The 81,517-nt window shown below is 64.0% G+C and carries 89 protein-coding genes (1 of these 89 only partly in view); 61 read left to right on the top strand and 28 right to left on the bottom strand.

The genetic code is table 11. From position 1 onward, the window contains the following. Positions 1 to 124: 124 nt before the first annotated feature. The 12 genes from rpsJ (at position 125) to RT614_RS19585 (ending at position 6,355) form a co-directional block, all read left to right on the top strand. Positions 125 to 436: a 30S ribosomal protein S10 gene (rpsJ, locus tag RT614_RS19640; RefSeq protein ID WP_003806903.1), complete on the top strand. Its 312-nt coding sequence runs from the start codon at positions 125 to 127 to the stop codon at positions 434 to 436. A gap of 406 nt (positions 437 to 842) precedes the next feature. Then, positions 843 to 1,532 carry a 50S ribosomal protein L3 gene (gene rplC, locus RT614_RS19635; RefSeq protein WP_008168945.1) on the top strand — a complete coding sequence of 230 codons (690 nt, stop codon included), beginning with the start codon at positions 843 to 845 and terminating at the stop codon, positions 1,530 to 1,532. A gap of 4 nt (positions 1,533 to 1,536) precedes the next feature. Continuing rightward, positions 1,537 to 2,157: a 50S ribosomal protein L4 gene (gene rplD / locus RT614_RS19630; RefSeq protein ID WP_008168948.1), complete on the top strand. Its 621-nt coding sequence runs from the start codon at positions 1,537 to 1,539 to the stop codon at positions 2,155 to 2,157. Beyond that, on the top strand, positions 2,154 to 2,450 hold the full coding sequence (gene rplW / locus RT614_RS19625) for a 50S ribosomal protein L23 (RefSeq protein ID WP_006216557.1): 297 nt from the start codon (positions 2,154 to 2,156) through the stop codon (positions 2,448 to 2,450). Before rplD ends, rplW begins: the two co-directional genes overlap by 4 nt. Continuing rightward, on the top strand, positions 2,451 to 3,278 hold the full coding sequence (gene rplB / locus RT614_RS19620) for a 50S ribosomal protein L2 (protein WP_313623778.1): 828 nt from the start codon (positions 2,451 to 2,453) through the stop codon (positions 3,276 to 3,278). A gap of 12 nt (positions 3,279 to 3,290) precedes the next feature. Further along, complete coding sequence (gene rpsS / locus RT614_RS19615) at positions 3,291 to 3,566, top strand: 30S ribosomal protein S19 (RefSeq protein ID WP_006216555.1); 276 nt, start codon at positions 3,291 to 3,293, stop codon at positions 3,564 to 3,566. Between the two features lie 3 nt (positions 3,567 to 3,569). Beyond that, on the top strand, positions 3,570 to 3,899 hold the full coding sequence (gene rplV / locus RT614_RS19610) for a 50S ribosomal protein L22 (protein ID WP_006227021.1): 330 nt from the start codon (positions 3,570 to 3,572) through the stop codon (positions 3,897 to 3,899). Between the two features lie 9 nt (positions 3,900 to 3,908). Next, the gene (rpsC, locus tag RT614_RS19605; RefSeq protein ID WP_056571007.1) at positions 3,909 to 4,700 is read left to right on the top strand and encodes a 30S ribosomal protein S3; all 792 of its coding nucleotides are present in this window, start codon (positions 3,909 to 3,911) and stop codon (positions 4,698 to 4,700) included. Positions 4,701 to 4,702: 2 nt separating this feature from the next. Further along, entirely contained in the window at positions 4,703 to 5,119 is a 417-nt protein-coding gene (gene rplP, locus RT614_RS19600) for a 50S ribosomal protein L16 (RefSeq protein ID WP_006389610.1), read from the top strand. A gap of 11 nt (positions 5,120 to 5,130) precedes the next feature. Continuing rightward, a complete protein-coding gene (rpmC, locus tag RT614_RS19595; protein ID WP_003806912.1) occupies positions 5,131 to 5,322 on the top strand; it encodes a 50S ribosomal protein L29 in 192 nt (63 codons plus the stop codon). A 2-nt stretch (positions 5,323 to 5,324) separates the two neighbouring features. Continuing rightward, positions 5,325 to 5,606 (top strand): 30S ribosomal protein S17, encoded by a 282-nt coding sequence (gene rpsQ, locus RT614_RS19590; RefSeq protein ID WP_006216549.1) that lies wholly within the window; start codon positions 5,325 to 5,327, stop codon positions 5,604 to 5,606. 86 nt (positions 5,607 to 5,692) lie between these two features. Then, positions 5,693 to 6,355 (top strand): hypothetical protein, encoded by a 663-nt coding sequence (locus RT614_RS19585; RefSeq protein WP_313623777.1) that lies wholly within the window; start codon positions 5,693 to 5,695, stop codon positions 6,353 to 6,355. A 69-nt stretch (positions 6,356 to 6,424) separates the two neighbouring features. Here RT614_RS19585 and RT614_RS19580 read toward each other — a convergent pair whose 3' ends face one another. Genes RT614_RS19580 through RT614_RS19555 form a run of 6 tightly spaced genes read right to left on the bottom strand, consistent with a single transcriptional unit; the run spans position 6,425 to position 12,125 of the window. Then, positions 6,425 to 7,492, bottom strand: a complete 1,068-nt coding sequence (locus RT614_RS19580) for a branched-chain amino acid ABC transporter permease (RefSeq protein WP_313623776.1) — start codon at positions 7,490 to 7,492, stop codon at positions 6,425 to 6,427. Between the two features lie 11 nt (positions 7,493 to 7,503). Further along, positions 7,504 to 8,514 carry a branched-chain amino acid ABC transporter permease gene (locus tag RT614_RS19575; protein ID WP_313623775.1) on the bottom strand — a complete coding sequence of 337 codons (1,011 nt, stop codon included), beginning with the start codon at positions 8,512 to 8,514 and terminating at the stop codon, positions 7,504 to 7,506. Then, positions 8,511 to 9,263: an ABC transporter ATP-binding protein gene (locus RT614_RS19570; RefSeq protein WP_313623774.1), complete on the bottom strand. Its 753-nt coding sequence runs from the start codon at positions 9,261 to 9,263 to the stop codon at positions 8,511 to 8,513. The genes RT614_RS19575 and RT614_RS19570 overlap by 4 nt, the downstream gene beginning before the upstream one ends. Continuing rightward, positions 9,260 to 10,030, bottom strand: coding sequence for an ABC transporter ATP-binding protein (locus tag RT614_RS19565; RefSeq protein WP_313623773.1), 771 nt, complete (start codon positions 10,028 to 10,030; stop codon positions 9,260 to 9,262). Before RT614_RS19565 ends, RT614_RS19570 begins: the two co-directional genes overlap by 4 nt. Positions 10,031 to 10,043: 13 nt before the next feature. Continuing rightward, on the bottom strand, positions 10,044 to 11,216 hold the full coding sequence (locus tag RT614_RS19560) for a substrate-binding domain-containing protein (protein WP_313623772.1): 1,173 nt from the start codon (positions 11,214 to 11,216) through the stop codon (positions 10,044 to 10,046). Positions 11,217 to 11,231: 15 nt separating this feature from the next. Continuing rightward, the gene (locus RT614_RS19555; RefSeq protein ID WP_313623770.1) at positions 11,232 to 12,125 is read right to left on the bottom strand and encodes an alpha/beta hydrolase; all 894 of its coding nucleotides are present in this window, start codon (positions 12,123 to 12,125) and stop codon (positions 11,232 to 11,234) included. Positions 12,126 to 12,285: 160 nt separating this feature from the next. Here RT614_RS19555 and RT614_RS19550 point away from each other — a divergent pair, with 160 nt between their 5' ends. Continuing rightward, complete coding sequence (locus tag RT614_RS19550; protein WP_313623769.1) at positions 12,286 to 13,260, top strand: helix-turn-helix domain-containing protein; 975 nt, start codon at positions 12,286 to 12,288, stop codon at positions 13,258 to 13,260. A 93-nt stretch (positions 13,261 to 13,353) separates the two neighbouring features. Here the strand turns inward: RT614_RS19550 and RT614_RS19545 are convergent, their stop codons facing one another. Both RT614_RS19545 and RT614_RS19540 read right to left on the bottom strand, forming a co-directional pair. Beyond that, the gene (locus RT614_RS19545; RefSeq protein WP_313623768.1) at positions 13,354 to 15,522 is read right to left on the bottom strand and encodes a metallophosphoesterase; all 2,169 of its coding nucleotides are present in this window, start codon (positions 15,520 to 15,522) and stop codon (positions 13,354 to 13,356) included. 183 nt (positions 15,523 to 15,705) lie between these two features. Further along, a complete protein-coding gene (locus RT614_RS19540; protein WP_313623767.1) occupies positions 15,706 to 17,133 on the bottom strand; it encodes an NAD-dependent succinate-semialdehyde dehydrogenase in 1,428 nt (475 codons plus the stop codon). 185 nt (positions 17,134 to 17,318) lie between these two features. Here RT614_RS19540 and RT614_RS19535 point away from each other — a divergent pair, with 185 nt between their 5' ends. The 19 genes from RT614_RS19535 (at position 17,319) to rplQ (ending at position 27,458) form a co-directional block, all read left to right on the top strand. Continuing rightward, on the top strand, positions 17,319 to 18,071 hold the full coding sequence (locus RT614_RS19535; protein ID WP_313623766.1) for an aspartyl/asparaginyl beta-hydroxylase domain-containing protein: 753 nt from the start codon (positions 17,319 to 17,321) through the stop codon (positions 18,069 to 18,071). 341 nt (positions 18,072 to 18,412) lie between these two features. Beyond that, positions 18,413 to 18,781 carry a 50S ribosomal protein L14 gene (gene rplN, locus RT614_RS19530; RefSeq protein WP_006216531.1) on the top strand — a complete coding sequence of 123 codons (369 nt, stop codon included), beginning with the start codon at positions 18,413 to 18,415 and terminating at the stop codon, positions 18,779 to 18,781. An 11-nt stretch (positions 18,782 to 18,792) separates the two neighbouring features. Then, complete coding sequence (gene rplX, locus RT614_RS19525) at positions 18,793 to 19,113, top strand: 50S ribosomal protein L24 (RefSeq protein ID WP_313623765.1); 321 nt, start codon at positions 18,793 to 18,795, stop codon at positions 19,111 to 19,113. Positions 19,114 to 19,125: 12 nt separating this feature from the next. Continuing rightward, positions 19,126 to 19,665, top strand: a complete 540-nt coding sequence (gene rplE, locus RT614_RS19520; RefSeq protein WP_008168978.1) for a 50S ribosomal protein L5 — start codon at positions 19,126 to 19,128, stop codon at positions 19,663 to 19,665. 12 nt (positions 19,666 to 19,677) lie between these two features. Further along, positions 19,678 to 19,983, top strand: coding sequence for a 30S ribosomal protein S14 (rpsN, locus tag RT614_RS19515; RefSeq protein WP_006227037.1), 306 nt, complete (start codon positions 19,678 to 19,680; stop codon positions 19,981 to 19,983). A gap of 10 nt (positions 19,984 to 19,993) precedes the next feature. Beyond that, complete coding sequence (gene rpsH / locus RT614_RS19510) at positions 19,994 to 20,389, top strand: 30S ribosomal protein S8 (RefSeq protein WP_008168981.1); 396 nt, start codon at positions 19,994 to 19,996, stop codon at positions 20,387 to 20,389. A gap of 12 nt (positions 20,390 to 20,401) precedes the next feature. Further along, positions 20,402 to 20,935 (top strand): 50S ribosomal protein L6, encoded by a 534-nt coding sequence (gene rplF / locus RT614_RS19505; protein WP_313623764.1) that lies wholly within the window; start codon positions 20,402 to 20,404, stop codon positions 20,933 to 20,935. 21 nt (positions 20,936 to 20,956) lie between these two features. After that, positions 20,957 to 21,322, top strand: coding sequence for a 50S ribosomal protein L18 (rplR, locus tag RT614_RS19500; protein WP_008168985.1), 366 nt, complete (start codon positions 20,957 to 20,959; stop codon positions 21,320 to 21,322). Between the two features lie 15 nt (positions 21,323 to 21,337). Further along, positions 21,338 to 21,859: a 30S ribosomal protein S5 gene (gene rpsE / locus RT614_RS19495; protein WP_008168987.1), complete on the top strand. Its 522-nt coding sequence runs from the start codon at positions 21,338 to 21,340 to the stop codon at positions 21,857 to 21,859. A 3-nt stretch (positions 21,860 to 21,862) separates the two neighbouring features. Next, positions 21,863 to 22,048, top strand: coding sequence for a 50S ribosomal protein L30 (rpmD, locus tag RT614_RS19490; protein ID WP_006216520.1), 186 nt, complete (start codon positions 21,863 to 21,865; stop codon positions 22,046 to 22,048). A 9-nt stretch (positions 22,049 to 22,057) separates the two neighbouring features. Further along, on the top strand, positions 22,058 to 22,498 hold the full coding sequence (gene rplO / locus RT614_RS19485) for a 50S ribosomal protein L15 (protein ID WP_175124781.1): 441 nt from the start codon (positions 22,058 to 22,060) through the stop codon (positions 22,496 to 22,498). Positions 22,499 to 22,511: 13 nt separating this feature from the next. Beyond that, entirely contained in the window at positions 22,512 to 23,837 is a 1,326-nt protein-coding gene (secY, locus tag RT614_RS19480) for a preprotein translocase subunit SecY (protein ID WP_043519460.1), read from the top strand. An 8-nt stretch (positions 23,838 to 23,845) separates the two neighbouring features. Next, a complete protein-coding gene (infA, locus tag RT614_RS19475; RefSeq protein WP_003806927.1) occupies positions 23,846 to 24,064 on the top strand; it encodes a translation initiation factor IF-1 in 219 nt (72 codons plus the stop codon). A 34-nt stretch (positions 24,065 to 24,098) separates the two neighbouring features. Next, the gene (gene rpmJ, locus RT614_RS19470) at positions 24,099 to 24,212 is read left to right on the top strand and encodes a 50S ribosomal protein L36 (protein WP_003806928.1); all 114 of its coding nucleotides are present in this window, start codon (positions 24,099 to 24,101) and stop codon (positions 24,210 to 24,212) included. Positions 24,213 to 24,255: 43 nt separating this feature from the next. After that, entirely contained in the window at positions 24,256 to 24,621 is a 366-nt protein-coding gene (gene rpsM, locus RT614_RS19465) for a 30S ribosomal protein S13 (RefSeq protein WP_008168996.1), read from the top strand. 15 nt (positions 24,622 to 24,636) lie between these two features. Continuing rightward, positions 24,637 to 25,038: a 30S ribosomal protein S11 gene (gene rpsK / locus RT614_RS19460; RefSeq protein WP_006216516.1), complete on the top strand. Its 402-nt coding sequence runs from the start codon at positions 24,637 to 24,639 to the stop codon at positions 25,036 to 25,038. 11 nt (positions 25,039 to 25,049) lie between these two features. Next, positions 25,050 to 25,673, top strand: coding sequence for a 30S ribosomal protein S4 (gene rpsD / locus RT614_RS19455; RefSeq protein WP_313623763.1), 624 nt, complete (start codon positions 25,050 to 25,052; stop codon positions 25,671 to 25,673). 218 nt (positions 25,674 to 25,891) lie between these two features. Next, entirely contained in the window at positions 25,892 to 26,878 is a 987-nt protein-coding gene (locus RT614_RS19450; protein ID WP_008169002.1) for a DNA-directed RNA polymerase subunit alpha, read from the top strand. 187 nt (positions 26,879 to 27,065) lie between these two features. Further along, on the top strand, positions 27,066 to 27,458 hold the full coding sequence (gene rplQ, locus RT614_RS19445; RefSeq protein WP_006389635.1) for a 50S ribosomal protein L17: 393 nt from the start codon (positions 27,066 to 27,068) through the stop codon (positions 27,456 to 27,458). 224 nt (positions 27,459 to 27,682) lie between these two features. On the opposite strand, the gene RT614_RS19440 is transcribed toward rplQ, so the two are convergent. Beyond that, on the bottom strand, positions 27,683 to 28,123 hold the full coding sequence (locus RT614_RS19440) for an HIT family protein (RefSeq protein WP_313623762.1): 441 nt from the start codon (positions 28,121 to 28,123) through the stop codon (positions 27,683 to 27,685). 117 nt (positions 28,124 to 28,240) lie between these two features. On the opposite strand from RT614_RS19440, the gene cutA reads away from it, so the two are divergent. The 3 genes from cutA (at position 28,241) to RT614_RS19425 (ending at position 31,590) form a co-directional block, all read left to right on the top strand. Then, positions 28,241 to 28,588: a divalent-cation tolerance protein CutA gene (cutA, locus tag RT614_RS19435; RefSeq protein WP_171667052.1), complete on the top strand. Its 348-nt coding sequence runs from the start codon at positions 28,241 to 28,243 to the stop codon at positions 28,586 to 28,588. Positions 28,589 to 28,677: 89 nt separating this feature from the next. Then, entirely contained in the window at positions 28,678 to 30,504 is a 1,827-nt protein-coding gene (gene dsbD / locus RT614_RS19430) for a protein-disulfide reductase DsbD (protein ID WP_313623796.1), read from the top strand. A 204-nt stretch (positions 30,505 to 30,708) separates the two neighbouring features. Beyond that, positions 30,709 to 31,590 carry a DMT family transporter gene (locus RT614_RS19425; protein ID WP_313623795.1) on the top strand — a complete coding sequence of 294 codons (882 nt, stop codon included), beginning with the start codon at positions 30,709 to 30,711 and terminating at the stop codon, positions 31,588 to 31,590. Positions 31,591 to 31,672: 82 nt separating this feature from the next. Here the strand turns inward: RT614_RS19425 and hemB are convergent, their stop codons facing one another. Together hemB and yihA are read right to left on the bottom strand one after the other, a co-directional pair. Continuing rightward, the gene (hemB, locus tag RT614_RS19420) at positions 31,673 to 32,689 is read right to left on the bottom strand and encodes a porphobilinogen synthase (RefSeq protein WP_313623761.1); all 1,017 of its coding nucleotides are present in this window, start codon (positions 32,687 to 32,689) and stop codon (positions 31,673 to 31,675) included. After that, positions 32,686 to 33,309: a ribosome biogenesis GTP-binding protein YihA/YsxC gene (gene yihA, locus RT614_RS19415; protein WP_313623760.1), complete on the bottom strand. Its 624-nt coding sequence runs from the start codon at positions 33,307 to 33,309 to the stop codon at positions 32,686 to 32,688. The genes hemB and yihA overlap by 4 nt, the downstream gene beginning before the upstream one ends. A 247-nt stretch (positions 33,310 to 33,556) precedes the next feature. Between yihA and RT614_RS19410 the strand changes: the two genes are divergently transcribed. The 3 genes from RT614_RS19410 to ccsB all read left to right on the top strand — a co-directional run bounded on the left by RT614_RS19410 (position 33,557) and on the right by ccsB (position 37,811). Beyond that, on the top strand, positions 33,557 to 34,258 hold the full coding sequence (locus tag RT614_RS19410; RefSeq protein ID WP_313623794.1) for a c-type cytochrome: 702 nt from the start codon (positions 33,557 to 33,559) through the stop codon (positions 34,256 to 34,258). Positions 34,259 to 34,377: 119 nt separating this feature from the next. After that, positions 34,378 to 36,456, top strand: a complete 2,079-nt coding sequence (locus RT614_RS19405; RefSeq protein ID WP_313623759.1) for a cytochrome c biogenesis protein ResB — start codon at positions 34,378 to 34,380, stop codon at positions 36,454 to 36,456. A gap of 8 nt (positions 36,457 to 36,464) precedes the next feature. Continuing rightward, the gene (gene ccsB / locus RT614_RS19400; RefSeq protein WP_313623758.1) at positions 36,465 to 37,811 is read left to right on the top strand and encodes a c-type cytochrome biogenesis protein CcsB; all 1,347 of its coding nucleotides are present in this window, start codon (positions 36,465 to 36,467) and stop codon (positions 37,809 to 37,811) included. A 74-nt stretch (positions 37,812 to 37,885) separates the two neighbouring features. Here ccsB and lysA read toward each other — a convergent pair whose 3' ends face one another. Further along, positions 37,886 to 39,178, bottom strand: coding sequence for a diaminopimelate decarboxylase (lysA, locus tag RT614_RS19395; protein WP_313623757.1), 1,293 nt, complete (start codon positions 39,176 to 39,178; stop codon positions 37,886 to 37,888). Next, on the bottom strand, positions 39,175 to 39,339 hold the full coding sequence (gene lptM, locus RT614_RS19390; protein WP_313623793.1) for an LPS translocon maturation chaperone LptM: 165 nt from the start codon (positions 39,337 to 39,339) through the stop codon (positions 39,175 to 39,177). The genes lysA and lptM overlap by 4 nt, the downstream gene beginning before the upstream one ends. 55 nt (positions 39,340 to 39,394) lie before the next feature. Here lptM and cyaY point away from each other — a divergent pair, with 55 nt between their 5' ends. After that, complete coding sequence (gene cyaY, locus RT614_RS19385; protein ID WP_313623756.1) at positions 39,395 to 39,724, top strand: iron donor protein CyaY; 330 nt, start codon at positions 39,395 to 39,397, stop codon at positions 39,722 to 39,724. Positions 39,725 to 39,761: 37 nt separating this feature from the next. On the opposite strand, the gene RT614_RS19380 is transcribed toward cyaY, so the two are convergent. Beyond that, positions 39,762 to 42,209, bottom strand: coding sequence for a PBP1A family penicillin-binding protein (locus RT614_RS19380; RefSeq protein WP_313623755.1), 2,448 nt, complete (start codon positions 42,207 to 42,209; stop codon positions 39,762 to 39,764). A gap of 114 nt (positions 42,210 to 42,323) precedes the next feature. Between RT614_RS19380 and RT614_RS19375 the strand changes: the two genes are divergently transcribed. Genes RT614_RS19375 through RT614_RS19365 form a run of 3 tightly spaced genes read left to right on the top strand, consistent with a single transcriptional unit; the run spans position 42,324 to position 45,193 of the window. After that, a complete protein-coding gene (locus RT614_RS19375; RefSeq protein ID WP_409558493.1) occupies positions 42,324 to 42,965 on the top strand; it encodes a shikimate kinase in 642 nt (213 codons plus the stop codon). Further along, a complete protein-coding gene (aroB, locus tag RT614_RS19370; protein ID WP_313623754.1) occupies positions 42,962 to 44,038 on the top strand; it encodes a 3-dehydroquinate synthase in 1,077 nt (358 codons plus the stop codon). The genes RT614_RS19375 and aroB overlap by 4 nt, the downstream gene beginning before the upstream one ends. Positions 44,039 to 44,062: 24 nt before the next feature. Further along, a complete protein-coding gene (locus RT614_RS19365; RefSeq protein WP_313623753.1) occupies positions 44,063 to 45,193 on the top strand; it encodes a deoxyguanosinetriphosphate triphosphohydrolase in 1,131 nt (376 codons plus the stop codon). 13 nt (positions 45,194 to 45,206) lie between these two features. Here the strand turns inward: RT614_RS19365 and RT614_RS19360 are convergent, their stop codons facing one another. Together RT614_RS19360 and uvrA are read right to left on the bottom strand one after the other, a co-directional pair. Then, positions 45,207 to 45,869: a glutathione S-transferase family protein gene (locus tag RT614_RS19360; protein ID WP_313623752.1), complete on the bottom strand. Its 663-nt coding sequence runs from the start codon at positions 45,867 to 45,869 to the stop codon at positions 45,207 to 45,209. Positions 45,870 to 45,903: 34 nt separating this feature from the next. After that, a complete protein-coding gene (gene uvrA, locus RT614_RS19355) occupies positions 45,904 to 48,759 on the bottom strand; it encodes an excinuclease ABC subunit UvrA (protein WP_313623751.1) in 2,856 nt (951 codons plus the stop codon). 247 nt (positions 48,760 to 49,006) lie between these two features. Here uvrA and RT614_RS19350 point away from each other — a divergent pair, with 247 nt between their 5' ends. Continuing rightward, positions 49,007 to 50,191, top strand: a complete 1,185-nt coding sequence (locus RT614_RS19350) for an MFS transporter (protein WP_313623750.1) — start codon at positions 49,007 to 49,009, stop codon at positions 50,189 to 50,191. A gap of 293 nt (positions 50,192 to 50,484) precedes the next feature. Then, positions 50,485 to 51,009 carry a single-stranded DNA-binding protein gene (gene ssb / locus RT614_RS19345; RefSeq protein ID WP_313623749.1) on the top strand — a complete coding sequence of 175 codons (525 nt, stop codon included), beginning with the start codon at positions 50,485 to 50,487 and terminating at the stop codon, positions 51,007 to 51,009. A gap of 139 nt (positions 51,010 to 51,148) precedes the next feature. On the opposite strand, the gene RT614_RS19340 is transcribed toward ssb, so the two are convergent. Next, complete coding sequence (locus RT614_RS19340) at positions 51,149 to 52,078, bottom strand: LysR substrate-binding domain-containing protein (protein WP_313623748.1); 930 nt, start codon at positions 52,076 to 52,078, stop codon at positions 51,149 to 51,151. Between the two features lie 96 nt (positions 52,079 to 52,174). Between RT614_RS19340 and RT614_RS19335 the strand changes: the two genes are divergently transcribed. The 4 genes from RT614_RS19335 to RT614_RS19320 all read left to right on the top strand — a co-directional run bounded on the left by RT614_RS19335 (position 52,175) and on the right by RT614_RS19320 (position 55,078). Next, positions 52,175 to 53,341, top strand: a complete 1,167-nt coding sequence (locus tag RT614_RS19335) for a mandelate racemase/muconate lactonizing enzyme family protein (protein WP_313623747.1) — start codon at positions 52,175 to 52,177, stop codon at positions 53,339 to 53,341. A 277-nt stretch (positions 53,342 to 53,618) separates the two neighbouring features. After that, the gene (locus RT614_RS19330) at positions 53,619 to 53,924 is read left to right on the top strand and encodes a DUF4148 domain-containing protein (RefSeq protein WP_313623746.1); all 306 of its coding nucleotides are present in this window, start codon (positions 53,619 to 53,621) and stop codon (positions 53,922 to 53,924) included. Between the two features lie 98 nt (positions 53,925 to 54,022). Beyond that, the gene (locus RT614_RS19325; protein ID WP_313623745.1) at positions 54,023 to 54,328 is read left to right on the top strand and encodes a DUF4148 domain-containing protein; all 306 of its coding nucleotides are present in this window, start codon (positions 54,023 to 54,025) and stop codon (positions 54,326 to 54,328) included. 153 nt (positions 54,329 to 54,481) lie between these two features. Then, a complete protein-coding gene (locus RT614_RS19320; RefSeq protein WP_313623744.1) occupies positions 54,482 to 55,078 on the top strand; it encodes a TetR/AcrR family transcriptional regulator in 597 nt (198 codons plus the stop codon). Positions 55,079 to 55,162: 84 nt separating this feature from the next. On the opposite strand, the gene RT614_RS19315 is transcribed toward RT614_RS19320, so the two are convergent. The 3 genes from RT614_RS19315 to RT614_RS19305 form a co-directional block, all read right to left on the bottom strand. Then, entirely contained in the window at positions 55,163 to 56,017 is an 855-nt protein-coding gene (locus RT614_RS19315) for a cysteine hydrolase (protein WP_313623743.1), read from the bottom strand. 294 nt (positions 56,018 to 56,311) lie between these two features. Beyond that, the gene (locus RT614_RS19310) at positions 56,312 to 56,929 is read right to left on the bottom strand and encodes a TetR/AcrR family transcriptional regulator (RefSeq protein WP_313623742.1); all 618 of its coding nucleotides are present in this window, start codon (positions 56,927 to 56,929) and stop codon (positions 56,312 to 56,314) included. Between the two features lie 161 nt (positions 56,930 to 57,090). Beyond that, positions 57,091 to 59,265 carry a malate synthase G gene (locus RT614_RS19305; protein WP_313623741.1) on the bottom strand — a complete coding sequence of 725 codons (2,175 nt, stop codon included), beginning with the start codon at positions 59,263 to 59,265 and terminating at the stop codon, positions 57,091 to 57,093. Between the two features lie 237 nt (positions 59,266 to 59,502). Here RT614_RS19305 and glcC point away from each other — a divergent pair, with 237 nt between their 5' ends. After that, positions 59,503 to 60,267, top strand: a complete 765-nt coding sequence (gene glcC / locus RT614_RS19300) for a transcriptional regulator GlcC (RefSeq protein ID WP_313623740.1) — start codon at positions 59,503 to 59,505, stop codon at positions 60,265 to 60,267. A 24-nt stretch (positions 60,268 to 60,291) separates the two neighbouring features. On the opposite strand, the gene RT614_RS19295 is transcribed toward glcC, so the two are convergent. From RT614_RS19295 to RT614_RS19275, 5 genes are all read right to left on the bottom strand, one after another. After that, positions 60,292 to 61,410 (bottom strand): saccharopine dehydrogenase family protein, encoded by a 1,119-nt coding sequence (locus RT614_RS19295; RefSeq protein ID WP_313623739.1) that lies wholly within the window; start codon positions 61,408 to 61,410, stop codon positions 60,292 to 60,294. Positions 61,411 to 61,610: 200 nt separating this feature from the next. Continuing rightward, entirely contained in the window at positions 61,611 to 62,006 is a 396-nt protein-coding gene (locus tag RT614_RS19290) for a DUF4148 domain-containing protein (RefSeq protein ID WP_313623738.1), read from the bottom strand. 349 nt (positions 62,007 to 62,355) lie between these two features. Then, positions 62,356 to 62,760, bottom strand: coding sequence for a DUF1090 domain-containing protein (locus tag RT614_RS19285; RefSeq protein ID WP_313623737.1), 405 nt, complete (start codon positions 62,758 to 62,760; stop codon positions 62,356 to 62,358). Positions 62,761 to 62,971: 211 nt separating this feature from the next. Beyond that, the gene (gene ubiA / locus RT614_RS19280) at positions 62,972 to 63,898 is read right to left on the bottom strand and encodes a 4-hydroxybenzoate octaprenyltransferase (RefSeq protein ID WP_313623736.1); all 927 of its coding nucleotides are present in this window, start codon (positions 63,896 to 63,898) and stop codon (positions 62,972 to 62,974) included. Positions 63,899 to 64,107: 209 nt separating this feature from the next. Then, on the bottom strand, positions 64,108 to 65,304 hold the full coding sequence (locus RT614_RS19275) for a PLP-dependent aminotransferase family protein (protein WP_313623735.1): 1,197 nt from the start codon (positions 65,302 to 65,304) through the stop codon (positions 64,108 to 64,110). A gap of 146 nt (positions 65,305 to 65,450) precedes the next feature. On the opposite strand from RT614_RS19275, the gene RT614_RS19270 reads away from it, so the two are divergent. The 12 genes from RT614_RS19270 to clsB all read left to right on the top strand — a co-directional run bounded on the left by RT614_RS19270 (position 65,451) and on the right by clsB (position 78,617). Further along, complete coding sequence (locus tag RT614_RS19270) at positions 65,451 to 65,936, top strand: GAF domain-containing protein (RefSeq protein ID WP_313623734.1); 486 nt, start codon at positions 65,451 to 65,453, stop codon at positions 65,934 to 65,936. A gap of 325 nt (positions 65,937 to 66,261) precedes the next feature. Beyond that, a complete protein-coding gene (gene dapA, locus RT614_RS19265) occupies positions 66,262 to 67,176 on the top strand; it encodes a 4-hydroxy-tetrahydrodipicolinate synthase (protein ID WP_313623733.1) in 915 nt (304 codons plus the stop codon). A gap of 101 nt (positions 67,177 to 67,277) precedes the next feature. Next, positions 67,278 to 68,063, top strand: coding sequence for a sterol desaturase family protein (locus tag RT614_RS19260; protein WP_313623732.1), 786 nt, complete (start codon positions 67,278 to 67,280; stop codon positions 68,061 to 68,063). Then, positions 68,063 to 68,971, top strand: coding sequence for a fatty acid desaturase (locus tag RT614_RS19255; protein ID WP_313623731.1), 909 nt, complete (start codon positions 68,063 to 68,065; stop codon positions 68,969 to 68,971). The genes RT614_RS19260 and RT614_RS19255 overlap by 1 nt, the downstream gene beginning before the upstream one ends. A 34-nt stretch (positions 68,972 to 69,005) precedes the next feature. Continuing rightward, positions 69,006 to 70,940: an iron-containing redox enzyme family protein gene (locus tag RT614_RS19250; protein ID WP_313623730.1), complete on the top strand. Its 1,935-nt coding sequence runs from the start codon at positions 69,006 to 69,008 to the stop codon at positions 70,938 to 70,940. Next, positions 70,937 to 71,833: a DUF6999 family protein gene (locus RT614_RS19245; protein ID WP_313623729.1), complete on the top strand. Its 897-nt coding sequence runs from the start codon at positions 70,937 to 70,939 to the stop codon at positions 71,831 to 71,833. Before RT614_RS19250 ends, RT614_RS19245 begins: the two co-directional genes overlap by 4 nt. 129 nt (positions 71,834 to 71,962) lie before the next feature. Further along, on the top strand, positions 71,963 to 73,246 hold the full coding sequence (locus tag RT614_RS19240) for a putative Na+/H+ antiporter (RefSeq protein WP_313623728.1): 1,284 nt from the start codon (positions 71,963 to 71,965) through the stop codon (positions 73,244 to 73,246). Between the two features lie 204 nt (positions 73,247 to 73,450). Continuing rightward, complete coding sequence (locus RT614_RS19235) at positions 73,451 to 73,771, top strand: FmdB family zinc ribbon protein (RefSeq protein WP_313623727.1); 321 nt, start codon at positions 73,451 to 73,453, stop codon at positions 73,769 to 73,771. Between the two features lie 18 nt (positions 73,772 to 73,789). Further along, positions 73,790 to 74,455 carry a DUF502 domain-containing protein gene (locus RT614_RS19230; RefSeq protein WP_409558496.1) on the top strand — a complete coding sequence of 222 codons (666 nt, stop codon included), beginning with the start codon at positions 73,790 to 73,792 and terminating at the stop codon, positions 74,453 to 74,455. 40 nt (positions 74,456 to 74,495) lie between these two features. Further along, positions 74,496 to 76,280: an aspartate--tRNA ligase gene (gene aspS, locus RT614_RS19225; protein ID WP_313623725.1), complete on the top strand. Its 1,785-nt coding sequence runs from the start codon at positions 74,496 to 74,498 to the stop codon at positions 76,278 to 76,280. 262 nt (positions 76,281 to 76,542) lie between these two features. Further along, positions 76,543 to 77,409: an endonuclease/exonuclease/phosphatase family protein gene (locus RT614_RS19220; protein ID WP_313623724.1), complete on the top strand. Its 867-nt coding sequence runs from the start codon at positions 76,543 to 76,545 to the stop codon at positions 77,407 to 77,409. Then, positions 77,406 to 78,617 (top strand): cardiolipin synthase ClsB, encoded by a 1,212-nt coding sequence (clsB, locus tag RT614_RS19215; protein WP_313623723.1) that lies wholly within the window; start codon positions 77,406 to 77,408, stop codon positions 78,615 to 78,617. Before RT614_RS19220 ends, clsB begins: the two co-directional genes overlap by 4 nt. 9 nt (positions 78,618 to 78,626) lie before the next feature. Here the strand turns inward: clsB and RT614_RS19210 are convergent, their stop codons facing one another. The 3 genes from RT614_RS19210 to RT614_RS19200 all read right to left on the bottom strand — a co-directional run. Beyond that, positions 78,627 to 79,496, bottom strand: coding sequence for a DMT family transporter (locus RT614_RS19210; protein WP_313623722.1), 870 nt, complete (start codon positions 79,494 to 79,496; stop codon positions 78,627 to 78,629). A gap of 20 nt (positions 79,497 to 79,516) precedes the next feature. After that, positions 79,517 to 80,869: an MFS transporter gene (locus tag RT614_RS19205; protein WP_313623791.1), complete on the bottom strand. Its 1,353-nt coding sequence runs from the start codon at positions 80,867 to 80,869 to the stop codon at positions 79,517 to 79,519. Between the two features lie 99 nt (positions 80,870 to 80,968). Next, positions 80,969 to 81,517: the 3' portion of a carbon monoxide dehydrogenase subunit G gene (locus tag RT614_RS19200; protein ID WP_313623721.1), read on the bottom strand. 21 nt of this gene lie beyond the right edge of the window; only the last 549 of its 570 coding nucleotides appear in the window; its start codon lies off the right edge, out of view — the gene reads right to left on this strand; the stop codon is at positions 80,969 to 80,971.

Raw genomic sequence — 81,517 nt, 5'->3', positions numbered from 1 at the left:
CCGTGAAGGCGGTCGTACCGTCGGCGCCGGCGTCGTCGCCAAGATCCTGAAGTAATTCGGATCTGTAGCACCCAACCAGCGAGGGCGTGATCCCGCCCTCGCATCTCGTTCTTTAGGAAACGCCATGAAAAACCAAAAGATCCGCATCCGCTTGAAAGCCTTCGATTACAAGCTGATCGATCAATCGGCCGCTGAAATCGTCGACACCGCCAAGCGCACTGGCGCCGTTGTCCGCGGCCCGGTGCCGCTGCCCACGCGTATCCGTCGCTATGACGTTCTGCGTTCGCCGCACGTCAACAAGACGTCGCGTGACCAGTTCGAAATCCGTACCCATCAGCGCCTGATGGACATCGTTGATCCCACCGACAAGACCGTTGACGCCCTGATGCGTCTGGACCTGCCGGCCGGCGTCGACGTCGAAATCGCGCTGCAGTAATAAGCGCATCGAACCTGCTACCTTCGCCGGCAGGTTCGCCAAAGAATGGCCGCACTCCCCCGGGACTGCGGCCATTTTGTTTATGGCGTGACTTCGACGTGAGCATGCGCTCACTTTCGATCCACGGTCCGCCTGGTGACGTCGGGTTTTCAAACGCCCGGAAAGTGTCGCAAGAATGCCCCTGACGGCACGGCCCAAATCGGCTAAGTGCTTGTGCCCACAAGAAAAAACATGCTAATATGCGAAGCTTGCCATTTTGTGGCAAGTCTAACTATGGGCAAGGCCCGGAACATTCCCGAAGTTTGGGCATATCCGCCAAGTCCAGGTTGAACATAGTCGTAGGGCAAAGGCCGTTACCTTTTGCCTGATTAGCCCCGACCAATCGCAGTCGGGAATGGAGAAAACGATGTCGAATTCGACACCCACGCCCGCCGCTCACCGGCTGGGGCTGGTGGGTCGCAAGGTCGGCATGACCCGCATTTTTACCGAGGAAGGTGAATCCATCCCGGTGACCGTGCTGGACGTGTCCAACAACCGCGTGACCCAAGTTAAGTCGCTGGAAACCGACGGCTACGCCGCTATCCAGGTGGCTTATGGCACTCGTCGTGCCTCGCGTGTGGCTCAGCCGCAAACGGGCCACTACGCCAAAGCCGGCGCTGAAGCCGGTAGCATCCTCAAAGAATTCCGCCTTGATCCCGCTCGCGCCGCTGAATTTGCGGCCGGTTCCGTGATCGCCGTGGAATCCGTGTTCGAAGCCGGCCAACAGGTCGACGTCACGGGCACGACCATTGGTAAAGGCTTCGCCGGTACCATCAAGCGTCACAACTTCGGTTCGCAGCGCGCGTCGCACGGTAACTCCCGTTCGCACCGCGTTCCCGGCTCGATTGGTCAGGCACAAGATCCGGGTCGTATTTTCCCGGGTAAGCGCATGGCTGGTCACCTGGGTGACGTCACCCGCACCGTTCAAAACCTCGACGTCGTTCGCGTTGACGTTGAGCGCGGCCTGCTGCTGGTCAAGGGCGCTGTCCCCGGCCACGCTGGCGCCGACATCGTTGTGCGCCCGGCCATCAAGGCCCCGGCCAAGAAGGGAGCGTAAGTAAATGGATCTCAAGCTCCTGAACGACCAAGGCCAGGCCGCTGCTACGTTCAGCGCCCCGGACACGATCTTCGGCCGTGACTTCAACGAAGCGCTGATTCACCAGATCGTCGTGGCTTTCCAAGCCAACGCGCGCTCCGGCAATCGTGCTCAGAAGGACCGTACGGAAGTCAAGCACTCCACCAAGAAGCCCTGGCGCCAAAAGGGTACCGGCCGCGCTCGCGCCGGTATGACTTCGTCGCCGCTGTGGCGTGGGGGTGGTCGGACTTTCCCGAACTCGCCCGAAGAGAACTTCAGCCAGAAGGTCAACAAGAAGATGTACCGCGCCGGGATCCGCTCGATCCTGTCGCAACTGGCTCGTGAAGACCGCATCGCCGTCGTCGAATCGTTTGATCTGGAATCGCCCAAGACCAAGGCTGCAGCTGCCAAGCTGAAGAGCCTGGGCCTGGATTCGGTCCTGATCATCACCGACAGCGTTGATGAAAATGTTTACCTCGCCACCCGCAACCTGCCGCACGTTGCCGTTGTCGAGCCCCGTTATGCCGATCCGTTGTCGCTGGTCCACTACAAGAAAGTGCTGATCACCAAGCCGGCCATCGCTCAACTCGAGGAGATGCTGGGATGAACGCTGAACGCTTGATGCAAGTCATTCTGGCTCCGATCGTGACCGAAAAGGCCACGTTCGTCGCTGAGAAGAATCAGCAAGTCGCTTTCCGTGTCGTGGCTGACGCTACCAAGCCGGAAATCAAGGCTGCCGTCGAACTGCTCTTCAAGGTGCAGGTCGAGTCCGTGCAGGTCCTCAACCGTAAGGGCAAAGTCAAGCGCTTTGGCCGATTCGTTGGCCGTCGCCGTAATGAGCGCAAGGCTTACGTGTCGCTCAAGGACGGCCAGGAAATCGACTTTGCGGAGGTGAAGTAAATGGCCCTCGTAAAAGTTAAGCCGACTTCGGCTGGCCGCCGTGGCATGGTGAAGGTTGTCAGCCCGAACCTGCACAAGGGTGAGCCCTACGCGCCGCTGCTCGAAAAGAAGACCCGTGGTTCTGGCCGTAACAACAACGGTCACATCACGATCCGCCACCGTGGCGGTGGTCACAAGCAGCACTACCGCGTCGTCGACTTCCGTCGCGACAAGGATGGCATCCCGGCAAAGGTCGAGCGTCTGGAATATGACCCCAACCGTACGGCGCACATCGCTCTGCTGTGCTACGCCGACGGCGAACGTCGTTACATCATCGCTCCCCGTGGCCTGGAAGTCGGTTCGACCCTGCTGTCGGGCACCGATGCTCCGATCCGCGCCGGCAACACGCTGCCGATCCGCAACATCCCGGTGGGTACGACGATTCACTGCGTCGAAATGCTGCCCGGCAAGGGTGCCCAGATGGTCCGCTCGGCCGGCGCTTCCGCCGTCCTGCTGGCTCGCGAAGGCATCTACGCTCAGGTGCGTCTGCGCTCGGGTGAAGTCCGCCGTGTGCACATCGAATGCCGTGCCACCATCGGTGAAGTCGGTAACGAAGAACACAGCCTGCGCCAAATCGGCAAGGCCGGTGCAATGCGTTGGCGCGGTGTCCGCCCGACGGTTCGTGGCGTCGCCATGAACCCGGTGGATCACCCGCACGGTGGCGGTGAAGGCCGTACCGGTGAAGCACGCGAGCCGGTCAGCCCGTGGGGCACTCCGTCGAAGGGTTTCAAGACCCGTCGCAACAAGCGGACGAACAATATGATCGTCCAACGGCGCAAGCGCAAGTAAGAGGCGAACACTATGTCACGTTCGATCAAGAAAGGCCCGTTTGTCGATGCTCACCTGATCAAAAAGGTGGACACGGCCGTTGCGGGCAAAGACAAGAAGCCGATCAAGACCTGGTCGCGTCGTTCCACGATCCTGCCCGAGTTCATCGGTCTGACGATCGCTGTGCACAACGGCAAGCAGCATGTTCCCGTTTATATCAACGAGAACATGGTCGGTCACAAGCTGGGCGAGTTCGCGCTGACCCGTACGTTCAAGGGTCACGCCGCGGACAAGAAGGCGAAGAGGTAAGCGATGGAAACTACTGCCATTATCCGTGGGGTTCACATCTCCGCACAGAAGACCCGTTTGGTTGCGGACCTGATCCGCGGCCAGAAGGTCGGCCGTGCGCTCGAGATCCTCACCTTCTCGCCGAAGAAGGCTGCCGTCATCCTGAAGAAGGCTGTCGAGTCCGCCATCGCCAACGCCGAGCATAACGACGGCGCCGATATCGACGAACTGAAAGTCACCACGATTTTTGTGGACAAGGCTCAGTCGATGAAGCGCTTCTCCGCTCGCGCCAAGGGCCGCGGCAACCGTATCGAGAAGCAGACCTGCCACATCACGGTCAAGGTCGGAGCTTAAGGAGTCACGATGGGTCAGAAAATTCACCCCACTGGGTTCCGTCTCGCGGTCACCCGTAATTGGTCCTCGCGTTGGTTCGCCGACGACAAGGCCTTCGGCACGATGCTGGCCGAAGACATTCGCGTTCGCGAGTACCTGAAGAAGAAGCTCAAGAGCGCCTCCGTTGGTCGCGTGATCATCGAGCGTCCCGCCAAGAATGCGCGCATCACCGTTTACTCGGCTCGTCCGGGCGTGGTGATCGGCAAGCGCGGCGAAGACATCGAAAGCCTGAAGGCTGATCTGCAGCGCCTGATGGGCGTGCCGGTGCACGTCAACATCGAAGAAATCCGCAAGCCGGAAACCGATGCTCAACTGATCGCCGACTCGATCTCGCAACAGCTCGAGAAGCGCATCATGTTCCGTCGCGCCATGAAGCGCGCGATGCAGAACGCCATGCGTCTGGGTGCCCAAGGCATCAAGATCATGAGCTCGGGCCGTCTGAACGGTATCGAAATTGCTCGCACCGAGTGGTATCGCGAAGGCCGTGTGCCGCTGCACACCCTCAAGGCCAACATCGACTACGGCACCTCCGAAGCCCACACCACGTATGGCGTGATCGGCATCAAGGTCTGGGTCTACAAGGGCGACATGCTGGCCAACGGCGAATTGCCGCCGGAAACCGCAGCCCCGCGTGAAGAAGAACGTCGTCCGCGCCGCGCTCCGCGTGGTGATCGTCCGGATGGTGCTCGCACCGGTCGTCCGGGTGGTCGTGGCCGCGCTCCCCGCAAGGCGGATGCTGCTCCGGCGCCTGAAGGAGAATAACCATGCTGCAACCCTCTCGCAGAAAGTATCGCAAAGAGCAGAAGGGCCGCAACACCGGTCTGGCGACTCGTGGCACCCACGTGTCGTTCGGCGAGTTCGGCCTGAAGGCCACGGGCCGTGGCCGTCTGACCGCACGTCAGATCGAAGCTGCTCGTCGCGCCATCAATCGTCACATCAAGCGTGGCGGTCGTATCTGGATTCGCATTTTCCCGGATAAGCCCATCTCGCAGAAGCCTGCCGAAGTCCGTATGGGTAACGGTAAGGGCAACCCGGAGTACTGGGTTGCTGAAATTCAGCCCGGCAAGGTGCTCTACGAAATGGAAGGGGTTAGCGAAGAGCTCGCGCGTGAAGCTTTCCGCCTGGCCGCTGCCAAGCTGCCGATTTCGACCACGTTCGTCGCGCGTCATATCGGTGCTTAAGGAGTACTAACATGAAAGCTAGCGAACTCCGTTCGAAAGATGCCGCCGAGCTCGGCAAAGAGCTCGAAAGCCTGCTGAAGGCACAATTCGGTCTGCGCATGCAGAAGGCCACGCAGCAACTGGCCAACACCAGCCAGCTGCGCAACGTGCGTCGCGACATCGCTCGCGTTCGCACCTTGCTGACCGAGAAGGCAGGGAAATAAAGATGAGCGAAACTCAAAACACCCAAGTGGCCAAGCGCCAGCGTACGCTGGTTGGCAAGGTCGTCAGCAACAAGATGGACAAGACTGTCGTGGTTCTGGTTGAACGCCGCGTCAAGCACCCCATCTTCGGCAAGATCATCATGCGCTCCGCGAAGTACAAGGCGCACGACGAATCGAACCAGTACAACGAAGGCGATACGGTTGAAATCGCTGAAGGCCGTCCCATCTCGCGCTCGAAGTCGTGGCGCGTGGTGCGTCTGGTTGAAGCCGCACGTATCATCTAAGTGAAAGCAGCACATCGGAACGGTTCTCCGTTCTGATATAAAACGGCAAGGGTTGAATCCCTTGCCGTTTTTTTTTGAGTCGAATCTTGGAATTCCTGAAGAGCATGCACCGCGTCACCAAAATGGCCCATGTTGCCGCGCTGGCGGCCGGCTGTGCCGCGATGGCCAGTGGGGCTGCGTTGGCACAAAGCGGGCTTTCTCCTGCGCCACCCTCCACGACGAACGCGACGAACGCAGTGAACGCGAGGAACGCGGCAAACGCAACAAGCGCGGAGACCGCGGCGCCACTCGGCGGGGGCAAGGCGTCAACCCCCTCGGCCGCGCGGCCCCCGCAGGTGCAACCGGCATCTGATCCGGCGGCAATAGGCCGTGCCGTGCTGAACGCCGGCCCGGATCCGCGGGTGCAGCTGGACGGTCTGTCGCGCGATCACGCAGCCATCTTCGGCACCGATAACGAAGACGAGCAAGCGCTTCTGGACCAGGAGCGTGCGTTGCAGGCGCAACGAGACCAGCTCAAGGTCCTGGAGCGTGTGCTGAATGCAGGGCCGCCAGCGGCGGATCCCAACCCGCCCGCCATGATTCCGTTGAACCCGGGCGCGCCCATGAATATGCCGCGCCTGGCGCCCACTCCCTCGGGATCCGAGCTGGATCGCGCAGGCAGCGCATCACGACGCAGCGTTGACGACATGCAGCGGCGGGTCAACGCGCTTAGACGCGATGCGGATACGTTGAGACAAAGCGGCCGCTAGCAAAGGAAGCGGCCCTGGACATGGAAGCCCGGCAACGGGATGCCTGATCCCGTCCGGAAGCTTGAAGTCTTATGCTCGCCTGGCAAACTCGCGCAGGCGGCCGGCAATGCCGGTGGGAAAGTAGTACACCGACAGCACGAACAGAATCCCCAGCCACAACAGCCAGCGGTCCGGTTCGAACAGCAGCCCCCACGGCGCCACGCCCGACACGACTTCGTGCACCGCATGCAGCCCGTCCTGCAGATAGCTTTGCGCGAACACGAACAGGCTGGCGCCCACGACGGCGCCATACATCGTGCCCATGCCGCCGATCACCACCATCAACAGGATGTTTAGCATGATCTCGAACGACAGGGTGGTGTCGGGCCCGTTGTAGCGCAGCCATAACGCGTACAGCGCGCCGGCCAGCGTCGCGAAGGCGGCCGCAAGCAGGTTCGACAGGCTGCGGTACAGCACGGTGCGATAGCCGATCGCTTCGGCGCGGAACGGATTCTCGCGAATCGCCTGCAGCACTCGCCCGAACGGCGAGTTCACGATGCGCAGCAGGATCAGGAACAGCACTACGCTGATCGCTGCAATCAGGTAGTACGTAATGATCCGGCCGTCGACCGTGACACCGAAGATGGGCTCGGAGAAGGGCCGGAACGCTGGCCGCAGCATCTGAGGCACTTTGAAATTCAAGCCGTCTTCGCCGCCCGTCAAATCCGACAGCTGCGACACCAGCGTCTGGAAGGCGGCCGCCACCGCCAGTGTGATCATCGCGTAGAAGATGGCGCGCACGCGCAGGCTGGCCAGGCCGATCAGCAGGGCGAACGCCAGGGAAACCACGAGCCCGCCGGCGACCCCGGCGAACACCGCAGTCCAACCCGGCTCCATTCGCACGCTGGCGATCGCCACGCCGTAAGCGCCTATCCCGAAGAACATCGTGTGGGCGAAGCTTACGATGCCGGTGTATCCCAACAGCAGGTCATAGCTGGCGACCAGGATCACGAAGACCAGGATCTTTGCGGCCACGGCCAACGATTTCGGACCTGGAAAAACAAAGGGCGCCGCAGCCAGCGCGGCCACGATCAGGACAAGCAGCACGGACAGCATCGCACTGCGGGGAGGGTCGCCGGAAAGGAGGCGGAACGTCATGTCGGCGGCTCCTAGCGGTTCGTGACCGGATATACGCCCTGCGGGCGCCACAGCAAAATGGCCACCATCAGCGCGATGTTGGAGAAGAGGGCGGCCTTGGGCATCAGGAAGCCCGTGTAGTTCGCCATCAACCCGACCAGCAGGGCGCCGATGAGGCAACCCACTGTGGAACCCAGGCCACCGATCATGATGACGATGAAGATCAGCACGTTCACCTGCGCGCCAAGCTGCGGCACGATCGACTGCTGATACATCCCCCACAACACGCCGCCCAGTCCCGCCAGCATCGACCCGGCGACGAACACGCCGACAAACAGATGGCGAATCCGGTATCCCAGGCTTTCGACCATCTCGCGATCTTCCACCCCGGCGCGAATCAGCAAGCCCAGCTTTGTCCGGTTCAACACCCACAGCATGCCGCCCAGCACCACCAGGCCCACCACCAGGGCCACGACGCGGTACTTTTCGATCGCGGCATCGCCCAACAGGAACGCGCCGCGCAGCGACTCCGGCAGCGCCAGCGTGATTGTCTGCGGACCCCACATCATCTTGATGATCTCTTCGCCGATGATCATGCCGCCCATCGTGATGAGGATCTGCTTCAGATGCTGGCCATAGACAGGCCGAACGATTACGCGCTCGAACGCCAGGCCCACCGCGCCCGCGACCAGCATGCCAACGATCATGGCGGGCAGCACCGCGACAAGGTTGGTCAGGAAACTGCCGGATTGCGTCCAGTCCGCCATGGCGCCAAGGACGGTTGCCGCCATGTACGCGCCAATTGCAATGAACAATCCGTGCCCGAAGTTCAGCACATCCATCAGACCGAAGACGAGCGTCATTCCCGATGCGACGATGAAGATGATCATGCCCATCGCCAGGCCGGCGAAGGTCAACGTGACCCAGGTGGAGAACGACCCGACCATCGGAATAGCAATGGCGGCCAGCGCCACGACAAGCAGTGCGGGCATGAGGTCGGCGCGCGCCCGCGGCAGCGGAGCGTCCAGGTCTAGCGTGCTCATTGGTGACTTCCCAGTGACAGGCCCAGCAGCCGCGTCTGAAGCGCTTCGTCCTCGGCCAGTGATGCCATGGCGCCGGCGTGGACGACCGTGCCGTTGTCCATGACCGCCGCGTGATCGCCGACGCGGCGGGCGAAGTTGAAATTCTGCTCGACCAGCAGGATGGTCGTGCCGGATTGCTTGAGTTCGATGAAGGCGTCGATCATGTTCTGAATGATGGCCGGCGCCAGGCCCTTGCTGGGTTCGTCCACCAGCAGAAGGCGGCGCGGCTCGATGATCGCGCGCGCCATCGCCAGCATCTGCTTCTGTCCGCCCGACAGCTTGCCCGCAGGATGCAGCCAGAACTTCTTGAGCGCTGGGAAGAAGCCGAAGATCCATTCCAGCCTCGCGGTGTCGAGATGACTTGCGTTTTTGGCGCTCCGCGCGGCGAGAAGGATGTTCTCCTTCACGGAAAGGTCGCCGAAGATCCCCATGTTCTCGGGAACGTAGGCCATGCCCATGCGCGCCATGTCAGGGGGCGACGTGCGCGCGCCAGGGCCGCCGATCGGTGCGCCGTTAAAGTTCACCTGGCCCTGCGTGGCGCGCCACAGTCCCATGATCGTGCGCAGCGTGGTGGTCTTGCCGGCGCCATTCCGGCCAAGCAACATGGTGACGGCCGCGGGCGGCACGCAGAGGCTCACGCCGTGCAGGATGTGATACGCGCCGATATGCGTATGCACGTCCTTCAGCTCCAGAAGCGGGGGCGTCGTCATGCAGCCTTCTCCGAAGGACTCACGCCCAGATAGGCCTGCTGGACGATGGGGGATGCGATCACGGTGGCAGGGTCTCCGTCCGCCATCAATTGACCGTTGTGCAGCACGACGATACGGTCTGCGAGCTCCCGCACCACATCCATCTTGTGCTCGACCAGCAGTATCGTTTTAGAGGCATCGCGCTTGAGTTCGCGGATCAGGTCCAGGACGACGGGAACATCGTCCACGCTCATGCCGGCGGTGGGTTCGTCGAACATGAACACCTTCGGTTCCAGTCCGATAAGCATGGCGATTTCCAGCTTGCGCTGGTCTCCATGCGGCAGGTCCGCGGCCGCCTGATCGCGGCGAGCCGACAGCCGGGTGCGCTCGAGCAGGGCGTCGGCACGCTCCATGAGTCCGCGATCATCGTTCCACGTGCGCCAGAAGCAGATCTGCCGCCAGCTCATCCCGTGCTGGCGCGACTGCAGGGCAAGCCGCACGTTTTCATGCACGCTCAGGCGCGGGAACAGCTGCGTCAGCTGAAACGCGCGCCCCAGACCCGCATGCATGCGGGCCGGCGCGGCGAGCGAGGTCAGGTCCTTCCCGTTCAGGCGCACCGTGCCGGCGCTGGCGCGCAGTTGACCGGAGATGAGATTGAAGTAGGTCGTCTTGCCAGCGCCGTTCGGGCCGACGATGGCCGTCAGGCTGCCAGGCGCGTAGGCGCAACTGACATCGTTGACGGCCACGTGTCCGCCGAAACGGACCGTGAGCGATTGGGTTTCCAGCATTTGCGGCGCCGGATCAACGCTTGTTCTGGATCGGAACGGCCATCTGGTCAGGCGTGATTTCCTTGACCAGGTCCTGCACCGCCCATGGCACGGAGGGATCGTTCTTGATGCGGAAGTGGTACATCGACTGCATCGCCTGATGGTCCTCGGGACGGAAAGTCATCTTGCCCTTCGGCGTGTCGAAGCTCATGCCCTCCATGGCCTTGATCAGCTTGTCGGTGTCGGAATCTCCGCCCGTCTTGTTCAAGGCGGCGACGATCGCAATGCCCGACGCCATGCCGCCCGCGGTGAAAAAGTCCGGCGGCTGGCCGAAGCGCTTCTGGTGCTCAGCGACGAGCCAGTCGTTGACGGGATTCTTCGGGATGCCGTAGTAGTAATACGTGGCGCCTTCCATGCCGGCCAGCGACTTCAGCGGCGTCATGGCGGAGAGCGTGTTGCCGCCCGTGGCGATCTCGATGCCGTATCGCTTCGGATCCAGGTCGGCGATCTTGAACGGATTTCCCGCGCCGGCCCAGAGGATGAAAATGATCTTGCGGCCAGGCTTGTCCTTCAGCGCGTCAAACAGGCGCTGCGCGCCGGCGGTGAAGTCCGTGGCGTTCGCGGGAAGGTATTCCTCGTGCACGATCTTGGCGTTCTTCAGCGCGCCCTTGAACGCCTTGACGCCGTCGCGACCAAAGGCGTAGTCCTGCGCCAGCATGGCGATCGATGTGCCGGCCTGATCGAACGCGACGGCGTTCGCGATGGCGTCCTGCGAGGAATTGCGGCCCGTGCGGAAAATGTACTTGTTCCACTTGTCGCCCGTGATGGAATCCGCAACGGCGGGTTCCACCAGCAGGATCTTCTCGTATTCCTCCGCGATTGGCAGCATGGCTAGCGCCACGCCCGACGACGTGGGGCCGACGGCGATGTCCGCGTTGTCGTCGGCATAGGCGGACGCCAATTGGGCCCGAGCGACGTCGGGCTTGCCCTGGTTGTCCTTTTCGATGACGCGGATCTTGCGCCCGGCCACCGTCATGGTGCCCTGGGTTGCGTATTCCAGGCCCAGCATCAGCCCGTTCTGGGTCTGTTTGGCATAGGCCTCGAGCGGCCCGGTCTTGTCGTACACGTGCGCCACGACGAAGTCCTTCGCGGCCATCGCCGAACTCATGCACAGGCTGGCCATTGCGGCGAGCAGAATGCGTTTCATGAAAGTCTCCAGGTGTCAGGGGGTGCTTCGGGCCATGCTGTCCGGCCGGGCTAGGAAAAGACGGATTGCCTCGATCTGGCTGGGAACATTCAGGGCAGGGGCGTGGCCGCAATCGGGGAAATCTATGCGTTCGGCGCGAGGCCCGCGTTCCGTCATGGCGTGAGCGACTTCGGGCAAGAGCAGATCCGACTCCGCGCCGCGCAAAAGCAGTACCGGCATGCGCAGCGAGTCGTACCCGGTCCATCGGTCGTAGTCGCCGGGGTGATGGGTGAACTGGCTAACGATGGCCGGGTCGTAATGGGTGGTGACCCGGCCGTCCGGCAAGCGGCGCATGGAGGTTTCGGCCATGCGGCGCCATTGCTCGTCGCTCTGCCAGCCATAGGGTTTGTAGGCCACGCGCAGCCAGGCCTCCAGTTCCGTCACCGTGTTGAAGGCCGGAGGATTGCCCGCATAGGCCAGGATGCGCTCAATGGCGGGTTTGGGCAGTTCGGGCCCGATGTCATTGACGACGAGATGCGAGATGCGGTCGCGCAGCGTGGTCGCGGCAGCGTGCATGCCGGTTGCGCCGCCCATGGACGTGCCTACCCACCGCACGCGCTGCAGCGAAAGCCCATCAAGCAGGGTGCGCGCCAGCGTGGCGTAGAAGTCCAGCCGGTATTCGGCGACCGGGTCGGGGCTCCATTGGGACAGGCCCCGTCCGACGGTATCGGGACAGATGATGCGGTAGTCGCCGGCCAACGCCAGCGCCAGGTCGTCGAAGTCGCGGCCGGTCCGGGCCAGGCCATGCCACATGATGACGGGGGGCGCGTCGGCAGCGCCCCATTCGGTGTAGTGCAGTTCGCGTCCTGCGCAACGCAGATAGCGCGATGCCGGCGCGTGGCGCGCGGCCGTCTGGCTGGACTGTGCCATGGGGTCTCCTCCCGGGTTGTCCAGGTTGTGTGCTTATCGGGCTGAATATAGACTTGCGGCAGGCGCGCCCACAATGCGCCGCCTGCCCCAGAGCAGGGTGAGTCAAGAATATGTAGACGCAAGATCAATTTGCGCACCCCGTGCACCAGGAGACCGTGCCATGCCCGATACGGAATTCGCCATTTCGGCCAGCGCCGGCGCCGACCGGCGCGATCAATGGCGCGCGGCCCTGTCGGATGCCTTCGGGCCGTTCGAGGTGCATGGCGGAAAGCCTGGCAGTTTCTCGGGACACGTGCGCTATGCGCGCCGCGCCACCCTTCAATTCAACGACTTGCACTATCAGGGCCAGCGGCTTGAACGCACCGCGGGCAACGTGTCCAGGCTGGACCAGGAGTTCTACACGTTCGGCCTGCCTCTGGCGGGCCCGCTGGCGGTGCGCCAGCAGGGGCGCGAATTTCAGGTCGAACCGGGTTGCGTGTACCTGATGAACCAGAGCCTGCCGTACCAGGCCACGGCACAAGGCGCGTCGGGGTATCGCAGCCTGAGCGTATCGTTTCCGCGCAGCGCGTTGTCGCAACGGGATTCCCGCATCGGCGCCTTCTACAAGCTGCGCACCGACGACGGGTCGCCGCGCGGCGCGCTGCTGGCCGGATACATGGACCATCTCTTCAAGGGAATGGATGCCTGGTCCGACGCCGAGGCGGCAGAACTGGGCGAGCGGCTCATCGACCTCATCGTCCTGTTCCTGGTGCAACCGGGACAGGGGCAGGTTTCGGAAGCCGACAGCAGTGTCACGGTGGCGCATCGGGCGCGCGTCCTTGCGTACATCCGCCAGCATCTCGCCGATCCTGATTTGTCACCGACGCACGTGGCGCTGGGTTGCGGGGTTTCGGTGGCCTATCTGCACCGCATCCTGCGCGCGGGCGGCTTGTCCGTGGAGTCGTTCATATTCGAGCAGCGCCTGGACAAGTGCCGCGACCTGCTGCTGGATTCGCGGCATCGTCACCGCAGCATCGCGGAGCTTGCATACCAGGTCGGGTTCTCGCATCCATCGCATTTCAGCCGCCTGTTCAAGCAGCGGTTTGGCGTGACGCCGCGGGATTTGCGCTCAGGCAGCCGGACGGCGCCGGCCTGAACCTGCTGCCCCGCACGGCACAACAACGCCACCAATAAAAAACGGCCCGCCTTGTCAGCGGGCCGTCGGTCTTTCAGGACGAACGAATCCGGCCTAGAACGGCGAAGGCTGGTTCGACAGGTTGACGATGCTGTTGGTCGTCAGGTCCAGGCGGATGTGCTCCGAGGGGGCGCCGTTCGCCAGCTTCAGCATGATCGCCATCAGCGGCTTGAAGCGGGCCTTGAACAGGTCGGCGGGCGTGTTGGCGTTGCTGACGCTGTTGCCGCTCATCTGCAGCGCGGCGTTGGTCTGGCTCAACGCCTGGGCCAGCAGCTTGTACTGGCTGGCGCGCTGGGCGGGGATGTCGGCAAACGCCAGGTCGCCCGCGTTTGCCAGGCGCACGAAATCGCCCGCCATTTCCAGCGCCGTCCACTGTGCGAAATCCGACAGCTGCATGCCATTGGCCTGGGCCAGCGCCTGCGCGCGGGTCTGGGCCTCGGCTGCATCCGCGGCATAGGCGGCGTTTGCGGCGCCGCTGCCGCCGCCGTCCGTCAGGCACGCGAAGAACGCGGGCGTCAGATTGTTCTGATTGCCGGTGTTGGCCAGTTCCTTGAGCGTCACGGTCGTGCGCAATTGCGACAGCGCAAGGAGATCGGCGCCTGTCAGCGGGCTCTTGACCAGCTCGCGCATCTCACAACGCCAATCGTCGTTCAAGAGACGCAGGCGCACCAGCTCGCTCATGTAGCGATAGGTGAAATCGCCGTAGTCCTTGGCGTCCAGGATGGACACGTCCCAACGCGGGGGCACGTCGTAGGCGTTTTCGGCTCGGTAGAGATCAAACAGTTCATCAAAGCGCGGCACCTTGTCGAGCCGGACCGTCTGAACTTCGATCTCGTCCGCGCTTTGCAGCGTCATGAGCTTGTACGCGGGCACGTAGGCGGCCATGGACGGCGCCTGGATATTGAACAACGCATGATCCCCGCCGTAGTTGCGCAGCGCCATGTCGTTGAAATGCATATGGCCGCCCACATGGATCTTCAATCCGGTTTCGGCCAGCGCGCGCGTGGTGTTCTCCGCGGGACGGCGGATCATCTGCATCTTGTTGGCGCCCAGCAGCGCCTCGATGTCATCGGACGCCCCGTTGAAGAACTCGGACATCGGGAAGTGGCTGAAGGCGACGACCTGTTTGCCTTGCGCCTCGCCGCGGGCCACCACGTCGGCCAGCCATTTGATGACGTGGCTCTTGTGCGTCAGCATCTTGTTGTAGCCCTGGTCGCCCGAGCCGGTGAAGTCGTTCGCGCCCGGGCCGGTCGGCACGTACACGTTGGCGTCCAGGCCCACCAGCCACAGGCCCTTGACGGGTTCGACCACGTAGGAGGTGTCGGGCACCATCTTGCACAGGGTGTAGTTCTGCGGCTTGTTCGGGCCGCCCGTGCCTTCGGCGCAGATCTCGTACTGGCGGTTCGTCCAGTTGGCCTGGGCCAGCGCCGTGGCGTGGTCATAGTCCTCGTACTTGTAGGTGCTGTACGGGGTCTCGTAGTACAGGTTCTGCGGCTGCGGCATGAAGCCGTGCTGCTCCAGGACGCTGGTGATGCCCGCGTAGCCCATGTGCAGCACTTCTTCCGTGCAATACGTGTTGCCCACCCGCGCCCAATCGCCGCTGTAGGCCGTGCTGCAGGCGGCGTTGCCGCCGCGGCTGTAGATCGGCTGGGAAAAACCGATTGCGCCGGTCACCGGGTCCAGCCCCAGGTAGTCGCTCTTGCCTGCTGCCTGGTTGAACGGGCGGTTGGGATCGTGGTTGCCCGGCGCCGCGAAGAACTGGATGCCGTGCTTCTTGGAGTACTCGTCCATGATCTTGACGAGGCCCCGCATGTGCACGGGTTGGCCGTCGTCCGAGAAGTCACCCGGCAGCGCGATGTATTTCACGCCGCGCTTGGCCGCGTCGTCCAAGGCGGCCAAAAAGGCGAAGTAGTTTTCGTTGAAGAGGCGCGTGGACGTCAGCTGCGCGTACATCGTCCGGATGGTGGCGTTGTCGCCGTGCTTGGGATTCGGGATTCCGGGGAACGATCCATCCTGGAAATCGGCGTAGACATCGTGGAAGTGGATGTCGGGCATGAACGCGACTTGCACGGGGGCGTCGGGCTGCGCCACCGGCGTTTCGGCCGGGGGCGGCGCTTCGGCCACCGGGGGCGTATCGTCGTCCTTGTCGCCGCCGCAAGCGGCGAGCAGGGCGGTCAGCAGCAACGAGCCGGCGGCTCGGGCGTAGCGGGATGGGCGCTTCATCGGGCTGGAAATTCCTGGAACGTTTTGGTGTGGCAGTCCGCCCGGCGTGGGTCAGCTGCCTGTAAGCGGGCCCAATGCTCACTGACGCGGATGACAGGCTTATGAATTGCATTCAGGCCGTTGTCGGCGGGCGGCAATAAAAAGCCCCGCGTTTGCGGGGCTTGTGTGCGGAGCGGACGCCGGTCAGACGTGCGTGATGAACTTCGTGACCAGGTAGCCTTCGAACGTTTCCGTGCCGCCTTCGCTGCCGATGCCGCTGTCCTTGATGCCGCCGAACGGTGTCTCGGCCAGGGCGCTGCCGAAATGGTTGATGTTGACCATGCCGGCTTCCAGGCCGTTGGAGACCTTGGTGGCGGTCTTGAGCGAGTTCGTGAACACGTACGAAGACAAGCCGAAGGGCAGGCTGTTGGCGCGACGCAGCACTTCGTCGGTGTCGGTGAAGCGCACGACCGGTGCAACCGGACCGAACGGCTCTTCCGTCATCAGCATGGAATTGTCGGGCAGGTCCGTGACGACGGTGGGCGCAAAGAAGAAACCCTTGCGGTCCAGCGGGCCGCCGCCCACCACCACCTTGGCGCCGTGCTTCTTGGCGTCGTCGATAAAGGCGCTCATGGCCGGCACGCGGCGCTCATGCGCCAGCGGTCCCATTTCCGTGCCGGCTTCCAGGCCGTCGCCAACCTTGATGTTCTTCAGCACTTCCGAGAAGCGCGCCAGGAACTGCTCGTAAGCGCCGTCCTGGACGTAAAAGCGGGTGGGAGACACGCAGACCTGGCCCGCGTTGCGAACCTTGAACTTGGCCAGCATTTCAGCCGCGCGATCGATGTCCGCATCGTCGAAGACCAGCACGGGCGAGTGGCCGCCCAGTTCCATGGTGACACGCTTCATGTGTGCGCCGGCCAGCGCAGCCAGCTGCTTGCCCACCGGCACGGAACCCGTGAACGACACCTTGCGCACGATGGGCGAGCGGATCAGGTAGTCGGAGATCTTGGCGGGTTCGCCCCAGACGATATTCAGGCAGCCCTTGGGCAGCCCGGCGTCATGGAACATGCGTGCAATCGCCATGACCGCGCTGGGCGAATCCTCGGGGCCCTTGAGCACGACCGTGCAGCCGGCGCCGATGGCGGCGGCGATCTTGCGAATGGCTTGGTTGTACGGGAAGTTCCAGGGGGTGAAGGCAGCGCACACGCCGATGGGCTCGCGCACGACGATCTGGCGGACGTCCGGGTTGCGCGGCTGGATCACGCGGCCGTAGATGCGGCGGCATTCCTCGGCGTGCCAGTCGGCATGTTCGGCGCAGGACGTGACCTCGCCCACGGCTTCGGCCAGCGGCTTGCCCTGGTCCAGCGTCATGTTGCGGCCAATTTCCTTGGCGCGTTCGCGCGACAGCGTGGCGACCTTGCGCAGGATGGCCGAACGGTCCATGGGGGAAGACTTCTTCCACGACTCGAAGGCGCGTTGGGCAGCCGCCAGGGCGCGATCCAGATCCGCTTCGGTGGCGTGGGGCAGCTGGCCGAGCACTTCGAGGGTGGCCGGGTTGATGACGTCCTGGGTGCGCCTGCCCTCGCCGGCGACGAATTCGCCGTCGATATACAGCGCCAACTGTTCATACATGCCTGTCGTTCCTTGCGAAATAGGAGTGGGTAGCGATCGCTGTCGCCCACGGCAGTCTAAACCAGCTTCACCCCTGCCGAGAGGACCACTCCCAGGCGCTGGCTTGGGGCCAATGGAGGCCACGCTTGCGCGAGCGCCTGGGCATGGACAAAATGAGGAATCTTCGGCTGACCTGAGTATTCATCGTGCAACCCGTCGAAGCCCGTCCGGTCACCAAGCCCAGTGTTTATTCCCTGGTCTTCTTCCGCTTCATTGACTGGCTTCGCCAGCGCATCGCGTCGGCCTCGCTGGTCGGGGACAAGCCGATTTTCGACAACAGCCAGTTCCCCTGGATCGCCGCGCTGGAGGCCCGGGCCCCCGAAATCCGGGCCGAGGTGACGAAACTCCTGGCCGACCGCCAACATCTGCCGGCATTCCACGAGATCTCCCCCGATGTCGGCATGATCACGTCCGACGATCAATGGAAGACCTTTGTTTTCATGGGCTACGGCTTGCGCTCCGAGCGCAACCTGGCGCGTTGCCCGGCCACCGCACGGGCCCTTCAGGACATTCCGGGCCTGCGCACGGCGTTCTACTCGATTCTCGAACCCGGCAAGCGCATACCGCTGCACACGGGCCCGTACAACGGGGTGCTGCGGCTGCACCTGGGGCTGGTGGTGCCCGATCCCCCGGAACGGTGCTGGATCGAAGTCGGCGGCCAGCGCTACGCGTGGCGGGAAGGCCACGCCGTGGTTTTCGACGACCTCTATCCCCACCAGGTGCACAACGACACCGACGGGCTGCGGGCCGTGTTGTTCGTGGACTTCGAACGTCCTTGCCGCGCTCCTGTAAAATGGCTCAATCGCCTGGTGCTCATGGCCGCTCCTTTCACGGACGAAATCCGTCGCGGCAAGGCCAATCACGACGCCTGGGAGAAGGGCTATTACCGCCAAAAGTAGGCTCCGATAGCCCGCAAACCGCCCCTTTTTTAGAGGGGGCGTGGTCTTTTGTGCGCGAACCCAACAAAGTGCTTGCGCTCAAAATTTAACCACGTTAGAATTATCAGCTTTCCCAGATTGTCGATTCACTTAGCCGAAGGTTAAGCGAACGCGTCGGGGGGAATACCCGCAGGATTTCAACCCAGGGTCGTTGCGTTGCCAACCAGTTGCTGGTCCAGTTGTCGTGGACTTGCCGACAAAAAAGCAGGGCGGCTGACCTGACGGGACCAAAACTGGCAGGAATTGCAGTGTTCCCTTGTTGGGAAAACCGTATTTCCAGTTAAGTTGGAACAGGAAAAATCATGATCCAAATGCAGACCACGCTGGACGTGGCCGATAACACTGGTGCGCGTCATGTCATGTGCATTAAGGTGCTCGGTGGCTCCAAGCGCCGTTATGCCGGTATCGGCGACATCATCAAGGTGAGCGTCAAAGATGCGGCTCCGCGCGGACGCGTCAAGAAAGGCGAAATTTACAATGCCGTGGTGGTTCGTACCGCCAAGGGCGTGCGCCGTAAAGACGGTTCGCTGATTCGTTTCGGTGGCAATGCCGCCGTGTTGCTCAACGCCAAGCTGGAGCCCATCGGCACCCGCATCTTCGGACCCGTTACGCGTGAACTGCGTACCGAGAAGTTCATGAAGATCGTGTCGTTGGCCCCGGAAGTGCTGTAAGGAGCCCTACGATGAACAACATTCGTAAAGGCGACGAAGTCATCGTCCTGACCGGCCGCGACAAGAAGCGTCGCGGTACCGTGCTGGCCCGCGTTGACGCCGACCACGTTCTGGTCGAAGGCGTCAATGTTGCCAAGAAGCACGTGAAAGCCAACCCGATGGCGAACAACCCGGGCGGGATTGTCGAAAAGACCATGCCGATCCACATCTCGAATGTGGCGCTCTTCAACCCCGCAACCGGTCGTGGCGACCGCGTGGGCGTCAAGGAAGTCGAAGGTCGCAAGGTCCGCGTGTTCCGTTCCAATGGTGCCGTTGTCGGCGCCAAGGCGTAAGGGGCGATAGACATGTCTCGTTTGCAAGATTTCTACAAGAGCAAGGTCGCTGGCGACCTGCAAGCCAAGTTTGGCTACAAGAGCGCAATGGAAGTGCCGCGCATCACCAAGATCACCCTGAACATGGGTGTCTCGGAAGCGGTCTCCGACAAGAAGGTCATTGAGCACGCTGTGTCGGATCTGACCAAGATCGCCGGCCAGAAGCCTGTCGTGACGAAGACCAAGAAGGCTATCGCCGGTTTCAAGATCCGCGAAAACTACCCGATTGGTTGCATGGTCACGCTGCGTGGTCAACGCATGTACGAATTCCTGGATCGCCTGGTGGCGGTTGCGCTGCCTCGCGTGCGCGACTTCCGCGGTATCTCGGGTCGTGCGTTCGACGGCCGTGGCAACTACAACATCGGGGTGAAAGAGCAAATCATTTTCCCCGAAATCGAGTACGACAAGATCGACGCGCTGCGTGGGCTGAACATCAGCATCACCACCTCCGCGAAGACCGACGAAGAAGCCAAGGCGCTGTTGACGGCCTTCAGCTTCCCGTTCCGTAACTAAGGGGCTGATGACGTGGCTAAACTTTCCCTCATCAATCGCGACATCAAGCGCGCCAAGCTGGCTGACAAGTTCGCTGCCAAGCGCGCTGAGTTGAAGTCGATCATTGACGACCAGTCGAAGACCGACGAAGAACGTTACCAAGCTCGGCTCAAGCTGCAACAGCTGCCGCGCAATGCCAACCCGACGCGTCAACGCAACCGTTGCGTGGTCACCGGTCGTCCTCGCGGCGTGTTCCGCAAGTTCGGTCTGACGCGCCACAAACTGCGTGAAATGGCGATGAAGGGCGAAATCCCCGGCATCACCAAGGCCAGCTGGTAGGAGAAACAATATGAGCATGAGCGATCCCATCGCCGATATGCTGACCCGCATTCGCAATGCGCAGCAAGTGGACAAAGTTACGGTGAGCATGCCCTCCTCGAAGCTGAAGGCGGCCATTGCCGCTGTGCTGAAGGACGAAGGCTACATCGACAGCTTTGAAATCAAGGGTTCCCAGGCCAAGCCTGAACTCGAGATCACCCTGAAGTACTACGCAGGTCGTCCGGTCATCGAGCGCATCGAACGCGTTTCGCGTCCTGGTCTGCGTATCTACAAGGGCCGTACCAGCATTCCTCAGGTCATGAACGGCCTGGGCGTGGCTATCGTTTCGACCTCGCGCGGCGTCATGACCGACCGTAAGGCTCGCGCCAACGGCGTCGGCGGCGAAGTGCTGTGCTACGTGGCCTAAGGAGAGATTCGAATGTCACGTATCGCTAAGTATCCGGTCGAACTGCCCAAGGGTGTCGAAGCTGACATCAAGCAGGATCAGATCACTGTCAAGGGCCCGCTGGGTTCCTTGACCCAACCCCTGACTGGCGACGTCACGATTTCGCTGGACGGTGGCAAGCTCACGTTTGCAGCCGCCAACGAATCCCGTCACGCCAACGCCATGTCGGGCACCGTGCGCGCGCTCGTGGCCAACATGGTCAATGGCGTTAGCAAGGGATTCGAGCGCAAGCTGAACCTGGTCGGCGTGGGTTATCGCGCCGCGGTTCAAGGCGACGCCGTTAAGCTGCAGCTCGGTTTCTCGCACGACGTTTTGCATCAGTTGCCGGCCGGTATCAAGGCCGAATGCCCCACCCAGACGGAAATCGTCATCAAGGGCGCCAACAAGCAAGTCGTCGGTCAGGTGGCCGCTGAAATCCGCGCGTACCGCGAACCCGAACCCTACAAGGGCAAGGGTGTGCGTTACTCGGACGAACGCGTCGTCATCAAAGAAACCAAGAAGAAATAACGGCGCACGCAAGGACGAATCATGGACAAAAAAGTTTCCCGTTTGCGTCGTGCGGTTCCGACCCGCCGGAAGATCAACGAGCTGCGCGTTCATCGCCTCTCGATTTTCCGCTCGAACCAGCACATCTACGCCAACATCATTTCGCCGGAAGGCGATCGCGTTCTGGTCAGCGCCTCGACGGTGGAAGCCGAAGTGCGTGCGCAACTGGCCGGCCAAACCGGCCAGGGCGGCAACAAAGCCGCTGCTACGCTGGTTGGCAAGCGCGTGGCCGAAAAGGCCAAGGCTGCCGGTATCGAACTGGTCGCTTTCGATCGCTCGGGCTTTCGTTACCATGGCCGCGTCAAGGCGCTGGCCGATGCCGCGCGTGAAGCCGGCCTGAAGTTCTAAGCGAGGATCTGTCAAATGGCTAAAGTACAAGGCAAGAACGCCGCGGAAAAAGAGAACGATGACGGCCTCCGCGAAAAGATGATCGCGGTCAACCGCGTGAGCAAAGTGGTCAAGGGTGGTCGCACCATGAGCTTTGCCGCGCTGACCGTGGTTGGCGATGGCGATGGCCGCATCGGCATGGGTAAGGGCAAGGCGCGTGAAGTGCCGGTGTCCGTTCAGAAGGCTATGGAACAAGCCCGTCGCGGCATGTTCAAGGTCGCTCTGAAGAACGGCACGCTGCACCACACCGTGGTCGGCAAGCATGGCGCCGCTACCGTGCTGATTTCGCCCGCTGCTGAAGGTACCGGTGTTATCGCCGGCGGCCCGATGCGCGCAATTTTCGAAGTGATGGGTGTGCGTAACGTGGTTGCCAAGAGCCTGGGCTCGAGCAACCCCTACAACATGGTTCGCGCCACGTTGAATGGCCTGCGCGCCTCCCTGACCCCGGCCGATGTTGCTGCCAAGCGCGGCAAGACGGTCGAAGAGATCCTGGGGTAAATCATGGCTCAGAAGCAGATCAAAGTGACCCTCGTGCGCTCGGTGATCGGTACCAAGCAATCGCACCGTGATACGGTTCGCGGTTTGGGCTTGGGTCGCATCAACAGCAGCCGCGTGCTGGTCGATACGCCCGAGGTGCGTGGGATGATCCGTAAGGTGGATTATCTCGTTTCCGTCTCGGAAGCCTAAGGAATCACCATGTCGGATATGCAACTTAATACGCTGAAGCCCGCCGAGGGCAGCAAGCACGCCAAGCGCCGCGTCGGCCGTGGCATCGGTTCGGGTCTGGGTAAGACCGCCGGCCGTGGTCACAAGGGTCAGAAGTCGCGCTCGGGCGGTTTCCATAAGGTTGGCTTCGAAGGCGGTCAAATGCCGCTGCAACGTCGCCTGCCCAAGCGTGGTTTCACCCCGCTGGGTCAACACCTGTATGCCCAAGTCCTCTTGTCGGACCTCCAGGCTCTGCCCATCGACGATATCGATGTGCAAGCACTGAAGGCGGCCGGCGTGATTGGCCAGGCGGTTCGTTACGCCAAGGTCATCAAGTCTGGTGAACTCTCGCGCAAGGTCGTGCTCAAGGGCATTACCGCGACGGCTGGCGCTCGCGCCGCCATCGAAGCCGCGGGCGGCTCGCTTGCTTGATCAGAGGTGACGAGTGGCTAACGCGCAGGCATTGGGCAAATCCGGAGCACGATACGGCGATTTGAAGCGCCGTCTGGTGTTCCTGGTGCTCGCCCTGGTGGTTTACCGTTTGGGTACGCACATCCCGGTTCCGGGTATCAACCCGGATGCGCTGGCGGACTTGTTCCGTCAGAACCAGGGCGGGATCCTGGGCCTGTTCAACATGTTCTCGGGCGGGGCGCTCTCGCGCTTCTCGATTTTTGCCCTGGGGATCATGCCGTACATTTCGGCATCCATCATCATGCAGTTGATGTCGGTGGTGGTGCCGTCGCTGGAAGCGCTCAAGAAAGAGGGCGAGGCCGGCCGTCGGAAGATTACCCAATACACCCGCTACGGCACTGTCGTGCTGGCGCTGGTGCAAGCGGTGGGCATTTCGGTAGCGCTTGAGTCCCAGCAGGGACTGGTGATCGATCCGGGCATGCTGTTCCGCTTCACGACCGTCGTGACTTTGGTCACCGGCACCATGTTTGTCATGTGGCTGGGTGAGCAGATCACGGAACGCGGTCTGGGCAACGGGATTTCCATCCTGATCTTCGCAGGTATCGTGGCGGGTCTCCCCGCGGCGCTGGCTGCACTGCTGGACCTGGTCCGCACCAACGCGATGTCCGTGCTTTCGGCACTGTTCATCGTGGCTCTGGTGGTGCTGGTTACCGCTTTTGTGGTGTTCGTTGAACGCGGACAGCGCAAGATCACGGTCAACTACGCCAAGCGTCAGGTCGGCAACAAGGTCTACGGTGGTCAAAGCTCGCATTTGCCGCTGAAGCTGAACATGGCTGGGGTGATTCCGCCGATCTTCGCGTCGTCGATCATCCTGTTCCCGGCCACGATCACTAGCTGGTTCTCCAGCAGCGAGAACATGCGCTGGCTTAGCGACCTGGCTGCGGCCCTGTCGCCTCGTCAACCGCTCTACATCACGCTGTACTCGGTCGCGATTATTTTCTTCTGCTTTTTCTACACGGCTCTGGTTTTCAACAGCCGCGAAACGGCGGACAACCTGAAGAAGAGTGGTGCGTTTGTTCCGGGCATCCGTCCGGGCGAACAAACAGCGCGCTACATCGACAAGATCCTGATGCGTCTGACGCTCGCAGGTGCCATCTACATCACGTTGGTGTGCCTGTTGCCGGAATTCTTGGTGATGCGCTGGAACGTTCCCTTCTACTTCGGTGGTACGTCTCTGTTGATCATTGTGGTGGTGACGATGGATTTCATGGCGCAGGTTCAGGCCTACATGATGTCTCACCAGTACGACTCGTTGCTCAAGAAGGCGAACTTCAAGGGCGCGGGTTTGCCGATGCGGTAAGCAAAAGAATGTCCAAGGACGACGTCATTCAGATGCAAGGCGAGGTTCTTGAGAACCTCCCGAACGCGACATTTCGCGTCAAGCTCGAAAACGGCCACGTGGTGTTGGGCCATATTTCCGGCAAGATGCGTATGCATTACATCCGGATCCTGCCGGGTGACAAGGTCACAGTGGAGCTCACGCCCTATGACCTGACGCGAGCCAGGATTGTTTTCCGCTCCAAGTGAGCGAAACCGGATTACGGAAAATTAGGAGTCAACCATGAAAGTAATGGCATCGGTTAAGCGGATCTGCCGCAACTGCAAAGTTATCAAACGTCACGGCGTGGTGCGCGTTATCTGCACCGACCCGCGTCACAAGCAGCGTCAAGGCTAACTCGGGTTAGCGACTACGCAACGGATTTATTCAAGGAACAGTCATGGCCCGTATTGCTGGCATTAACATTCCGCCGCAACAGCACGCCGAGATCGGCCTGACCGCCATTTTTGGCATCGGTCGTACGCGCGCTCGCAAGATTTGCGAAGCGGCAAACGTACCCTTTGACAAAAAGGTCAAGGATCTGAGCGACGCTGAATTGGAACGCGTCCGCGAACATGTTGGTTTGTTCACGGTTGAAGGCGACCTGCGTCGTGAAGTACAGCTCTCGATCAAGCGTTTGATCGACCTGGGAACCTACCGCGGTATGCGTCACAAGCGCGGTTTGCCCGTGCGCGGCCAGCGCACTCGCACCAACGCCCGGACCCGCAAGGGCCCGCGTCGTGCTGCTGCGTCCCTGAAGAAATAATCGAGGAACAGGATTATGGCGAAAGCTTCCACCAGCGGCGCTTCGCGCGTGCGCAAAAAGGTCAAGAAGAACGTCTCGGACGGCATCGCGCACGTTCACGCTTCGTTCAACAACACCATCATCACCATCACCGATCGTCAGGGCAACGCGCTGTCGTGGGCCACGTCGGGCGGTGCTGGCTTCAAGGGTTCGCGCAAGTCGACCCCGTTCGCCGCGCAGGTTGCCGCTGAAACGGCCGGCCGCGTTGCTCTCGAGTACGGCATCAAGACGCTGGAAGTCCGCATCAAGGGCCCCGGTCCTGGTCGCGAATCGTCGGTCCGCGCTCTGAACGCGCTGGGCATCAAGATCTCGTCCATCGCCGACATCACGCCCGTTCCGCACAACGGCTGCCGTCCGCCGAAGCGTCGTCGTATCTAAAGGGAATCCACATGGCACGTTATATTGGACCCAAATGCAAGCTCTCGCGCCGCGAGGGTACTGACCTGTTCCTGAAGAGCGCCCGTCGCTCGCTGGATTCCAAGTGCAAGCTGGATTCCAAGCCTGGCCAACACGGCCGCACTTCGGGTGCTCGCACTTCCGACTACGGCCTGCAGCTGCGCGAAAAGCAAAAGCTGAAGCGCATGTACGGCGTGCTGGAAAAGCAATTCCGCAAGTACTTCGCTGAAGCCGAGCGTCGCCGTGGCAACACCGGCGAAACGCTGATCCAGCTGCTGGAATCGCGCCTGGACAACGTCGTCTACCGCATGGGCTTCGGCTCGACGCGCGCCGAAGCTCGCCAGCTGGTGAGCCACCGCGCCATCGAACTGAACGGCCACACGGCTGACATCGCTTCGATGCTGGTCAAGGCTGGTGACGTCATCTCGGTTCGTGAAAAGGCCAAGAAGCAAGGCCGCATCAAGGAATCGCTCGATCTGGCCACCAGCATCGGCATCCCCCAATGGGTGGAAGTCGACGCGTCCAAGCTGACCGGTACGTTCAAGTCGGCCCCCGATCGCGCTGACGTCGCTCGCGACATCAACGAATCGATGGTCGTCGAACTGTACTCGCGTTAATCACGCCTGCCGGCGCCTCCTTCGCGGAAAGCGCTGGCAAGCTGGTCTCGCGACCCGTTTGCACGTCCCGCAGCAGCCCGCTTTCCGCCTTTTGGTGGAGCGGGCTTTGCGGTAAGTATCGGGCGGCGTTTTTTCGCGCTGTCCGCGTTTCAAGTTTCACCCTGTCCATCAGCCTTATCGGTGTAACGAGCCGAGGGTATTGAAAAGGAACACAGTAAATGTCCACTCAAGGTTTCCTGAAGCCGCGCTCCATTGAAGTCGAACCGGTCGGCACGCACCATGCCAAGATCGTGATGGAGCCGTTCGAGCGTGGCTACGGTCACACGCTGGGCAACGCCCTGCGCCGCATCCTGCTGTCTTCGATGACCGGCTACGCGCCGACCGAAGTCCAGATGACGGGCGTGGTGCACGAGTACTCGACCATCCCGGGCGTTCGCGAAGATGTCGTCGACATCCTGCTGAACCTGAAGGGCGTGGTCTTCAAGCTGCACAATCGCGACGAAGTGACCCTGGTCCTGCGCAAGTCGGGCGCCGGCACCGTGCTGGCCAGCGACATCGAGCTGCCGCACGACGTCGAGATCATCAACCCCGGCCACGCCATCTGCAACCTGACGGAAGCGGGCAAGCTGGAAATGCAGATCAAGGTCGAAAAGGGCCGCGGCTACGTGCCGGGCAACGTGCGCGCGCTGTCGGAAGACCGCACCCACACCATCGGCCGCATCGTTCTGGACGCCTCGTTCAGTCCGGTCCGCCGCGTGAGCTACGCCGTTGAAAGCGCCCGCGTGGAACAGCGTACCGACCTGGACAAGCTGGTGCTGGACATCGAAACCAACGGCGTGATCTCGCCCGAGGAAGCGGTGCGCCAGTCGGCTCGCATCCTGATGGACCAGATCTCGGTCTTCGCCGCCCTGGAAGGCGCTGGCGATTCGTACGAAGCCCCGGTCCGCGGCACGCCGCAGATCGATCCGGTGCTGCTGCGCCCGGTCGACGACCTGGAACTGACGGTGCGTTCGGCCAACTGCCTGAAGGCCGAAAACATCTACTACATCGGCGACCTGATCCAGCGTACCGAAAACGAGCTGCTCAAGACCCCGAACCTGGGTCGCAAGTCGCTCAACGAGATCAAGGAAGTGCTGGCTGCACGTGGCCTGACCCTCGGCATGAAGCTCGAGAACTGGCCGCCCCTGGGCCTGGAGCGTCCGTAAGACTTGAAAGGGTGTCGCCCCCGATAAAGGGGCGCTTCCCGCAGCGCCCGGCCTCACCGCCGGGCGGTTTGCGAAACCGTCGTAAAATGCACCGTTTTCTACCGGACCGCGGCCTGATTGCAGGCTGATAGAAGAGCCGGCAACCCGATGGCGGAAACGCCGTCTTTAGATTCAAAGGAAACTTATCATGCGTCACGGTAATGGCTTGCGTAAGCTCAACCGCACCAGCAGTCACCGTCTTGCCATGTTCCGCAACATGGCTGTTTCGCTGATCACTCACGAAGCAATCAAGACCACGCTGCCGAAGGCGAAAGAATTGCGCCGCGTCATCGAACCCCTGATCACGCTGGGCAAGGAGCCCACGCTCGCGAACAAGCGTCTGGCATTTGCCCGTCTGCGTGATCGCGATGCGGTTGTGAAGCTGTTTGCTGAAATCGGCCCGCGCTACGCGGCCCGTAACGGCGGCTACACCCGCGTGCTGAAGATGGGCTTCCGTCAAGGCGACAACGCTCCCATGGCTTTCATGGAACTGGTTGACCGTCCGGAAGTCGATGAAGCCGCTGAGGACAGCGCCGAATAAATCGGCAGCTAGATAAGCGACAAGGGCGGGTCTTCGGACCCGCCCTTGTTTTTTTTTTGCGGTCGCGAAAGCCGACTGCAGATTCTGTGGGCGGTGACGCGGCCGGAAGACGTCCGCCCGGCTGAGGCCGGTTGCGCTCGCACGGCCCGATAAGGTGCGCTCCGGCCAAGACCTGCCCCGCCAGGACGTGCCGTGCCAGGGCATATCGCGCCAGTGAGGCGCCGCTAAGACGAGCCTGCCATTTCCCCCCGCAGCTGTGCGGCGACGGTTGCCAGCGCCTCTTGGGGCGGTTGCGGCGGCATTTTGAACGTCAGGTCCTGCTGTTCGATGTACTGCGTCGAGGTCAGGTCCTGCACATGGTGCATGGGGATGATGTGCGCGTGCGCATGGGCGACGTGGATGCCCGTGAACGCGAAACCCACCCGTTCGACGCCATACAGACGCTTCATGTGGCGTCCCAGTTTCTGTCCCAGGTTGACGATGTGGGCGGCCAGATCGGCCGGCATGTCCTCGTAATAGGGGTAGTGTTGCTTGGGAATGACCAGGGTGTGCCCCGGGCGCACGGGCTGGATGTCCAGAAAGGCCAGCACACGGTCGTCCTCGTGGATGACGTGAGCCGGGATCTCCTGGCGGGCGATGCGGCAAAACAGGCAGTTGTCGGACATGCGTGCCTCGGCATAGGGATGGAGCGGTGGCCTTGACCCGGCGCAACCGGGGAGGAGCCCGCAATACCGATAAAATACCTCGAGTTACATCCCACGCGGGTACCCCAAGGAGGCTCCATGTTGCGCGATGACGACGTCGTGCTGGTCATCAGCAATGCGCCGGACTTGTTGCTGGCCAAGCGCATTGCTCACGTGCTGGTTGAAGACGGGCTGGCCGCCTGCGTGAACCTTGGCGCTGCCGGGTTGTCCATCTACATGTGGAACGGAGAGGTCGAAGGGGCGGAGGAAATTCCGATCCATATCAAGACCACCTACGCGCGCCATGCGGCCGTCGTGCAGGCGCTGGCGCAGATGCATCCCTATGACGTTCCCGAGATCATCGTGCTGCCGGTCATCGGCGGTGCGGCGCCCTACCTGGACTGGGTGCGCGAACAGACGGCCATTACGCAGAACAAGAGAGACTGATGTTGCAACTTGCCAGTACGGTTGGCGCGCCCCGGCGCGCCGTCAGCGCGACCTCCGCCTTCTTCAGGCAATGCCTGGCGCTCGTTGCGATGGCCATCCTGCTGCTGGGCTGGCATGCGGCCGCGCGCGCAGAGGCCGAGTTCCTCGAGCCCGAAAAGGCCTTTGTGTTCAGCGCGCAGATGGCGTCGCCGGACACCCTGGAACTGCGCTACAAGGTGGCGCCCGGCTACTACATGTACCGCGAACGCTTTGCCATCGCAATCAGTCCGGCTGACGCCACGACGTTGGGCGAGCCTGCTTATCCCAAAGGCGAGGTCAAATACGACCCCACGTTCGAAAAGGACATGGAGGTCTTCCACCAGGACGTGGTGATTCGCGTGCCGGTGGGCGCGGGCACGCAGCCCTTTACCCTGACCTTGACGGGCCAGGGATGCGCGGACGCGGGGCTCTGCTACCCGCCGATGGACAGCACCGTGAAGCTCACGCCCGTCGCCGGCGGGTATGCCGTCGCAGGCGCCGGCCCGGGCGCGGCGTCCTCGGCGGCTTCCTCCGCGGCTTCCTCCGCGGCCTCATCGGGCGGCCTTGCTGCGCTGGTCAATGCCGGGGACACCCGCATCGCGGACGCGCTGGGCGGCCTGGGATGGATCAAGACGGCAGGCGTGTTCCTGTTGCTGGGCCTGCTGCTGGCCTTCACGCCGTGTGTGCTGCCCATGATTCCCATCCTGTCCTCCATCGTGCTGGGCGGAGCGCAGCAGCAGCGTCCCACACGCGGACGCGGACTGGCGCTGGCGGCCACCTACGTGCTGGGCATGTCGGTTGTCTACACGGCCCTGGGCGTGGCGGCGGGTCTCAGCGGGGCGGGCCTGGCGGCATGGCTGCAGACGCCGTGGATCCTGACGCTGTTCGCCCTCCTGCTGGCCGTTCTGGCGCTGGCCATGTTCGACGTGTTCACCTTCCAGATGCCTTCCGGCATCCAGGCCAGGTTGGCCGAGCGGTCTTCGCGTGTTCCGGGCGGGCGCTATACCGGCGCGCTGGTGATGGGCGCGCTGTCGGCGCTGATCGTCGGACCCTGCGTGGCCGCGCCCCTGGCCGGCGCGCTGTTGTACATCTCGCAGACCGGCGACGTGGTCCTGGGCGGATCGGCGCTCTTTGCGATGGCCTGGGGAATGGGCGTGCCGCTGCTGATCGTCGGCGCATCTTCTTCCGCCTTGCTGCCCAAGGCCGGCCCCTGGATGGACGGCGTGAAGCGTCTGTTCGGCATGCTGTTGCTGGCGACGGCCTGGTGGATGCTGATTCCCGTCGTGCCGACGTGGGTGCAGATGACGGGCTGGGCGTTCCTGGCCATCGTGTCGGCCGTGATGCTGAGGGCGTTCGACGCGCTGCCGCAGGGCGCCGGCGCCGCGCGCATGTTCGGCAAGGGCCTGGGCCTGCTGCTGGCGCTGGCTGCCGCCGCATGGCTCGTTGGCGCCGCCAGCGGCGGCCGCGACGTCCTGCAGCCCCTGTCGCATCTTGCCGCGCGCGGGGATGCGCCGGCGGGCGCGTCGGCCGCCAGCGACGAAGTGCACTTCGCCCGTGTGCGGAACAACGCCGAACTGGACGCCGTGTTGGCCCAAAGCACCAGGCCCGTGATGCTGGATTTCTACGCGGACTGGTGCGTTTCGTGCCGCGAAATGGAGCGCTTCACGTTCACGGACGCCGGCGTCGCGCAACGCATGGCGGGGATGGTGCTGGTGCAGGCCGACGTGACCGCCAACAACGCCGACGACCGCGCGCTGCTCAAGCGGTTCCGCCTGTTCGGACCCCCCGGCATCATGTTCTTCGAGCCGGGCGGCAAGGAAATCGCGGACGCGCGCGTCGTGGGCTTCCAGGACGCCAAGCGCTTCACCGAGTCGCTGGACCGCGTCCTGGTGCGTTGATCGGCTGACGGCAGTGACGCGTTCGCCGGCCATCGTCTGATGCACGCAACGCGTCAGCGTCCACATTGAATCGAGGGGTGGAGCGATATACCATGATCGCTTCGCCGCATGCGCGGCGCATCCAACTTACCCCAGGCCGGCGCCGTGACGTCCCCAACAGTTGATGCAAGCCAGGACCGGCACGGTCTGATCTATCTTCAATTGATGTTCGTCATGGCCACCTGGGGCCTGAACATCGTCTCCATCAAGTACCTCACGCAGCACATGCACATCCAGGCGCTGGCTGCCGTGCGGATCGTCATTGCGTTCATTACCGTCACTCTCATCATCAAGGCGCGCGGCGGCCGCATCCCCAAGGTGGGGCCCGCGGAACTGGGCTGGGTGGCGCTGGCGGGCTTTCTGGTGGTGTACGCGCATCAGGTTGCGTTGGTGTCCGGACTGCGGGTGTCGTCGGCCGCCAACGGCACGCTGATCATGGCCACCAGCCCGCTGCTATCCGCCTTTCTCGCAGCCATTTTCTATCGCGAAAGACTGACCGCCACGCGCATCGCTGGCGCGCTGCTCGGCCTCGTCGGCGTGGGCATGGTGGTGGTGGGCAGCGGCGCGCAGTTGGGGCTGACCGGCTGGGGCGACGCGATCGTGTTCGTGGCCGTGCTGGTGTTCGTGTTTGGCGGACTGGTCATCCAGCGCATGTCGCGAATGATGGATCCGCTGGGCATGCTCTGGTACATGTACCTGGCCGGGGGATTGATGCTGGTGGGACACGCTGCACTGACGCCAGCCTCTTATGACGCCGGCACCTGGCAGATGGCATGGTGGCCCTGGGTGGTGCTGATGTTCTCGGCGGTGATCGCCTCGGGCGTCAGCAACATCGTGTGGAACGCGGGCATCGCCCGGCTGGGCATCAGCCGCGCGGCCCTGTTCGTGAACTGGCTGCCGATCTTCGGACTGATGTTTGCGGCGCTGTTCCTGGACGAGCACGTCACGCTGATCCACGTAGTGGGTCTGGCGTGCGTGCTGGGCGGAACATGGCTGGGCCTGCGGCGCGGCGGACGGCAGGAGCGCCGCGCCACCGCGAAGGCCTGATGCGATAAAGCGGTGGCGGCGCGCGGGCCGCTTCCGGATGGCATGTGCGCCGGAACTGGCCGGCGCGCAATGCCCGCCGTACTTAACGCTGGCTCTTGAGCAGCTTTGCCGCTTCGATGGCGAAGTACGTCAGGATGCCGTCGGCGCCTGCGCGCTTGAAGGCCAGCAGCGCTTCCATCATGACCTTGTCGTGGTCCAGCCAGCCGTTGGCGGCCGCCGCCTTGATCATGGCGTATTCACCGCTGACCTGATAGGCGAACGTCGGCACGCGGAACGTGTCCTTGACCCGGCGCAGTACGTCCAGGTAGGGCATGCCAGGCTTGACCATGACCATGTCGGCGCCTTCCTGCAGGTCGCCGGCGACTTCGCGCAGGGCTTCGTCAAGGTTGCCCGGATCCATCTGGTAAGCCATTTTGTTGGACTTGCCCAGGTTGGTGGCCGAGCCCACGGCGTCCCGGAAGGGGCCGTAGAAGGCGCTGGCGTACTTGGCCGAATACGCCATGATGCGCGTGTGGATGTGGCCGTTGGCTTCCAGCGCGCGGCGCACGGCGCCGATGCGGCCGTCCATCATGTCGCTGGGCGCCACCATGTCGACGCCGGCATCGGCCTGCGTAAGCGCCTGCTTTACCAGGATTTCAACCGTGGGCTCGTTGATGACGTAGCCGTCCGCATCGATGACGCCGTCCTGGCCGTGGCTGGTGTAGGGATCCAGCGCCACGTCGCACAGGACGCCCAATTCCGGAAAGCGCGCCTTCAGTTCGCGCACAACGCGCGGAATCAGGCCGTCGGGATTGGTGGCTTCGATGCCGTCGGGCGTCTTGAGCGCGGGATCGATGGCGGGGAAGAGCGACAACACCGGAATGCCAAGCGCCACGCATTCTTCGGCCACGGGCAGCAGGGTGTCCAGGGAATAGCGGACCACGCCGGGCAGCGAGGACACGGCTTGCCGCAGGCCGGAGCCCTCGGCCACGAATACCGGGTAGATCAGGTCATTGACCGTCAGGGCGTTCTCGCGCACCAGGCGGCGGGTGAAGTCGTCGCGGCGCAGGCGGCGGGGGCGGGAAACCGGAAAGTCAGGGGTGATGATCTGCGGGTTCATGGTACGACCTTGGGAGAAATCCAATTTTCGATATGCGCGCCGGCCTCTTCCAGACCGATGCGTTCGGGCGCCGAGAAGGGGACGGTGTGCAGCGCGCCGATATCGGCCAGGTCTTTGCGGACCGAGAAGACGGTGCGCATGCGCTGGCCATAGGGCAGCTTGTCCGCCTTGGTCAGCAGCGCCAGCACAGGGCGGCCGGTGGGGGCGATGAAGTTGGCCAGGCGGCGGTCCAGTTCGGTGACGCCGCGGCGGATGTCGATGAGCAGCACGATGCCGGCCAGCGATTCGCGGTCGCGCAGGTAGCCGCCAAGGATGTCGGCCCACTTTTCTTTTTCGTTGCGGGCTACGGACGCATAGCCGTAGCCGGGCAAGTCGACGAGATAACCGATGTGGCCTTCAGGATCGAGAGGGTCCGGCAGGCTGAACATGTTGATCAGGCGCGTGCGGCCGGGCGTCTTGCTGGAGAACGCAAGACGGCGCTGGTTGCACAGCACGTTGATGGCCGTGGATTTGCCGGCGTTGGAGCGGCCGACAAAGCAGACCTCGGGAGCGCCGGCGGCCGGCAACTGGTCGAGGCGAGCCGCGGACGTGAGGAAAGAGGCGCGATGTAGGAGGGACACGGATGGCTTTGATACGGTTGGTTTCGAGCCCTATTGTATAATCCGGCGTTTGCTACAGTGGTCCCCGTGCGCGGAGCCGTCTTTTTTGCTTACTGTAAAGCTGTTTCAAGCCCCTGTGGGCACTGATTCAGCCCCGCAGCAAGATCGCAAGCAGGACAAGCAAAACAGGTTCGATACGGTTTACTGCGAGTGCGGGCAGGCGTGGGCGCCTTTTTGCGCCTTGATCGATGTGATCGTCGAGGTCTTCATGAAGCGTGTGCTGTCCCGGATGTTGGTCGCGAGCGGGCTGTTGCTCGGCGCCTCCGCCTTCTCTGCTACGAGTTTCGCCGCCAACGGCGCTGCGGGCCCGGCCAAACCAGATGCCGCCAAGGGCGGGCAGCTGTTTGACCAGGGCGACGCGTCCCGCGGCATCATTGCCTGTGCCTCCTGTCACGGCGCGGCGGGTAACAGCACCATCCCGGTGAACCCGAACCTGGCCGCGCAGCCGCACGAGTACCTGGCCAAGCAACTGGCCGACTTCAAGGTGAAGGAAGGGGCCAAGACGCCTGTGCGCAATGGCCCGGACGGCAATCCGAGCCCGATGACGGCCATGGTGCAGAACCTGACGCCGGCCGACATGCAGAACGTCGCGCTGTACCTGGCGCTGCAGCCGCTCAAAGAGCCCGCCACGGCCGGCCACGAGTCGCTGGTTGAGCTAGGTCAAAGAATCTGGCGCGGTGGTTTGCCCGACCGCAACGTTCCTGCCTGCGCGGCATGCCATTCTGCCAATGGCGCCGGGATTCCCGGTCAGTACCCCCGTCTGTCGGGGCAGTTCCCCATCTATATCGAAGAGCAGCTGAAGCTTTTCCGCAGCGGCGACCGCAAGAATGACGTCATGCACGCCATTGCGGACCGCATGTCGGATGCCGACATCAAGGCGGTGTCGGACTACGCGGCTGGCCTTCGGTAAGCGATTGGCCGCAACGTGCGCGGCTGGTCCGCGTTGACGCAACCTGAGCCTGCCGGAACCTCGTTCCGGCTCGCGCTGTCTATGAGGGGGGTAGCCGATTGTGCGGCCCCCCTTTTTTCATGAATTCGACTCGAACCCACTCCCGTCCCTCTCTGCGCAGCCTGCCCGGCGATTTCTTTGAACTCCTGGGTTCGATGCGGTTTGCCGTCAGCCTGCTGATGTTCATCTGCGTGGCGAGCCTGGTGGGAACGGTCCTGCAGCAGAACCGCTCGTCCAACAATTACATCGACCAGTTCGGCCCGTTCTGGTTTGAAGTGTTCGACAAGTTTTCCATCTGGCACGTCTACAACAGCTGGTGGTTCCTGCTGATCATGGGCTTTCTGGTCGTGTCGACCTCGGTTTGCCTGATCCGCAATGCGCCCAAGATGCTGCGCGACGCGCGTTCGTTCCGAGAGCACGTGCGCGAAGGCAGCCTGCGGGCCTTTCCGCATCGCGTGGAAACCCACGAACCTACCGATGTTCCGCGCACCGCCGCCGGCCTGAAGGCGCTGCTGCAGCGACTGGGTTACGCGGTGCGCGAGCGCCAGGACAACAACGGCGTGCTGCTGGCGGCCAAGAAGGGCAGCGCCAACCGGCTGGGTTACGTGTTCGCGCATGCCGCCATGGTCATCATCTGTATCGGCGGGCTGCTCGACAGCGAACTGCCCGTGCGTCTGCAGGTCATGTTCGGCGGCAAGCAGCCCATCGTTGAAAACATGCTGATCTCCGAGGTCCCCGAGAGCGGGCGCCTGTCGGTCAACAATCCCAGTTTCCGCGCCAGCGTGCTGGTGCCTGAAAACGGCCAGGCCAGCACGGCTGTCGTGATGGTGGGCGACGGCGCGCTCGTGCAGCCGATGCCTTTCACGCTGAAGCTCAAGAAGTTCATCGTCGATTACTACTCCACCGGCATGCCCAGTCGCTTCGCCAGTGAAGTCGAGGTGACGGACCCCGACACGGGCAAGACCTTTGATTCGACCATCGAGGTCAACGAGCCGCTGCGCTTCAAGGGCATGACGGTCTACCAGTCCAGCTTCGACGACGGCGGCAGCACGGTCGTGCTCAAGGGCTATCCGCTGGTAGGCGCCAACGACGCGACGTTTTCGGTCGACGGCACGGTGGGCAAGACCAGCGAGCTGACGGCCCAGACGGCCAAGGGCCCGCGCAGCATGGGCATCGAGATCACGGCCATGCGCCCGATCAACGTCGAAGACCTGACCCGTGGCGATCCCAAGGGCGCCAACCAGAGCTTCGCGGAGCATGTGGCGTCGGTGTCGGGCAGTGCGGCGGGCAAGAAGAACGAAAACCTGCGCAACGTGGGTCCCAGCGTCGAATACAAGCTGATCGACGATGCCGGGCAGGCGCACGAGTTCCAGAACTACATGCTGCCTGTCGAATTGGACGGCGCGGCCGTGTTCCTGGCCGGCGTGCGCAACAATGCGGCCGAGCCGTTCCGCTATCTGCGCATCCCGGCCGACGACGACAGCTCGATCGCCGAATTCATGCGCCTGCGCGCGACGCTGGCCGATCCGGCCGCGCGTCAGGAAGCCGCCCGCCGATTCGCCGAGCGCAACAGCCCGTCCGGCACCGACCGCCAGCCGTTGCAGACTGCCGCCGAGCGCGCGCTGGAGACGTTCGCATCAGGCGGCTTGCAAGCGGTCGCGGCGTTCCTGCAGGCCAACACGCCCGCAGCCGAACTGGAGCGCGCCGCCGACGTGGTCATCCGGCTTATCGGCGCCAGCATGAATGAACTGCGCGCCATCGCGCGCGAGCGCGCCGGCCAGCCTCCCGTGGCCCTCGAAGGGCCCGAGGGCGAACGCGCGGCCGTGTGGTCGCGCCTTGCCGTGGCGGCGCTGTCCGACCTGACCGTCTACCCGGCGCCCGTGTTCCTGTCGCTGGCTGACTTCAATCACGTGCAGGCCAGCGTGTTCCAGGTCAGCCGCACGCCGGGCAAGAACACCGTCTACCTGGGCAGCCTGCTGCTGGTCCTGGGCGTGTTTTCCATGTTCTACATTCGCGATCGCCGCGTCTGGATCTGGGTCAAGCCGGAGGGGGGCGGCAGCAGCGTCCTGGCGGCCATGACGTCACAGAAGCGTACACTTGACTTCAATCAAGAGTTCGAACGCTTCAAGCAGGCGCTGCTGCGCCAAAAAAGGTCTTAAGGTTTTTTATGTCCACGACCACCTCCACGCAACCGCCGTCGCCCGAAACGCTTTGGCAGGACGCCTTGTCCGAAACCGGCGACAGCCGCGCGCAGCGCGGAAAGCCGGACTGGACCGATATCGTTTTCTTCCTGCTGCTGGCTGTAGGGGCGGCATTCGCGCTGACCCGCTACGGTCACGCGATGGACTACTACGAGAAGATCATCCTCTGCGGCACGGTGCCCGCGCTGGCCTGGCTGGGCTGGCTCTGGCGTCCTTTGCGCAACCTGATGATCGCCTGTGCAATCTCGGCGGGGCTGGCGTTGATGCTGTACGGCAACGACCTGGCTCGCGCCGAACAGGTGTTCTTCCTGAAATACCTGTTCTCCTCCCAATCGGCCATCCTCTGGATGAGCGCGCTGTTTGCGCTGGCCATGGTGTGCTACTGGATCGGCGTCTTCAGTCCCACGGCCGCGTGGCTGGGCACCGCGCTGACTTGGGGGGCAGTGTTCGCCGGCGTGACCGGCATGCTCGTGCGCTGGCGCGAAGGCCATCTGATGGGGCCTGACCTGGGCCACATTCCGGTCAGCAACCTGTACGAAGTCTTCGTGCTGTTTTGTCTGATCACCGCGCTGTTCTACCTGTACTACGAACGCAAGTACGCCACGCGCGCGCTGGGCGGCTTCGTGCTGCTGGTGGTGACATCGGCCGTCGTGTTCCTGCTTTGGTATTCGTTCACGCGCGATGCGGGGCAGATCCAGCCGCTGGTTCCGGCGCTGAAGAGCTGGTGGATGAAGCTGCACGTGCCGGCCAACTTCATCGGCTACGGCACGTTCTCGTTGGCGGCGATGGTGGGTTTCGCGTACCTGGTCAAGCAGCACGGGCAGACCTCGTCCTGGGCCAAGCTTGCGCCGTTGTTCGTGTTGGGCGTGCTGCTCTGCGCCGAGCCCATGGTGTTCCGCACGGACGGGCTGTCCGCCACGTGGATGCTCTATTTTGGCGTGGGCGCCGTGATCGTGGGCGCCATCCTGCTGGGGCGCCGCCGCATCGCCGATGCGCTGCCGTCGCTCGAAGTGCTGGACGACATCATGTATCGCGCCATCGCGATCGGCTTTGCGTTCTTCACGGTGGCCACCATCCTGGGGGCGCTTTGGGCCGCGGACGCGTGGGGCGCCTATTGGCAATGGGACCCGAAGGAAACCTGGGCGCTGATCGTCTGGCTGAACTACGCGGCCTGGCTGCACATGCGCCTGATCAAGGGCCTACGTGGCGCCATGGCGGCCTATTGGGCTCTGGTCGGCCTTTTGATCACCGGCTTTGCCTTCCTGGGCGTGAACATGTTCCTGTCGGGCCTGCACTCGTACGGCCAGCTTTGAGCCTGCGCGCGACCCTGCAATGAAATAAGGCCCCGAACGACGGGGCCTTATTCTTTGCTGCGTACGGCGCCAGATCACGGAAGCATGGACTCGCCCCGCAGCTGGTCCGCCAGGGTTTCGCGCTGCCGCACGACGTAGTATTTGTCGCCGTCGACCATGACTTCAGCCGGCCGGCCGCGCGAGTTGTAGTTGCTGGCCATGGTCATGCCGTAGGCGCCCGCCGATTCCACCGCCAGCACGTCGCCTTGCCGGATGGCGAGCATGCGCTGTTTGGCCAGCCAATCGGCGCTTTCGCAGACCGGGCCGACGATGTCGTATTCGGCCATATCGCCCGCGCGCGGATGCAGCGGCTGAACGCCATGGAATGCGTCGTAGAGGGCCGGGCGCAGCAGGTCGTTCATTGCGGCGTCGACAATGGCGAAATTGCGGGCTTCGGCGTGCTTGATGTACTGGACGGTGGTGAGCAGCACGCCTGCATTGCCGACGAGCGAGCGGCCCGGCTCCAGCACCAACTGCAGATGTCCCTGGCCACGCGCGTTCAGGCGTTCGAATACGCGGTCGAGCAGGGCGCGGGGCGAGGGCGGCGTTTCGTCCGTGTAGCGGATGCCCAGGCCGCCGCCCAGGTCCAGGTGCGCGATCCGGATGCCGGCCTGATTCAATTTTTCGATCAGGTCGAGCAGCTTTTCCAGCGCGTCGAAGTAGGGACTGATGTCGGTCAGTTGCGAGCCGATGTGGCAGTCCACACCCACGATTTCCAGGCCCGGCAATGACTGCGCGGTGAGGTAGGCGTCCAGCGCGTCATCGATGGCGATGCCGAACTTGTTTTCCTTCAGGCCGGTGGAGATGTACGGGTGCGTGCGGGCGTCAACGTCGGGGTTCACGCGCAGCGACACCGGCGCGCGCACGCCCAGATGTTGCGCGACATCGGACAGGCGGTGGAGTTCGTCAACCGATTCGACGTTGAAACACTTGACGCCGGCATGCAGCGCGTCGCGCATTTCCCATGCCTGCTTGCCCACGCCGGAGAACACGATTCTGGCCGGGTCTGCGCCGGCGGCCAGCGCGCGGTGGAGTTCGCCGCCGGACACGATGTCGAAACCAGCGCCCAGGCGCGCGAATTCGCCCAGCACGGCCAGGTTTGAATTGGCCTTCATGCCGTAGCAGACCAGGACGGCGCGTTGTCCGACCGCGCTGCGGTAGGACTGCCACGCGGCCTTCAGGGCCGCGCGGGAATAGACGTAAAGCGGAGTTCCCAACCGTTCGGCCAGATGGTCAAGCGGCACGTCTTCGGCGTACAACACATTATTGCGGTACTGGAAGTACGGGTGGCCGGCGAGTTCTGGCGGGGTCGGGAACGGGGGCGTCATGGGATGGTCGGGGCGGGAGGAATCTGCTGGGCCGGCTGTCGGCTTGGCTGAGTGGCCGGCGCTTTGCCATCAGGAGGCGGCGGCATGTACAAAGGCCCCTTGTACCCGCAGGCCGCGACCATGCCGGTCGCCATTAGCGTGGCTACAATGCGAAGAGCCATGCGGCTGAATGCCAATTGGAACACTGGGAACTCCGTAATTCTTGCAGGCTCGATTATGACCGAAACCGAATTTCTTGCGTTGATCGACCAGGTGCTGGACAGCATCGAAAGCCAGGCCGATGACTGGGCGGCTTCGCTCGACGTCGACGTCGAAACCAGCCGCAGCGGCAATGTGCTGACCATGGTTTTCGAGGACAACACCCACGTCGTAGTGAACAGCCAGGCCGCCATGCAGGAGCTGTGGGTTGCCGCGCGCAGCGGCGGCTTCCATTACCGCTACGACGGCCATCACTGGAACGATACCCGAGGCGGCCCGCAACTGCCTGACGCCCTGTCACAGATATGCTCCGCTGCCGCGGGCGTCCCCGTGACGATACGGCTGTAAACAAAAAAGGCCGGCCCAGTGGGCCGGCCTTTTTGCATCAGAAGGGTATCTTCTGCGACCACGGCGTGGTGGTCTGTGTACCCACGCCGGGCGCAACCTTGATCCGGGTGTCCTCGCCCGTGCTGCCGCCCAGGCCATTGAGGAATTCACCCAGCGTATCGGCTTCGGGAAGCCCGAGGCGGGCCACGGCCTGGCCGGGCGGGAATTCAGAGAAATAGAACTCGCCGTTTTCCACGAGAAGGCCGTCGGGCCGGGCGCGCGGCTTCTCTTCGGGCACGCCCTTCAGCACTTCCTGCATGTAGTCGACCCAGATCGGCATGGCGACGCCGCCGCCGGTTTCACGCGAGCCCAGCGACTTGGGTTGGTCAAAGCCCAGCCAGGAGGTCGCCACCAGGTTGGGCGTGTAGCCCGAGAACCAGGCGTCCACGGATTCGTTGGTGGTGCCCGTCTTGCCGGCGATGTCGTTGCGCTTGAGCAGGACGCGGGCGCGGGCTGCGGTGCCGTACGTGGCCACGCCGCGCAGGATGTCGTCCATGACCCACGCGGTGCGCGGATCGATCGCGCGGGCCGCTGCGTCGCCGGCCACGACCGGCTTGGACTGCATGATGACCTTGCCGCTGCTGTCGGTGACGCGGTCGATCAGATAGGGCGTGACGCGGTAGCCGCCGTTGGCGAACACCGAGAAAGCGCCTGCCAGTTGCAGCGGCGTGACCGAGCCGGCGCCCAGCGCCAGCGGCAGCACCGCGGGCTGGCGAGCCTTGTCGAACCCGAAGCGCGTCAGGTAGTCTTGTGCGTACTGCGGGCCGATGGCCTGCAGGATGCGGATGGACACCATGTTCTTCGACTTGTACAAGCCCTGACGCAGCGTCAGCATGGGCTCGTACTGATTGCCGTAGTTCTTGGGATTCCAGGCCTTGGAGCCCGTTTGCGCTGCGGTCAGTTCGAACGGCTGGTCCGAGATCTGCGTGCCCGGCGTCAGGCCGCGTTCCAGCGACGCGGCATAGATGAAGGGCTTGATGTTCGAACCCGGCTGGCGCCACGCCTGCGTCACGCGGTTGAAGTTGCCGCGGTAGAAGTCGAAACCGCCCACCATGGCGCGGATGGCGCCGTCCTGCGGCGACAGCGCCACGAAGGCCGCTTGCACGGAAGGCAGGTTGATGATTTCCCAGTTGTCGCCGAACTTGCGGATGTAGACCACCGAGCCGCGCTTGATGCGCTGTTCAGGCTTGGCCTTGTCGTTCAGCGCGCGCGCCACAACACCCAGCACCTTCTTGTCGGTGACGGTGATGATCTCGCGCGAGCTGCGCGCCAGCTTCACTTCGGTGGGGCTGGCGGACAGCACCACCGCGGTCAGCAAGTCGCCGCTGTCCGAGAACTTGTCGAACACGCCGTCCAGGAACTCGTCCAGGGCTGCGGGGTTGTTCTCGGTGCCCGGGGGCAGGTCGAGCTGTTCTTCCGGGCCGGGATAGGGGGCGCGGCGCGTGTACTCGAGCACGCCTTCCCGCACGGCGCGGTAGGCGGCTTCCTGGTCCTTCGATTGCACGGTGGTGTAGATGTTGATGCCGCGCGAATAGACGTTGTCCTGGTACACGTTGTAGAGCAGCTGGCGCGCCAGTTCGGCCACGTATTCGCCATGGATGGAATAGCCGCCGGCCGGCGTGCCCTCGGCCGACTTCATGACGATCGGCTGCGCCATCGCCTGTTTGTATTCCGGTTCGGTCAGGTAGCCCAGCGAATGCATGCGGCCCAGCACGTAACGCTGGCGCAGTTCGGCGCGGGGGCGGTTGGCGATCGGGTTGAAGCGCGACGGGGCCTTGGGGATGCCCGCGAGCATGGCGGCTTCGGCAGGCGTGACTTCGGACAACGGTTTGCCGAAGTACGTGCGCGACGCGGCCGCGAAACCATAGGCGCGGTGGCCCAGGTAGATCTGGTTCATGTAGAGCTCAAGGATCTGGTCCTTGGTGAGCTCGGATTCAATTTTGAAGGTGAGCAGCAGTTCGTAGAACTTGCGCGAATAGGTCTTTTCCGACGACAGGTAGAAGTTACGCGCCACCTGCATCGTGATCGTGCTGGCGCCCTGCGTCTTGGACATGCTGATGAGGTTGGTCAGGCCGGCCCGCACCACGCCCATCCAGTCGATCCCGCCGTGCTGATAGAAGCGGTCGTCTTCGGCTGCCAGCACCGCCGACTTCATGACGTCCGGGATTTCGTTGAAACGCAGCACGTTGCGGCGTTCCTCGCCGAACTCGCCGATCAGCACGCGGTCTGCGGTGTAGACGCGCAGCGGCACCCGCGGCCGGTAGTCGGTCATGGCGTTCAGGTCGGGCAGGTTGGGCCAGGCCAGCGCCAGCGCCATTCCCGCGAGCAGGACGCCGCACAGGAACAGACCGCCGAAAAGGATGCCGGTTTTAACGAAGAATCGCAGTATTGGAGAGCCGCTTTTCGCGGGCTTGTCTTTCTTGGAGGAATTCTGGGGCTTGCTCATCGCGGCGATTTTACGGGTATCTCCGGGCCCGCCTTATCGCGGGGGATCGGTTTCTGTAACAAAATAGTTCAGTGTGGTGCGCGGGCAACTGGCGGCAGATGTGATAATGCCGGCATGAACTTTGCCGCTAACTCATGTCCGGAGGCAGCCCCGGACCCGGCGCCCTGCGACGGGGCGCCTGAAAACCCGCCGTGCGCCGTCGAGTGCACAGGCAAGACCACGTCGTTGCCTCACGACCTGCCGGTATTCTTGGTCGGGATGATGGGTGCCGGCAAGACAACCATAGGCCGTAGCCTTGCGCGGGCCCTGGGGCGCGACTTTATGGATCTGGATCATGAGCTCGAGGCGCGTTGCGGCGTACGGGTGCCGGTAATCTTCGAAATCGAGGGCGAAGCCGGTTTTCGTCGCCGAGAGTCCGCCGCCCTGGAAGAGTGTACCCAACGGCGCAACATAATTCTTGCCACGGGCGGTGGCGCCATCCTGGCCGCCGAAAACCGGCAGCTGCTGCGTGAACGCGGCATCGTTGTCTATTTGAGGGCCAGCGTGGACGAATTGTTCCGCCGCACCTGCCGCGACCGCAACCGTCCCTTGCTGGCCACCGCCGACCCCCGCGGGACCCTGCGCGACCTGATGACCCGGCGCGAGCCACTCTATAAAGAGGTGGCGGATCTGGTGGTGGAAACGGGGTCGATGCCCATCCATACGCTGGTCAAGGCGCTGCTGCCGCAATTACAAGCTTTTGAGAAGCGCATATGAACGTTGTTGACGTCGAAACCCCGGGCGGAAGCTATCCGATCCATATCGGCCCGGGCCGCCTGGACGCTCTGGACCAGTGCATACCCGCCGATGCGACCGCGATCGCCGTCGTGACGAATCCGACGGTGGCCGCTCTGTACGCCGAGCGCGCCGAGGCCGCGCTGGCGCGGACGGGCAAACGGGTGTTGCGCATCGAACTGCCGGACGGCGAGGCCTATAAGGATTGGCAGTCGCTGAACCTGATCTTCGACGCGCTGCTGGGCAATCGCCTGGACCGCCGCTGCGTCCTGGTCGCACTGGGCGGCGGCGTCATCGGCGATATGACCGGGTTTGCCGCTGCCGTGTACATGCGCGGGGTGCGCTTCCTGCAAGTGCCCACGACGTTGCTCGCGCAGGTGGATTCGTCGGTGGGCGGCAAGACGGCCGTCAACCATCCGCTGGGCAAGAACATGATCGGCGCGTTCTATCAGCCGGTCGCCGTCGAGATCGACACCGACGTGTTGAACACGCTGCCGGCGCGCGAAGTGTCGGCGGGACTGGCCGAGGTCATCAAGTACGGCCTTATCCTGGACCCGGCCTTCTGGAACTGGTGCGAAGAGAACGCGCAAAAGCTGCGCGCCCTGGACCACGAAGCCGTTGCCTACGCGATCCGGCGCTCATGCGAATTGAAGGCGCAGGTGGTGGGCAAGGACGAGCGCGAATCCGGCCTGCGCGCCATCCTGAACCTGGGCCATACGTTCGGCCACGCCATCGAATCCGGCCTGGGCTATGGCGCCTGGCTGCACGGCGAGGCGGTCGGCTGCGGCATGGTGCAGGCGGCCGAGCTCTCGGCCGACGTGGCGGGTTTCGACCGCGCTGATGTCGCGCGCGTGCGCGCGCTGGTGCAGGCCATTGGCTGTCCCGCAGTGGCGCCCGACCTGGGGGCGGACCGCTGGCTGGACCTGATGCAGGTGGACAAGAAAACGGAAGGGGGCTCGATCCGCTACGTGCTCATGACGCGTATCGGCGAGGCCGTGATGCGCGCGGCGCCGGACGACGTGGTCCGCGCCGTACTGGCAAGAACCACTCAATAAACGCAGGGACGGACGGTGTTGCAGATGAATGAACTGGCTTCCTATGCTTCCCACCCGTCCCGATCGCGCGGCCGGACCCATGCCGAACCGCCTCCGGAAAACCGCACCGAGTTCCAGCGCGACCGCGATCGCATCATCCATTCGGGCGCGTTCCGGCGCCTGGAGTACAAGACGCAGGTCTTCGTCAACCACGAAGGCGACCTGTTCCGGACCCGCCTGACACACAGCCTGGAAGTCGCGCAGATCGCGCGCACGCTGGCGCGCAGCATGGGGCTGTCGGAAGACCTGACCGAAGCCATTTCGCTGGCGCATGATCTTGGCCACACGCCGTTCGGCCATGCCGGCCAGGACGAACTGAACGCCTGCATGCGCGAGCTGGCGCCGGAAGCGGGCGGCTTCGAGCACAACCTGCAAAGCCTGCGCGTGGTGGATGAACTGGAAGAACGCTATGCGGACTTCAACGGCCTGAACCTGTGCTTTGAAACGCGCGAAGGCATCCTCAAGCATTGCTCGATCGCGCATGCGCGGCTGCTCGGGGACGTGGGCGAACGCTTCCTGAACCGCACGCAACCGTCGCTGGAGGCGCAGCTGGCCAACCTGGCCGATGAGATCGCCTACAACAACCACGACGTCGACGACGGCTTGCGTTCTGGCCTGATCACGCTGGATCAATTGAAAGAAGTGTCGATCTTCGAGCGCCACCACGCCTACGTGCTGGACCGCTATCCCGGCCTGGCGCCGCGGCGTGCGGTGGCCGAAACGATACGGCGCATGATCAACACGCTGATTGTCGACCTGACGCGGACGTCGCTTGCCCGCATCCGCGACGCAGCGCCGGCCAGCGCGGACGACGTGCGGCGCGCACCGCCGCTGGCGGGCTTTTCAGACGAAATCCGCCGCGAGGCGGACACGTTGAAGAAATTCCTGTTCGACAACCTGTACCGCCACTACCGCGTGCTGCGCATGACGCGTAAGGCGCGACGCATCGTGCGCGAACTATTCGCAGCGTTCCTGGATGATCCGCGGCTGCTGCCGCCCGATTACCGCCGCGCCGCCGCGTTCAATGACCAGGCGCGCGCGATTGCCGACTACATCGCCGGCATGACCGACCGTTACGCCATCCGCGAACACCGGCGCCTGTTCGACATGGCGTAGGCCGCGGCAGCGTTCAGCGATGCGTGCGGTAGGGCTCGTCCGCCGCCACGAACGTCGCTTCAGCGCGCGCTTCGCGCATCCATTCCTGCATGGCTGGCAGCGCCAGCACCGCGTCCATGTAGTCGCGCGCAGGCCCCGTTGCGGCGATGCCGTAGGTCACGAAGCGCGAGACCACCGGCGCAAAGAATGCGTCCGCGATCGAGAATGCGCCGAACAGGAAGGGGCCGCCCTGGCCGAATTGCGCGCGCGTTTCCTGCCAGATGGCCTGCACACGCGCGGCGTCGGCCTGCGCCGCTTCGGGAATGGCGACGTCCGGCAGGTGGGCCTCGATGTTCATGGGCATCGCGTTGCGCAGGGCGCCAAAGCCGCTGTGCATCTGCGCCGCCAGCGATCGGGCGCGGGCGCGGGCCTTGGCGTCTTGCGGCCACAACGATGCGGCAGGGTGCCGTTCGGCGGCGTATTCGCAGATGGCCAACGAATCCCACACGGCGAAGTCGCCGTCCAGCAGCACCGGCACCAGGCCGGCGGGCGAGACCTCGCCCACGCGTTGCGCGAAGTCGTCGGTGAAGAGGCCGAGCTTTTGCTCCGTGAAGTCGATGCCGGCGGCGCGCAGGGCGATCCACGGTCGCATCGACCACGAGGAGTAGTTCTTGTTGCCGATGATCAAGCTGTACATGCTGGCGTTCTCAGTGGTTGAAGGGTGGTGGTATTCAGTGGCCCGGCGCGCGGCGCAAAAGCTTGCCCAGATACTGCCCGGTGTGGCTGGCCTTGGTTGCGGCGACGATTTCCGGCGTGCCTTGCGCCACGACGCGGCCGCCGCCATCGCCGCCTTCCGGTCCCATGTCCACGAGCCAGTCGGCGGTTTTGATGACGTCCAGGTTGTGCTCGATGATCAGCACCGTGTTGCCGGCGTCCACCAGTTGATTGAGCACTTGCAGCAGCAGCTCGATATCGCGGAAATGCAGGCCGGTCGTGGGTTCGTCCAGGATGTATAGCGTGCGGCCGGTGCTGCGGCGGGACAGCTCTTGCGACAGCTTCACGCGCTGCGCTTCGCCGCCTGACAAGGTGGTCGCGCTCTGGCCCAGGCGGATATACGACAGGCCCACGTCGATAAGCGTGTGCAGCTTGCGCGCGATGGCGGGCACCGATTCGAAGTACTCGAGCGCCTGCTCCACGGTAAGGTCCAGCACTTCGCTGATGTTGCGGCCGCGGTAGCGGATTTCAAGCGTCTCGCGGTTGTAGCGCTTGCCGTGGCAGACGTCGCACGGCACGTACATGTCGGGCAGGAAGTGCATCTCGACCTTGACCACGCCGTCGCCTTGGCACGCTTCGCAGCGGCCGCCCTTGACGTTGAAGCTGAAGCGGCCCGGATCGTAGCCGCGCGTGCGCGCCTCTGGCACGCCCGCGAAGAGCTCGCGGATGGGCGTGAACAGGCCGGTGTAGGTGGCCGGGTTGCTGCGCGGCGTGCGCCCGATGGGGCTTTGGTCGACGCTGATGATCTTGTCGAAGTTCTCAAGGCCCTGCATCGACACGTAGGGGGCGGGCTCGCTTTGCGCGTGATGCAGCTGGCGCGACACCGCGACCGCCAGCGTGTCGTTGATGAGCGTGGACTTGCCGGATCCGGAAACCCCCGTCACGCAGACCAGACGTCCGGCGGGCACGTGCAGGTCGACATCCTTGAGGTTGTTGCCGCTGGCGCCCGTCAGCGTCAGCCACGGCAGTTCGTCGTTGACGGGACGGCGCTTCGGGATGGCGATGGCGCGCGCGCCGCTCAGGTATTGCCCTGTGAGCGAGTTGGGATCGCGCTGCACGGTCTCCGGGTCGCCTTGTGCGACGACTTCGCCGCCATGTTCGCCCGCGCCGGGACCCATATCGACGACCCAGTCGGCCATGCGGATCATGTCTTCGTCGTGCTCGACGACGATGACGCTGTTGCCAAGGTCGCGCAGGTGCTGCAGGGTGCCGATGAGGCGGTCGTTGTCGCGCTGGTGCAGGCCGATCGAGGGCTCGTCCAGCACGTACATCACGCCGGTCAGGCCGGATCCGATCTGGCTGGCAAGTCGAATGCGCTGGGCCTCGCCGCCGGAAATCGTGTCGGCGCTGCGGTCGAGCGACAGGTAGTTCAGGCCGACGTTGTTCAAGAAGCTCAGGCGCGCCTCGATCTCGCGCACGATGCGCTGCGCGATTTCCTGCTTGGACCCCGTCAGATTCAGGTCGCGAAACCATTGCAGGCAGCTGGACAGCGGCATGGCCTCGACTTCATAGATGGCCTGGCCGTGACGTTCGCCGCCGCGCGGATCGTGCCCGATCAGCACGTTGCGCGCTTCCGGGCGCAGGCGCGAGCCGGCGCAGTCAGGGCAGGTCTTGATGTTGCGGTATTTGCCCAGTTCTTCACGCACCGTCGCCGAGTCCGTTTCGCGCCAGCGGCGCTCAAGGTTCGGAATGACGCCCTCGAAGGTATGGCGCTTGACGGTGCTGCGGCCTTTTTCGTTCAGGTAGAGAAAGGAGATCTCTTCGTCGCCCGAGCCGTACAGCACTTTTTCCCGCAGCGTTTCGGGCAAGTCCTCGAACGGCGCTTCGATGTCGAACTCGTAATGGGCGGCCAGGCTGGTCAGCAGCGAATGCGTGAAGGCGTTGCGGCGGTCCCAGCCGCGGATCGCGCCGGCGGCCAGGCTGAGTTCCGGAAAGGCGACGACGCGCTTGGGGTCGAAGAAGCCAACCTGGCCGATGCCGTCACAGCTGGGGCAGGCGCCCATCGGGTTATTGAAGCTGAAGAGGCGCGGTTCGAGTTCGGGCAGGCTGTGGCTGCATACCGGGCAGGCGTAGCGGCTGGAAAACACCTGTTCGCGGTCGGAGTCCATGTCCAGCGCCAGCGCGCGGCCTTCGGCAAGCTGCAGCGCAGTCTCGAAGCTTTCGGCCAGGCGCTGCTTGCTTTCGGGCTTGATGCGCAGGCGGTCGATCACGACGTCGATATCGTGCTTCTCGGTCTTCTTCAGCGGCGTCATGCCATCGAGTTCGACCATCTGGCCGTCGATGCGCACGCGCACGTAGCCCTGCGCCTGCAGGCTGGCGAATTCGTCTTCGAAGCTGCCTTTCTTGCCGCGCGCGATGGGCGCAAGCACCGCCAGCCGCGTCTCGGGCGTCCAGCCCAGCGCCGCATCCACCATCTGGCTGACGCTCTGGGCCTGCAGCGGCAGGCCGTGGTCGGGGCAGTATGGCGTGCCGACGCGCGCGTACAGCAGGCGCAGGTAATCGTGGATTTCGGTGATGGTGCCGACCGTGGAGCGCGGGTTGTGCCCGGCCGCCTTTTGTTCGATCGAGATGGCCGGAGACAGCCCTTCGATCAGATCCACGTCCGGCTTGTCCATCAGTTGCAGGAACTGGCGGGCATAGGCGGAAAGGCTTTCCACGTAGCGCCGCTGGCCTTCCGCGTATAGCGTGTCGAACGCCAGCGAAGACTTCCCCGACCCGGACAACCCCGTGACGACCACCAGCTTGTGGCGCGGCAGGTCAAGGGAGACGTTCTTGAGATTGTGGGTGCGCGCACCCCGGATGCGTATGGTCACGTCTGTATTGGGTAACGTCCAGTTGCGTCGATGGTTGCTGGGCCCATCCCGCCATTGCGCGTCTGTTGGACGCCTGTAAGCGGGTTCAAAGGCCAACTTGGTACTATAGCGCGCCGAATCCTCTCGCGTTCAAGGTCGTCCGTCTGGTTGGACTGGCCCGAGGCCGGCGCCGCACCGCCAAGATCAGACCGTGAGCGTATGACATCAGAAGCATGCGCGCCGCCCTTGTCATTGTTGAAATTTCCGCATGCCGGCAGATAAAAAACTGAAATTGACCCCTTCCGAGCGCCGCGCCAGCGTGGCGCTTGCCGGCCTGTTTGCCGCCCGGATGCTGGGACTCTTCCTGTTGCTGCCGGTCTTCGCCGTTGCCGCAAGCGGCATGCCAGGCGGGGACGACCCCGCGCGCGTGGGCCTGGCGCTGGGGATGTACGGCCTGACCCAAGCCTTCATGCAGATTCCCTTCGGCCTGGCGTCCGACCGCTGGGGTCGCCGTCCCGTGGTGCTTTTCGGCCTGCTGCTGTTCGTGGCGGGCAGCATCGTCTGTGCCCAGGCAACGGACGTGTTCTGGATCACGATCGGCCGCGCCATCCAGGGCGCCGGGGCCATTTCCGCGGCCGTCACCGCCTGGCTGGCCGACGCCACGCGCGACGAAGTGCGTACGCGCGCCATGGCCATGGTCGGCGGATCGATCGGCCTGTCATTTGCCGTGTCGCTTGTCCTGTCGCCCGTGCTGGTGGGATGGTGGGGGCTGTCCGGTCTGTTCTGGACCATCGCCTGTCTGGGCGTGATCTGCCTGGGCGTCGCGCGCTGGGTCGTGCCGGTGGTGCCGCGCACCCAGGCCCGCACGATGCAGGCCGCAAAACCGCGCGAAGTCCTGACGCACAGCGACCTGCTGCGATTGAACTTCGGCGTCTTCGTGCTGCATCTGATCCAGGTGTCGTTGTTTGTCGTCGTCCCGGCGCTGCTGGCAAAGGTGGGCGGCCTGGATGCGCGCGACCTGTGGAAGGTTTACCTGCCCGTCATCCTCGTGTCCTTCGTACTGATGGTGCCCGTGGTGTTCGTGGCCGAAAAGCGGCGAGCGCATCGCGGCGCCTTGCGCGCCTCGGTGGCCGGCCTGGTGCTGGTTTGCGCGCTGCTCCCGGCGGCCAGCCATGGTTTCTATACCCTGGCCATTGCGCTGACCGGGTTCTTTGTTGCGTTCAACGTGCTGGAGGCCCTGCAGCCCTCGTTGGTCTCTCGGGTGGCGCCGCAGGCCTACAAAGGACTGGCTCTGGGCTTCTACAACACGGCGCAGGCCGCGGGTCTGTTCGTCGGGGGCGCGCTGGGCGGCTGGCTGGCGTCGCATTCGGGATCCAGCGCGGTGTTCCTGGCCGCGGCTGTCCTGTCGGCGATCTGGCTGGCGGTCACCTGGGCGTTGCGGCCGCTGGCTTGATCCCGGGGCTTTCCCCAGGTCTTCCGAAGTGTTTCGAACCGGGCGCGAACGGCAGCGAACAGCGTCGAATTCTTTCCCGCGGCGTGATGGATCCGTCACCTTTGCCGTTTGGCGTGGCGGGCGCTTTCGTCGATAATATGCGTCAAATCTAGGGCTTCACCCGGCGTCGCCGGTCATCGATCTGATGACCGGCGAGTTTCATGAAGCCGGTCTTCAACATCGCTTTTTATGTTGTTGCCGGCGCGCTTGCGGCAACGCATGGCGCAGGCTGTCAACAACAGAGGGACATCGGCATGGCATCGGTTAACAAAGTCATACTCGTGGGCAACCTGGGACGCGACCCGGAAGTCCGCTACAGCCCCGACGGGGCGGCAATCTGCAATATGTCGATCGCCACCACTTCGTCCTGGAAGGACAAGGCCAGCGGCGAAAAGCGCGAAGAAACGGAATGGCACCGTGTCGTCATGTACAACCGCCTGGCTGAAATCGCCGGCGAATACCTGAAGAAGGGCCGCTCGGTCTACATCGAAGGCCGCCTGAAGACGCGCAAGTGGCAAGACAAGGACACCGGCGCCGATCGCTATAGCACCGAAATCGTCGCCGACCAGATGCAAATGCTGGGCGGCCGTGAAGACGGCGGCGGCGGTGGCGGCAGCTACGGTGGTGGCGGCGGCTACGACGACGCGCCTTCGCGTCCGCAGCAGCAGCAGCGCGCCCCGGCCCAACGCCCCGCGCCCCAGCAGCGCCCGGCTCCCGCGGCCGCCCCGGCCAGCAGCGGCGCCAACCTGGCGGACATGGACGACGATATTCCGTTCTAAGCGTCGCCTTGCACGGCACACAAAACCCCGGATTCCTGTCGGATTGCCGGGGTTTTTTTGTGGGCCCTGGCCATGCTCTTGGCAAGAAGCGCCCGCCGTATACCGCCCAAGACGTGCCCTGACGTCTGCCGGTGGTGGGCTACGGACCGGGCTTGCCCGGCGCCGCACCCGCGGCGGCAGGCCCAAAAGCCTCGACCAGGAAATCAATGAACGCCCGCGTCCGTGCGGTCTGGTTGCGGCGCTGCGGGTAATAGACGAAAAGGTCTGCCGACGGCAGGGTGAACTCTGGCAGCACCACACGCAGTCTTCCGCTTTCCAGGTACTTGGCCAGGTCCCATTCGGAGCGGATGAGGATGCCGTGGCCGTCCAGCGCCCACCCGAGCACGATGTCGCCATCGTTGCTGGACAGCCCGCCTTCTACTTTCACGACCTCGGCGCGGCCGGCGCGCGTGAAACGCCAGACGCCGTGGGCCTCGTCGTTCTGCCGGTGCAGGATGCAGCGGTGGTTGGCCAGGTCGGACAAGGTGGCGGGCGTGCCGTGGGCCTTCAGGTAGAGCGGCGAGGCGCAGAGGAAGCGGCGGTTGGTCATGATGCGCCGGGCGGCGAGCCGTTTGTCCGGCAGTTCGCCGAAGCGCACCGCCAGGTCGAACCCGCCTTCCACCAGGTCCACGGGCCTGTCCGTTACCTCGAGTTCGACCTGCACCTGTGGATAACGCCTGGCGAATTCCGAGACCAGCGGCGCGATGGTGGTGCGGCCGAATCCCAACGTGGCATTGACCCGGATCACGCCCCTGGGCTGGGCGCTGCTGCTGGAGACGACGTCTTCCATTTCGCGCAGGTCGGCGAGTATCCGCGTGGCGTAGGCCAGGTAGGTTTCGCCTTCGTTGGTGAGGCTGATGCTGCGCGTGGTGCGATTGACCAGCCGCACGCCCAGCCGCTTTTCCATGAGCGCCAGGCGCTTGGTGGCTGCGGGGGGCGTGAGGTCCAGTTGCCGCGCGGCGGCGGACAGGCTGCCGAGCCTGGCCACCAGCACGAAAAACTGCAATTCGGAGGCCAGGTCGGCTTTCACTGAAAGTAAATAATCAAATGAACTCAAGTGAATTCTAGAGCAGGTCGACGCCACTAACCTATCGATTCCCAACGCCGCCCATAACGGAGACAAGCCATGAGAATCGTCGACATCCGCGAACAGACCCTGCCGATCAGTTCGCCCATCCGTAACGCCTACATCGACTTCAGCAAGATGACGCTGAGCCTCGTTGCCGTGGTCACCGACGTGATCCGCGACGGCAAGCCCGTGGTCGGCTATGGCTTCAATTCAAATGGTCGTTATGGGCAGGGCAAGCTGATGCGCGAACGCTTCATTCCGCGCGTGCTGGAGGCCGACCCGGATTCGCTGGTTGACGCGTCCGGGCGCAATCTGGATCCGCACAAGGTCTGGGACGCCATGTTCAAGAACGAGAAACCCGGTGGCCATGGCGAGCGCTCGGTTGCGATCGGCACGATCGACATGGCTGTCTGGGACGCCGTCGCAAAGATCGAAGGCAAGCCGCTGTTCCAGTTGCTGGCCGAACGCTACGGCAACGGCAAGGCGGATCGCCGGGTCTTCGTGTATGCCGCGGGCGGGTACTACTACCCGGGCCAGGACCATGAAAAGCTCAAGGACGAGATGCGCAGCTACATCGACCGCGGCTACACAGTTGTGAAGAAGAAGATCGGCGGCGGATCGCTGGACGAAGACCTGCGGCGCATCGACTCGGTGTTGAGTGTGTTGCAGGATGGCCAGAAGCTGGCCGTCGACGCCAATGGCCGGTTCGACCTGGACACGGCCATCGCCTATGCCAAGGCGTTGTCGCAGTACGACCTCTTTTGGTACGAAGAAGCCGGCGACCCGCTCGATTTTGAGTTGCAGGCGACGCTGCGCAATTACTACGACAAGCCGATGGCTACAGGGGAAAACCTGTTTTCGATGCAGGATGCGCGCAATCTGATCCGCTATGGCGGCATGCGTCCCGACCGCGACTACCTGCAGTTCGACTGCGCGCTCAGCTACGGTCTGGTGGAGTATCTGCGCACCCTGGACATGCTGCGACAACATGGTTGGTCGGCCAGTCGCTGCGTTCCGCATGGCGGGCACCAGATGTCCCTGAACATCGCGGCGGGCCTTGGTCTTGGGGGCAATGAAAGCTACCCGGACCTGTTCCAACCGTTCGGCGGATTCCCCGATGGCGTCAAGGTGGAAGCCGGGTACGTCACCATGCCTGAGCTGCCCGGCATCGGCTTTGAAGGCAAGTCGGACCTTTATGCCGTGATGCGGAATCTGGCCAGCTGACACTGCCGAACAGCGATCCTCGCAGCAGGTGCGGGGTCGCTGCCGAGACGCGCAGGCCCGCCATTTCAGACGAGAGACATAATTTGTTTCACTTTACCCGCTTGCGTTGTCTATCTAGTAGTAGGTAAGATTCATCCATCGACGCAGCGCACCCAACCAACACCGCGGCGCCGAACCCAGAAATACAGTAGGACCGCTTTTTTATTTCCCTCGATATCTACCTACAAGTAGATAGCTTACTGAAACTGACACTGTACTGCTTATTTGGAGATTGACCATGAAGACCCTCGTATCCGCCCTGATCCTGTCCGCCTCGTTCATCGGCGCCGCCCAAGCCGGCGAACTGGACTATCCGCCCGCCCTGAACACCCAAAGCACGGTGACCCGCGCCCAGGTGCAACAGGAACTGGCCGCCGCTCGCGCCAATGGCGAACTGGTGTCCGGTGAAGAAGGCTACGCTGCTGCCCCGTTTGCCCATGCCGGCGACAAGACCCGCGCACAGGTCAAGCAGGAACTGGCTGCCGCCCGCGCTCAAGGCCTGACCGATAGCGGCGAACTGGACTACCCGCCCGTTCAAGGCTGAGTTTTTTTGATCTCGTATCTATCTATATATAGATAGCTTCAACCCAACGTTGACGCAGCACTCTCGACACAGCATTCATTACTTACTGGAGATTGACCATGAAGACCCTCGTATCCGCCCTGATCCTGTCCGCCTCGTTCATCGGCGCCGCTCAAGCCGGTGAGCTGGACTATCCGCCCGCCCTGAGCACCCAAAGCACGGTGACCCGCGCCCAGGTGCAGCAGGAACTGGCAGCCGCCCGCGCCAATGGCGAACTGGTGTCCGGTGAAGAAGGCTACGCCGCAACGACGTTTGCCCATGCCGGCGACAAGTCTCGCGCCCAAGTGCAGCAAGAACTGGCTGCCGCCCGTGCGCAAGGCCTGACCGACAGCGGCGAGCTGGACTACCCGCCCGTGCAAGGCTGATCAGATGGCAATCGATGCGGACCCCGGCTTACCGGGCGTGTGCCCGGCCGGGGTCCGCAGGCAGTGTCGGTCCGGGCCTGGCGTATCCCCCTGTGAAACGGATAGGGACCACTCCCGATGACGAACCGACCTATTAGTAGGTAATATTCGGCCATGGACACCCCGACTTCCAACTCCACTCGCGAACTGCTTCTGGCGCATGCCGAGAAGCTGATCCGCATGCGCGGATGCAATGGTTTCAGCTACCGCGACCTGGCTGAGCATGTGGGCGTGAAGACGTCCAGCATCCATTACTACTTTCCGGGCAAGGACGACCTGCTGTATGAAGCGGTCGAGGCCTACAGCACCCGCGCGCTTGGCGCGGTTCGCGCCATTGACACCGCGCAGCCGGCCCAGGCGCAGCTTGAACAATATCTGTCGATGATGGAATCGGCCGCGTGCGGCGCGGGCGAACTCTGTCTGGGCGGCATGCTGGCCGCCGATGTCATGAGCTTGTCCGATCGCGTTCGCGGCGCGCTGCAGGGATTCTTCCGGGCCCACGAGGCGTGGCTGGCGCGTGTGCTGGCCGAAGGAGCCGAGCAGGGCACGTTGAAGTTTTCCGGCACTCCGGAAGCTGCCGGCCGGGCGGTGTTCGCCACGGTGCAGGGCTGCCTGCTGGTGTCGCGGCTTTTCCAACAGCCTCCGGCTTTGTGCGAGGCGATCAGCGCGCTCTATGTCGGGTGCGAAGGCAAGAGCGGACACGACGCCTGACCCCCGGCCCGCTTTGCAACACACGGCCGCCTTGCCGATGCAGGCGGCCGTTGTCATTTGCAGACGCCGCCGCGCGCCGGACGGTCAAGCCAGCGCGCGCGCCATGTCCTTGCTGGTGCGCTCCTGCACGCCCAAGTCCCGCATGCGCTGCAGGAAGGCGGCCTGCGCGGGAGCAAAGCCCGCGATCGGGCTCATGCAGTCGGTGAGCAGGACGACCCGTGAAAGGTTGCCCCCCGGCAGGTGCTCAGTCATGTGCTCGACGGTGGCCCTGACGCAGTGGCTGCCGGCTTCGCCCGCCACGAGAATCAGGTCGGCACGGTCCAGCGAATCCAGCAGGCCCCGGTTGAGCTGGCTGCGCGGGTCATCGGCGTCCGGCACTTCGGCCATCAGCGCGCTGTAGTGCTCGGTCCAGGGATTGGCGCCCTTGGGCACCTTGCGCACGATGAATTGGCGCTCTTCTTCCCAACGGCCATAGGCTGCGCGCACGTCCGCATGGACGTTGTGACCCCACGTGCCGATCTCGCAATGCACCGGCCATGCCATCAAGGTGTAGCGGCCGCGGGCCTCAAGTTCGTCCAGGTAGTTGAGCGTGCGCGGCAGATCGTCGTCGTGACGCGGCACGAACTCGCCTGCGCGCAGTTGCGCTGCGGTGATGGGCGTGAAAGGCGCGACCGGTTCTCCGTTGCCGCTACGCCAGAACGTGGGATGTGCGATGTCGACGCGATGATGCGAATCCAGGGTCACCGTGATGGACGTGAGCGCGTGAGCCGTTGCATCGATGAAGCGCGCCAGGCGTTGCATGTCAGCGTGCGCGCCCGCGACGGGCAATGCCGGTTTGACGGCAAGCCCGGTCAGCGGATCCCGCGGGAGGTAGGTCTCGGGCAGGTCGCAGAAATCGTTCTGCGGGTCGACGATCAGCAGATGGATGGAACGCGGCATGGCATGACGATTGGAATGAACTTCGGACTATAGAACGGGACGTCGCCGACCACCAGACAGCGGCCTGGGCTGGACAGGGCTGTCGCCTGATGAAGACCGGCGCTAGAACAGCACGAGATGCTCCGCCCGATCCGGAAGTTGACGCAGCAGCAGGCGCCACTGGCGCCAAAGGATGGTTGATGCGCCAATTGCGCCCAAGGGAATAAGAATCCACACGGCTTGCTCCTGTCAACATTCGCACGACCGTGCGAAATTAGCGTAAAGAAACACCGGCGCTCTTGCCGGTGGGAGGGACTACTCGATGTACTTGAAGCTGCGGTACGTGGAAATGAGGCGTTCGTACGCGGCCCTTACCCGGTCATGCGCCTTGGGGTCCCGCAGGAAGCGGGCGTCATGCATCAGCCCGACCATCAGGCTGTAGACCTCGAACACCAGCTGTTCGGGGTCCGTGTCGGGCCGAAGGTGGCCGGCTTCCAGAGCCTGATTCACCGTGCGCACCATGGCCGAGCGCCAGCGTTTCAGGTTGTGTTCCAACACCGAGCGCAGCGGGGACTCGATATCGTCGTATTCGAAGGCGCCAGCTACGTAGATGCATCCCGTCAGCGTCTCGACGTTGCTGGCGCGCTCGATCCACAGCGATACCAAGGCGTTCAAGCGCGGCAAGCCGCGCGGGTAGGCCATTGCCGGTGTGAAAACGGCCGCGACGAAACGGCGATCGTATTCGTCCAACACTGCCTGCTGCAGGGCCTCGAGCGATCCGACGCGCGAGAACACGCCGCTCTTGCTGATGCCCAACCGCTTTGCGACCTGGCCGAGCGAAAGGCTTTCCATGCCTTGCGCCGCCGCCATGTCCAGGGCGGTGTGCACGATTGCCGCGAAGGTGAGTTCGCTTTTCTCGGTTTTCGCTGTCATGCGCAGAATTTAGCACGATCGTGCGAAACGGCAAGAATTATTTGGCGGGATGCTTCCCCCGCTATAAAGGGCCGGAATGCGACGGCGCGTTGACGCAGCCGACGGCCAAAGAAAAACCGGACAGCGCTGCTGTCCGGTCCGGGCCCCGCGTCGGGCAACGATCAGGCGCGCGCGGCCTTGAACTCCAGCCGGTACTTGTGCAGCAGCGGTTCGGTGTAGCCGTTGGGCTGCGTCAGTCCTTCGAACACCAGCGCGCATGCTGCCTTGAACGCCAACGAGGTGTCGAAGTTGCCGGCCATCGGCAGGTAGAAGGGGTCACCCGAATTCTGACCGTCGACAATCTTGGCCATGCGCTTGAAGGTTTCCATCACCTGATCCTTGTTGGTGATGCCGTGGCGCAGCCAGTTGGCGATGTGCTGGCTGGAAATCCGCAGCGTGGCGCGGTCTTCCATCAGGCCGACGTTGTGGATATCCGGCACCTTCGAGCAACCCACGCCCTGGTCGATCCAGCGAACCACGTAGCCCAGGATGCCCTGAACGTTGTTGTCCAGTTCCTGCTGGATGTCGGCGGCGGACCACTTGGATGGATCGCCGACCGGAACCGTCAACAGGCCGTTCAGCAGTTCGTCGCGGACGGTGTCCAGGCGGGTGCGTTCAAGTTCCTGCTGGACCGCCTGCACGTCGATCTGATGGTAGTGCAGCGCATGCAGCGTTGCGGCGGTGGGCGAGGGGACCCAGGCGGTGTTGGCGCCGGCCTTGGGGTGCGCGATCTTCTGTTCGAGCATCGCGGCCATCAAGTCGGGCATGGCCCACATGCCCTTGCCGATCTGGGCGCGCCCGCGCAGGCCGGAATCCAGGCCCACGAGCACGTTGTTGCGTTCATAGGCGGCGATCCAGGCACTGGATTTCATGTCGCCCTTGCGCAGCATCGGACCGGCTTCCATGCTGGAATGCATTTCGTCGCCTGTGCGGTCGAGGAAGCCCGTGTTGATGAAGGCCACGCGCGATGCGGCGGCTTCGATGCATGCCTTCAAGTTGATGCTGGTGCGGCGCTCTTCGTCCATGATGCCCATTTTCAGGGTGTTGCGAGGCACCTTGATCAGGTCTTCGACGCGGTCGAACAGTTCGCTTGCGAAGGCGGCTTCGGTCGGGCCGTGCATCTTGGGCTTAACGATGTAGACGGAACCCGTGCGCGAATTGAGCTTCGTGTTGCGGTCCTGCAGGGCGGCAAGGCTGGTGACGACCGCATCCAGGATGCCTTCGGGGATTTCCTGGCCGTCCCGGTCCAGCACCGCCGGGTTCGTCATTAGGTGGCCCACGTTGCGCACGAACATCAGCGAGCGGCCGTGCAGCGTCAGGCGCGATCCGTCGGGGCGGGTGTAGTTGCGGTCGGCGTTGAGCTTGCGAGTGAAGGTCTTGCCGCCCTTGGTGACGTCTTCGGTCAGGTCGCCCTTCATCAGGCCCAGCCAGTTGCGATAGATGTGGACCTTGTCTTCGCCATCGACGGCGGCGACCGAGTCTTCGCAATCCATGATGGTCGTCAGCGCGGCTTCGACCACCACGTCCTTCACGCCGGCGGCGTCCGTGCCGCCGATCGGGCTGGCGCGATCGATCTGGATCTCGAAGTGCAGGCCATTGTTCTTCAGCAGGATGGCGGTGGGCGCGGTCGCGTCGCCCTGGTAGCCGACAAACTGTGTGCCGGACTTCAGGCCGGTTGCGCCGTTGGCCAGCGCCACGCGGAGTTGGCCGTTATCGACGGTATAGCCGCGGGCGTCGGCATGGGAGCCTTGCGCCAGGGGGGCGGCCGTATCGAGAAAGTCGCGCGCTCGTGCGATGACGGCGGCGCCGCGTTCGGGGTTGTATCCCTTGCCGGTGTCGCCGGGCGTTGCGGGAACGGCGTCGGTGCCGTAGAGGGCATCGTACAGGCTGCCCCAGCGCGCGTTGGCGGCGTTCAGGGCGTAGCGCGGGTTGGACATCGGCACGACAAGCTGCGGACCAGCCTGTTGCGAGATTTCGGTGTCGACGTTGTCGGTGGTGGCGCGCACGGTGGCGGGCTGCGGCAGCAGGTAGCCGATGCCTTCCAGGAAATTGCGGTAGGCGGCGGGATCGGCGATCGGGCCGGGATGAGCGCGGTGCCAGGCGTCGAGTTCTGCCTGCAGGCGGTCGCGTTCGGCCAGCAGCGCACGATTCTTGGGCGCCAGGTCATGGACCAGCGCGGCGAAGCCCTGCCAGAAGCCGTCCGCATCCAGTCCGGTGCCGGGCAGGGCTTCCTGTTCGATGAATTGACTGAGGTTGGCCGCCACTTGCAGGCCGTGATGCTGGGTGCGTTGAGTCATGCGGGTCTCTGGCGATAAGAAAGGCTGGCCGGCACGGCGCCGGGCGTTTGGGTCCTGACATCATCGTTCGGCCATGCCTCAAAGTCCATACGAAAACCCGCTGGTCATACCAGTTTGTGCTGGCCATGCCCGGCAGGATATGAATTTTTATGGTTTGATATCAGCCACTTGCACAAACCTGTTCGGACCGGGTGAGCGGCCGTCCGAACATGGTCATACCACTGGTCCGGAGGTCCCATGTACGCGGAAACAGAAGAAAAGCCCCGGCAGATCGCGGACGAGGTGGCGGAACGCATCGAACGCCTGATCCTGGACGGCGTGCTCAAGGCCGGGCAGGCGCTGCCGTCCGAACGCCGCCTGACCGAGAAACTGGGCGTGTCGCGCACGGCGTTGCGCGAAGGCCTGAAGCTGCTGCGGGCGCGCGAGATCATCCACACCGTGCAGGGCAAGGGTTCGTTCGTGGCCCATATTTCGAAAGTGGACGCAGGCCCCTTGATGCACCTGTTCAATTCGCAGCCGCGGACCCTGTACGACCTGCTGGAAGTACGTTCGCTATTGGAGGCCGAGTCTGCGCGGCTGGCGGCCATCCGCGGCACCGAGGCGGACTTCATCATGATCCGACGGCGTTATGACGACATGGTGGCCGCCCAGGGCGCGGCCACCGATACCGCCACGCATGCGCACCTGGATCATGCGTTTCACCTGGCCATCTGCGAGGCCTCGCACAATCCCGTGCTGGTTCACACGCTGCAATCGCTGACCGACCTGCTGTTGGGGTCGGTGTTCGCCTGCGTGAACAACCTGTATCACCGCGAACCTGAGAAGCGGCAGATCGACCGGCAGCACACGCGGCTTTTCAATGCGGTCATCGGACGTCAGCCCGAACAGGCGCGCACGGCCGCGGCCGATCACGTGGACAGCGTGCGCCAGAGCCTGTCCGACATCGAACAGGAAGAGCAGCGCCTGGTGCGCGCAACGCTACGCCTGGAAGGCTGGACGTAGCGTCGCGCGCGGCCGGAAGTCGGCTTATCGGTCGGCCACGGCGCAGCCCGCCAGCGCCAGCGGCTTGCCAGCGTAGATCCGGCCAAAACGATTGCTTAGCAAAGACTCCAGGCCGATGGCCTCCTGACCCACGAATCCCTGCTGCGGCAAGGCGCCCTGCGCCACCAGGTCCAGCGCGGCGCAGATGCCCGCGGCTGTGGATAGCTGGATGGCACTGAGGCGGTGGCCGTCGACGTCTGCGCCGAACACGCGGATCGGATAAGACTCTTCTTCAAGGCGGCCGTGTCGGTACCCCGAGGCCGAGGCCTGGATGACGATCACATCCTGCTCGGTGGTGGGTATGGCCGATTCGAAGATGTCCTTGAGCAGGTCGCGGCGGTCGCGCAGGCGCAGGTCATTGAGCAGCAGCTTCATGATGTTGCAATGGCCGGGATAGCGCACCGACTTGTAGTCCACGTTGCGCGCGCGGCCCAGCAGGGTGGCGGGCAGCGTCCCCAGTCCGCCCGAAGTATTGAAGGCCTCGTACTCCACGCCGTCCAGCGCAAACGTTTCGTAGCCTTCCAACGCGGGCACGCTGGTGAGCTGGCCGTCAACGATGGCTTCGCAGGGGTTGCAATATTCGTTGATGAGCCCTTCGGTGCTCCACGTCAGGTTGTAACGCAGGCTGTTGGAGGGATAGCGCGGCAGGGCGCCGACGCGCATGCGCAGATCCAGCAGGGTGTCGAAGCGGCGCGCGAGCGCGTTGCCGACGATGCCGATAAAACCTGGCGCCAGGCCGCACTGCGGCATCAGCACGCTGCGGGCGTCCGCCGCCAGCGCCTGGATGGCATGGGTGCTGGCCACATCCTCCGTCAGGTCAAAGTAATGCACGCCCGCCTTGGCGCACAGCCCGGCCACCGCAACGGCGCGATGGAACGGCAGGGCGTTGACGACCGCATAGGCGCCTTCGATGCAGCGCGCCACGCTGGTGTCGTCGCTGATCTGCCGCGTTTCACATCCCAAACCCGCCAGGAGGGCCAGGCGGGCGGGGTCCTGGTCGGCAACCAGGACGGAATAATCGCCACTGCGTTCGAGCATCAACGCAATGGCGAAGCCGATTTTTCCGGCGCCCAACAGAACGACGGGCTTGGTGCGGTTGGACATGGTGCGGCTCCTGCATATGAGAGGAAGGGGAGTGGCCACATCCTATGCGGGAGTGCTGTCGATTTGTAGATTCCAAAACGCCGTAACGGCGATATCTAACGTCAATACGACCAAATCCGCCGTCGAACCGTCATAAAAAAGCCCTCCGACTTGTGGCCGGAGGGCTGCCTGGGGCGATCTGGGCCAATGCGGCCCGAGGATCAACTGCCCAGGTGGGGGGGATAGTCCATGTTGCCGAAGGTCACGATGCCTTCAGCCTTGGCTTGGGCCAGTTGCGATTCGACTTGGGCGCGGGTCAGGGACGTGGCGGACGCCGACGCGGCGACGGGCGGGTAGTCCATGTTGCCGAAGGTGACCTGGCCGGCATTCTTGGCCTGAGCCAGTTCAGCTTGCACCTGTTGCGAGGTCAGGCTGGACTTCTGGGCGATCGCGGCGGGGTAGCCTTCTTCGCCGAACGTGTATTGGCCGGAAACCTTGGCTTGTTGCAGTTCGGCCTGAACTTGGGCGCGGGTGGGGCCCTGGTCGGCTTCGGCGGCTTGAGCGCCGGCAGCCAGAACGGACATGGACAACATCAATGCGGTAGCAAGGGTTTTCATGGCAGACCTCCGATGTCTTGTGAGCTTGGGATCCGAACCGCTGGCCTGATTGCCTGGGGTTCGCTTGCTGTGTCCCGATGAGAGACATTCTGTGCCTAAAGAACCCTGGGATAAACCCTTATTACCTGAAAACATCTTTCCAAAATAACGGCTAATCGCGAAGCAATTCCCCGCATGGCACCATGGGTGGCGATATTTCCATTTGATGACGGAGGTGTTTTGCGCGGATGTGGCCGCGGAAGGCGCGACGTGGGACGCTCGAGGCGGAAAGGCCTGAGTTCGGCGTTTTTTGGAATTCTTGCGAAGCCCGGCCCGCCCAGCCGTGGCATTCAAGATTGCAGGAAATCGCTCAGCGGTTCAAATCGGCCAGCGCGGCGTCATATTCCGCCTGCGCTTCGTCAAGCTTGCGCTGCGCCTTGTCAATCTTGTCTTGCTTGCCCTTCGCGCGTGCCTCTTTCAGCTCTTGCTGGCGCTCGGCGACCTTGGTCTGCTTTTCGCGGACGTCGGATTCGCGCTGCGACTGCAGGCGGCTGTCGGTGCAATTTGCCTTGGCCTCGGCCAAAGCCTTGCGCAAGCCTGCCTCGCGACGGGAGTTGTTCTGCGCCTGTGCGGCGGCGATATCGTTTTCGATGTGGCAGAACTTCGCGGCGCAGCCGCGTAGTGCAGAGCAGTCCGTGGCTGCCTGGGCGGGCAGGATGCCGAACAGGGCGCACGAGGCGGTGGCGGCAAGCAGGACTTTGGTCAATGAAGGCATGCGGCGTCTCCGTGGCGATTGCAGAGACGCCATCATCGCCCGTGTCGGGATTACCCGCAATGCATGGGTTCGGTGTGATGCCCGCGAATACGCGACGGCGGCGCCGCGATCGGGCTTGCGGGGGCGCGTGAACGGCCGTGCGTTCAGGGGCTGCGTCAGCGAGGCCTGGTGTCAAACGCGCCGACCCGGCCGGCGCGTTCGGCGTCGCGTATCAGCGAACCAGCGTGCCCGCCAGCGCCGCAACCACCAGCAGGGCGCCCAGCCACAAGTTGGCGCGGAACAGCATGAAGTTGCGGTCAGGCCGCTGGATGTCGAAGACCTTGAGCTGCCACGCCAGATGCACGGCCACGGCGACCATGCCGACCTGATACGCCCACGACAGGCCCATCGCGTAGCCACCCCAAGCCCACAGCACGACGGTGCCCAGGTAAAAACCGCCTATCCAGAGCTTGCCCTGATCGCCAAAACGCATGGCGGTGGAATGCAGCCCCAGGCTGCGGTCGTCGCGCACGTCGACATAGGCGTAGATGCTGTCGTACCCCACCTGCCACAGCACGGCGCCCAGCCACATGGCGATGGCGGCCAATGGCACGTGGTTCTGCGTGTCGGACCATGCCATGAGCATGCCCCAGTTGAAGCAGATGCCCAGCACCACCTGCGGCCAGTACGTGACGCGCTTGCACAGGGGATAGATGAAGACGAACGGCAGCACCGCCACGGCAAGCCAGCGGCTCATTTCGTTCAGGAAGAACAGGAGCGATCCGCAGACCAGCAGTTGGCCAAGCAGGAACCACACGGCGTTCTTCATCGACAGCTGGCCGCTGGTCAATGGCCGGAAGCGCGTGCGCTCGACGTGCTTGTCGAAGTTGCGGTCGCACATGTCGTTGACCGTGCAGCCGATGCCGCGCATCAGTAGCGCGCCCAGCGAGAACACGACCAGCCGTTGCAGGTCGGGCAGGCCTCCTGCCGTCTGAACCAGCGCGGCGATTGCCGGCAGCAGGGTCAGCCAGGTGCCGATGGGGCGATCCAGGCGGCACAGGCGGGCGTAGGGCCGCCACGATTTGGGAAGCCAGCGTTCGACCCAGTCGGTGAAGACGATATCGCTGAGATCGGTGGAAGGTTGTTGCGAAGCGCTCACTGTCACGGTCAAAAGTGGTCGGGAAAGCCGACAGCATAAAACAACGGCCGAGCATTGCGCCCGGCCGGTACACATTCGAAGCATGGTCGACCCATGCCGTCACCGCGGTCTGCAGGGGGACCCCGCGCGCCTGCCGTATCCCCGTTCAGAGGAAACCCCCCGCAGATACGCCGCGGGGACGGGGCATCCAGCCCCACGGCGGGAAGGGCTTATTCCGCCTTCAGGAGCTTGCCCAGGATGGCGATGCCGGTGCGGATCTTGTCTTCCGGCACGGTCGCGAAGCTGAGGCGCAGCGTGTTGCGCTTGCCCGCGCCGCTGTAGAACGGCGCGCCGGGCACGAATGCCACGTTTTGCGCGATGGCTTTTTCCAGCAGCTTGGTGCTGTCGATGTGCTCGGGCAGGGTCAGCCAGATGAACATGCCGCCTTCCGGCTTGGTCCAGGTGACGGTGGACGGGAACTCTTGCTGGATCGCGTCCAGCATGCACTTGCCCTGCGCGCGGTAGATCTCGCGAACGTTCGGCAGATGCTCGGCCAGGAAGCCGTCCTTGACGATCTCGTACACGGCCATCTGGGTAAGCGTGGGTGTATGCAGGTCGGTAGCCTGCTTGGCCTGCACCAGCTTGTCGATGAGCGGACGCGCGGCGGCGATGTAGCCCAGGCGCAGGCCGGGGGCCAGCACCTTCGAGAACGTGCCCAGGCGCACGACATTGGCGCCGTACTCGGCGGCCAGCGCGATCAGGCCGGGCTGCGGTTCGCCGGCGTAGCGCAGTTCGCCGTAGGGATCATCCTCGACGATGGTCAGGCCCAGTTCGGCGGCGCGCTTGACCAGCGCGATGCGACGTTCCAGGTTGAGCGTGCGGCCCGTGGGGTTCTGGAAGTTGGGCAGGGCATACAGAAAGCGCGCGCCTTCGGCCAGTTCGGGCGTGATGGCTTCCGGGATCAGGCCGCCTTCGTCGGTGGGCACGGGCACGAACTTGGGCTGGTACAGGCTGAACGATTGCAGCGCGCCCAGGTAGCTGGGGTCTTCGACCAGCACCTTGCTGTCCTTGTCGATCAGCACCTTGCCCAGCAGGTCCAGCGCCTGCTGCGAACCCGAAACGATGAGGGTCTGGTCGGGAGCAACGTTGGCGCCCGTGGCGCTCAGGTCGTCGGCAACCCATTTGCGCAGCGGCGCATAGCCTTCAGTCGGGCCATATTGGAGGGCCGCGCGGCCGTTGGTGGACAGTACCTTGTCGAACGCCGCACGCACCACTTCTACCGGGAAGCCGCCGGGCGCAGGCAGGCCGCCCGCGAACGAGATGACTTCGGGACGCTCGGTGACCTTGAGGATCTCGCGGATGGCGGAGCTGGTGAGTTGCTGGGCGCGTTCCGAAAAGGAAAACGCAGGTTCGAGAGGCTTGTCCATGGATTGCTTCTTGATCAAGAAGGTGAGAGGGGTGAGGCGTTTGACAAAAAACTATTGTCCCACACGGTAACAGCCCGGCCCCTTTATCGGGCGAAACCCCTAAAATCACCTGCATCGATAACCGCCTGTACAGTTACATTTTCCTCATGTTCGAAGCCGCCCCTATCGTCGCCGACTCCAAAGCCGCCCTGTATGCAGAACTGGCCGTCCAGGCTCGCGCGCTGCTGCAGGATGAGCCCGACCGCATCGCAAATGCGGCCAACCTCAGCGCCCTGGCGTACCAGGCGTTGCCCGACCTGAACTGGGTGGGCTTCTACTTCTTCGATGGCAACGAGCTGGTGCTGGGCCCGTTCCAGGGCAAGCCCGCCTGCGTGCGCATCCCGCTGAACCGCGGCGTGTGCGGCGCCGCCGCCAGCCAGCGTCAGACGCAGTTGGTGCCGGACGTGCACGCCTTCCCGGGCCATATCGCCTGCGATGCCGCCTCGCGCTCCGAAGTCGTGGTGCCGCTGGTGCATAAAGGTCAACTGATCGGCGTCTGGGACGTGGACAGCCCCGTGCCGGACCGCTTTGACGAAGACGATCGCAAGGGCATGGAAGCGCTGTGCGCGGTGTTCCTGGCGACGCTCGACTGACCGACCCGCCACGCCGAGCCGCCGTTGACACGGCCCGGCGCTCCCGGTAGATTTCTGCATCCGCCGCTCATTGCGTCCGCCTCATTCATGATTCTTCAGGCCATCCGATCCGCTTCCAGTCTCCGCGCCCTTGGCGTGGTGCTGGCTGCCGCCGGCCTGAAATCCAAAAAACAGCCGCTCATCTGACCGGAGCATGCTGTTCCGTCAGATGGGCGACGGAACAGCGGCCTTCTGGCGGCGCCCTGGCGCCTCCGCGCGCACCCCACTGATATCCCGAGCACTTCTGTACGGTCCCCACCACGGTCCATACCGAAGGAGTGTTCACATGCAGTCCAATCAATCTCTGTTCCAGGGCGTCTGGGTGCCTCTGGTCACGCCGTTTTCGGGCGGCTCCGTTGACGGCGGGGCCTTGCGACGCCTCGTGCGCCACTATGCCGCCGCAGGGGTGGATGGCCTGGTCGTGTGCGGCAGCACCGGCGAGGCCGCCTCGCTGGACGACGCCGAACAGCTTGCCGTGCTGGACGCCGTGCTGGCCGAGGCTGGCAGATTGCCTGTGGTCATGGGCCTGGCAGGCAATCATCAAGGGCACGTGCTGCAGCGTCTGTCGGCGTTCGGCACCCGTCCGCTGGCGGGCATCCTGGCGCCAGCGCCGTACTACGTCCGCGCCGGCCAGGAGGGCGCCGCCGCCTACTTCCGCTGCCTGGCCGACGCCTCGCGCTTTCCCCTGGTGCTCTACGACATCCCCTACCGCACCGGCACCACGCTGGACACGGCCACCTTGCTGGCGCTGGCCGCGCATCCCAACATCGCCGCGATCAAGGACTGCGGCGGCTCGCTGGAAAAGACGGTGGCGCTGATTGCCGACGGGCAGATGGACGTGCTGGCGGGCGAAGACCTGCAATCCTTGTCCGTGCTGTGCCTGGGCGGAACCGGCATGATCGCCGCCGCCGCGCATATCCGGCCCGACCTGTTCGTGGCGATGCATCGCGCGGTGCGGGGGCAGCGGCTGGACGAAGCCAGGACGCTGTTCCACGCATTGGCGCCGGTGATCCAGCTTGTCTTTGGAGAGCCCAGTCCAGGGCCGCTGAAGGCGCAACTTGCCCACCAGGGCCTGTTGTCGAACGAGCTGCGCCTGCCCATGCCGCAAGCCAGCTCGGCGCTTGCAGCGCGATTGCAGGCAGCGGTGGCGGGCGTCGAACGACAATTTCCCCTTCTGACGGAAGGCCTGCGGGCGGCCTGAGCGCTTTGTGGCGTCCGGATTCATTTAGTAATAAATGACTTACCGGGAAGCTGACGGATTGCTTATGATGCCGCCATTCTTCGGGGTGAAACAAAACCTTCATGGGCCAAGCTTTTGAAGCCTTGTCCGCCTGGCAGGTCATGCTGGCGGGCCTGCTTTTCTTCGGCGGCATCTATCTGTTGTTCGGCGCGGCAACCTGGTTGCTGACCCAGCACATCCTGCCGGCGCTGGGCATAGGCCGGCCGCTTGACCCTCGGCCTCTCGCGCCGGGTCAGTTTCGGCGCGAACTCGCACAGTCGGGCCTGTCGATCCTGCTGTTCGGCACCGGCATGATCTTTCCATGGGGATTGCTGCAGCTGGGATGGGCGCACCTGGACCCGGACGCGAGCGGGCAGAAGATCGTCCTGGAAATCCTGGCCCTGGTGGCGTGGAACGACGTGCACTTCTGGATCAACCACCGCCTGCTGCATACCAGGCTGCTGCGCCGCTTCCACCTGCCGCACCATCGTTCGGTCGTGACCACGCCGTTTTCCACCTACAGCTTCCACCCCGTCGAGGCGCTGATGCTGGGCAACGTGATCATGCTGCCGATGGTGCTGCACGACTTCAGCTTCTGGTCGCTGGCGTCGGTGCCGCTGTTCAGCCTGTTCTTCAACTGCATCGGCCATGCCAACTACGACTTCTTCCCCAAGGTGTCGTATGCGCACTGGTTCGCCGCCAGCCGCCGGCATCACCTGCACCATGCCTGCTACAACGGCAACTACGGCTTCCAGTTCACCTTCATGGATCGCCTGTTCCGCACGCGGTTGGGTGCGGAGGCCGCCGATCGCCAGCTGGAAGCGTTTCGTCAACGCGAGGCCGCCGCGGATTCGCGAGGCTCGGCATAGTGCCGACCCGCCCTGGCCCGCAGCGCGGACTGCCCACGCTGCGCAACCGGCGTGACTGGCAAAGCCTGGCCTATCTGGCCGCGCTGCCCGCGTTGGCCGCGTGGCAGTGGTTCAACGGGTTCTGGTGGCCGCTCTATGCCCTGATGTTGTTCCTGACGCTGGGCATCGGGGTCATCCACCACAACCACACGCACATCCGCATGTGGCGTGGCCGCTGGTCCAATCGGATCACCGACTTCTGGATCACGCTGCTGCAAGGGCATCCGACCTTTGTGTTCTACCCGGCGCACGTGGCCAATCATCACCGCTACAAGCACGGCGCCCTGGACGTGGCGCGCACCTATCGGTTTGGCGGCGACACGAACCATCTTTGGGGCTATGTCATTCATCCCGTGCAAGCCGCCTGGGTGCTGTATCCGCTGTTCTTCACGTGGCTGGGCCGCCTGCGCCGGCACTGGCCGGGCGCTTGGCGGTATTGCATGGCCCAGTACGGCGTGTGGCTGGGCCTGTGGGCCGGGTTGATCGCGGCGAACCCGGCCAAGGCGCTGGTGTTCGTGATCGTGCCCCAATTGCATGGCCTGCATTGGCTGCTGGCCACGAACTACTTGCAGCATGCGCATGCGGACGGCGGTCCGCGGCACGTGGCGGGCCTGAACTACGCCCGCAATTTCGAGGGAATGGTCAATCCCCTGTTGTTCAACATCGGCCTGCACACCGCGCATCACGAGCATCCCCGCGCGCACTGGTCCGAACTGACCCGCCTGCATCGCGACCACTATCGCGGCCGCGTGCTGCCCGCACTGAACGAACGCGGCCTCGCGCGCTACATGTTCCGCGTCTTCATCATGGGCGCCTTCGTGCCTCGGTTCCGCAGCCGTTCCTGCATGGCGCCGGAGCACGTCCGCTAGCGCCGCATTCCCACTTTTCCACTAGAGAGCCACCATGCCTATCGCGTTTCATCGTGTCTATCTGGAGAGCGCCGGCTACTTCATGCCGGGCGAGCCCGTGTCCAACGATGCCATGGACAGCTACATCGCGCCGCTGAACCGTATGTCAAGCCGGATCAAGAGCCGCATCCTGGCCGAAAACGGCATCAAGCAGCGCCATTACGCGATCGACGCCGAGGGCGCGACGGTGTTCACCAATGCGCAGTTGGCGGCCAACGCCATCCGCGACTGCCTGCGGCGCCAGGACAGCGACCTGTCCGCCGTCTCCCTGCTGGCTAGCGGGTCGTCCGGCGGCGATGCGCTGATGCCGGGTTTTTCGAACATGATCCAGGGTGAACTGGCGGCTCCGCCGATGGAGACGTTGTCTGTGCACGGCATCTGCGCGGCCGGCGTATCGGCCATCCAGGCAGCCGCGCAAGGCGTCGAGCTTGGCGCGCATGCCAGCGCGCTGGCCGTGGCCAGCGAATTGCCGTCGCGTCTGTTCAAGCGGTCGCGCTTTGCCGCGCGCGGCTACGACGCCGATTTCGATGCGCACTTCCTGCGCTGGATGCTGTCGGACGGCGCTGGTGCCGTGCTGCTGGGCAATAGCGGACGGCCGTTGCCGGGCGCCTCGCAAGGCGTGCGCCTGCGCCTGAAGTGGGTGCACCAACGATCGTTCTCGGGCGATTACCCCGTCTGCATGCAACTGGGCCTGACGGCCGACCGCGGCAAGGGACACCTGGACTATCCGTCGTGGAACGAGGCCGAGGCGGACGGCGCGCTGTCCCTGCGCCAGGACATCCGCCTGTTGCCGCATCTGTTCGACATCGGCATCCACGAATACGCCAAGCTGGTGCGCGACGGGTGGGTGGATCCGGACAAGGTCGACCATTTCCTGTGCCACTACTCGTCGGAAAAATTCATCCCGGTGGTGGAAGACCTGATGGAAAAGGCCGGCCTGGTGATTCCGCGCGAACGCTGGTTCAGCAACCTGGCATGGCGCGGCAATACGGGCGCCGCGTCGATCCTGATCATGCTGGCGGAGTTCCTGGAAACGCGCGAGGTCAAGCCGGGCGAACAGATCTTCTGCTACATCCCCGAGTCCGGACGCTTCATGGCGGCCTACATGTTGCTGGAAGCCGAAGCCGTCCACGCCGAACCCGTGGCTGTCGGGGCCGTCGCCGGCGCGCAAGCCGTTGCTGCGCGCGAAGACGCGTCCAGCGCCGACGCGGACGCGATTGCGCCGCCGCATGATCCGGACATGGCGCCGCAAGGCCTGGGGCAACTGCTGACCGAACTGGCGGCGATCTGGCACGACTACCGCTCGCGCGTGTGGCGCACGCCGGTCGTCAAGCGCTTGCGCAACCGCCAGTTCCAGACCCCCGACTACCTGAACTGGATGGAAAACTGGATTCCGCAGGTGCGCGAGGGCAGCAAGTGGATGCGCGAGGGCGCCGCGTCGCTGACGGCGCAATACGCGCCGCTGGCCGCGCTGATCGACATGCACGCCGGCGAAGAACAGAACGACTTCCAGATCCTCTTCCAGGACTATCGCACCGCCGGCGGCGCGGTGGCGGACATCGACGCCCTGCGCCGCAATCCTGGTGGCGAAGCGCTGAACGCCTATCTGCACGGCCTGGCCGCCACGCGCGATCCGATCGGCCTCTTGGGGGCGATCTACATCATCGAAGGCACGGGGCAGCGCATCGTGCCGGCGCTGCTGCCGCTGCTGAAGGCCAGCCTGCAACTGCCCCCGGACGCCTTCCGCTTCCTGGAATACCACGGCCACAACGACGAGCACCATCTGGCGCGATGGCTGTCCGCCGTGGAGCTGGCGCTGGATTGCGACGAGGACGGGCGCGCGGAACAACGCATCGTGGACACGGCGCGCCGCACGGCGGCCCTGTACCTGATGCAGTTCCATCACGTGATGGAGGCAGACGCGGCATGAACAAGGAACCTGATTTCCTCGCCAACCAGCATGACCCGGCGGATCCCAGCCCGTGGCTCGCGCTCTACCTGGATCGCAGCACGCCGTTGCCGGACAAGGTGAAAAAGGCCTGGCTGACGGATTCAAGCTGCGCGTCGCGGCAGTATCTGCTGCCCTTCCTGCGTCCGCTGGCGCGCGCCTTCATCATCCTGATCCAGGTCATCAAGACCTTCCTGCCGCGCCGCTGGTCGCACTCCCGCCTGCTGCATCGCATCCTGGCGTGGGGGCTGAATCGTTTCGTGTCGCCCGAGGCCAACTGGCTCATCCTGCGCCATTTCCACCTGGGCGCGCAGGCGCTGGCTTTCATCGCGGCCAACTCGCCGGTTCCGATCACCACGACGCCGCTCGAGCCCATGGAGATCGACGACCTGAAGGACGAACTCTTCGTCAAGCACGACTTGAACCTGTTCAACTTCGTCATCCGCCTGAACCAGGCGCTGCGCGACGCCGGCGTGGAAATGCATGCGCCGCAGACGGTGGACTACTCCATGCTGCGCGATCCGCCGATCCGTCTGGAAGACATGCCGCAAGGCAAGCTCAACTTCCTGGACCTGCAAAGCGCCATCGAACTCTTCACGCCGCTGTACCAACTGATGCTGACCGACAACGACTTCTGGCGCGCGGCCAATTCGCTGCAGCTGGACGAGACGATCGGCATCTACGCGGCCAAGTTGCTGGGGGCGCCGCAACACCTCATCCTGGTCAACAACAACCATCCGCTGGTTCCGATGTCCACCCTGCGCGCGGGCTACCGCCTGGTGCTGCATGGCCTCTCGACCGAAATGCTGCACAGCCTGCTGATGGAGATGAAAGCGGCGCAGGACGGCGCAGAACCGCCCGCGCCGATCGCCTAGGAAAGGGCGGGGGAATCCGTGTTGACCCTGCGTTACAGCAACTGGACGCTGGGCTATATTGCGACGCTTGCCTGGCAATCCCGCCGGGCGGCGCGCGCCGCGTGAAACTCGTTGCCGGAATTCCCGTCCATGCCCCAGTCGCTCGAGATCATCGCCACCCTCCTGTTTGCCGTGGCGGTGCTCCACACCTTTTCGGTTCCTTTCTTTGCGCGGCTTGCGCATCGGGGCGGGCCGCACGCGGGGTTCTGGCATCTGTTCTCCGAGGTCGAGGCGGTTTTCGGCGTCTGGGCCTTTGCGCTGATCGTGGCGATGGCGGCGGTGGCGGGGCCGTCTGTCGCCATCGACTACATGGACACGCGCAATTTCACGGAGCCGCTGTTCGTCTTCGTCATCATGGTGGTGGCGGCAAGCCGACCGATTCTTGAACTGGTCGGCATGCTGGTGCGCATCGTCGCCCGGGCGCTGCCCATGCCGCGAGAACTGGCCACCTTTTTCGTGGTGATGGCGTTGGTGCCGTTGGGCGGTTCGTTCATCACCGAACCCGCCGCCATGACGCTGGCCGCCATCCTGTTGCGTGACGCCTACTTCCGCAGCAGCGGCCGGGCCGGGTTCAAGTACCTGACGCTGGGCGTGCTGTTCGTGAACGTGTCGATCGGCGGCGTGCTGACGTCGTACGCCGCCCCGCCCGTGCTGATGGTGGCGGGCACGTTCGGCTGGGATTCGACCTTCATGGCGCAGCATTTCGGTTGGCGCGCCGCGCTGGCGGTCTGCCTGAACGCCGGCCTGCTGACTTTCATCTGCCGCAAGGCGCTGCTCGAAGGGGCGGTGGGCACTCGGGGCGGCGTGGATGCGCGCGAAGGCGCTGGCAAGCGCCCGCCGGTCCCGGCCGTCGTGATCCTGGTGCACCTGATCTTCCTGGTTGCGGTGGTGCTCAGCGCCCATCATCCGGCCATTTTCCTGGGCCTGTTGATGATGTTCATCGGGTTCTCGGAAGCCTACAAGCGGCACCAGGACCGCCTGATGATCAAAGAGGGGCTGATGGTTGGCTTCTTCCTGGCCGGGCTGGTCGTGCTGGGCGGCCTGCAGAAATGGTGGTTGCAGGATTTGCTGGGCGGACTGGAGCCCTTTGTCCTGTTCTGGGGCGCCACCGCACTCACGGCCATCACGGACAATGCCGCACTCACCTACCTGGGTTCGCTGGTGGAAGGCACCAACGAGGCCTGGCGCTACATGCTGGTCGCCGGCGCGGTGACGGGCGGCGGCCTGACGGTGATCGCCAACGCCCCCAATCCAGCGGGTTTCGCCATCCTGAAGAACCATTTTCCCGATGGCAGCATTTCGTCGGGCCGCCTGTTCCTGTGCGCCCTGGGGCCCACGTTGGTGGCCGCGGCGATGTTCCTGCTTCCCATATAGGAAGGTCTGCCCGCCCCAAGCGGGCCGTCTCCGGGCTGACGCCTTGGGGGCGGCGGGCGGAGCCGAACTCCGACGCTTCATGAAAAACCGCTAAAATTCAAGACTTTCCCGTATTTTTTCCGGTCTAGCCGGCCGCCAAGCCTAGCGCCTTGGCGCCGCGGCAAGCGGATTTTGATATGCCGGGCTTGCGCCTGGGAGCCCTCGATGCCCATCTACGCCTATAAGTGCAGCGCCTGCGGCCATGCCAAAGACGTCTTGCAGAAGATTTCCGACGCGCCGCTTTCGGACTGCCCCGAATGCGGTCAAAGCACGTTTTCCAAGCAGGTGACCGCGGCTGGATTCCAGCTGAAGGGCTCCGGCTGGTATGTCACGGATTTCCGTGGCAACGGCAGCGGCAACGGCAACGCCAGCCCGGGCGCTGCGCCTGCAAGCTCGCCGGCGCCCGCTGAAAGCGCCGCGCCCGCCGCAGCGCCGGCTGCCGCATCCGCCCCGGCGGCGCCTGCCGCCGGCAGCGCCACGTCCTAGAGAGCGTTCGCGATGCGGATGCGCGTCTTCAAGAAGTACTTCATCACCGGCCTCCTGATCTGGGTTCCCCTGGTCATTACGGTGTGGGTGCTGGGGCTGCTGGTCGCCACCCTGGAAGGGTTCGTGCCTGGCTTCCTGTCGTCCGAATCGCTGTTCGGCATCGACATCCCCGGCTTCCGCTTCCTCCTGGTCATCGTGGTGGTGCTTCTGACGGGCGTGTTCGCGGCCAACCTGATCGGCCGCACCATGGTCGACCAGTGGGAAAGCCTGCTGGGTCGGATTCCGCTGGTGCGATCCATCTACAACTCGGTCAAGCAGGTCAGCGATACCGTGCTTGCCCCCAACGGACAGGCGTTTCGCCGCGCGGTGCTGGTGCAGTATCCGCGCGCGGGCTCCTGGACCATCGCCTTTGTCACCGGCACGCCCAGTGGTGAAGTGGCCGCCAGCCTGCCAGGCGACCACATCAGCGTGTACGTGCCGACGACACCGAACCCCACGTCCGGCTTCTTTTTGATGGTGCCTCGCGCTGACGCGATCGACCTTCAAATGAGCGTGGACGCGGCATTGAAGTACATCGTTTCCATGGGCGTTGTCGCCCCGGCCCCGGCGGCGACGCCCGTGGTCCGGCCGGCCCCGCTCTCTCCGGCGCCGAGCGTGCAAGATGCACCTCGCGCCGATTCGTAACCCCTACGCTCAAACCAAGCACACAACGGAGTCATCCCGCATGCGTACCTGCTACACCGGCCAGGTTTGCCGTGACCATCTCGGCCAGACCGTCACCCTGTACGGCTGGGTGAACCGCCGCCGCGACCACGGCGGGGTCATCTTCATCGACTTGCGCGACCGCGCGGGCCTGGCCCAGATCGTGTTCGATCCGGACAACGCCGCCTTCGCCACCGCCGAGCGCCTGCGCAACGAGTTCTGCGTCCGCGTGACCGGCCTGGTGCGCGAGCGTCCCGCCGGCACCGCCAACACCGAGCTGGCCTCGGGCGAGATCGAGGTGCTGTGCAAGGAAGTCGAAATCCTGAACGCGTCGGTCACGCCGCCGTTCCAGCTCGATGACGACAACCTGTCGGAAACCACCCGTCTGACGCACCGCGTGCTGGACCTGCGCCGCCCGCAGATGCAGCGCAACCTGATGCTGCGCTATCGCGTGTCCATCGAAACCCGCAAGTTCCTGGACTCGCTCGGTTTCATCGACATCGAAACCCCCATGCTGGCCAAGAGCACGCCCGAAGGCGCGCGCGACTACCTGGTGCCGTCGCGTGTGAACGCCGGCCACTTCTTCGCGCTGCCGCAGTCGCCGCAGCTGTTCAAGCAGATGCTGATGGTGTCGGGCTTCGACCGCTACTACCAGATCACCAAGTGCTTCCGCGACGAAGACCTGCGCGCCGACCGCCAGCCGGAATTCACGCAGATCGATTGCGAAACCTCGTTCCTGAACGAATTCGAAATCCGCGAGATCTTCGAAAACCTGATCCGCCACGTGTTCAAGGTGGTGCAGGGCGTCGACCTGCCGTCGTCGTTCCCCACCATGCCCTGGACCGAAGCCATGCGCCGCTATGGCTCGGACAAGCCCGACCTGCGCGTACAGCTTGAATTCACCGACATCACCGACGTCATGCGCGACGTCGACTTCAAGGTGTTCGCCGCCGCCGCCACGGCGCCGGGCAGCCGCGTGGTTGCCCTGCGCGTGCCGGGCGGCGCGGAAATGTCGCGCAGCGAGATCGACTCCTACACGCAGTTCGTCGGCATCTACGGCGCCAAGGGCCTGGCCTACATCAAGGTCAACGAAGTGGCCAAGGGCCGCGACGGCCTGCAATCGCCGATCGTCAAGAACCTGCATGACGCCGCGCTGGCCGAACTGGTCAAGCGCACCGGCGCCCAGGACGGCGACATCATCTTCTTCGGCGCCGACCGCGAGAAGGTCGTGAACGACGCCATCGGCGCGCTGCGCGCCAAGATCGGCCACAGCGAATTCGGCAAGAAGACGGGCCTGTTCACGGCTGGCTGGAAGCCCCTGTGGGTCGTCGACTTCCCGATGTTCGAATACGACGAGGAAGACGGCCGCTACACCGCCGCCCACCACCCGTTCACAAGCCCGAAGGACGGCCACGAAGACTTCCTGGAGTCCGATCCCAGCAAGGCGTTCGCCAAGGCCTACGACATGGTGCTGAACGGCTGGGAAATCGGCGGCGGCTCGGTCCGTATCCATCGTGAAGAAGTGCAGAGCAAGGTGTTCCGCGCGCTGAAGATCGGCGCCGAGGAAGCCCGCGAGAAGTTCGGCTACCTGCTGGATGCGCTGCAGTACGGCGCGCCTCCGCACGGCGGCATCGCCTTCGGCCTGGACCGCATCGTCACGATGATGACCGGTGCCGAGTCGATCCGCGACGTGATCGCCTTCCCGAAGACGCAGCGCGCCCAGGACCTCCTGACGCAAGCGCCGTCGGAAGTCGACGAAAAGCAGTTGCGCGAACTGCACATCCGTCTGCGCAACGTAGAGAAGTGAGTCCACCCCCGAAGCGCCTCCGGCGCATCCCCCTCAAGGGGGCCCGCTGGCGGACCGGCAGAGCCGGATCCGCGGCGGTGCGCTTCGGGTGCATCGGCGGCTTGCGTCGCGGGGGGCTCGATTGGAGGGCGCCGCAAATGTGGGAATGGCCGGCTGAAATGGAGTAATCTGGCTAACGCCGCCGCGGATGGCGGCGCCTGGCCGGCGGGCATTTCAAGAACCGGCCGGCGGTTCCCAAGATTTGAAAGGCGCCATTGCTTCCATGTCGCTCATCCGAGTCGTCAGCTACAACATCCACAAGGGCCGTTCGGCGTTGGGCCGGCGCGACTCCCTGAATGAACTCCGCCTGGGCCTGTATGGCCTGCGTCCTGACCTCGTCTTCCTGCAGGAAGTCCAGGGCCGCAACGAGCAGCGATCGCTGCTGGATGCCCAGCATGAATCCCTAGCCGCAGCGCTGCGGCTGGACGTGGCCTACGGCCGCAACGCGGTGCGTGACGCCACCGACCACGGCAATGCGTTGCTGTCGCGCTATCCCATCATCGACCACGAAAACCTGGACATCTCCGACCATCGCCTGGAGCAGCGCGGCCTGCTGCATGCACGCATTGAGCTCGGCGACCGCGCGGTGCATTGCTTCGTGGTTCATCTGGGCTTGTTCGCCGGCAGCCGATCGCGCCAGATCCTGGCGCTGACCGAACGCATCAAGAGTATGGTGCCCGACGGCGAGCCCATCCTGATCGCGGGTGACTTCAACGACTGGAATGACCGGCTGGCGCCCATGTTCGTGCAGCAACTGGGCCTGTACGAAGTGTTCTCGCATGCCCCGCGCAGCCATGGCGGCGACCTGCCGCGCCTGCGCGACTCGGTCAAGCGGTTGAGCAACGCCCTGCGCGGACTGCCCAACAGCGGTGTTTCCGTCATGGAACGCACCAACCAGCTGGGCATGGATGGCAGCTCGCGCCTGCTGCTGCCGCCGCCGCGCACGTTCCCCGCCGTGTTTCCCTGGTTTCGGCTGGACCGCATCTACCAGCGCGGCTTTGCCGTGCGCAGCGCGCGCGTGCTGCGGGGCCGCGAATGGGCCAAGCTTTCTGACCATTCCCCCTTGCTGGCGGAGTTGGAACTCCCGTGAAGCCCGAGCAGGACAGGTTGGAGTGGGGGCAGGGCAACGAGATCCGCTTGCTCCAGAACGGCGCCGACTTCTTTCCGGCGCTTTGCGCTGCCATCGACGCCGCCACGGTCAGCGTCCACCTGGAAACCTACATCTTCATGGTGGACCGCACCGGTACCCAGGTGCTGGAATGCCTGGCCGCGGCCGCGCGCCGGGGCGTCAAGGTGCGCGTGGTGCTGGATGGATTCGGCAGCGCCTTGCATGGCGAGCGGGTGCGCATCGCACTGACCAACGCAGGGGCGCAATGCCGCATCTTCCGCCCCGAACCGCGATGGTTCGCGCGCTTCGTGCCGTCGCGCAGCCGCCTGCGGCGCCTGCACCGCAAGGTCACGGTCGTCGACGGCCGCATCGCCTTCATCGGCGGCATCAACATCGTCGACGACTATGACGACCTCGATCCCACTGACGGCATCTCCGGCCCGCGATTCGATTTCGCGGTGCAGGTGGAAGGCCCGCTAGTCACGCAGGCCGCCTACGCGCAGGAACTGCTGTGGGTGCGCCTGAACTGGTCACGCCTTCGACGACACCCTCGTGACTGGAACCGCCTGCAACTGCTCAAACCGCGCGAAGTTCCGGTGTCGCCCGGCGGCGTGCTGCGCGCCGCACTGGTGCTGCGCGACAACCTGCGCTTTCGCAGGACGTTCGAACGCGCCTACCTGTTCGGCATCTCGCGGGCGCGACGCGACATCCTGATCGCGAACGCGTACTTCTTTCCCGGCGTGCGCTTTCGACGCGCATTGGCCAAGGCCGCAGCGCGCGGGGTGCGTGTGCGCCTGCTGCTGCAGGGCAAGGTCGAATACCGCATGCAGTACCACGCCACGCGCTCGCTGTACGACAAGCTGCTGCGCGACGGCATCGAGATCTACGAATACATGCCGAGCTATCTGCATGCCAAGGTGGCCGTCATCGACAACGTCGCCACGATAGGATCGTCCAACCTGGATCCCTTCAGCCTGCTGCTGGCGCGCGAGGCCAATGTCGTGGTCGACAGCCAGCCCTTCGCGTGGGAGCTCCAGGAGCGCCTGGAGACGGCCATCCGCGAAGGCGGACGCTTCATCCGACCCCTGGAGTACCAGCGGCGCGGATGGGTCCGACGCTGGATTGATGCGGTGTCCTACACGCTGTTGCGCGTCGGGGTGGCGTTGACCGGGACGTCGGATAAATACTGAGCGCGGCGGTCAGCGCCGCGGCTTGAGCAAGCCCAGGGCCAGGGCCGTGCCGACCAGGATGATGGCGGCGCCGATTGCGATGGATGGGGTGACTGCCTCGTCCAACAGCGTGGCACCCCAAACTACACCAAAGATCGGCACCAGGAACGTGACGCTGACGGCCGCGGTGGGGCCGACGTTGGCGATCAGGCGAAAGAAGATGATGTACGCCGCGCCCGTGCAGACCACTGCCAGCAAAATCGTGGAAATCCACGCCGACGCCGACGCGGGTGTGTCGGGCCAGGCCGGGATGGCCAGCGGCAGCAGTACGAGCGATGCCGCAATCATGCTGCCAGTGGCGCTGGCCAATGCGTCCACGCGGGACAGGAAGCGCTTGGTCCAATTGGCCGCGATGCCGTAGAAGACTGGCGCGGATATGGCCGCCAGCACCGCCGGGCCCGTGCCGCCGGCCTGAAAATCCAGTTTGTCCCACACCAGCACGATGATGCCGACCAGCCCGATCAATAGGCCGAGCGAACGCATCCAGGGCAGCTTGTCCTTGAGCCACAGCCATCCGACCACCGCGCCCCACACGGGCGTTACGGCGTTGGCCACCGACAGGAACCCCGCGCCCAGCGACTGGGCGGCATACGCATACAGGAGGAAGGGTACGGCGGCGTTGAGCGTGCCCACTACCAGCAGCGCCTTCCAGTTCCGGGCGATGATGGGCAGCTTGCCGCGCCACAGTGCCGCGGGGAGCAGGAAGAGGGCGGCCAGTCCCACGCGCAGTTCGATCAGCGCGACCGGTCCAAAGTCCTTGACCGCGACCCGCATGAACAGAAAGGAACCGCCCCAGACCGCTGCCAGGAGCAGCAGGTCCATCAGATTGCGTTGACGCATGTTTGTCTCGGGTATACGCCTTACTTCCGGCTCGTGACCAGATTCTTCATCTTGACCCGGTGCGCGAGCAGCGCACAGGCCAGCGAAAGAACAATACACAGGACGAGGCCTGTCCGCACTCCGTTTAGCACCGTGCTGTGCGAAATCAGAATGCCGACCACGGCGGTGCCCAGTGCGCTGCCGATGGCGCGTGTGGTCTGCACCAGGGCCGATGCGACGCCCACGTCGCGGCGTTCGCTGAGCATCTGCATGAAAAGTGTCAGATTGGGCAGAAGGAAGCCCAGCGCGCAACCGTTGACGAAAAAGGCGCCAAGGATCCACCAGGCCGACGTGCCCGGCGAGATCAGCAGGACCATGAGCGATCCGGCCGCAAGCAGCCCGCCGCCGAACACCATCAGGCGCTGCGGCTCGGTCTGCTTGGGAAACATGCGCCCGTTGATGATGCTGCCCACAGAAATGGCGGCGACCAGCGGCGTCAACAAGAGCCCGGCCTGGCTGGGCGTGTAGCCCAGCACTTGTTGCAGCAAGAGTGGGCTGTAGAAGATGAGGATGAACATCACCGCGCCCACCGCCATCGCCGCTACATTCAGCAGGCGGGTCTCGCGGCCGGACAGCACGCGCAGCGGGAAAATGGGTGACTTCACGCGGCGTTCCGTGGGAATCAGGATGGCGATCGCGGCCACACCGACCACCGCGAGGGTCAGGCCAAGCATAGGCTGTGCGTGGTCGCCGCTGGCAAAAGCCAGTTCCAGTGCGGCCAATGGCGCGCCGACGGCCAGCACCAGCAGGATGGCGCCAACCCAGTCAATCTTGCGGCTGCCGTCGTGGATGGGCCGGATGCGCGGGAAATAACGCGCCAGCAGGAAAAACGCGCCGGCGGCTGCGATGGGGGAAATAAAGAACGCCGCGCGCCAGCCCAGCGCCTGCGTCGCGGCGCCGCCCAGCACAGGGCCGATGCCGCTGGCCATGGCAAATGCCGCCGACACCAACGCCATCCACCGCACACGCTGTTTGGCGTCGGGAAACAGGTCGGCAGGCGCCGCGAAGGCGGTGGCGATCATCATGCCTCCGCCCACGCCTTGCAGCGTACGGAACACGATCAACTGAGTCATGGACTGCGCCAGGCCGCAAGCGATGGACCCCAGTGCGATGATCAGCACGGACACCAGCATCAAGGGCTTGCGGCCGAACATGTCACCCAGGCGGCCGAAGATCAGGATGGAGGCGGCGGTGGCCAGCAGGTAGCCCGTTCCGACCCATGCGTAGAGGGCCATGCCGTTGAGCGCCTCGGCCACTCGAGGCAGCGTGGTGCTGATGATGGTGGAATCCAGGGCGGCGAGCACCACCGTCGCCGACACGCCGGCCATCGCCATCAACAGGTCCCGACGGGAACGGGTGGGATCGGCGGCTGGCGGAGGCGGTGGCGGCTGCGGAGTCATGCCGCCAAGGATATCACCGGCACCCTAGGGTTATCACTTGTAAAACGTGTGGTAGCCCCAGAAAACGGCAATCACCAGCACGACCAGCATCCAGGACCAGCGCGAGTTCGCCAGGCCGCGGGGCTCGGGCTCCGGAGGCGGAGGCGGCGGCGCCACGCGGGGTTGGTCGGCCATGTGGTCGATGAAAGCCGTGAAGAACTTTTCGATGATCTTTTCGCCGGCCTTCAACAGGGCGCCTTCGCCGCATTCCGCCAGCTTGCCGCCGGCCATGCCGGCCACGGTGTAGGCAACCCGGGTGCCCTCGTCCTTGGTGGACAGATTGACCTGCGCCGTGCCGATCGCAAGGCAGGCGGCTCGGCCCTTGCCTTCGAACACCAGGGTGCAGCTGTCGGGCGCGTTCATGTCGGAGAGCAGGATCTCGCCCTCGTAGTCGGTGTCTATCCCGGCGATCTTGGCGCGTAGCGTGACGGCGTATTCGGTCGGACTGCGCATAGCGACTTCTACGCAGCCCGGAATGCACTTCTGGAGCACTCGCGGGTCAGTCAACGCGTCCCATGTCTGGTGTTGCGTCGATGGAATCCA

This window comes from Achromobacter sp. (genome assembly GCF_032102605.1).
Lineage (GTDB): Bacteria > Pseudomonadota > Gammaproteobacteria > Burkholderiales > Burkholderiaceae_B > Achromobacter.
This window is presented reverse-complemented; position numbering and strand designations above follow the sequence as displayed.

Excerpts from the sequence above, each read along its gene's own strand:
- rplW (WP_006216557.1), top strand. The coding sequence starts at position 2,154 with ATGAACGCTGAACGCTTGATGCAAGTCATTCTGGCTCCGATCGTGACC.
- RT614_RS19285 (WP_313623737.1), bottom strand. The coding sequence starts at position 62,760 with ATGCCTTCATTGACCAAAGTCCTGCTTGCCGCCACCGCCTCGTGCGCC.
- RT614_RS19295 (WP_313623739.1), bottom strand. The coding sequence starts at position 61,410 with ATGTCCAACCGCACCAAGCCCGTCGTTCTGTTGGGCGCCGGAAAAATC.
- RT614_RS19350 (WP_313623750.1), top strand. The coding sequence starts at position 49,007 with ATGCCGGCAGATAAAAAACTGAAATTGACCCCTTCCGAGCGCCGCGCC.
- RT614_RS19550 (WP_313623769.1), top strand. The coding sequence starts at position 12,286 with ATGCCCGATACGGAATTCGCCATTTCGGCCAGCGCCGGCGCCGACCGG.
- RT614_RS19240 (WP_313623728.1), top strand. The coding sequence starts at position 71,963 with ATGCCCCAGTCGCTCGAGATCATCGCCACCCTCCTGTTTGCCGTGGCG.
- RT614_RS19310 (WP_313623742.1), bottom strand. The coding sequence starts at position 56,929 with ATGACAGCGAAAACCGAGAAAAGCGAACTCACCTTCGCGGCAATCGTG.
- rplR (WP_008168985.1), top strand. The coding sequence starts at position 20,957 with ATGGACAAAAAAGTTTCCCGTTTGCGTCGTGCGGTTCCGACCCGCCGG.
- rpsS (WP_006216555.1), top strand. The coding sequence starts at position 3,291 with ATGTCACGTTCGATCAAGAAAGGCCCGTTTGTCGATGCTCACCTGATC.
- rpsC (WP_056571007.1), top strand. The coding sequence starts at position 3,909 with ATGGGTCAGAAAATTCACCCCACTGGGTTCCGTCTCGCGGTCACCCGT.
- RT614_RS19275 (WP_313623735.1), bottom strand. The coding sequence starts at position 65,304 with ATGGACAAGCCTCTCGAACCTGCGTTTTCCTTTTCGGAACGCGCCCAG.
- RT614_RS19235 (WP_313623727.1), top strand. The coding sequence starts at position 73,451 with ATGCCCATCTACGCCTATAAGTGCAGCGCCTGCGGCCATGCCAAAGAC.
- RT614_RS19580 (WP_313623776.1), bottom strand. The coding sequence starts at position 7,492 with ATGACGTTCCGCCTCCTTTCCGGCGACCCTCCCCGCAGTGCGATGCTG.
- infA (WP_003806927.1), top strand. The coding sequence starts at position 23,846 with ATGTCCAAGGACGACGTCATTCAGATGCAAGGCGAGGTTCTTGAGAAC.
- rpsD (WP_313623763.1), top strand. The coding sequence starts at position 25,050 with ATGGCACGTTATATTGGACCCAAATGCAAGCTCTCGCGCCGCGAGGGT.
- RT614_RS19260 (WP_313623732.1), top strand. The coding sequence starts at position 67,278 with ATGGGCCAAGCTTTTGAAGCCTTGTCCGCCTGGCAGGTCATGCTGGCG.
- rpsJ (WP_003806903.1), top strand. The coding sequence starts at position 125 with ATGAAAAACCAAAAGATCCGCATCCGCTTGAAAGCCTTCGATTACAAG.
- dapA (WP_313623733.1), top strand. The coding sequence starts at position 66,262 with ATGCAGTCCAATCAATCTCTGTTCCAGGGCGTCTGGGTGCCTCTGGTC.
- RT614_RS19450 (WP_008169002.1), top strand. The coding sequence starts at position 25,892 with ATGTCCACTCAAGGTTTCCTGAAGCCGCGCTCCATTGAAGTCGAACCG.
- RT614_RS19230 (WP_409558496.1), top strand. The coding sequence starts at position 73,790 with ATGCGCGTCTTCAAGAAGTACTTCATCACCGGCCTCCTGATCTGGGTT.
- RT614_RS19555 (WP_313623770.1), bottom strand. The coding sequence starts at position 12,125 with ATGGCACAGTCCAGCCAGACGGCCGCGCGCCACGCGCCGGCATCGCGC.
- RT614_RS19305 (WP_313623741.1), bottom strand. The coding sequence starts at position 59,265 with ATGACTCAACGCACCCAGCATCACGGCCTGCAAGTGGCGGCCAACCTC.
- rplE (WP_008168978.1), top strand. The coding sequence starts at position 19,126 with ATGTCTCGTTTGCAAGATTTCTACAAGAGCAAGGTCGCTGGCGACCTG.
- lysA (WP_313623757.1), bottom strand. The coding sequence starts at position 39,178 with ATGACGCCCCCGTTCCCGACCCCGCCAGAACTCGCCGGCCACCCGTAC.
- RT614_RS19540 (WP_313623767.1), bottom strand. The coding sequence starts at position 17,133 with ATGTATGAACAGTTGGCGCTGTATATCGACGGCGAATTCGTCGCCGGC.
- ssb (WP_313623749.1), top strand. The coding sequence starts at position 50,485 with ATGGCATCGGTTAACAAAGTCATACTCGTGGGCAACCTGGGACGCGAC.
- rpmD (WP_006216520.1), top strand. The coding sequence starts at position 21,863 with ATGGCTCAGAAGCAGATCAAAGTGACCCTCGTGCGCTCGGTGATCGGT.
- rpsE (WP_008168987.1), top strand. The coding sequence starts at position 21,338 with ATGGCTAAAGTACAAGGCAAGAACGCCGCGGAAAAAGAGAACGATGAC.
- RT614_RS19440 (WP_313623762.1), bottom strand. The coding sequence starts at position 28,123 with ATGTCCGACAACTGCCTGTTTTGCCGCATCGCCCGCCAGGAGATCCCG.
- rpsM (WP_008168996.1), top strand. The coding sequence starts at position 24,256 with ATGGCCCGTATTGCTGGCATTAACATTCCGCCGCAACAGCACGCCGAG.
- rplQ (WP_006389635.1), top strand. The coding sequence starts at position 27,066 with ATGCGTCACGGTAATGGCTTGCGTAAGCTCAACCGCACCAGCAGTCAC.
- RT614_RS19545 (WP_313623768.1), bottom strand. The coding sequence starts at position 15,522 with ATGAAGCGCCCATCCCGCTACGCCCGAGCCGCCGGCTCGTTGCTGCTG.
- RT614_RS19365 (WP_313623753.1), top strand. The coding sequence starts at position 44,063 with ATGAATGAACTGGCTTCCTATGCTTCCCACCCGTCCCGATCGCGCGGC.
- rplB (WP_313623778.1), top strand. The coding sequence starts at position 2,451 with ATGGCCCTCGTAAAAGTTAAGCCGACTTCGGCTGGCCGCCGTGGCATG.
- RT614_RS19575 (WP_313623775.1), bottom strand. The coding sequence starts at position 8,514 with ATGAGCACGCTAGACCTGGACGCTCCGCTGCCGCGGGCGCGCGCCGAC.
- RT614_RS19560 (WP_313623772.1), bottom strand. The coding sequence starts at position 11,216 with ATGAAACGCATTCTGCTCGCCGCAATGGCCAGCCTGTGCATGAGTTCG.
- lptM (WP_313623793.1), bottom strand. The coding sequence starts at position 39,339 with ATGGCTCTTCGCATTGTAGCCACGCTAATGGCGACCGGCATGGTCGCG.
- RT614_RS19375 (WP_409558493.1), top strand. The coding sequence starts at position 42,324 with ATGAACTTTGCCGCTAACTCATGTCCGGAGGCAGCCCCGGACCCGGCG.
- ccsB (WP_313623758.1), top strand. The coding sequence starts at position 36,465 with ATGTCCACGACCACCTCCACGCAACCGCCGTCGCCCGAAACGCTTTGG.
- rplO (WP_175124781.1), top strand. The coding sequence starts at position 22,058 with ATGTCGGATATGCAACTTAATACGCTGAAGCCCGCCGAGGGCAGCAAG.
- RT614_RS19245 (WP_313623729.1), top strand. The coding sequence starts at position 70,937 with ATGAACAAGGAACCTGATTTCCTCGCCAACCAGCATGACCCGGCGGAT.
- RT614_RS19270 (WP_313623734.1), top strand. The coding sequence starts at position 65,451 with ATGTTCGAAGCCGCCCCTATCGTCGCCGACTCCAAAGCCGCCCTGTAT.
- RT614_RS19330 (WP_313623746.1), top strand. The coding sequence starts at position 53,619 with ATGAAGACCCTCGTATCCGCCCTGATCCTGTCCGCCTCGTTCATCGGC.
- rpsQ (WP_006216549.1), top strand. The coding sequence starts at position 5,325 with ATGAGCGAAACTCAAAACACCCAAGTGGCCAAGCGCCAGCGTACGCTG.
- RT614_RS19220 (WP_313623724.1), top strand. The coding sequence starts at position 76,543 with ATGTCGCTCATCCGAGTCGTCAGCTACAACATCCACAAGGGCCGTTCG.
- rplV (WP_006227021.1), top strand. The coding sequence starts at position 3,570 with ATGGAAACTACTGCCATTATCCGTGGGGTTCACATCTCCGCACAGAAG.
- rpmJ (WP_003806928.1), top strand. The coding sequence starts at position 24,099 with ATGAAAGTAATGGCATCGGTTAAGCGGATCTGCCGCAACTGCAAAGTT.
- rplF (WP_313623764.1), top strand. The coding sequence starts at position 20,402 with ATGTCACGTATCGCTAAGTATCCGGTCGAACTGCCCAAGGGTGTCGAA.
- rplN (WP_006216531.1), top strand. The coding sequence starts at position 18,413 with ATGATCCAAATGCAGACCACGCTGGACGTGGCCGATAACACTGGTGCG.
- glcC (WP_313623740.1), top strand. The coding sequence starts at position 59,503 with ATGTACGCGGAAACAGAAGAAAAGCCCCGGCAGATCGCGGACGAGGTG.
- RT614_RS19565 (WP_313623773.1), bottom strand. The coding sequence starts at position 10,030 with ATGCTGGAAACCCAATCGCTCACGGTCCGTTTCGGCGGACACGTGGCC.
- hemB (WP_313623761.1), bottom strand. The coding sequence starts at position 32,689 with ATGAACCCGCAGATCATCACCCCTGACTTTCCGGTTTCCCGCCCCCGC.
- RT614_RS19380 (WP_313623755.1), bottom strand. The coding sequence starts at position 42,209 with ATGAGCAAGCCCCAGAATTCCTCCAAGAAAGACAAGCCCGCGAAAAGC.
- RT614_RS19570 (WP_313623774.1), bottom strand. The coding sequence starts at position 9,263 with ATGACGACGCCCCCGCTTCTGGAGCTGAAGGACGTGCATACGCATATC.
- RT614_RS19320 (WP_313623744.1), top strand. The coding sequence starts at position 54,482 with ATGGACACCCCGACTTCCAACTCCACTCGCGAACTGCTTCTGGCGCAT.
- RT614_RS19425 (WP_313623795.1), top strand. The coding sequence starts at position 30,709 with ATGTTCGTCATGGCCACCTGGGGCCTGAACATCGTCTCCATCAAGTAC.
- RT614_RS19335 (WP_313623747.1), top strand. The coding sequence starts at position 52,175 with ATGAGAATCGTCGACATCCGCGAACAGACCCTGCCGATCAGTTCGCCC.
- cyaY (WP_313623756.1), top strand. The coding sequence starts at position 39,395 with ATGACCGAAACCGAATTTCTTGCGTTGATCGACCAGGTGCTGGACAGC.
- rpsK (WP_006216516.1), top strand. The coding sequence starts at position 24,637 with ATGGCGAAAGCTTCCACCAGCGGCGCTTCGCGCGTGCGCAAAAAGGTC.
- RT614_RS19210 (WP_313623722.1), bottom strand. The coding sequence starts at position 79,496 with ATGCGTCAACGCAATCTGATGGACCTGCTGCTCCTGGCAGCGGTCTGG.
- aroB (WP_313623754.1), top strand. The coding sequence starts at position 42,962 with ATGAACGTTGTTGACGTCGAAACCCCGGGCGGAAGCTATCCGATCCAT.
- RT614_RS19410 (WP_313623794.1), top strand. The coding sequence starts at position 33,557 with ATGAAGCGTGTGCTGTCCCGGATGTTGGTCGCGAGCGGGCTGTTGCTC.
- RT614_RS19325 (WP_313623745.1), top strand. The coding sequence starts at position 54,023 with ATGAAGACCCTCGTATCCGCCCTGATCCTGTCCGCCTCGTTCATCGGC.
- RT614_RS19290 (WP_313623738.1), bottom strand. The coding sequence starts at position 62,006 with ATGAAAACCCTTGCTACCGCATTGATGTTGTCCATGTCCGTTCTGGCT.
- rpmC (WP_003806912.1), top strand. The coding sequence starts at position 5,131 with ATGAAAGCTAGCGAACTCCGTTCGAAAGATGCCGCCGAGCTCGGCAAA.
- rplP (WP_006389610.1), top strand. The coding sequence starts at position 4,703 with ATGCTGCAACCCTCTCGCAGAAAGTATCGCAAAGAGCAGAAGGGCCGC.
- RT614_RS19360 (WP_313623752.1), bottom strand. The coding sequence starts at position 45,869 with ATGTACAGCTTGATCATCGGCAACAAGAACTACTCCTCGTGGTCGATG.
- RT614_RS19315 (WP_313623743.1), bottom strand. The coding sequence starts at position 56,017 with ATGCCGCGTTCCATCCATCTGCTGATCGTCGACCCGCAGAACGATTTC.
- cutA (WP_171667052.1), top strand. The coding sequence starts at position 28,241 with ATGTTGCGCGATGACGACGTCGTGCTGGTCATCAGCAATGCGCCGGAC.
- rplX (WP_313623765.1), top strand. The coding sequence starts at position 18,793 with ATGAACAACATTCGTAAAGGCGACGAAGTCATCGTCCTGACCGGCCGC.
- RT614_RS19205 (WP_313623791.1), bottom strand. The coding sequence starts at position 80,869 with ATGGCGATGGCCGGCGTGTCGGCGACGGTGGTGCTCGCCGCCCTGGAT.
- rplC (WP_008168945.1), top strand. The coding sequence starts at position 843 with ATGTCGAATTCGACACCCACGCCCGCCGCTCACCGGCTGGGGCTGGTG.
- dsbD (WP_313623796.1), top strand. The coding sequence starts at position 28,678 with ATGGCCATCCTGCTGCTGGGCTGGCATGCGGCCGCGCGCGCAGAGGCC.
- RT614_RS19250 (WP_313623730.1), top strand. The coding sequence starts at position 69,006 with ATGCCTATCGCGTTTCATCGTGTCTATCTGGAGAGCGCCGGCTACTTC.
- aspS (WP_313623725.1), top strand. The coding sequence starts at position 74,496 with ATGCGTACCTGCTACACCGGCCAGGTTTGCCGTGACCATCTCGGCCAG.
- rpsH (WP_008168981.1), top strand. The coding sequence starts at position 19,994 with ATGAGCATGAGCGATCCCATCGCCGATATGCTGACCCGCATTCGCAAT.
- rplD (WP_008168948.1), top strand. The coding sequence starts at position 1,537 with ATGGATCTCAAGCTCCTGAACGACCAAGGCCAGGCCGCTGCTACGTTC.
- RT614_RS19405 (WP_313623759.1), top strand. The coding sequence starts at position 34,378 with ATGAATTCGACTCGAACCCACTCCCGTCCCTCTCTGCGCAGCCTGCCC.